Raw genomic sequence first — 111,294 nt, 5'->3', positions numbered from 1 at the left:
GAAGTTTACCTCCTATGCCCGGAGCAGCTTCGGCGACGACGACCAGATCCGGCTGGCAGCGTTCTGCAGGAGGCTCGACGGCATCGGCGCATACTTTATGCTCAGCAACTCCGATCCTCGGAATGCCGACCCGGATGACGGGTTCTTCGACGACCTGTACGACGGGTTCTCCATCGAGCGGGTTCCCGCCCGCCGTGCCATTAACCGGGACGGAAACGGGCGTGGCTGCCTCGCCGAGATCCTTGTCATGAACTATTGACGAACGGTACATGAACGTGCCGCGGAGACCGGCGGCGTGAAGGAGACGGTGCGCGGTCTTGCATCCCTGTCTCATTGGTGCAAGAAAGGAGTATGGGGGGGGACCGACACCCGGGAGGTACCTGTTTCCCGGTTCTGAACCGAGGATCTCTGTTCTCTGAAAGATGTGTGTATGGTGTTGAATTGCTGAATTGCTGAACACTGGCGAATTGCTGTACGGAATTGCTGGCTTGCTGTAGTATTGAATTCTGGCTGCCGATTTGCATCACTGATAGGTGTTGTGACCTGAAACATACGGGTGTGGTCGTACCCCGGAATATTATCTATACGGAGGGTTATATAATAGTGACTTATTATTATATCTCGATATAAATCGCCCTTAATAGAAAATGCGCCTGTGAAAGATGCCGCCCATGCAAACAAAACCGTTTCAATGAAATCCTGTTTTGCCGCCAGGTATTTATACCCGGACGTACGTCTCAGGGCGCGCAGGGGACGGTGTTTTCGGGAAACCTCGAAGAATCTGCTGATACTTCTCGTCCAGGTAATTGGTACGGTATGTGTGTCTGCGGCCCGCCACGTCTGGGGGTTGCACGGGTACTCGCATGCGGGGAGGGGTGACGGGGGGCATCATTCCCTGAGCAGCGCGATCTTGGATCCGACCGGAATGCCGACGTGGCGTGCGATCGGTTCGCACTTCACCGACATCAGATACGCGACTGGAGGAAGATCCGTGTAATCGGAGAGCGACTCGTAGTTGGCCATGCCTTTCCCGATGATGAGCGTGCACCGGTCGAGCGCGTCCGCAAGGTCGGGAGGCATCGTCTCCAGGTTGAGGCCGAGCTCGGCGACACCCCGCGAGGTCGTCGTCAGAAGATCGACCTTCCGGTCGAGGCCGAGGGCTTTTGCGTCTTCCAGTGTGGCATCGTTGAGAATAGGGGCGCCCCGGACGGCCAGGGTGACGTGCGATCCGTGTCTCTTGAGGTACTCGACAAGGAGCGCATCGAAGACGATCTCCCCGCAGTTGTCGGCGAGGTAGACCACGCGGCTCGTGAGCGCCTCGATAGCCTCGGTGTCGTCCACGGTCAGGCCTGCGGAAAACTCCCGGTGAAAGAACTCTACGAAGTTGTCGGTGACCTTATGCGCCATCGATCCGTAGTCCAGGGTATTGCCGATGACGGCGGCAAGCGCGCGGTCGCGGAAGGTCGCAAGATCGCCGCGGACTGCCCTGCAGACAGCCCTGGCGTCTGCATTGTTCGCCGCTTTCAGTTCCCGGTAGGGATCCCGTGCGCCGACCATCCGGTATGCAAGTCGATGGATCTCGCTTGCAATCACCGGCGAGGGGGCCGGCAGTGTGCGGCGTTCTGCGAGCAGATCGCTGCAGGCCGCTACGATCTCCCTGACCCGCTCATCGTCGTCCGTCACCAGACGGGACTCGTACTCGACGCGGGAAAGCAGACATTCAGCGCATCCGGGGTTCAGTCTCATGGATGTACTGATCGCATCTGCAGAACAAAAAAGATCACAATGGGGCCACTGCGATTTGAACGCAGGTCAGAAGACCCCCAGTCTCCTAGGATGGCCAGGCTACCCTATGGCCCCTCCCTATTCTATGGGTTAGATTTGCTTATGTACTTTCCCTTACGCATTGTGAAAGAGGTTGTTAGATCTTCATCATTTTGTACTCTTCCATGCTCCGGGTCAGCTGCTCAACTTCGCTTCCGGTCACCTCCATCCTGCTGGTGAGGCCCTCGACCTCTGCAAGGAGCTGCTTGATTCGCACGTACATGACGTACATGATGAACAGCAGGCTGATGATGATAAGGGAGAGAATAATGATCATTACACTGTCGATCGTCATGATGGTCTCCTGAAGAGGGTCCGAGCAAGTTTCTCGATGAACCCCTCATCTTTTTCTTCGATGGCTTCTGTATACTCGATTCCGGCCAGAGTGGCTGCAATGCGTCGAAATGCCGCTGACGACGGAGAATCTGGGTGCCGGGATACGACCGGCACTTTACATGCCGACGACCGGCGGACATTCGGATCTTCGGGGATCACGTCGATGATCGGAACTCCCAGAACCTGCTGGATCTTCTGCCGGGAGAGCTCGGAGTCCTGCAGGGTTGCCCGGTTGAGGATGGCGCCTTTGACCGCCCCCCCGACCATCTCCGTCAGTATCTTTACCTTCAGGGCATCGACAAGAGAAGAGATCTCGGGATTGACGACCAGAATGACCTCATCGGCAATGGCAAGCGGGATCACCGCATCGCTGCCGAGGCCGGCGGGGGCATCGAAGAGCAGAAAATCACAGCGGCTGACGAGTTCGCCCATGACGTCCTTCAGCCGTTTTGGATCTGCATCCTGGAATCCCTTGAGCGAGATCCCGCTCGGCACCACCTTCAGTCCTTGAGGTCCGTCGTAGATTGCATCGCCGATCTTTGCCTTCCCGGCCAGCACTTCGTGCAGGGTGATCGAAGCATTCTCAAGGCCGAGAACAAGTCCAAGATTTGCCATGCCTACGTCGGCATCGATGATGTACGTCTCTTTTCCGTATTGGGCGAGCGCGGTACCGAGGTTTGCGGTAACCGTGGTCTTTCCCGTCCCGCCTTTCCCGGAAGCGATAGTGTATGCGCGTATCATCTCATTCCGTCTCATGGATAAATTGAACTTATGTTATAAAGAGATTTCTCTTATTGAAATGCCTTTAAATTTTCCACCTGGTTTTATTACCTGTGTGTAAGGCCTATTTACTAGAATGGGAGATTTTTTGAATAATATTTCTCTCGCAAGAACGTTCAGTTTTCGTCCGATCAGATCGTCCCCGGCCTGCTCCGATAGCCCGGCGGATTGCAGCTCGTGCTTGACTGAGCCATTCGGTGATTCTGCTTACGAGAGAGGTGCTGTATTGAAAAGGAGAGATAACCGGGGGTCTTGGATATACGCGATTCGATATTGATATATGGTGCGAGGTGTATATGTCCTTGTATACATGCTGGGGGTAAATACAAATGGGTGACCATCCATCCGTGGGAGAAAAGGCTCAATCGTACATCGATGAGGTTAAATCCATCGATGGCATCATTGCCTGTGCTCTTGTGTCGCAGGATGGCTTTGTTATGGGCAAGTACTTCCGGGATGACGGGCATGCTCCTTCACTCTTCGCGGCGATGAGCGCTACGATTCTCGCATCCGCCGAAGCCGCTGCAAGTGCCATCCACATCAGCTCCCCCTCATCAGTTATTGTAACCACTGCGGAAGCGGCAATTCTGGTTGTCTATGCAGGAAGTGAACAACTCATCACGGCGGTCGTTGAGAAATCCGCAGATATTTCGGCGATATGTGAGCAGATTGCGGCGATTGCAGCAAGATTCGGGGAGGATATGTGATGTATACGATACTGGTCGTCGATGACAGTCCTATGATCGTTGACGTGTTTGTTACGATGCTGGAACGTGGGGGGTATCGACCGATAACCGCGTACAGTGGTGAAGAAGCGCTTACGGTTCTGAAAGATTCTGTGCCCGACCTGATCCTGCTGGACATTATGATGGAGCCGATGGACGGTTGGGAGACACTGGAGAATGTGAAGGGCAACCCTGCAACGAAGAACATCCCCGTTCTGATGCTGACCGCAAAACCGCTGACTCCCGAAGAGGCGCGGGAGTATGGTGTCTATATCGAAGACTATATCCTCAAACCGACGACCCATCACCAGCTCTACGATGCCATCGAGCGTGTCCTCCAGCGCCGCCACTCCATCTCGGCGGATATCGAACGCGCGAAAGAGGCCGGTATCGACCAGCGAATCATCGATGAATACGAACGGCTCAGCAAAAGCGTCGATATCAATAAGCGTCTTTTGAAGATCCTCGAGACGACCTACAGCATCAAGGATGCAAAGGTAGGGATGGGCGAGAATATCACCCGCGCCATCAAGAGCATGGCGACCAGCATCAAACTGCAGGAAGAGCGCTTAAATCAGATCCGCGACGAGTTCGCCGTCTTTACGGAAGCATAATCTTTTTTATTCGGATGCCGTCTTCGGGCTTCCCCAGCCCCGCTCCTGTTTTCCGATGTAGACGATGGCCACCGTCAGGATCAGGATCGCAACGATGGTGAGCGCAACATCGACGGCCTCAACAGGTTCGACGCCGAAGGTCAGGATGCGCCGCACCATGGCGGTCAGTCCGGCGATCAGAATGGGGGTGACCTGCAGACGGTTCGTCTTGAAGTACAGGGTTACCGTATCCAGCAGTTCGATGATGATGATCGTCAGCAGGAGGGCGTGCAGTACCGCAAGCACGCCGAGAGTCATGTCATCTGCGGTGAAGATGTCCAGAATGAGCAGCGCAACGTCGTAAATAGAGAGTATGGCCAGGATTGAGAGTCCAATGGCGATTGCAAGGTAAATCGCCAGCGTCACGTTCGTCAGAACGTTGATGATCGTCGTCACATGCCGGTTCTGCATCGTCACGCTGCATACCTCTGTAGGGAACTTCTCACTCAATTAGGGCGTCTTAAAGCGCATTAAATATTCCGATAGGTCGGGAAAAGGGATTCAGACATAAAAGTTTATATCGGAATACGTATCATAATATGATGCGCACTGTGGTAAAGTTTTTATACTTTTCTTGCGTTGTAATAATGCTGTGTGGCATGACGCGCGGGGCCTATAGCTCAGTTAGGTAGAGCGCTTGGCTTTTAACCAGGTGGTCGGGGGTTCAAATCCCCTTGGGCCCGTTGCCATGGGCGTTGATCTATGGTTTTTGTAAAGGTGATGCATCTGATATGTGACTCTTTCGTCAGCGGGGTATAAAAAGATGAGCACCTCATTTGACGTACTCAAACACACGATGGTTCCGGACCATCAGATTATGAGCGAAGAAGAGGTACGGGAGCTACTCGCTCTGTACGACATCTCTTTGGAGCAACTGCCAAAAATCTATCATGACGATCCAGCAGTCAGGGCTATCGGCGGCAATCTCGGGGAAGTTGTCAGGATAGTCCGCGAAAGCCGAACTGCAGGCAGAGCCGAATCGTACCGTCTCGTTATCAAGAGACCGAAGAAATAAATCCTGGCCGGGAGCTGATACATCTGATAGACAGAAGTGTATTGTCTAGAGCTTATTTTTCGCGGGAACACGTAGCACGACATCAATTGGACTCCTTTAATAATTTTCTCCTGCACAACCTTCAGAAAGTCGTAAACGAACAGCGTATTATCGAAACAGACATCGAAACGCGTGGAAAGGGAAGAGAAGCTGTCTGGGTTGAGCTCGGGACGATCGAGGTGAAAAAGCCACTCGTCCGCGAGGCGGACGGTTCGCAGTCTGAGCTCTTCCCGAGCGAAGCACGCCTCAGAAATCTCACGTATGCCGCACCGATCCAGCTCAGCATGACGCTCGTCCAGGGCGACGAGCGGCAGGAGCCCGTCATCACCACCATCGGGCAGCTGCCGGTGATGGTTGGTTCGGCTGCCTGCAACCTCTACGGCATGAGCGATGCCGAGCGGGTTGAGCACGGCGAGGACCCGCTCGACCCGGGCGGCTACTTCATCGTCAACGGGACCGAGCGCGTCCTGATGACGCTCGAGGATCTGGCATCCAACAAGATCATGACCGAGTTCACCGAGCGCTACAACGAACGTATCTACGTTGCCAAGGTCTTCTCGCAGTTCCGGGGCTACCGTGCGCTCGTCATCGTCGAGCGGAACCGCAAGAACCTGCTTGAGGTCTCGTTCCCCTCGGTCGCCGGGCACCTCAGGTTCGTCGACCTGATGCGGGCGCTGGGCCTCCCCGGCGACCACGACATCGTCGAAGCCGTCTCCACGGACGAGGACGTGCTCACCTTCATGATGCAGAACCTCGAGGAGAGCGAGTGCGATACCGTTGAGGAGGGCGTCATGTACGTGGGCAAGAAACTCGCCCCGAACCAGACGCGCGACTACCAGCGCAAGCGCGCAGAGTTCGTCCTCGACAACTACCTGCTGCCGCACCTCAACTACCTGATGCCGGTCGGCCTCAAAGAGGAGGATCACGGCTACCTGCAGACGGTTGAGGAGGTCCGGCTTGCAAAGGCGCACTTCCTCGGCCGTATGGCAGAGGCCTGCTTCGATCTCGTCCTCGACCGCCGGCGCATCGACGACAAGGATCACTACTCGAACAAGCGCCTGAAACTCGCCGGCGACCTCATGGAGGACCTCTTCCGGATCTCCTTAAACCGTCTCACACGGGACGTCAAGTACCAGCTCGAGCGCGCCAGCATGCGGCACCGCGATCTCTCCATCGGCACCGCCGTCCGTGCGGACGTTCTTACCGAGCGTCTGCTTCACCCGCTCGCCACCGGAAACTGGGTCGGCGGCAGGACGGGTGTCTCCCAGCTGCTCGACCGCGTCGACCACATGGCCGTGCTCTCCCACCTGCGGCGTGTGATCTCGCCGCTCTCCCGCTCGCAGCCGCACTTCGAGGCGCGTGACCTGCACCCCACACAGTGGGGGCGGATCTGCCCGAGCGAGACACCGGAAGGTCCGAACTGTGGTCTTGTGAAGAACTTCGCCCAGATGGTCGAGATCAGCAAGGGCGTCATCGACGAAGAGGAAGTGAAGAACATCCTGTTTGATTCGGGTGTCATCGCCCTGCGGAGGGAAACCGTATGAAGATGTCACGTGTCTTCGTCGACGGGGCGCTGATCGGGCTCACCGAAGACCCGGTCGCCCTCGCCGCGAACCTCCGGCGCATGCGCCGGCGGGGTGAACTCCCGACCGAGATCAATGTCTCGTACAAGGCATTCAATAACGACGTCATCATCCATACCGACCGCGGCAGGGCACGCCGCCCGCTGATCGTCGTCGAGGACGGCAGGCCGCGGATAATGCCCGAAGACATCGAGCGGCTCCGGGCAGGCGAGATCGGCTTCGACGATTTCGTGAAACGGGGCACCATCGAGTTCATCGACGCGGAGGAGGAGGAAGACCTCTACATCGCCATCAGCGAAGAGGATATCACCCCCGACCACACGCACCTTGAGATCGACCCTGCGCTCATCCTCGGGATCGGCGCGGCCCACGTGCCGTTCCCGGAGCATAACGCCAGTCCGCGTGTCACCATGGGTGCGGGAATGGTCAAGCAGGCGCTCGGGTTTGCCGCGGCGAACATGAAACTGCGGCCTGACACCCGCGGCCACATGCTCCACTACGTCCAAAAACCCCTCACCTACACCCAGACCTCCGACGTCATCGGGTCGGACGACCGTCCCGCGGGTCAGAACTTCGTCGTGGCCATCATCAGCTACGAGGGGTTCAATATTGAGGATGCGCTCATCATCAACAAGGCATCCATCGACCGCGGACTCGGCCGCTCTCACTTCTTCCGTACCTACGACGGGGAAGAACGGCGGTACCCGGGCGGTCAGGTCGACCGGATCGAGATCCCGGACGAAGAGGTTTCGGGTGCGCACGGCGTCGAGTACTATGCGAACCTCGACGAGGACGGCGTCATCAGCCCCGAGACGATCGTCCGGGAAAAAGACGTCATCATCGGGAAGACCTCGCCGCCCCGGTTCCTGGAGGAGCCGACGAGCGAACTGATCGCCGTCGAAAAAAGGCGCGACACCTCGGTGACGATGCGGAGCAACGAGCACGGTATCGTGGACACCGTCATCATCACCGAGGGCGAGAACAGCTCTCGGTTGGTGAAGGTCAGGACGCGAGACCTTCGTATCCCCGAGGTCGGCGACAAGTTCGCGTCCCGTCACGGTCAGAAGGGTGTCATCGGGCTCATCCAGCCCCAGGAGGATATGCCCTTCACCGAGTCCGGGATGACCCCCGACCTCGTCATCAACCCCCATGCCGTCCCGAGCCGTATGACCATCGGCCACATGCTGGAGATGCTCGGCGGCAAGGTCGGCAGCCTCGAGGGGCACCGGATCAACGCCACCGCCTTCCGCGGTGAGCGCGAGGCGGCCATGCGCAAATCGCTCCGGGAGCTCGGGTTCTCCCATACCGGCCGTGAAGTCATGTACGATGGAATCACGGGCCGGCGGTTCGCCGCCGACATCTACGTCGGCGTTATCTACTACCAGAAGCTCTACCACATGGTCTCGAGCAAGATGCATGCCCGGTCGCGCGGCCCGGTGCAGGTGCTGACCCGGCAGCCGACCGAAGGTCGTGCCCGTGAGGGAGGTCTCCGGTTCGGTGAGATGGAGCGCGACGTGATGATCGGTCACGGCGCTGCGATGGCGCTCAAAGAGCGTCTCCTCGACGAGTCTGACAAGGTCTCCGAGTGGGTCTGCGCCAAGTGCGGCATGGTGGCGATGCTTGACCGGAAACGCAAGATCACCCGCTGCCTCGCCTGCGGCGGCGAGACTGACATATATCCGGTCGAGATGAGCTATGCGTTCAAGCTGCTGCTGGATGAGATGAAGAGTATGGGTATTGCTCCCCGCCTGCGGCTCGAAGATATGGTGTAACGGGGGCGAAATACAGATATGACCAGTCCTAAACGCGTTGGAAAAATTGAATTCGGGCTTCTCTCCCCGAAAGAGATCCGCAAGATGAGCGTCCGGAAGATCATCTGGGCTGATACCTACGATGATGACGGGTTCCCCTATCCGCAGGGGCTGATGGACCTGAACCTCGGGGTCATCGATCCGGGCCTCCGGTGCAAGACCTGCGACCAGAAGGCGGCCGAGTGTCCGGGGCACTTCGGGCATATTGAGCTCGCCAAGCCGGTCATCCACGTCGGCTATACCCGCCTGATCAGAAAGCTGCTCCGTGTCAGCTGTCGGAGCTGCTCGCGCCTGCTGCTCACCCCCGAAGAGGTCGAGAAGGTCACCGGCTCTGAGGAGGGCGAGATCGGTTCGGAGTTTGTCTCCGAGAAGGACATCAAGAAGGAGCGCGTCTGCCCCCACTGCGGCGAGCAGCAGCTGAAGATCAACTTCGAGAAGCCCACGACCTTCTCTGAGGCGTGGGTGGAGGATGGGAAGAAGCTCGAGCACAAACTGACGCCCGCCGATATCCGGGCGCGGCTCGAGCGGATCCCGGACGACGACCTCCGGGCGCTCGGCGTCAACCCGACCGTAGCCCGGCCGGAGTGGACGATCCTGACCGTCCTCCCGGTTCCGCCGGTGACGATGCGGCCGTCGATCATCCTCGAGAACGGTCAGCGTTCCGAGGACGACCTGACCCACAAGCTCGTGGATATCATCCGCATCAACCAGCGGTTCAAGGAGAATCAGGACGCGGGCGCTCCCCAGCTGATCATCGAGGATCTCTGGGAACTTCTGCAGTACCACGTCACCACCTACCTCGACAACGAGGTGGCAGGCTGTCCGCCTGCCCGGCACCGGAGTGGGAGACCCTTAAAGACGCTCTCACAGCGTCTCAAAGGTAAGGAAGGACGTTTCAGGGGCTCGCTCTCCGGAAAGCGTGTGAACTTCTCGGCTCGTACCGTCATCTCCCCGGATCCGAATCTCTCGATCGGCGAGGTGGGCATCCCGCTCGCTATCGCTGATGAGATGACCGTTCCGGTGCGGGTGACCGCCTATAACCTGGAGGAGGCCCGGCAGTACGTCCTGAACAGCGAGGAGCGCAAGACGATAAAGGATCCGTGCAGCGCGAACTACGTGATCCGGCCGGATAACCGCAGAATGCGGCTCTCCGAGTCGAACCGGGAGACGGTGACCGAGATGATCGAGCCCGGGTGGACGGTGGAGCGGCAGCTGCGGAACGGTGATATTGTTCTCTTTAACCGGCAACCGTCGCTGCACCGGATGAGTATCATGGCTCACCGGATCGTTGTGATGGACGGCAAGACGTTCCGGCTGAACCCGGCTGTATGTCCCCCCTACAACGCCGACTTCGACGGCGATGAGATGAATCTGCACATTCCGCAGACCGAAGAGGCACGTGCGGAGGCGGAGATTCTGGTCTCGGTGCAGTCGAATATTCTCTCTCCGCGAACCGGCGGGCCGATCATCGGCGGTATCCACGATCACATCTCCGGTATCTTCCTGCTGACGCACGGGACGCGCCACTTTGCAAAGGAGGAGATGCTCTATCTCCTCAAGCATGTCCCGATCGAGCACCTCCCTCCCTCGGACAGGGAAGAGGACGGAAAGCCCTACTGGACGAACAAGCAGGTCTTCTCCGCCATCCTTCCGGACGGCCTGAATATGGTCTTCAAGGCAACGAGCTGCCAGCATTGTGAGACCTGCCTGCGTGAGGTCTGCGAACGTGACGCCTACGTGCGGATCACCGACGGCCAGCTCGTCTCCGGGACCATCGACAAGAAAGCGATCGGTGCGTTCGACGGCCAGATCCTGCACCGGATCATCCGCCAGTACGGCCTCGGGCGGGCAGCGCAGTTCATTGACGACGTAACGAAACTCTCGATCCGCGGGATCATGATCGAAGGGTTCAGTTTCGGCATCGACGATGAGGACCTGACCAAGACCGAGTACGGCCAGATCGACGAAGTGCTGAAGAACGCGCTCCAGGATGTGGAGCGGCGGATCCGGATCTACAACGAGGGCCAGCTCGAACCGATGCCGGGCCGGACGCTCGACGAGACGCTGGAGATGCAGATCATGCAGGTGCTTGGCAAGGCTCGTGACCGCACCGGTGAGATCGCGGGCCGGCACCTGGGTCTCGGGAACAGCGCCGTCGTGATGGCGGTCTCCGGTGCCCGTGGTTCCATGCTGAACCTGACGCAGATGGCCGGCTGTCTCGGACAGCAGTCGGTGCGTGGAGAGCGGATCGTCCGTGGATACGAGGAGCGGACACTGCCGCACTTCAAGCGGGGCGACCGCGGCGCAGATGCGCACGGGTTCATCACCAACAGTTACAAGAGCGGCCTGTCGCCGACCGAGTTCTTCTTCCACGCTATTGGTGGCCGTGAAGGTCTCGTGGACACGGCCGTCCGTACGTCGCAGAGCGGGTACCTGCAGCGGCGTATGGTCAACGCCCTGCAGGACCTGAAAGTGGCCTACGACGGCACGGTCAGGACGACGGGCGGGAGAATCATCCAGTTCAAGTACGGCGAAGACGGTACCGACCCGTCGAAGAGCAGCGCCGGCGACCCGGTTGACGTGAAGGGTATTGTTGAGAGCGTCTTAAAGGAGGAAGTCTGATGAACGGCGAGATGGAGAGACGGATCGACGAGGCCGATCTTCCGGTCAAGACGAAAGAAGATCTGAAGACCTCCCTCCGTGACCGGGAGATCTCCGAGGAGCAGTTCGACTGGATCCTCGAGATGATCTTCGCCGAGTACCAGAAGACCCGGATCGAGCCCTGTGAGGCCGTCGGGGTCATTGCAGCCCAGTCGATAGGCGAGCCCGGTACGCAGATGACAATGCGTACGTTCCACTACGCGGGTGTGGCCGAGATCAACGTCACGCTGGGTCTTCCGCGGCTCATCGAGATCATGGATGCGCGGCGCGAGCCGAGCACACCGACGATGGCGGTCTTCCTCCAGAACGACTGGGCGGGCAACCGTGACCGCGCCCGGGAGGTCAGCTGGCAGATCGAGGCCGCTCCGCTCCATGAGTTCGGTGATATCACCATCGACATGGAGAACATGCAGGTGCTCGTGCAGCTGAATAAGCAGGTCTGCGACCGGCGGAAGATCAGCGTGGAGGATATCATGGAGATAGCTCCGCGCAAGATCCGGGAGCGCCGGCACTTCCGTGACTTCGAGAGTGAAGGTGACGCGAAGAAAGCGATGATCACCTTCCTCCCGAAGAACCGCGAGAGCTACCAGAACCTCTTCCAGCTGGCGGAGCATGTTCGTGTGGTCATCGTTCAGGGTATCGATGACATCGAGCGTGTGGTCGTCAGAAAAGAGGACGGAGAGTATATCCTTTATACTGAAGGCTCCAATCTTAAGGATGTCTTCCAGGTTGAGGGGGTCGACACCGCCAGGACGCGGAGCAACAACATCAGCGAGATCGCGGATGTGCTCGGCATCGAGGCCGGCAGGAACGCCATTATCCAGGAAGCCCTGAGCACGCTGAACGAGCAGGGTATCTCGGTCGACGTGCGGCATATCATGCTCGTCGCCGACATGATGTGCATGGAGGGGGAGGTGAAGCAGATCGGTCGCCACGGTATTGCCGGTGAGAAGGAGAGTGTTCTTTCGCGCGCGGCGTTCGAGGTGACGGTCAACCATCTCCTGGATGCGGCCATCGCAAACGAGGTGGACGAGCTGAATGGCGTGACGGAGAACGTCATCGTCGGTCAACCCATCCAACTTGGAACCGGAGACGTAAAACTCATTGCAAGATCTGTAAATCTGTAAAACGAGGAGAATCGTAAATGGATTTTAACACTTCATTAAGGAAAGCCGTAAAAACGGGCACTGTATTCCTCGGTCAGAACAAGACCCGGGAATGCGTTCAGGAAGGCAAGGCCAAGCTCGTTGTCGTGGCCGAGAACTGTCCTGAAGCCTTTAAAAAATTTATCAACGAACACGAAGAGACTTCCGTCTATGTCTACAGCGGATCGAGCGTTCAGCTCGGAAAAGCGTGTGGTATGCCCTTTGTTGTCAGCGCTCTCACGGTCATCGAGCCGGGTGAGTCCGACATCCTGAATGTCAAGAGAGTGTAACATGGCCCAGGTTGTACTGACGGAAGAGTGTATGCGTCTCATCTCGCAGTTCGAGAGCCTCACCGGAGCCGGGAGCCGCGACTGTGTTGTGGACGGGCGCAACGAACGCATCATCTTTGTGATCAATCCCGGAGATATGGGTCTTGCAATCGGTAAAAGCGGTTCAAGCATCAAGAAAGCCTCCGATGCGCTTGGAAAGCGGATTGAAGTCGTCGAGTACGCGAACGACCCGACCCAGTTCCTGAAGAACTGTTTCCTGCCCGCTCAGGTGACTGATATCGAATTTGAAGAAGGTGAGGAGGATGACCAGTCCATCGCCCACGTCAGTGTTCGCGACGAGGATCGGGGGCTCGCAATCGGGAAGGCCGGGAAGAACATCTTCAAGGCGAAGGTTCTCGCCCAGCGGCAGCACAATATTGCAGACGTCCAGCTGGTGCAGGACGAAGATTCCTGATCGCATCTTCTTTTTTCTTTGATCGTTCCTGCATGATCGGCGTCCTGCATTCGTTGGTGCTTCCGATGCACCTCATGCAGATAAATATTCAACGAATTTTATATTAATTTGCTTATACTTAGAAAGGTATTTATATCCGTGTATGTATTATCCCTTCCCGTGAAGGCGGGCTTTGCTTCTGTTCCAGTCTCGATTTTCTGAGAGCAATCCTCACGTTCTACTGTCTGAGCCCGCTTTTAGGAGGTGTGGGTGCACCATGATGCGGGTATTGGCAATGGTATTGGTACTGGTCGTGATCTCCGGCGTTGGGGTGCTCCCCTGGTCTTCTCTCCCTGATCGTGGGTCTGGCTGCCCGGATGCTCCGGGTCTGCTCTCGTCCCTGCCCGCAGCGGCTGACAAGATCCGCCCTCTGCTCCCCTCCTGTATGGTCATCCGGGCAACCTACTGGGCAAGTGAGGATACTGCGGAGGGCGATGACAGGGATGATGAGCGGAGACAACGCGTGCCGGGTGGTGACGCCCCTCCTTCCCAGAAGGTGCCGGAAACTCCGGCAACGCCGACCGCAACACCAACTCCTTCTCCGGCGCCGACCACAACGGTTCCGACCACCTCCCCGACTACGACGGTTCCGACCACCTCCCCGACCACAACGGTTCCGACCACCTCCCCGACCACGACGGTTCCGACCACCTCCCCGACCACGACGGTTCCGACCACCTCCCCGACCACAACGGTTCCGACCACCTCCCCGACTACGACGGTTCCGACCACCTCCCCGACTACAACGGTTCCGACCACCTCCCCGACGACAAACCCGACGACAACAGCACCGACCACAAAGCCGGTGACCACGGCGCCGGCCGGGACAGAAACACCGGCCGTGACCGCAACGACCACCGCACCGACGCAGGTGCCTACAGAGAATGACGATACCGGAGCATCTCCGGTGATAACACCCGATCCGGCGAATGAGATCGATCGCCCGCTGACGACCCGTGCCACCCCGGTTGCATCTTCGTCCGGGGCCTCCCGCTTCGTTGCGGCCGTTCCCACAACGCCTGCCGTGCTGGTATGGGGAGGGGAAAGTTCGCATACCCCGGTTCCCGGCGCTACGGCCCCTGCAGCAACGCTCCTGCCGATGGAGGAATCCGCCGCCCCGCCCGATGAAGATCTCCGCATCCGCGGCATGGGCGTCTACGTGACCCATACGCCCGCTTCGATCGGGATCATGGAGAACGGCACCAAGGTTGCCTATCTCTCCTGGCTGTTGAACGAGAGTATGCTGTCATCGGGCGAACCCCGGGTAGCGCTTGAAGAAGAGACATTCAGGGTTTTGGTGACCCTGGAAGCCTATAACCGATCGTTCGCAGGGGATGACCCCATCTTTGTCGTCCTCGCGCCTCCTCCGGGTGAGACGGGGGTCTACCGGATCACGCGGGCTGCGGCCCCGGCGACTTTGATGGCCGGTGAGAGGAGTGCCTGGAGTTTCGATGTCACCACGCTCGTAGGGAGAATCGCCCTGGAAAATCTGACTGCCACGGAAAAGGGGAAGATAACCAATATGACCGCGTATCCCGGGATGTTTTCGTTCCGCGCCTACGTCTTCACCGATGGCCGGGACGAGGCGTTCGCATCGGTCGTCTCCGACCCGGTCATCACCGTCCGCCCCGCGATGGCGCGTGACGGGCCGTATCCCGACCTTCCCGACTGCTACACCCTGGTGGGGATGAGCTCTTCGGCCATGCAGGCGTCGGAGACGCTGAATGATGCATGGCAGCGCGGTGTGAGCGAGGACGAGATACTCGCTGCGTCCGCCTCGAACCTTCTCCAACTCCAGAGCCTGTCAAAAGAGGATCTGCAGCGTCTGTATGCATTGCAGTCGCCTGCACAACCACTGCAGGCGACCGGCGCATCGCCTCTCGACGGTATTATCGCTGCGTTTGTAAACATGGTGGGATGGCTCCAGGGAACGGTTCACGCGGTGCTCGGGTGAACCTGCCGGTTCATCCCTGCCGGATCCGTTCCCACGCCTTCAGGAGCCCGAAGCTCCCGGTCAGCATCATGTCGCCGAAGGGCGCTGCCTGGTAAGCATCCGGAAGGAAGCGTTGCCGGTTCGGGCCGGTGGCGGCGATGATCTCGGTGAAGAGCGGCTTTCTCACCGCTGCGCCGTGTCCACCGTCATCGAATATCTCCTCGCTTGTCAGGAGTCCGTCTGCAAGCCGCCAGATATAGTGCTGGAGTTTGTGCGGGTCGAGCGACGCGGTGTGGTGCTCGAAGAACCCGTAGATCTCCTCGCCTTTCAGGGTGCAGCAGAGGGTATGGCCGTTGCCGACGTTGACCAGGATGATCCCGTCGTCCGCCCGGGAGCGCACCCACGGGTCGCAGAGTGCTCCGATGAGAGCGACCGGGCCGGTGTCGGTCACGAGCGCGCCGGGCGCCTGTTTCAGGATTGCCCGCATCCGGGTCATATCGGGCAGCGGTGGTTCAGTGATGAGGGAGTCGAGGTGCCAGTCGCCTGCATCGAGCCGCTCGCGCAGGAGTTCGAACCGCCGGATCCGGTTGCTGCGGTGCGGTGAATACCCGTGATCCTGCACCGCCACCGCGACCTTCGCCGGGTACTCGACCGCAAACATCTCAAGCGTCGCCCGCAGTTCCCGCTCCATGTAATCGGTCGTGTGAATTGGAACCGCATCGGTGGGTGCATTGTCGGCGATCCGGATGCCGAGGGCGCGGACACGATCGAGATCGTCGTGAATGGTCGCTGCGGCTTCTCTGGTCGCAGAGACCGCAAGCCCGGCGGCCAGATGCTGCCGCACCGCCTTCACGTTCGCCCCGCCGCCCATCAGGTGGCCTTCCAGAAACACCGGCTGCTCGCGGAGCGTTGCCTGCCTGATTGCCGCCGCCACAACCTCGGTCGGGGACGGCAGCACGAGCTTGATGCTGTTCTCAAGCGGCCGGTCAGGATCGTACACCAGAATGTCCTGCGTTCCCCTGCCGATATCGATGGCGAGAAGGGGCGCATCTATGCCGATCATACGTATATCTCTTCTCTTCCCGCCCATCAGAAGAACCTATCGGAAAAGAGGGTTTGGCCGGATTTACGCACTCGACCGGTAGTCGGGGGATGCGATTTCGATGCCGGTCTCCGCCCCTGCAGCCTCGCGCCGGTATTCCTGGAACTCCTTTAAGGAGACGGTCAGGTCGCGGGTGAAGGCGAAGTAGCCGATCTGCGTCCTGCGGCAGAGGTTCATCGCCATCTCCATCAGACCTCGCGGATCGGGGCGTGCTTCACCGAGCCAGACATGGAAGATATTTCCGCCGTCGACGATCGGGAAGAAGACGTGCTCGATCTCCATCCGTTTGGTGAGCGGGACCGGGGCTGCGGGGGTGACGTGCGTCCCGTTCGTGTAATAGATCGGCAGGTCGAGCGTCGTGCCGAGCATCGTGAGCGCCTGCTCTGCGTCGCCCTTGACGACCTTGATGGCGTGGTCACGGAACCGTTCGTCGAGCAGATCCGCGACGGCGAACCGCTGGCCGGTCGTCTCGGCGGGTGTCCGCGCGAGGGCGATCGTCATGCCGTGGCGCTCCGAGAGTTCGCGTGCGTACATCTCGAGTTCGGTCATCGTCCGCACGGCAAGCCGGAAGGCGTCTTTTGACTCGTGGAGCTGGGAGCCGGTGAAATGCTGCACCATCTCGTTGACGCCGACGACGCCGATGGTGTAGACGAGCCCCTCGAGGTCGACGGCGATCGCGCCGCGCTCCCCGGTGTTCGGGTCCTTCGGGCGCTGCATGGCAAAGGGCATCCGGCCGTTGGTTCGGATCAGCGACATCCAGCGCCGTTTGATCCGGAAGAGCTCGACGGCGATGTCCATGAGCGTTTTGAGTTCGGCAAAGAGCTGCTCCTGATCGCCTTCCGCCAGATATGCCGCCCGCGGGCAGTTGATCGACATCACCTGCCAGGAGCCCATGGAGAAGTGCTTCCCGTCCCGGAAGTAGAGTTTGTCCTCGAACTGGTCGTCTTTCTCGGCAACGGAGGAGAACTGGTATGCGCAGCAGTTGCCGGTCAGGACTCCGAGGGCGTTGCAGAAGGTGTGCGTTCCCGCAACATCGACGAGGTCGTAGACGTATCCTTCACAAGGTACTGCCTCGATCGACCGGACGCGAACCGGGTGGAGGTCGCCGTCGATGAGCCGCTGTACCTGTCCTGTCTGCGCCTCGGGGCGGATGAGCGATACCTGCACCTGCCCGAATCCCGATGCCGCGTATTGGCTTGCGTAGGTGAGATCGGTATAGGCAAGGCCGCTTGCTTCGATCGGCATGCGGGTGAAGATCCCTCCTGTCCGCCTTCCCGTACCCGTGACCGCCGCCCCGCCGTATCCGGTCTTCTCCGCAAACTGCCGGATCTGATCCTGGGCGGTCAGTCTGCAGGTGTAGGCCGTGAGGGGATACGGCCTGCCCGTCTGCGGGTGCGTGACAGGCCGTGTCTCCTCGACGTAGTTCATCCGGACGCCGATACGCTGGGCGAGCCAGACCAGCGTCTGGACGGCCTCACGCGAGACAACCTTCATCCGGATGCCGCGGGCGCGGTGGATGGAGGAGCCCTGCTCCGTCGTCTGAATATCGATGTTCCCGTCGCCGCGGAACGCGGCATCGAGGTACGCGCCCACGAGGTTGCGGTCGACATTGAAGAGCAGGTGCGGCACACGCTTCCCGGCGGCGAACCTGCCACACCCGAGGGCGTCGAGCAGAAGATAGAGGAGTTTGCTGTTGATGGTGACGTTGACGGCGGTCTTCTCTTCCTGGACGAGCGCATCGTATCCGAACGCCGTCCTGATACATGCCGCCGCATCCCGGATAAGGTCTGTCTCGTCTTTCCCGAACGAGAGCCTGATCGTATACCGCCGCCCGCTCGCGTCGCTACACCCCTCGGCGAGGTAGTAGCCGAGGAACCTGACGAGCTCCCGGGTTACTGGGAGGCTTTCCGGCAGGCCGCGGCGTTTTGCGTTCCGGATGTTCACATCGCCGTCCCGGACGACGATCTCGTCCGCATGCCCGGCATCGCGGAGAAGCACGGCGACGTCGATCTCCCGCAGGGGTTCGTCGCAGAAGTCGGTGTTCCTGAGCACCGGCAGGTAGTCGCCGGTGCGGAGTTCGCGCGCCGTCCGTTTTGTGAACGTCCCCTTCTCCAGGGCGAAGACCGGGTGATCCGGGGTGACGGTGATCCGTCGCCCCGAGTCGAGAGTGATCCGGAGCATCTCCCCTGCATATTTTCGCCGCATCACCCCGCGGAATGGGCGAAGAGAAGCTTTCATGCCGACCGGGTCGGCACTCGGGGTCTGTGCATCGTAGTAGGCGAACTCCGTCCCGAGAGGATCGATCCGCCTGCCGTTTCGGGCCGCCTCGGCAAAGAGGTCTTCGATCCGGGTGATGCGCATCCTCCCGTCCGGCCCTGTGACCGGGACGAGCTCGTCGCCGGCAAGGCACTGGTAGCACGAGATCCCCTCCCCTGCACCGCGGTAGGGGGGGATCTGGTTGTCGTAGTAGGGGGTGCCGAACTTGGAGGCGAGCTCGAAGGTCATCAGGTAGAGATCCTGGTAGGTGGGGATGTCGGGGTTGTCGCGGTTGAACTCCTCGTCCTCGGTCATGAAGTCGGGCTCGATGCTGATCTCGGGCTTCGGGAAACTGAAGGGTTTGCCCCAGTAGTCGCCCTCCAGCATCACCTCCATCAGCGCCTTGAAGAGGAGCCGCACCTCCCGCTCGAGCTCCCCGTAGGTCCGCAAGGGTGCGCCCTCTGTGCCGTCCCAGACAAGGCCGCGAGAGACACAGGGCTTGTCCTTCCAGAGGGTAGGCACGCCGGGTGAGAGCTGCACCGACGAGAAGACGACCTGGCCGCCCCGGGCGACCATCATCTGCGTCATCTCGTAGACGAACATCTGCATGAGCTGCTTGATCTCCTCGTAGGCCATTCCCTCGAAGTAGGGCGCCATGAAGGTGAGGAAGTTGTAGTAGCCCTGCCCGCCGGCGAAGTTCGTCTGCGCCGACCCGAGCGCCTTGACCGCGTGCAGGACCGCCACCTCTGCGCGCTTTGCAGGCCCGGCGACCGATGCCTTCGTCCCGTTGCCGTCGGGCATCAGGCCGTAGTAGAAGAAGTAGCGGAGATCCCAGTCCTGGCAGTTGTGGAGAAGGAGGCCGTCCGAGGCGAAGAAGGTGTGGCTCTCCTCGCTCCCGTCCCCCTCGATGAAGAGGTCGTAGACGTATGCTCCTGACGGTTCCGCGGGCTCGATCGCGGTAACCCGCTCGTCTCTCCCGATGCGGCGTATTCCCCGAACCTGCGAGAGGAATGTGTCGATATGGTCCTGGCGGCCGTCGAGGAACGAGGCGTAGCGTGCGAAGGTCTCGATGTTCTTCCGGTCATAGAGCTGGATGCGGTAGAGCGTCCGCCGACTGGAGTCGCCCCGGTAGAGCTCGACGATCTGCGGCTGCATGCCGAGGGCCGTCAGGAGGAGCGCGAGCTCCTGGCGGAGCGTCTCCGATGCCGTCGTGTAGTTCACGATGCAGTCGGACTTCTCCGGGCGGTAGTACGCGGAACCGTCGCCGGTAAAGAGGCCGGAGAGGAACTCGTGCAGCAGGACATCGTCGAGGTGGTAGACGATCCAGGGAAGGCGTTTTCCTGCGCTCCCTTCGGGTATCCCGAAGACGTAGTGGAAGAGGAGGTAGGGTGTCTTTCCGCCGAAGTAGACCTGCATCGCGCGGCTCCGCTCGACCGGGACGCCGTAGATGGTTGTCGTGTCCGGGTTGCCGCCGGTAAGCGTCGCGTAGGTCGCAAGGGTATTTTGTGCCGCGACCTGGACGGCCGCCGCCTGCCGGTTCTCGGTGATCGCGAGGTTGTACTGCCCCGCGGCATGGGATACGTTGTAGTTCCCTTCGGCCACGAAGAGGCCGAGAAGGCGGGCGAACTCGGGGGTGAGCGGGAAGATTGCAGGGAGCTCGTGCCCGCTTCCTGCCGTGACGATGGTGAGATCGGAGTACCCGGTGATGCCGTACTCCTCGCAGAATGCCCTGAAGACCGCGACCGGCATGATGCCGCGGGTGTACCACTGTTTCCGATGTTCGATCCCGAGAGTGCGCGAGATCGCGGTGAACGAGTCAGCCCGCCCGCTCTCCACCACCGCAGCAAAGTATGCGGCGGCGCCGTGGACGTAGGTATTCTCGAGGAGGTCCGCCGGCACCGATGCGGGGAGCTCCCTGACGAGATCGAGTTCGCGGACCGGCTCGCCGCGGACCGGATCCGCTGCGGTGATCGGATAGAGCGCATCACCGCTCCGGACCTCGTCCGCCCGCTTGATCGCCATTCCGCTCTCCAACCGGACAGGGATCCGGTGTTCGCCGGTGACGAGGAGCGATCGACCCCGCGATGTCCTGATACGGAGCATTTCCCCGTCGTCCACCCGGCGCCGGGTTACCTTGACGACGCGCCGCCAGCCCTGCGGCGTGAGAGCGGCGAGGTCGTCCGGACGCAGCACGTCGTCTTCTGCAAACGGCAGTTCGTCAGGCCTGACGCTCCGGATACGGCCGTCCGACCGCACTGGTATGGCCGTGCTCCCGTCGATGCAGAACGGCCTCGTCCCGAAGTATTCCAGGTCGTGGATGTGGAGGTTGCCGCAGAGGTGGTGGTCTGCGAGGTGCGGCGGCAGCTGCAGGAGGTACTGCTCCTTGCTGATCTTGTCCGCCTTTTTTTTGTGCGAAGTCTCCGCGTTCTCCTGGAGGTTGGCGTTGTCCTTCGCCTCAAATCCCCTGCCGACGTCGATGAGGTGCGCGTCGAAGACCGGTGTTCCGACGCGCGTGCAGACGTTGCGGTACTGGGTCATTCCCCGCTCGAGCAGGGTCATATTGACAATCTCGCGGATAAGGGGGCCCGAGAGGGACTGCAGCCCCAGCATCTGGATCTTCTTCTCGACCCGCCGCGCCACCTCCTCGGCGATATCGTCCGTGGCGCCCTCGTCGTCATAGAAGACCTCGACGAGTTTCGTCTCCTCGATGACCTGCTGGATGATCCTTTTGCGGTTCCAGTCGAGGAGATATCCCCGGGAGGTCCGAACCTTCGGGAAGACGGGGATAAAGTCTCCGGCAAGCGTCGTCTGCTTCGATTTGCGCGGCACGATCTTTACGCCTCCGCGATCAGGTCGGCAACCAACTTCTCCTGAAAAACGCCTCCCGGAAAGAGATCCTGCGATGTGTAAAACGAGGTGTCCTTCTGTAGCACCGGGGCTTCCTGAGCGAATACGCCATTGATCCGAAGCTCGGTCAGTGCTTCGGCGGACATCATATCCTGTTCGGTGTAGCCGGCACCCTTTGTGGTGAGAAATTCCTTTAAAATTTCGCAATTTGGACAAAATTCAAGCGTATAGACAATAAACTGCGATGTATCTGGTATAATGACACCCCCGAATCGATCGATGATCATTCGTCGCTTGCCGTAAAAATGGTTCCCATTTTTGAATGAAATGGCATGTGGCAGTGGCGCTCGCCTGCATTCTTCTTGCGGAATATCCTGCTGTGGCTGTCGGTACTGAGCAGGTATGATCACGAGCGATCACCATTTGTAGGTGGATGCAGAGATAGTACGCGTACTATGGTCAGGACATTCGTCGCGGTCGATCTGCCCGCCGGGATGCAGGATCGCCTCCGTGAATCGCAGGAGATCCTCGCGCGCTCGAAGGGGCGGCTCGCCATCGTCGCGCCGACCAACCTCCACATCACCCTGAAGTTTCTGGGCGAGGTCGATCCGGCCCAGATCGAGCCGATCGTACAGGCGCTCCGGACGATCGCCGCCGATCCTTTCGAGGTGACACTCGGCTGCGCTGTCTGCAACCCGCCGAAACGGCCCCGGGTGGTCTGGTGCGATATCATGGATGCCGGGAAGTCTGCCGAGCTCGCCGCCCGGGTGGACGCGGCGCTGGAGCCGCTTGGCTTTCCGCGCGAGAAACGTCCGTTCCGCCCGCACGTGACCCTGACCCGGGTGAAAGAGTTCGATTCGTCGCTCCTCCGGCAGGTGGAATGTACGCCCCGCGACCCGGTCGGCACGTTCACCGTCGAGAAGATCACCCTCAAAAAGAGCAGCCTCACTCCCCGTGGTTCAATCTACGAGGATCTGGCGGAGGTCGCGCTGTGACCGGCCGGTGCTCCTGTGAAGAGGGGGTGCTCGAGCGGATCCGGCCGAAGCCGGAGGAACGGGCGTATCTCCACAGGATCGGGGCGGGACTGATCGCAGCGGTCGAGCAAAGCGGCCTCGCCCGGGCGATGATGGTGGGGTCGGTCGCCCGCGACACGTTCATCCGCGGCGACCGCGACCTGGATATCTTCATGCTCTTTGATCCCGCGCTGCCGCGCCAGGACCTGGAGGAGCGGGGTCTCGCCCTTGCGCGGAGCGTGGCGGCACAGTTCGGAGGCTCGTGCCGGGAGAAGTACGCGGAGCACCCCTACATCAACGCGACGATCGACGGGCTGGACGTCGATCTGGTCCCCTGCTATGCCGTCGAGCGTGCCACGGAGATCCAGAGCGCCGTCGACCGGACGCCGTTCCACACCCGGTATATCCAGCAGCATATCGGCAGCCTCGGCGACGAGGTACTCCTCCTCAAGCAGTTTGCCAAGGCGGGCGGGGTCTACGGCTCCGACCATATGACCGAAGGCTTCTCCGGGTATCTCTGCGAACTTCTGGTGATCCGCTATGGCGGATTTCTTCCGCTCCTCGAGGCCGCTGCGGACTGGAAGCCCGGCACCGTTATCGATATCGAGGGGCACGGCACCCGGACGTTCGACGAACCCCTCGTGGTCGTCGATCCCGTCGACCCGGAGCGGAACGTCGCTGCCGCCCTCTCGCTCACCCGGATGAGCGAGTTCGTGGAGCTGGCACGGGGGTACCTGGACGATCCCGTTGAGGTGTTTTTTATCCCGCCGCCCGATCCCCTGGTGACCCGTGAGGATTTCGTCCGGGTTCTCGGTCAGCGGAACACGAAACTGATCAGCATTACGTTTCCGACGCCCCCGTATACCGCCGACACCGTCGTTCCGCAGCTCCGCAAGTCCGCCGAGTCGGTCCGTGAGCTCCTCGAACGGAGTGACTTCGTGATCAACCGGATTGACGTCTGCATGCGTGATGAACGGTGCATGCTGCTCTTCGAACTGCTGGCGGACACGCTCCCCGCGGTACGGCGCCATCTCGGTCCTCCGGTCTGGTCGGCGGGGAACGCCCGGAAGTTCGCCGCGAAGTACGCCGATGCCGCCGACACCCTCTCGGGCCCCTTCATCGAAGACGGGCGCTACTACGTCGAGATTACCCGGCGGTTCACCCGGGCTGTCGAGATGCTCCGCTCCCGCCTCCTCCTCGACGTGGCGCTCGGCAGGCATGTCCGCAAGTCCATGAAGGCGGGCTGGGAGGTTCGGGAGGGCCGGGAGTGCTGGGAAGAGGAGTTTTCCCTCTTCTTCGGTGAGTTCTTCCTGAATGCCTCACCGCTCGTCCGAATCCGGCGATATCAGATGGAATGCCGGGAAGATCAGTAAGAAAGAGAGGGAATGCCTGCCGGCATCCCCCTATCCTGGGGAGGAAGGAGGGAGAGAGGGTTTGGTGCCGTTCCGGCACCCAAAGGTTTGCAATGTCGGTGCGACGCTGTTTTGACCGAACCCTAGATCGCCGTATCACCCCGCTCTTTCGTCCGTACCCGGACGACATCGTCGATGGTGGAGACGAAGATCTTGCCGTCGCCGATCTGGCCGGTTGTCGCGGTGGTTGTTACGATGTCGATGACCTTCTCCGCGTCGCCGTCCGCCACGACGATCTCGATCTTTGTCTTCGGGATCATATCGACGACGTACTCGGCGCCCCGCCACTGCTGGACGATGCCTTTCTGCCGCCCGCGACCCTTCACCTCGGTGACGGTCATGGAGTCGAATCCCGCGCTCTCGAGGGCATGCTTGACGTCCTCGAACTTCATTGTCCTGATGATCGCTTCTATCTTTTTCATGCTTTTTCACCGTCCACAGCAGGTTCGGTTGCTATGAAGTTTGGATAGGCGCTGACGCCGTGTTCGCCGATGTCCAGGCCCTGGATCTCCTCGGAGGCCGATACCCTGATGCCGACCGTGTACTTGAGCACGGCGAACACGATCAGGCCGAGGCCGAACGCCCAGGCGAAGTTCACGACCATGCTGATGGCCTGCGCGGCGAAGAACCCGGCATTGCCGTAGAGCAGCCCGGTCACGAGCGGCCCGTCGGTCACGTAGACGCCGTAGGTCCCGTCCGCGAAGAGCCCGAGCGCCAGGAGGCCCCAGGCACCGTTGAGCCCGTGGACCGAGACCGCGCCCACCGGGTCGTCGATGTGGAGCACCCAGTCGAGGAGCCAGACGCCAAGGTAGATGACGACGCCGGCAACGATGCCGATGACGACGGCAGCGGTCGGGTTCACCCAGGCGCACGGCGCCGTGATGGCCACGAGGCCGCCGAGCACGCCGTTGCCGGTCATACTTACATCAGGTTTGCCATATCTCCACCAGGTAATGAGCATTGCGGTAATTCCACCCGCGGCAGAGGCGAGGACGGTATTCGCGGCGATGATGGAGATGCGAAGCTCCGTTGCGGCGAGGGTGCTCCCCGGGTTGAAGCCGAACCAGCCGAACCAGAGGATGAAGACACCGAGGATTGCAAGGGTCAGGGCGTGTCCGGGGATAGCTATGGGCGTCCCGTCTTTCCGGTACTTCCCGATCCGGGGGCCGAGCATCAGGGCGCCCGCGAGGCCGACGAAGCCGCCGATGGCGTGGACGACGCCGGAACCGGCGAAGTCGAGCGCGCCGTAGCCGCCGCCGAGGCCGACCATGAAGTCACTGGCGTTCAGCCATCCGCCGCCCCAGAGCCAGTGCCCGTAGATCGGGTAGATGAGGGCGGTGATGGCCACGCTGGCGATCAGGTAGGTGGAGAACTTCGTCCGCTCCGCCATGGCTCCCGAGACGATGGTCGCTGCCGTCGCCGCGAAGACCATCTGGAAGAACCAGAGTTCTATCGTCGAGACGTCGTAACAGTCACCGAGCAGGAAGAACCCGTCGAGACCGACGATCATTCCCGTGATCCCGGATGCAGTGCCGAACATCAGGGCGAACCCGACGGCCCAGTAGCTGAGCGCACCGAGCGAGAAGTCGGCCAGGTTTTTCATCATGATGTTGACCGCATTCTTTGCCCGCGTCAGGCCGCTCTCGACCATGGCAAAGCCGGCCTGCATGAACATCACGAGGAACCCGCAGATCAGTGTCCACGTAAAGTTGACCGGTGCGGAGGTGTCCTCTGCGAGGGTTGCCGCACCGGAAGGGTCTGCCGCGACTGCCGGAACAGCCAGCAGTGCGAGCAGACAGACGATGAGTGTCAGCTGTAATTTTGATACACGGTTCATGGTAATCACCTGGTCTACAGGTAGAAGTACGTTTCCTTCCACTTTTTAAAAAGGTTGTTATTTTCGTACGGACGGCGCCGACCGGGTGTCTGGAGTGGCAAAAAGGATATGGAGAATGATTACGGAGTTCGAGCCGCTTTCTGCCCGGCGAGCCGCTCGATGAGCTGCGTGTTGATCTCGTCTTTTGTCGCCAGCCGTCCCCGCCGGACCGCGTGATCGACGAACCCGCGGCCGGTCTCGTTTCTGATGATCAGGGTCGTGTAGCCGTCGGGCGAACCGATTGCTCCGGCCGAGATGTCGGCGTCGGCGGCGATGAGATCGGTGCAGACCCGGCAGCCCGGCCGGACGCACTCCTCGAGCTCTGCCAGGGGGATCGAGACGACGGTGTCGTCCTGCAGGTGAACGTCGAGTTTTCCTTTGACGTCGAGGCGGCGGACCTGCCAGGGCTCGATCCGGTGCTCCTGCTGAAGCTTCCCCTCCATCAGCCGCGCGTAATCGAAGGTCTCGGTGCAGAAGAGGCCGACGACGAGGCGTATGGCCTTCCCGAACGGGCGCAGGAGATCGTTGTCGCTCTCGCGCAGCGCCTTCGCCGCCTGCACGGCGCAGGGGACGCCGACAACGGCGATCCTTCGGCACTTCCGGGTGACGACCGCCTCTTTCAGCGATGCGAGGAGCGGTACCCACCAGGCGTAGCGGCTGCCGGCATGGTGGACGAGCGCCTCGGACGACGTGATGATGGCCGATGAGGGTTTGAGCGTCCAGCGGTCTTCCGTCACCGTGACCACCGCGTCGATCAGCCCCTCCTCGAGAGCGCTCATCAGGATGGCGGTCACCGCGCCGCCGCTCTGCTTCCGCTCCACGGCAAAGGTTGATTGTGCTGCAGTAATCTCTTCGAACTCCCCAAGGAGCGTCTCCGGGCGGGCGAGGGCGGTGCGGGGGCAGACGGCGTAGCAGGCGCCGCAGAGAATGCCGTCGGTACCCGCCTTGCAGTACCCGGTGTTTCTCGGGGTGAGGGTGTCGCCCGGTGCAAAATAGAGTGCGTCCGCCGGGCAGACCGCGACGCAGGCCCCGCACCCGGCGCAGGTACCCTCAAGCCAGACCTCTCTCTCGAGGTCTTTGAATGTCTTCTTCTCCATCTGATCTACTCCCACGTGTATTTGCCTGCAAACGGCCTGGAGCTCGCCGGTATGATCCTGGTATACTCCGCATTGATCAGCGGCTCCGGATCGAGGCCGAACGCCTCCGCAAACTCGCGGATCACCGGGGCAATCCTCATGCGGTCGTCGTCCGTCAGGGGCAGTTTCGTCGCCCCGACGCCGAGGAGGCTTTCATCGACATCGCCGCGGATGATGATCTCGCCGCCGTGAATCCCGCTCCCGACGCCACGGCCGGTGTAGGTGCTGCCGTCCATTCCGAGCACGATGAGGAGGCCGCCCGCCATGTACTCGCCGAGGAACGACTGTGCGTTCTTCCCGACGACAAGGATCGGCCGCTTTTCATCGTACTGCTTCATGTGGATGCCGCCCCGGTAGCCGATATTATCCCTGACGAAGACCGTGCCGCCGCGCATGCTGTGCGCCACCGCGTCTCCGGCGCTGCCGTGAATGACGACTTTGCCGTCGTTCATCGTGTTGCCGGGTGCATGGTCCGCGTTCCCGTGGACGACGCAGGTCGGCCCGCTCATGAACATGCAGAGGTCGCCGCCCGGAACACCGTGAACGGTGATCGTCGCCTCGCCCCGCAGGCCGTTCGCGATGAACCGCTGCCCGAGGACGTTCTCGAGGACGATCTCCTCAGAGCCCTCGGCGACCGCCTGCCGTATCATCCGGTTCAGGGGCGTGTAGTGCATCCCCTTCGCATCGATCGTGACATTCTTTCCCATGCTCACGCCCCCACCTGTTTGACGTCGAGCACGCTCATCAGGCTCTCGTCGAGCATGTAGCCGCGGAGACGGTCGCGGTTGCCCCGGAGGCTCTCGATGCTGTTGATACCCGCCGCTCCCATCAGCTCGGCGAGTTCGAGCGTCCATGCCTTGATGAGGTTCGCCACCTGGTGCGACGCGACCTCCGGGTCGAGTCTCTGGACGAGCCTTTCTTCCTGGGTTGCGATGCCCCAGGGGCAGAGGTTGCGGTAGCAACTGCCGCAGACCCGGCACCCCATCGCCACCAGCGCGGCGGTGCCGATGTAGACGGCGTCGGCGCCGAGCGCGATCGCCTTCGCCACATCCGCGCTCTCCCGGATACCGCCGCTGGCGATGAGGGAGACTTCGTTTCTGATTCCCTGGCTCCGCAGTTTTGCGTCCACGCTCGCGACGGCCGCCTCGATGGGGATGCCGACGTGGTCGCGGAAGACCCGCGGCGCCGCCCCGGTCCCTCCCCGGAACCCGTCGATGACGATGGCATCGGCGCTCGACCGGGCGATACCCGCAGCGATCGCGGCCGCGTTGTGGACGGCTGCGATCTTGACGAAGACCGGTTTCTTCCACTCGGTCGCCTCTTTCAGGCTCCGGACGAGCTGGGCGAGGTCTTCGATGCTGTAGATGTCGTGGTGGGGGGCGGGGCTGATGGCGTCGCTCCCGAGGGGGATCATCCGGGTGCAGGAGACGTCCATGCAGACCTTCTCCCCCGGCAGGTGGCCGCCGATCCCGGGCTTGGCACCCTGTCCGATCTTTATCTCGATGGCCGACCCGCGTTCGAGGTAGTCGATGTCGACGCCGAACCTGCCGGACGCGACCTGGACGATCATGTGCTCCTGGTAGGGGTAGAGTCTGCTGTGCAGCCCGCCTTCCCCCGTGCCCATGAAGGTGCCGGTCTCGGCGACCGCCCGCGCCATGGAGAGCTGGGCGTTGAGGCTGATCGCGCCGTAGCTCATGTGGCCGATCATGATCGGGGTCTCCGCCTGGAGGTTCGGGGCTACGGTCGTAGCGAGTTCGACGTCGCCGTTCTCCTTCCGCATAACCTCGATGCGGGACGGCTTTTTGCCGATGTAGGTCCGCACCTCCATCGGTTCGCGGAGCGGGTCGATGCTCGGGTTCGTCACCTGGCAGGCGTCCAGCACCAGGCGGTCGAAGATGACCGGGTAGTCCTGTGCGTTGCCCATCCCGGAGAGGATGATCTTGCCCGAATTCGCCTGGTTGTAGATCGCTTCCCGGGCCTGGCGCGTCCAGAGCGGGTGGCTGCGGTAGTCGCAGGGACACTCCTCCAGCGTGATCGCGTCGCGGGGGCACATGGCGATACACCGGTGGCACGCGGTGCACTTCCGCGAGTCGACCAGGATCCGATCTCCTTCCCGTCGGAAGACACCGTACGAACAGTTGTCGATGCAGCGCTCGCACTCCATGCAGCGCTCGCGATCGATGCTGATCTTATACCGGAGAGGGAGGCTTCCGATGGTCATCGGGCGACCCTCCCGATGATCGGCTTGCCCGCCGGAGGCATGCTGATCCGCTCGACGTTCGGGTCCATGGCGCGGATGGCCGCTTCTTCGCTGGAGATGTAGAGGCGGTCGCCATGCTCCCCGACGACCAGGGGGCGCAGCTTGATGCGGTCGGTGAACCCGACCATCATCTCGTGGTTGGCGACGACGATCGCAAAGGGGCCGTTCATCATCGCCGGGCCGTACGCGAGTCTGAGAGCGCGGTTCAGGTCCTGCTCTTTTTCGGGCATCCGGTCGATGTCGTCCCAGAAGGGGGGTGCGAGGGCACGGACGGCGAGATCGGCGTCCAGGTTCTGTTTGCGCACCAGGTGGTCCATGAGGTAGGCGACCACCTCGGTGTCGGTGAACATCGTGCAGATATATCCGTAACTCTCGATGTACCGCCGGTTCGTCCCGTACGAGGTGATCTCACCGTTGTGCACGACGCTCCAGTCGAGCAGGTTGAACGGGTGCGCTCCTCCCCACCACCCGGGGGTGTTGGTCGGATACCGGTTGTGCGCCAGCCAGATGTAGCCCTCGTAGTCCTCGATCCGGTAGAAGTCGGCCACCTCTTCCGGCCAGCCCGCCGCCTTGAAGACGCCGACGTTCTTGCCCGACGAGTAGATGAGGGCGCCGGTGTGAGCGGTGTTGATCTTCATCACAATCTGCGAGACGATGTCGTCTTCGGGTGAGGTGCTGTGAGCCATCAGCCCGGCGTAGGGCTTGAAGAAGTACCGCCAGGGGATGTGGACCGTCCGCAGGTTCGGCTGATCGTAGGTGCGGATCCGCTCGTCGTGCACGATATGACCCCACTGCTCGAGCATCGCTTCGAGTGTGCGCTTTGTCTCGTGAATATTGTCAAAGAACACGTGTAACGCGTAGCAGTCTTCGTACTCGGGGTAGGCTCCGTAGGCGACGTAGCCAGCCCCCTCCCCGCTGCCACGCTCGTTCATCATGGAAAGAGCACGTTTGATGGCTGAACCGTCCATTTTCCGGCGCTGCCTGTCGATAACTCCAATTATGCCACACATTACAATCACTAGTGATAAAGCTCGGTATGGTTTCCAGTACGCTGCTGGCTACAGAACTTCTGTACCTTTGGTATTTGTATCAATAGGTATTTATGTGATTGGATAGAAGTTTTCTTCCATATGGCCAAAGATGCGACAGCGGAAATGCTCGCAAGAATCGAGCAAGACAACGTTAAATTCCTGCGACTGCAGTTTTCCGACATTTTCGGGATGCCCAAGAACGTGGCCATCCCGGTGAGCCAGGCGGAGAAGGCGCTGACCGACGGCATCGGATTTGACGGATCATCCATCGAGGGTTTTGTGCGCATCGAGGAGTCCGATATGCTGCTCAAGCCGGACTTCGACACCTACACGCTTCTCCCCTGGAGATCGCACGAGACCGCCGTCGCCCGGTTCATCTGCGACGTACACAAGGCAAACACCCAGCCTTTCGAGGGCGACCCGCGCTACGTGCTGCGGCGGGCGCTGGATGACGCGGCAAAGGACGGTTTCGTCTTCAATACCGGGCCGGAGCTTGAGTTTTTCCTCTTCAAGATGGTGGACGGCAAGCCGACAACGCTCTTCCAGGACGTCGGCGGATACTTCGACCTCGCACCCTCCGACCTCGCCGAGAACGTCCGCAGGGACATCATCCTCGCGCTCGAAGCGATGGACTTTGAGATCGAAGCTTCTCACCATGAGGTTGCCGAGAGCCAGCACGAGATCGACTTCAAGTACAGCGACGCGCTCAAGACAGCCGACAACGTCATCACCTTTAAGTTCGCCGTCAAGAGCCTGGCGCTGATGGCGGGCCTGCACGCAACCTTCATGCCCAAGCCCATCTACGGTATCAACGGAAGCGGTATGCACGTGAACTGTTCGCTCTCCAAAGACGGGAAGAACGCCTTCTTCGACCCGAACGGCAAACTGCAGCTCTCCGAGACCGCATACTACTTCATCGGCGGTCTCGTGAAGCACGCCCGGGCTATCACCCGTGTTGCGAACCCGACGATCAACTCCTACAAACGGCTCGTCCCCGGTTATGAGGCGCCCTGCTACATCAGCTGGAGCGCGAGCAACCGCTCTGCGCAGATCCGCGTCCCGGCCCCGCGTGGCAACAGCACCCGTGTCGAGTTCCGGAGCCCCGACCCGAGCTGCAACCCCTACCTTGCATTCGCAGCAATGCTCGCCGCCGGTATGGACGGGGTGCGCAACAAGATCGAGCCCCCGGCGAGCACGGACAAGAATATCTTCCACATGACCGCCGCCGAGCGGCAGGAAGCGGGCATCGAGACGCTGCCGGGGAACCTCTACGAGGCAAACGAGGCCATGCTCGCGGACGATGTCGTCTGCAACGCGCTCGGCAAGCACGTCGTGGATGCGCTCACCTGCAGTGCTGAGATCGAGTGGGACTCCTTCCGGACGGCAGTCCACCCATGGGAACTCGAGCGCTACCTCGCGACGTACTGATCCCCGCCACTCCCTTCCCTCGCTTCTTTTTCCCGGATCTAAAATGCCCCTCTTTTGAAGAGAAACCGGATAGCAGCTGCTCTCCCGTCTGCCCCGCAGGCATTCGATCATTATTTTGCAGAATTCTCGCCAAAATCGCTGGGAAAACAAGAATATCGATACTTTTTTGGTTTTCGCTCCGGTGCGGAAAACAAACATATAACTACCTGTGGATGGAACTTTCTTGTTACCGCTATCGTGAGGTATAGCGATGAATCTTAGACAACCGAATGCTAACGAAGCTATTGGAACCACCAACCGGTCGCGGAACGTCGTTCCGATGTCCGGTCTGTGCACCCGTTGTGTCGACGGATGCAAGGGGAGCTGCGAAGTCTGGCTCTCCTCGTTCCGGGGCAGGGAAGTCCTCTACCCGGGGCCGTTTGGTGAAATGACTGCAGGCGCAGACAAAGACTATCCTATTGACTTTTCCCACCTGAATATCCAGGGCTATGCCGTGGGCGCCAAGGGTCTCCCCGAGGGCGTCGAGGCAAACTCCGACAGTGCCGTCTTCTCGGCCGTTGACACGGAGACCGAGTACGGCTGGGATATCAAGGTCCCGATGCGTGTCCCGATCTTCACCGGTGCACTCGGCTCGACCGAGATCGCCCGTGCGAACTGGGAGCACTTTGCCATCGGTGCAGCAATCGCCGGTATTACACTGGTCTGCGGTGAGAACGTCTGTGGCGTTGACCCCGAACTTGTATTGGACAACAAGGGTAAGGTCAAGGAATCGCCCGAGATGGACCGCCGTATCAACACCTACAAGAAGTTCCACGACGGCTATGGTGAGATCCTGGTGCAGCTGAATGTGGAGGACACGCGGCTTGGAACCGCGGAGTATGTCTCCTCGAAGCACAACCTGGAGACGATCGAGCTCAAGTGGGGCCAGGGTGCCAAGTGCATCGGCGGCGAGATCAAGGTCAAGACCCTCTCCCGTGCAACCGAACTGAAGAACCGCGGCTACGTCGTTCTCCCCGACCCGACTCTCCCCGAGGTTCAGAAGGCCTTTGAGGACGGTGCACTCAAGGAGTTCGAGCGCCACTCGCGTCTCGGCTTCGTGACCCGGGAAGGCTTCCTCGAAGAGGTCGACCGGCTCCGCGACATCGGTTTCAAGCGGATCACCCTCAAGACCGGCGCCTACTCGGCGGTCGAGCTTGCAATGGCGCTCCGCTACAGTGCCGAAGCGAAGATCGACCTGCTCACCATCGACGGTGCGCCGGGTGGCACGGGCATGAGCCCCTGGCCGATGATGAACGAGTGGGGTATCCCGACCTTCTACATCGAGGCGCTCACCTACCAGTTCGCAGAGAGGCTCCGCGAGCGCGGTATCCGTGTCCCCGACCTCGCCATCGCAGGTGGATTCGCCGACGAGGCAAACGCCTTCAAGGCGCTCGCCATGGGCAGCCCCTACGTCAAGGCGATCTGCATGGGCCGTGCCCTCATGATCCCGGGCATGACCGGCAAGAATATCGCCAAGTGGCTTGAGAGCGGCGACATCCCGAAGACCGTCGCCAAGTACGGCAGTTCGGTCCCCGAGATCTTCGTCTACTACGAGGACCTCAAGGAGAAGTACCACGACCGGATCGACGAGATCCCGCTCGGCGCCATTGGTATCTACTCGTATGCCCAGAAGTTCAGAACCGGGATGCAGCAGATCATGGCCGGCAGCCGGAACTTCAACTTAAAGACCGTCTCCCGGAGCGACCTGATGGCGCTGACGGAAGAGGCCGAGAAGGTCTCCGGTATCCCGTACGTCATGGAAGCATACCGGGACGCTGCGGAAGCGATCCTGGACTCCTGATAGGATATCCAGGGTTTTCTGCGTTCTTTGGCCCGGGTTTTCCACGCGAAAACCCTTCTTTTTTTGATCGGTGGAAATTTTCGCACCCACGTATCCTGCCTGATTCGCGCAGTCAGCAGTTCGTTGTCCGGCAAGAGCGGGTGGCGGCGGTGGTCGCGGGCAGATACGGCTGCGACTGCCGGCTTGCCGCAGCCATCGTGATTGCGACCTATCTGATCAGCCTCCTGACCTTCCCGCCGGTTGTCTACTTTGTCCTGTGGAAAGGGAGCGCCGGGATGAATAACGAGAGTCCCCTAACCTGGATGTTCGACAGGATACGTACCGGTCACCCTCTGCAGTAAATCCCTGCTGATTGCCGGCGCGGTAAAAAAAAGGGTATAGTTTCATCGTCTCCGTCCCGCAAGCAGCACCAGCGCTACCATGAGGGCAACGATACCGATGCCTGCGGTGAACCCGGGCGCGGACGCAGGCGCCGTCTCCGCGGTGCCGGCATGCTCCTCGGCATAGATGAGCTCTCCGTGGAACGACGGGAAGTGCGTTTCGACCCAGACCATCCGGTTACCATCCAGGGCTATGCGGTCAGCCAGGCCGTCCAACGGAATCGTTTCAACCGTTCTGGTCTGCGGGTCGCAGAGAACGATCGTCGACCCCGGTGAATTCTCGGAATACACCCATCCGATCCGTTCTCCGTCGGTGAACGGTGAAGAGATCTGGAGGTTCTTCTCCTCTGCGCTCGAGATGTTCGAAGACTCTGCAAAATCCCCCGTTCTCGGGTCGAGGCGTTTCGCCTCTCCCGTCGAGATGCGATAGAGATACGGTTCGTCGGAGATGCCTTTTTCGGGACCTGCATAGTTGACGCTATGCCTGAGGTAGATCAGGTAATCGCCGCCCATCGCATAGTCTCCGACGTCGGCGCCGGATTCGTTCCCGAAGACATTGCGAAATACCGTCGTGTTCGCTCCGGTGTCGAGAGAATACAGGTACAGGCCGTCGTACCTCAGGTATGCGATCCGGCCGCCGGCGAAGCAGACGCCCGCGGGATCGATGATCGGCAGCTCGCAGACCGCTTCGCTCGTCCCGGTGGCGATGTCGTGGAGGGAGACGGTGACGTTGCACGAGTCGCCGGAGTCATCCGTCAAGAGAATTCGGTCGCCGTCGATCTTCGGCCACTCCGCGGTGTCCGGCGTATCGAGGACGTTCGTCGAACCGCTCCGGAGCGAGTAGAGGCAAACCCGGTTCGGTGCAGCGCTGGTTTCGTTCAGCGTGAAGTCCACGACGGGGGTTTCGAACCATACTGCGTACTCGCCTGAAATATCCTCTCCCGTCACGGTCATATTCACGGACGGGCTGCCGATGATCTTTTGATCGCCGGTCAGGATGCTGTAGAGGTAGATCCTGTTCTGCGACTGGTCGATCCCTTCCGCCCCGCCGAGGTAGAGGATGGAATCTCCGGAGATCTTCCCGCCCAGTGCACTGGTTGTATTTTCGGATACTCCTTCTGTCACCCAGCCGGTCTCTGCCGCGGCGGGGGCCGCACAGAGGAACAGCGCGATGCATATCGCCGGGATGCAGACGGCCGTGAGGAATCTTTCACGCATGGTGGAGTGTACCATTTCGCTCGTATAAAACTCCCTTTATTTAGGAAATCTCGAATCCTGGTGGGAAAAGGGAATCCGGAAATTACCCGCAGATCTCTCGGGTGAGCGGCCTGCCGGCGTTCCGCCCCTATCCACGTATTCCCATCGTATCGTCGAGCCAGTCGAACTTGGCGGCAAACGACTGCGCGAACGCCCCGATCTGGCAGTGCGATCCGGCACCGTACTCGTCGGAGAAGACCATCAGTTCCCGCTCGCAGGTGAGGTGGGCGTAGAGTGCCTGTGCCTGAACCCAGTCCGGGTCGAAGTGATCGATCGCGCCGGCGCTGACCAGCGTGGGGCACCGTATCTCTTCGGCAATACCGGCCAGGGAAAAATCCATCCATTTCGCCCAGAACTGCGCCGGCGAGCCGGCATTGAAGACGAACATCCCGTTCTCGTTCAGCCAGCGGGTGCCGGTATCGTGCGCCATGGCCTCGCGGATGGCGTCGTTGAACTCAGCCGGATCGGTCTGCAGCCATTCCTGCAGGTCTTCCCTCGTCAGGTTCGCGGCCGCTCCCCCTTCTTTCTGCAGGTTCCGCAGGAGCGTCAGTCCGACGTCGTAGGTGCCTCCGTCCGCGACCAACGCCGCGATCCGGTGCTCGTATGCAGCACCGCGGGGGGCGAGATAACCGCCGAGTGAAATTCCCCAGAGTGCAATCCGGTCTTCGTCGACGTCGGGCCGGCTCACCGCATAGGCCACGACAGGGCCGATCACGTTCTCCCAGTCCGGGCGGAACGGGATATGCTGGATCCGTATCACTTCGCCCTGGCCCGGCCCCTCGAACGTCAGGACGTTATAGCCGCGTTTGATCCCTTCCATCGCATACGGGTGGAGTTCTTCCTGGCAGCCGTCAAAGCCGGTCTGGACGATGAGCAGCGGCCGGGGTGTGCCGGAGCCGTCGGCCGCATAGAAATACCCCGGCAGCGTCGTATGCTCGTACGGGATGGCGACGATCTCGCATGGGACGGCATCGAGCGCGAGTGCGTCGCGGAAGGAATCACGGCTCTTCCCCCACGTCTCCACGATGCGGGGATCGGCGGGATCGCCGTGCAGGAAGAACTCGGCTGTACGATAATAGGTTGCGGCCCGATAGTATGCTTCCCGTGCGCTGACCCTGTGTCCGGCCGCGAGGCTCTCGTCACCTGCTGTCCTGATGGCGTCCGCGGTCCTGTTCCACTCTCTGTACCAGCTCTCAACGTCTCCTTCCTCGATCCGGGACGCAGTGGCAAGGCACTCGCCGATATCGGCTTCTCCCGAATACGCGGCGCTGAGCGTCCGCCGGAGCTCGAAAGCAAACTCTTGATCCGTAAACACGAGCGGCGGGCAGTCAGCGGCAGGTGCGGCGACCGCAGTGACGACGGGTGATGCCGGCGGTTGCTGGCCGGTTCCAATGCAGCCTGCAGAAACGGCAAACAAAAGTGTAATGAGAAGCGTGATCGTGAGTGTTGCGGCTTTCCCGGGTTTCATGGCGGATCATGGAAAGATACCATACCGGGACGGATAACGGTTGCGAAAAATTCCGGAATATGCAAAAGGAATGCCTGTATCATGCTCAACCAGTCCTGATGCCCGGCAGCGGGAGCTGCTGCAGTCGGACGTGCGGCTCCTCCACGGCGAGCACCCGGTCGATCGCCAGTTTCCGGAGCATATCGTCCATGCCCGCGGCGAGGAGCAGCACCGCGGCATTGCCCCGGCACGCCCGGTCGCGGCAGGTGTCGGCGACGGTCCGCACCGCCCGGTCGTTCACGAGGTACCCGGGATCGCACTCGATGACGACGAGGCTCTGCCGCGACCGCCGGACGGTGTAGGCCAGCGCCCCGGCATCGCCCGCCCGCACTACCCGGACCCGCTCGCTCAGCTCCGGCTCACGCGCCGGCAGCAGGTGCGGGACACGCCGGCAGATATAGTGGATATCGCCGCTCTGCTCCCGCAGCGCTCCCGCGAGTGCTGCCTGCAGGGCATTCTCGGTGCCGACGAGGAGCGTGACGGTCTTTGGCCGGAGAAGGCGAGAGGGCAGAATGGGCATCACTGAGTATAGCGGCTTGCAGCGTATGAATGCTGCGGCATGTGCGGTGCGAAAGTAACCGGTCTGCGCACTTTGCTGGGAAAACAAGGCTTTTTGAAGTCTCTCAAAGAGATTTTCGCAGGCGTGCCGAATGGAAACGGCATCCGTGCGTATCGTCCCGGTGGGCGACGATCGGATGGTGCTGGCGAAAGACTGCCCGGGATGGGACCGGCCGCTCTTTCGCGACCCTGACATTTCCGAGATCGATTTCGTCCAGGACCAGCTCCACCGCGACCGGCAGCTACGAGAGTTCGCCTTCCATGTTCGCCCTGCTCGTCCTCGAGCCGGACCGCTGCCCCATCTGCCCAGGTTCTGTACCCCTTGGGGCCAACCCTTGAGGCCAACCATATGGTGGTGCTCCCGCCGCCGGGTGGTGCATCCACACCTGTCCTCGGTCACCGTCGTGTCGGCGCAGATGATCGCCAGGCACTCTTTGAGCAGCCCCGCATAGGCCCATGTCCCCTGCAGGTTCGTCCCGTTCCCGGGAAGGGGGATGAGGAGGGGTTCCTCCGTCCGCGCCGTCTTCGTGCACCGCTTGATTCCGCGTGGGAAATCCGGGTAAAAAAATTTGTTGACGGCGCCGGAAGGGAAAACGCCGTTCGTCGGGGAGTGATCCCGGGGCCATGCAGCTGCGGCGCCATCCCCGTCCACAAGCACGATCGTCCGGCGATCCCGGCGCACCTCGGAAATTTTCGGGTTCCGCAGAAAGAGTGGGTGTCTCCATCACCGGGCCGGACAGACCAGTTCGCAGATCCGGCAGTGGTCGGCCGGCGACGCCTGCCCGGCGGCTCTTGCTTTGTCCGCGTCCGTCCGGGCAAGGCACGCGGCCCGGTCATACCGCCCGTTTGGGAAGGCGTGCTGGGGGCATGACAACTGGCAGTAGCCCGGGCACCGGTTGCAGGGCGACTCCGGGTGCGGCAGGTCCTGCTCACCCGGTTCGAGATCGGTCCATACCGCCCGGAACCGGATCCGGGGGCCGTAGCCGGGGACGATGACGAGGTTGTTCCTCCCGATCGTCCCAAGATCGGCGAGCACCGCCGCGTCCTTCAGGTAGATCCCGCCGTCAGTGATCTGGTAGGGGACGGTCTCTGCCGCTCTCCCGTGCTCGTCTGCGAGCCAGCGGGAGAGGGCGCCGCCTATCCGGGCGAGCATCCGGTCGCCGGGCGTCCCCCGGTCTTTCTCCCAGAGATCTATCTCGGGCCGCTCCGGGTCGTGGTAGAGCCCGAGCACGATGAACGAGCCCCGGGCGGTGTGAAACCCCGCCCGTCCCTCCGCCACGGCAGACGGGCAGGCGACGAGCCGTGCGGCCGGGACGAATCCTGCCACGGTGGCGCCGAGGTCCCGGGCTTTCGCGAGGGCTGCGTCCATGATCTGCCGGTCGGTCGTCATCGCTCCTCCGGACGTAGCGTGGGGGTGGCAGCGTGAAAAATGTGCGGTGTGGGACGTATCATCCCATACGGCACGTATCGCCGGACTCCTTCCCTTCGAGGAGAAGCCCGCCGAAGAGCACCCGCTCGAGCACCTGTGCGACGTACTGCATCTTGTGGGTCTCTTCGGTATTCTCGTAGCGGTGGATGTCGGCGTAGACCTGGAGGCGGACGAGGGCGAAGCGGATGCGGTCGAGGTCTTCGTCCCCAAGCTCCATTGCCTCGCGGTAGATCGCTTCGATCAAAAAGGGGAACTCCTCCAGGTTCTCAAGCGCCCGGGCGATGGTGGCATATATGGCGAGTTCGTCCCCCTCGCCTCGGAGAACCTTCCGGTGATCCATGGATTAGCCCTCGATCTCGTTGATGAGGGCTTCCATAACGGTATTGATGCTCTTCCAGGTTGGGTTGTCTTCGGCGGTCCTGATGATGAAGGGACGCCCCTCATCGGCAGCTCTGCGCATCTCCGGATCGAGCGGGATCGCCCCAAGGAAGGGCACGTCGAGCTCTTTCGCCTCCTTCTCGCCGCCGCCTTTGCCGAAGACGTCGATCTCCTCCTTGCAGTGGGGGCAGACAAAACCGCTCATGTTCTCCACGACACCGAGCACCGGCAGTTCGAGTTTCTTAATGAATTCTACCGCCCTGCTCGAATCCATCACGGCGACCTCCTGCGGGGTGGTGACGATGACGGCGCCGGCGATGTTCGGGGCAAGCTGGGCGATGGAGAGGGCTTCGTCGCCGGTGCCCGGCGGCAGGTCGACGACCAGGTAGTCCAGGTCTCCCCAGTTGACGTCTTCGAGGAACTGCCGGATCACCGCCATCTTCATCGGGCCGCGCCAGATGACCGGGGTGCTCCGTGCGGGGAGCAGGAACGCCATGGAGACGACACCGAGGGTGCCGGTCACCCGGACGGGTTCGATGATCTTCCCGTCGTAGGACTGCAGTTTTGCTTCGTCGATGCCGAGCATCTTCGGGATATTCGGGCCGTGAATATCGAGGTCGATGAGACCGGTTTTGAGTCCGTGATTGGAGAGGGCGAATGCGAGGTTCGCCGCGACCGTACTCTTGCCGACGCCGCCTTTGCCGCTGAGCACGAGAACGACGTGCTTGACATTGACGTTTGCCTTCGGTGGAAGGCCAGCCTCAGGCGTATTGCGCGGGTCGTCGCACTTTGTTGCCGACGGGCAGCTGGCGCAGTTGCCGCTACACGTCTCGCTGGTGGGTTGATTCGTATCTGCCATAGTAATGTATCCTCCACGGGGGTGTTGGTACTATTAAAGTTACTATATATTAACTGTAATCGGCACAAAAACATATAGGTGAGGGCAAGCCGTCTGTTTTGTCAACGGCGTGCAATCCGCGCTGTTTAGCATCCTGCCGGAGGGCGGGGGAGTGGAGTGAAGTTGTTTACCCTCGCCGCGGAGCAGGGGCGATGCCGCGGGAGAACACCAGCATTCTAATACGTTGCACCCTCGAGTATATGGCGGGAATGTACCTATGACGACTGGAGCGTCTCTCTCTATCTACACCGACGGGGCTTCGCGGGGAAACCCCGGTGCCGCAGCATGGGCATTCGTCTTCGTGCGGGACGATACCGTCGTCCAGACGCGATCGGAATACCTCGGCATCGCCACGAACAACGTCGCCGAGTACCATGCGGTCATCAACGCCCTGGCCGAGGCACGGACGTATACCGGCGGAGCGGTCACGGTGTACTCGGACAGCGAACTCGTCGTCCGGCAGCTCACCGGTCGCTACCGCATCAGAAAGGAGCACCTTGCCGCCCTGCACCGGGAGGTGATACGGCACGCCGGAGCCTTTGCAGAGGTTTCCTTTATCAGCGTTCCGCGGGATCATCCTTACATCAGGGTCGCCGACAGGCTCTGCAACGAGACGCTCGATCGCTGCGCCGGAGGCAGCAGGAGGAGATAGCATGGAAGAATCAGACAGAATGGAATGCATTCCGATCGGCGTCGTCCGTTCGCCCTACCGGGTGCGGGGGGATGCTCCCCGCCAGGGCCGGCTTGCCGGGACGGAGGCCGAGATCCGGATCTTTGACGACTACGCACCCGGACTGCAGGACGTGGAGTATGCGTCGCACCTGATCGTCCTGTACTGGCTCGACCGCGCCGACCGGGGCCTGCTCTTTGCAACGCCGCCGGGAGAGACCCGGGAACGCGGCGTCTTCTCCACCCGTTCTCCGGCCAGGCCGAATCCGATCGGTTTCGGCGTCGTCGACCTCGTCCGCCGGGACGGAAATGTCCTGACGGTCAGGGGTCTTGACGCCCTGGACGGAACGCCGGTTCTGGATATCAAACCCTACTCGCCCGAGATCGACTCCATCCCCTCTGCGACGGGCGGGTGGCGGATCAAGCCGGAGAAGGGATGAGCGGCGCGGCGCTGGAATGCCGCCCGGGAATACTCCACAATCCAATCGTGCTTCCTGCAGGGACGACCGAAATGCGTTAATACTCAGGCCCGATAGATACCCGCCGTATGCTGGACATGGGGCGAGTGATCGAGGATAAGACACTGCGGAACCGCGAGTATGTCTTTACTGACCGCACCGATGCGGGCAGGCAGCTCGCAGCGACGCTCTCCGGGCTCGAGCGAATGGAAAAACCGGTTGTCTGTCCCATCCCTGCGGGGGGCGTTCCTCTTGGCATCGAGGTGGCACGCGCTCTCCAGGCGCCGATGCGGATGGCCGTCGTCAGAAAAGTGCAGATCCCCTGGAACCCCGAGGCGGGGTTCGGCGCTGTCACCTGGGACGGCCAGGTCTTCCTGAACCGCACGCTTCTTGCCGGACTCGATATGACCGACCGGGAGGTCGACACCGCCGTCGAGAAGGCGCGGGCAAACGTCCGGGAGCGGCTGGAAATATTCTCGGCCGGCCGGGAGGCACCGTTTCTTGAGGATACGACGGTCATCCTGATAGATGACGGGCTTGCCACCGGCTACACCATGCTGGCCGCGGTCGAAGCCGCAGCGGCGGAGTCGCCCCGGCGGGTGGTCGTGGCGGTTCCGACGGGTTCGATCCGTGCGGTGGAGTTCATGGCAGAGAAAGCGGATCTGGTCGTCTGCCTCAACATCAGGACCGGCTACTCGTTTGCCGTCGCGCAGGCGTATACGCAGTGGCACGATCTCACCGACCGCGAGGTGCAGGAACTGCTGACACAGGCGCGTGATATGGGGCTCTTCTGAGCCCGGCACAACCTCTTTATACTTCCCGATCCATGCAGGCGCGGAGGACTTCTCTATGGATGGGCTGGACGTCGATCCGGGATTTAGCGTGTTTCCGCAGAAGCACACCTGCAACGGGGAGAACATCTCACCGAAGATCGGGATACGGGGACTTCAGACGCCGTATCTGGCGATTATACTGGAGGATCCGGATGCGCCCGGGGGCACGTATACGCACTGGCTCATCTGGAATGTCGATGCCACGGGCACCCTGCCTGAAGGGCTGCCCGCCGAGCGGGAGATGACCGATCCCATCGCGGCTGTCCAGGGCACAAACGATCACGGGAGCATCGGCTACTTTGGCCCGTGTCCGCCCCGGGAAACGACGCACCGCTTCTTCTTCCGTGTCTACGGCATGCGCGAGGCGATCGATCTCGAACCTGGTGCGGGGAGGGTCGCGTTCGAAGATGCACTCAAGGATGTCATCGAGCAGTACGGGGAAGCGATGGCGGCCTACGGGAGAAAGGTTGCTGCCTGGGCCGGGGCGTGAGGGAGAGGGCGGGAGAAGAGGGCCTGCGTTCCGAAGACCGTAATACTTATCAATCCCCCGCCCCTGTCGGGTGCGGCAGAGAGGTGCTGGTATGCAGGAATTGCAGGTGCAGATTGACTTCGATCGGTTCCCTGAGCGGTATACGTGCGATGGGGAGGATATCTCCCCGGGAATTACGATTCAGGGCCTGAACGAGCCGTACATTGCGGTCATCATGGACGACCCCGACAACCCCGGCGGCCGGTTCACCCACTGGCTCATCTGGAATGTCAAGGCGACCGACAGGATCCCGGAGGGCATCCCGCCGCAGAACCGGATAGAGCATCCGATCGCTGCGGTGCAGGGGATGAACGACTTCCGGCGGGTCGGGTACGGCGGCCCGTGCCCGTCGCGGGGTGAACTGCATCGTTATGTTATCAGGGTGTACGGCGTCAAGACGGAGCTCGAGCTCCCTCCCGGGGCTGCGAGGATCGATCTCGAGGACGTACTGAAGGCGACCGCCACGCAGTACGGCGAGACGGCGGCGGTCTGTGAGCGCAAAGAGGTGCTGGCGACTCCCGGGTCTCTGTAGTGTGGCTGTTGCGAGCCCTTCTCCGGGAGGGCACATCTCTTTTATCTCCTGCGGTGTATTCCCTGTATGGCTGACACCGTCGGAAAATTGGTTGTCAAACTCCGTGCTGCGGAGTTTTCCATCTGGAACACCTGTGACGGCGATAATCTCTCACCCGAGGTGCGGATAGAGCGCCTGACACCGGGCGTGGCATCGCTTGCCGTCTTCGTTCTAAGCCCGAACGAACCGGGCTGCTCCTTTACCTCCTGGATCGCCTGGAACATCGAGCCGGCGGCATCCATCCCCGAGGGCATCCCGCCGCAGGGTGTCGTGACGGCGCCGGTGAACGCGGTGCAGGGGACGAACGACTACGGCACGCTGGGGTACCGGGGCCCCTGCCCACCGCCGGGAGAGACCCACCGCTACCATATCAAAGTCTACGGGCTCGACAGTATGCTCGATCTTGCTGCCGGCGCGACCAAACACGACCTGATCGAGGCGATGAAGGGGCATGTCCTGCAGTTCGGCGATACCGTGGCGATCTACAGTCGGTGATGCCGGCCGGCGAATACTTTTTAATATCCTCCTCCGTAGTGCAGAGCGGAGCGTGAAGCGATGCAACCGCTGGAGGTAACCCTGAATTTTGCAGAATTTCCCCCGGAACACACCTGCCGCGGCGGCGACGCCTCGCCCCGGGTCCGGGTGGCGGGCGTGCTGCCGAATATCAAGTCGCTTGCGATCGTGGCGACGAGCAGCCCGGAAGAGGGCGAATCGAAGGCTGCGTGGGTGATCTGGAATGTCGAACCGGCGGAGACGGTGCCGGCGGGCATCCCGAAGACCGCCGAGGTGACGGCTCCCGTCCGGGCGGTGCAGGGCAGGAATGATTTCGGCACCGTCGGCTACCGGGGGCCGTGCCCGAAGAGCGGGGAGACCGAAGCGTATCTCTTCCGGGTCTATGCGCTGGACATCGACCTGCACCTCCTGCCGGGTGCGGGGTGGGAGGACCTCGTCAGAGCGCTGGAAGGATCGGTGAACCAGACCGGCGAGGTGGTCGCGCTCAGCACCGGATAAAAAGAGGTGTGCCGGGTGGGTGGCCGGCGGTGCCCTCCGCCCTCACCTCGGAATTGGTGGGCTCTGTTTCTCGATGTTGCCGGCGATCTTGCTCATCTCCTCGCCGATCAGCCTGATGATGTCGTCAAGGGTGATGATGCCGACCAGTCTGCCGTCCCGGCCAGTGATCGGCATTCTCCGGATGCCCCGCCGCGTCATCTGCTCGATCGCCTGGTAGATCCCGGTACCTTCACTGAACGTGACGAGATCGCCGCTCATAATATCCCGCGCTCTCACCGTGCCCGGATCCTCGCCCCGTGCGACGATCCTGACGGCAAGGTCGCGATCGGTGACGATGCCGAGGGGTTTGTTCTCGCCGCTGACGATGATGACGCTGTCGACGTTTCTGCTCTCCATGACCCGTGCCATATCCGTGGCCGTTGTTTCCGAAGAGACCACCACGACTTCCTCTCTGCAACATTCTTCGAGTGTCATGAGACAACCTCCATACACCCGCACGGTGATCACAGAATGCTATTATGAAGGTGCCGGGTCAGGCGGGATCTGCCGGAAAAAGAGGGCGGATCTGAATCCGGATCCGTCCGATGCGTCTTCCTTATAGAGCGTGGTTCTCACATTCTTCTTCAACCGCTCCGGCTCGATCGCCGGAGACGAGACAGCGAAGGCTGCGGCGGCAGAGTCCCGTGGTAGCGTTCGGATCTGTGGTGACTGTGAACCCGTTCGATGGTGGGGTGGCGGTATGCACACCGGGAGCATCGATGGTCGGGTCGGGCAGGATCGGCGCAAGGTGCGTCTGCCGCGTGCGAGCATGACGGCCCGTCACCCCCTGTCGGGCCGCCTGCGCACCGGCGGCAGCGCAGGTCTTCACCGGCACCGTCTGACCCGGGCGGTACGGGGATGGCCTGAAGGCTTCCCCGCGTCCACTTCATAGTATCACCACTGGTAAATTATAATATTAATATAAAAATATATCCTATGCCCGGATCGTACGGACAGACTGCAACGTATACTATCGGTACACCACGACATCCTACATATCTGTCCGGACATCGTCATCCGCTGACCGGATAGGTGTACCGCGCGGGCTCTGTCCCCGCCCCCTAAAGGTTCTTCTCCCGCATCTATGGCTCTCTTCTCCCTCATCCTGATCGTGGCGGGGCTCAACCTCTTCGAGATCAGCTTGAGCCCCGCCAACGCCACCTTCAACGCCGAGGTGCTCCCGATGATGCAGAAGAAAGCCCGCAGTGGTTTCTGGTGTGGAATCTGCTCGTTGCGGTCTTCGTCGACGCAGGCTCCTTCCCTGGCCGGTTGTCTGGGCGACCACGCCGTCGTTCTGACCGGTCGGAGCGCTTTTTTTTGCGACGTTTTCGAGCGACCCGGCCGTGGTCGAGGCTATCGAGGCCTCCTCCCCGTTCCTCCTGATCGGCGGCGATCGTATCCCCTTCTTCCAGGACCAGGATGTCCCCCGGGACGACTGTCCCTGCCTCGACTTTTGTGACCGCCCCGTCCCGGCGGACGCCGACCAGCGGGGGGATGAGCTTTAAGAGCGCCTCGACCGTCCTGTCGGCCTGGTACTCCTGCCAGAAGGTGAACGTGGCGTTGACGATCACGGCGCCCAGCACGGCAAAGCCGAGGATGTTGTAGCCTTCGCCGGGTGAATAGGCGTCGGCGAGGAACGAGAGCGCTGCAGCGACCTCGAGAAGAACGGCGAAGAAGTTGGTGTACTGCTTTGCGTATTCCAGTGCGTAGTTCTTCCGCTTCTTCTTCTCGATCTCGTTGTACCCGAAGGTCGTCAGCCGTGTCGTGACTTCATTCTCGTGGAGCCCCTTTTCCCGGGTGGCGAGGTGGGAGAGCACCTCATTGTGTGGCAGGGTGAAGACCTGCATACGGCATCCGCTGCCGGCTCTCGGCAGCACCTTCCGGCACCTGATCGTATAAGAGCATCACCCGGTTCCGGGGCTGCGGGTCTGCCACCGGCACGATGGGTGTCGCTTCCCGTCGACGGCAGACCCGCTTCACGCCAAAAAACATTTTAACGTTCGAGAGCCCACACGATCCCCCTATGAAGAAGTCGTTTGGGCCGCGGACCCTTCTCTATCCGCATCCCGACCTGATCGTCGGCACCTACGACCGCGACGGACGGCCGAACGCCATGGCGGCTGCATGGGGCGGCATCTGTTCGTCAAATCCCCCCTCCGTTGCTGTCTCCCTGCAGAAGTCGCGGCATTCATACGCCGCGATCATGGAGCGGCAGGCGTTTACCATCAGCATCCCCTCTGAGCGATACGTGCGCGAGGCCGACTACTTCGGGATCGTCTCCGGCAGGGACGTCGACAAGTTCGAGGCGACGGGACTGACGCCCGTGCGAAGCGAGCTCGTGGACGCACCCTACATCGAGGAGTTCCCGGTCGTGCTCGAATGCCGGCTCCTCCAGACCGTGGAGATCGGTGTCCACACGCAGTTCATCGGGGAGATCCTGGACGTGAAGATCGACGAGTCCGTCCTCGACGAGGACGGCGTGCCGGACGTCGCAAAGATCGGCCCCATCGCCTACGACGCGATGCGGAAGGAGTATTACGGATTCGGCAAGGTGCTGGAAAAAGCGTTCTCTGCCGGCAGAGCGTTCAGAAAATAACCGGCCAGGAGACATCTCGCCGGGATACCCGCGAGAAGTTCGGGGAATCAGACCGAATGTGTGCTGACTGACAGTGCATCCGTGAGGGATGTCTTCATGGGAGTGGGGCCGGGGGAGGGGGCGTGCCTTCTCCCCTCAAACCCCTCCCCCAACGCGATTGCCCTATGGTTTCCCGGATCGGGCAGGCGCATCAGTCACCCGTCCAGGATCCCGTCGAGCTGCAGATCCAGGTCGCCGAACCGCTCTTCGGAGCGTGCGAACTGCTCGATGATATCGGGCGGTAGGACGCCCGGGGAAAACCGGACGACGGTGTCGTGCACGGCGTCGAAGATTTGGTAGATGCTCCGGATCGATCCCCCCATCTCCCGGTACTCCTCCATGGCGGCGTCCATGTCCCCCGGGTTCTCCGCGATGGCCGCGGTGCGATCGATGAAGTCGGGGAGATCGTCGGTGAAGGCCGGGAGCAGATCGGCAAATGCGTCCAGAAGGATATCGGCGGTCCCGGTCACGTTCTCCGCCGGCGGGGCGGCGGGATCGAGCGCCGATGCCGGCGCCCACCCTGCGGTAAGCATCACGAGGATGCAGGCGAAGCAGGAGAGGGATCGAAGCGCGCCCATTGTTCAGTTCCTTGTCTCCCGGATATCTAAAGGTTGCGCCCGCTCGAGCGCCGTCCCTTCTTGGTCTCGATCCAGTGCTTCCTTTTGCCGCAGCGTTCGCACCGCTGCTCCCACTCGACGACGTTCGAGGCGTACTCGTTGTACCCGCGTTTTCTGCCCCATTTGTGCAGGCCGAGCCTGCAGAGGAGCGGCGTTCCCGGAGCCATACTCTGTCCTCAGGTAGGGCCGCCCGGATGATAAGCGTTCCCGGAAGGTATATCTTTGAGGATAGGCGATTATCCTCTGTAAAACCGGATCGGTGTTTGCGTTGGCGTTTGTCTACTATGGTCAGGGAGTCTCCTCGCTGTACGGAGATTTTGTCGAGCGGTTGGTGTCGCATCTGGCGCTGGAAGGAACCGAGATCACACACCAGTCGATCGCCGAAGCGGCGGCACGGATGGATGTCCGGCATACCGGTGAGACGGGGCAGCTCGCAATAGAGCCGGACGGCAAGAACGTCCGGGTGACCTATACCGTCGATCGCGAGAAGAAAGAGATCGGGCGCGGACTGATGGGCGCCATCGCCGGCGGTGGTATTGGCAGCATCCTCGGGGGCGTCCTTCGGGGTGAGCGGGACGGCGGCGAGATGGTCGGCGACATCGCCGGCGGTGCGGCGGCCGGCGGGGCGTATGAGGCCTACCGGGGCTATGAAGAGTCGCGGGAAAACCGGACGGCGTTTGCAGAACTCCTCGCAGCCTGCGTGCGGGAGGTCGAGGACGAGCTGCAGGCGATCCTTGCGGGGCAGGAGGAAGCCCGGGAGGCGCTCCGCGAGCGCGGCCGCCAGAAACGCGAAGAGGAAGAGGCGAAGGAAGAGGAGATGCGCGAACTTCTCGACGATCTCTACGGCGACCTGCTTGCCGTCCAGGAGGAGATCGATCTTCTTGCATCGGAGGGTCTCAAGATCACAAAACCGAAATCGCGTGCGGACAGGGCTGAAAAACTCTACCTCGAAGCGGAAGAAGCGCTTGACGGGCGGAAGTACGCTATCGTGGCCGCGAAGGCGAAGGCCGCCCGGTCGATGGTGGAGAGCGCCCAGGAGAGTCTAGACGCCCTTGAGAATGAATAATCCTCTTTTTTGCGCTATGGAATAATCTCGCAGCTGTTGAACTTCGGGTGGTCGAAGTCGGCGAGGGCGATCCTTCCTGCACGGATCAGCTGCCGCACCTCCGGGAGGGCTTTTGTGAGGGCGGCGTGCAGGTTCCGCACAGTGGCGCAGACTGCCTCTCTCCCCTCGTCCGGCCACGGTTTAGTGATGTTTGCGTAGAGGCAGCGGCCGCCGCAGAAGTCCCTGATCGAACATTCCATGCAGGGGTTCCCGACCGAAACCTTCCGAAGGTCACCGGGGCTGGTGGTCGTGATATGGCCGAGGTAATATTCCCGCATCCCGACCATGATCGGGCAGGGGGCGATGCTGCCGTCGGTCATGATGCTGTAGTTCCCGTGGCCGCAGCCGCACCGCAGCAGGCTCGGCCGGTCGAGGAGGAGGTCCTGCATGGTGTCGAGGAAGGGATACCACCGGAGCACCCTTCCTTCGTCCCGCATGGCCGCCACCCATCTTCGGATGAGCGAGCGGATGCCGGGGTTGTAGCTCGTCTCCGCCCAGGCGGCGAAGCGGCGCTGGTGGTAGTCGTCCCAGAAATCCGCGTCCATCTGCCAGTGGATGGAGGAGAAGGAGAAGTGCTCGTTATCGGAGAGATACCGGACGGCAGCATCGATATCGGTCTCTTCCGTCACCGTCATCCGGGCGATCACTTCCCCGGGATAGCCGCCCCGGACGAGGTTTTGGAGGTTTTCAGTGACCCGTGCAAAGACACCCTCGCCCCGGTTCGCATCGGTGATCGCGGGCGGCCCGTCGACGGAGACGAGGATCGTCTCGAAGCGGGCGGCCAGCGCCGGCTCCACCCGGTCGAGAAGCATGCCGTTCGTGTGGAGCAGGAACGCTCCTACGGGTGCGTCCGCTGCGATCTTCCGGATGAGATCGAGCCGGAGCAGGGGCTCTCCGCCGTAGAAGGTCACTGCTGCCTCAGGATCCTTCCGGAGGAAGGCATACAGGTCGTCGAGATCGACGGCGAGGTCGATCGGGAGGTCGTTGTCTATCACGACCCTGGGTGGTTCGGTGGGCTCGGTGGTAAATAACTTCCCTCTGCAGTAGGTGCAGCAGAGATTGCACTCGTCGGTGAGAATGAGATGGTAGTACATCTGCAGATCGTGCGTACAATATCGTGAACCAGGGAAAAAAAGATAGAGTTTGGGGAAAATCGGGTGGTCTGCGGAACCTGTCGGGATGCGTATTCCGACAGGATTATTGCCCCGGGCGCGGGACTATTCCGAGGCAGATCCATGGAGCGTCGGGCAGAGACAACCATCGCAGTGCTGGCGGCACTCTTCGTACTCTTCTCGGCGATGATCGATCCTCTGGTTTCGGTCATCGCGGCTGTAGCGGGAGTCGTGGTGCTGGCACTCGTGATGGCGGGGAGCAAAAACAAAGTACCCGGAGAGACGAGGAGATAGTATGGCAGATCCACAGAAGGAGAACCTCACCGGCAAAGTCGTCGTCCCCGCTGACCTCGTCGCGTACCAACCGGGCTCGATCGTGAGCAGGATGCTCGCCTACAAAAAATCGGGAACGATCACCCTCTTTGCGTTCGACGAAGGCGAGGGGCTCAGCGAGCATACCGCACCCTACGATGCGATCCTCACCGTCCTCGACGGCGAGGCGGCCGTCACGATCGCCGGCGCCGAACACCAGGTGAAGGCGGGCGAGCTGATCATCATGCCCGCGAACGTCCCGCACGCCGTCCACGCGGCGACCCGGTTCAAGATGATGCTGACGATGATCCACGAGTAGCGGACTTCAGTTATTTTTTATAGTATGGGTGCCCGTCCTCCCCGGCATGGACGGGTACCTCCCCATCTCCGACTACGCCGCCATCGGCAACCTCCGTACGGTTGCCCTGGTCGGGCGCAGCGGGTCGATCGACTGGTGCTGCCTCCCCTCCCTCGGCCGCCCGAGCGTCTTTGCAGCACTGCTCGATGCCCGCCGGGGAGGCCGTTTCCGGGTAAGGGCTCTGGGCGTCCGCGAAGGAGCGCAGCACTACCTCGAGGACACCAACGTCCTGGCGACTGAGTTTCGGGACGGGGCCGCCCGGCTTACCGTGACCGACCTGATGCCGCTCCGGGGCGAGATCGAGGGGCGGGGCGGGTCGGAGGCGCCGCCGGAGATCCTGCGCATCCTCGACTGCTCCGGCAGCGATATCGACGTCGCGGTCGAGTGGTCGCCCCGGTTCGATTACAGCCGTGCCGTGACCGTGATCGAGGAGGCACCGGGAGGGTGGCGTGCCACCGGGGGGAAAGAGACGCTCTGCCTCTCCGGGGTGGCGGGTGCCGCGGTCCGGGACGAGGGATCCGGGCCGGGGCTCCACGCCCGGTTTACGATGCGGGACGGGGAACGGCGGGTGCTCGTCTGCCGCTGGGGGACCGGAGGTGCGGCGCACGGCCGGGGAGATGTGGAGGCGCTGCTCGAACGGACGGTGCATATCTGGCGGGAGTGGGCGCGCCGCGAGGAGGCGGTGCAGACGCCCCGCTGGGCCGGGGAGCACCTCCCGCTCGTCACCCGCTCGGAGCTCGCGCTCAAGCTCCTGACCAGTGCGGATACCGGCGCCATCGCGGCCGCGCCGACGACTTCGGTCCCCGAAGAGATCGGCGGGGTGCGGAACTGGGACTACCGCTACGCCTGGATCCGCGATGCCTCGATGACCGCACAGGCGCTGATATCGCTCGGGCACGAGCGGGAGGCACTGGACTTTCTCCTCTGGATGGAGCAGACGAGCGAGGAGCATTTCCAGGAGATGCGGCCGCAGATCCTGTACGGCCTCCATGGTGAGGAGGATCTGGCCGAACAGGAGTTCTCCCACCTCGAGGGCTACCGCGGTTCACGCCCCGTCCGGATCGGAAATGCGGCGGCGAAGCAGCTCCAGCTCGAGGTCTTCGGGGAACTGATCAGCACGGCATACGAGCTTGCACGGCGGGGCGTGGGCCTCGGCGAGGGGACACTCGACTTCATCGCCGGTGTGGCCGACTACGCCTGTAGCATCTGGAAGGAGCCCGACCACGGGATCTGGGAGGTCCGCACCAGGCCGCAGCAGTTCGTCTACTCGAAGGTGATGATCTGGGTCGCGCTCGACCGGGCGCTCTATCTCGCAAAGCACCACGATCTAGCGGGCGACACCGCCCGGTGGCGGGCGACCTGCAGGGCGGTCCGTGACGCGGTGCTCGAGCAGGGCTACGACGGCGAGATCGGGGCATTCGTCCAGGCGTTCGGCTCGAAGGCCCTCGATGCGGCGAATCTCCGGCTGCCGCTTGTGGAGTTCCTCCCCTGCGAGGACGACCGGGTGCAGGGGACGATCGACCGGACGCTCGATCGGCTCTGCGAGAACGGGCTCGTCTACCGCTACCGCACCGCCGACGGCCTTCCCGGGGGCGAAGGTGCTTTCGGGATCTGCACTTTCTGGCTGATCGACGCGCTCTGCATCTCCGGAAGAGTCGGGGAGGCACGCAGGATCTTCGACGGGATCGCCGGCAGGGCGAACCACGTCGGTCTCCTGCCGGAGCAGTTCGACCCTGTGGACGGTGCGTTTCTCGGCAACTTCCCGCAGGCGTTCTCGCACATCGGCCTCGTGAACAGCGCCCTCTACCTTGCGTACGCCGAAGGACGCTGGGTCCCGGAGCACGCGCCGATCGGGTTTCCGGGCGAGGGGATCCGGTAGGGGGTCCGGCGATGACGCAGACGGCTGCCCGTATCCCGCCCGCCCCCCGGGGCCGCGACCTCCTCGCCTGGATCGGCCCCGGGATCATCTGGATGGTCTCGGCCATCGCGACGGGCGAGCTCCTCTTCACCCCGCGGGTCGCGTCGCTCTACGGCTACGCCCTGCTCTGGGCGATGATCGCCGCGATCGTGCTCAAGACCCTGCTCTCGATCGAGATCGGGCGCTATGCCGTCACCACCGGCGGGTCGATCCTGCACGGGATGCGGCAGATCCCGGGGCCCGCCAACTGGGGTGTCTGGCTCCTGGTGCTCCCGCAGTTCTTCGTCGCGGTCACGACGATGGTCGGGATGGCGGGCGCGACGAGCTCGGCGTTCATCCTCTTCTTCCCCGGCGACTTCCGGCTCTGGGGGATCGTCTTTCTCGCACTCTCGACCGTTCTCGTCTACGCCGGCCGCTACCGGGCGGTGGAGCTCGCCTCGATCATCATGGCCCTCACCATCACGGCTGCGCTCGTCGTCGCGGCCTCGATCGAGTTTCCGGGGGTGGCGCCGCTCCTCGCCGGAATCGTCCCGGCGCTGCCGCAGGAGATCGACTACACCGAGATCCTGCCCTGGCTCGGGTTCCTGATGTCGGGCGCCGCCGGGCTCATCTGGTACTCCTACTGGCTCCCGGCCCGGGGCTACGGCGCCGCCCATTCCCTCGGTGCGGGGGATGGGTCCATCGAGGAGTTTGAGCCGGTCGATCCTGCAGTCTTCGACGCAGGCGAACAAGAGCGGCTCCGGAAGTGGATACGGGTCATGGCGATCACCACGGGCATCGCGGCCTCGATCGTCCTCGTCCAGCTCTTCGCCCTGCTCATCCTGGGTGCGGAGCTCCTGCGGCCCGAAGGCCTTCTCCCGGAAGGCCCTGCCGTGACGGCGGTCCTCTCCCGCCTCCTCGGGGAGGTATGGGGGCCTGCCGGGGCATGGATGCTGATCGTCGCCGCCCTCTTTGCCTTCTGGAGCACGATGATCGCGAACCTCGACGGCTGGGTGCGGATGCTCGGGCAGGGGTCGATCTTCATCGCCCGCCGGTTTGTCTCCTCGGGCCGCCTCGTCTCGATGGGATTCTACCGCCCTGTCTACCTCTTCGGGCTGATGGGCGTCCTGCCTGCGGTCTTCCTCATCGTCAGGCCCGAACCGGTGACGTTCCTGATCGTCGCCGGATCATCGAGGCGGTCCAGATCCCGGTCGTGGCGTTTGCAGCCCTGTACCTGAACCGGCGGATGCTCCCTGCCGCCCTTGCCCCTTCAACCGTCACCGCGATTCTCACGCTCGGCACCGGGCTCTTCTTCGCCTTCTTCGCCGGATACTACATCTACGCGGAGCTGCTGACATGATCTGCCGCTCCGGCGGACTAAAGTACTTGGAGGATCATACCGGGAATCTGGACGCCGCAGCGCTTCGCACGCACGCGGCAGGTACACGCCAATGACCGAAGAACCCATGCCCCCGTCCGTCCGGAAGGCAGGCGCCTGGCATGCGATGCCGCCGGAAGAAGCCCTGCGGAATCTCGACTCGTCGCTCGACGGGCTCTCCGAGGGTGAGATCTCCCGGCGGCGCACGACCTACGGGAAGAACATTCTTCCCGCACGCAGACCGCCGGGGCTGCTCCGGATCTTCGCACGCCAGTTCATGAACCCGCTCATCTACATCCTGCTGGTCGCAGGGATCATCTCGATCTTCTTTCAGGAATTTGCGGACGCCTCTTTCATCCTCATTGTCATCCTGGTCAACGCCGCCATCGGTACGTTCCAGGAGGTGAAGGCGGAGCAGAGCGCAGCGGCGCTCCAGGAGATGCTGATGGTCTATGCACGGGTCCGGAGGGCGGGGAGAGAGGTGACGGTGCCGTCCGACGACCTCGTGCCGGGTGATATCGTCCTGCTCGAGTCCGGCAACCGGATTCCCGCCGACATCAGGGTTCTGCGAGCACAGAACCTGGCGGTGGACGAGTCTCTCCTGACCGGGGAGTCGCGTGCGGTCGAGAAATCTGCAGATCCCATGCCGCCCGATGTCCCGGTTGCCGACCGGGTGAGCATGCTCTACGCCGGCAGCACCGTGATGAGCGGCCGCAGCACGGGCGTCGTCGTCGCGATCGGGATCGCTACGGAGATCGGGCATATCGCGGAGACGGCCTCCTCCTCGGAGATGGGCAAACCGCCCCTGGTCATCCGGATGGAGGAGTTTTCGCGGAAGATCAGCATCGCCGTCCTTGCCGCCGCGGGCCTGCTCGCCGCCGTCGTCCTCGCCCAGGGCATGCCGCCGGTCGAGGTCTTCTTCCTCGCGGTGGCACTTGCGGTCGCGGCGATCCCGGAGGGCCTCCCGGTCGCGATGACGGTTGCCCTCTCGATCGCCACGGCACGCATGGCCGGCCGGAATGTCATCGTCCGGTTCCTGGCTGCCGTCGAGAGCCTCGGTAGCTGCACCATGATCGCGAGTGACAAGACGGGGACGCTCACGGTGAACCAGCAGACCGCCCGGGTCGTGATCCTGCCGACCGGGGAGCGGTTTGCGGTCTCCGGCGCCGGCTACGCCGGGGAGGGCGGCATAACCCGGGAGGGCGACGGTGATGGCGATGAGCGGCTGGACCGGCTCGTCCGTGCCTCCGTCATCTGCAACGAGGCCACGCTGCAGCGCGAGGACGGCGGGTGGACCTATCAGGGCGATGCCATCGACGTCGCCTTCCTCGCGCTCGGGTACAAGGCGGGAGTCGATCCCGCGGAGACGCGGCAGAGCGTGGAGAAGGTCGCAGAGATCCCGTTCGAGTCGGAACGGCGGTATGCTGCGGTCTGGTACCGCGAGAACGGGGGCGTCCGGGTCGCGGTCAAGGGTGCGCTGGAGGCGGTCCTCCCCCGCTGTGAGACGATGGCCGACCTCGGCGGGGAGGCCGTTCCGCTCGATCGGGCGCAGGTCGAGGCACAGCTCGAGGTGCTGACCGGCCAGGGGTACCGGGTCATCGCCGTCGCGACGGGTCGGAGCAGGGAGTTTGCGGGAGAGGCGGAGTTGCCGCCCCTGCAGCTCCTCGGGCTCGCCGGGTTCATCGACCCGATCCGCCCCGACGTGCCGGACGCGGTCCGGCACTGCCGCGAGGCCGGCGTGGATGTCGTGATGGTCACCGGCGACCACCCGGCGACCGCCCTTGCGATCGCCCGTGAGCTCGATATCGCGACGAGCGAGGACGAGGTGACGACCGGCGCGGACCTCGACGCGATCAGCCCGCCGACCTACCCCGAGTACGTTGGCCGGGTGGGAAAGACCCGGGTCTTCGCTCGTGTGAGCCCGTTGCAGAAGCTGCATATCGTCGAGGCACTCCGGACGTCCGGCGCCTTCGTCGCCGTGACCGGCGACGGAGTGAACGACGCCCCGGCGCTGCGGAGCGCGAACATCGGGGTCGCGATGGGGTCCGGGACGGACGTGGCGAAGGATACGGCGTCCCTGATCGTCACCGACAACGACTTCTCGTCGATTGTCGCCGGGATCGAGGAGGGGCGTTACGCCTACGACAACGTCCGGAAGGTGACATATCTCCTCGTCTCGGCGGGTTTTGCGGAGGTGCTGCTCTTTCTGCTGGCGCTCCTCGTCGGCCTGCCGCTGCCGCTCCTTGCCGTGCAGCTCCTCTGGCTGAACCTGGTGACGAACGGCATCCAGGGAGCGGCGCTTGCGTTCGAGAAGGGGGAGCCGGGAGCGATGTCCCGCCCGCCGCGCCGCCCCGGTGAGGGGATCTTCGACGAACTGATGGTGAAGGAGACGATCCTCTCGGGGACGGTCATCGGCGTCGTCGCCCTCGGCACCTGGGCATGGCTGCTCGCGAACGGCTGGGAGGAGGGTGCGGCCAGGAACCTCGTCGTCCTCCTCATGGTGCTGCTCGAGAACTTCCACGTCTTCAACTGCCGCTCCGAGACCCGGTCGGTCTTCCGCGTCCCGTTCAGCAACAACTACTTCCTGATCGCCGGGGTCATCGCAGCCCAGGGAGTGCATATCATCGCCCTCTACATCCCCTTCCTCCAGGACGTGCTCGGGTTCGCGCCGGTCAGCCCGGTGGAGTGGGCAACGCTTCTGCTCCTCGCGTCGATCGTGGTCGTCGTGATGGAGATCTACAAGCTCGTCCGGCGACACAGCGGCACGGAGCGGCGGACCGCTCCGGCATGAAAAAAGGTTAGATGTACCAGTACCGCGGGTCCTGCCCGCCGGGGAGCAGGACCTCGCCGATCCGGTCTTTCGGATTATCAAGGCTGCTTGCCACGATCCGCCGCTCCGAGACGGTGTAGACGACGTCGTCCATGTAGAGCGAGCGCCGCACGGCGTCGGGCGCGTTCCAGGAGTAGGGGGCATCTCCCAAGGCATGGGTGACCGTGCCCCGGAGGTCAAAGCCGCGAGCCGGGTCGACGTCGTAGACGTAGGCGCCCTGCCAGGTGTCGAGGGTGTAGGACTGGTATTTGCCTGGGGGATTTTCGGTGCGGCGTATCTCGCTGATGGGAATGACCAGGAGATTTTTGGATTTTGCGAAGAGGAACGCCCGGTGGTCGTTGAGCGCCGCCGAGTCGGTGCCCGCTTCGCCGATCTCGACCGAGTCGATCTGTTTCGGGCTGCTGACGTTGGAGACGTCGAAAAGGGCGATTTTCACGCCGCCGACCGATGCGCCGCCCCACTCGTTCGCCTCCGTTTCCTTCCCGACGCCGATGAGATGGGTATCGTCGTAGGGGTGGAGGTAGTCGGAGTAACCCGGGATCTTCAGCTTGCCGAGGATGCCGGGGTGCTCGGGGTCGGAAAGGTCGATGACGAAGAGCGGGTCGATCTGCTTGAAGGTCACCATGTAGAGGCGGTCGCCGATGAACCGGGTCGCGTAGATCCGCTCGCCGGGAGCGATGTTTGCGATCGTCCCGACCGTCTCCATGTCCCCGTCCAGGACCGAGACGGTGCTGTACTGGTAGGAGCCCTGCGCTGTCCATCCCTGCACGGTCGTCGCCACCCGGAGATAGCCGTCGTACTCGTCGAGGGAGAACTGGTTTAAGAGGATTCCGGGCACCGATCCCATCGCCGCATAGTCAATGGCGCCGTCCTGTATGGCGAACCGGTAGACGGCTGTCTCCTCATGGTGTTCGCCGGCGTCCCGTTCCGCATAGACCGGCGGCGTCGACTTCCGGTAGCCGAGGTAGATGTTCTCCTGCGACGCGTAGAGGGTGCTGCCGTAGCCGAGCAGGAAGGTCTCGGCCGCCGGCGTATCGCCGCTGCGGATATCGAGGGAACTGATGGTGTGGTAGCGGTACTGCTGCTGTGGGATGTCCGGGTAGTAGACGTCCGGGTAGATCGGCGTGGCGTTCCCGGTCCGGACCTCCGGCAGCAGGGGTGTGCCGCCATACCACGGCACGTACTCGCCTGTGATCAGGTAGATCATCCCTCCAATCATCCGGGCATTCTCGTACGATCCGGTGAAGGCGGCGTCCGAGAGCACCTCCGGCTGCGATCGGTCTCTGACCGAGTAGACGGTGACGTGCGTCATCCGGCGGCTGATCGGCACCGGTGCGGCGCTTCCGTCTGGGGTGATCAGCACCTCTTCCTGCCCGGACGTGATGACCGCCAGGCGGTCGCCGGCAAGGAAGAGCTCTTCGGGCTGCCCCTCAATATCGGTCTCGGAGACGATGGTCGCTTTCTCTGCCGGATAGGCATCCACGATCACCAGCGTGTCGCCGGAGATGACGTAGATGTACCTGCCGTCGTTCTTGATGAAGTCCGGCTCGTCAACGCCCGCCACCTGGATGTTGGTGGTGGAGTAGTCGTCCGCGCTCCCGCCCCCGGGTGCCGCCGTCGGCGCCATCGTCGGCATCGGCGCGTCTGTGCTCTCAGCCATCTCCTGCGGGACGGCGCCCGTGGCCACGTCGCTGCCGGTCATATCCCGGTAGCCGGTCGTATTGCCCGTGATCGTCTGTGCATTCTCTTCCAGGTAGATGCGCAGCTCCTCGGCCGAGGAGAACCTCTTCATCTCCCCTACCGTCTCCTGGCCGGATGCCTCCTGCACCATCGCACTTCCGATGATCGCTGCGATCACCAGAATGCCGACGGCGACGACGACACCCTGCATATGTCCCGACATGATCCTCTCACCTCTCCTCTATGAGAGGGGATGGATGTGCAGGAATATCTCTTTTGCGTAAGGTGCGAGTTTTTTCGGAGTAATCGCCGCCCGGCTCAGGCGCTGAAGAGCCAGGCAATGTAGGTGACGTATCCGATCAGCAGCAACAGCGACCAGGGGCGGATGAAACGCCTTGGGGCGAGGATCAGCGGGAGGACGGCCGCCGAGAAGAGGACGACGACGATGACGTCGGTGAATGATCCTACGATGATGGGGCTTGCGATGGCGCTTGCACCGAGGACGAGGAGGAGATTGAAGATATTGCTCCCGAGGATATTGCCGGTCGAGATCGCCCCTTCGTTCCGGACGGCGGCGATCAGCGAAGTGGCGAGTTCGGGGAGCGATGTCCCGAACGCGACCATGCTCATGCCGATGACGAACGCCGGGATGCCGAACGCCTCGGCGATATCGGTCGCCGCCGTGATCACCAGCTGGGAGCCGATGACGACCGCGGCAAGCCCGAGGACGATGAGCAGGGCGTCTTTGCGCCCATGCGTCTCGATCGCTTCGGCGCTCTCCTGCCTCTGCTCCCGCCAGAGGACGATCAGAACGGCCGCGAAGGTCGCGAGCAGGATCGCTCCTGCGACTGCGTCGAAGACGCCGCGTGCGGCGAGGAGCGCGAAGATGGCGGTGGCGACGAGCATCAGCCCGGTGTGCCGGAGGAGGCCGGCGCGTCCCTCCGCTGTCACGGCTATCATATCGGGTTTGATGGCCGTGCAGAGCGCGAGCACCAGCGCGATGTTGGCGATGTTGCTGCCGAGGACGTTGCCGAGGGCGATGGCGCCGTTCCCGCTCGCCGCGGCGTTGACGCTCACCACGAACTCCGGCAGCGATGTTCCGAAGGCGATGATGGTAAACCCGATCACCGCCGGTGAGATGCTGTGGCGGATGGCAAGCCCGCTCCCGCCGGCAACGAAGGCGTCCGCACCTTTGACCAGCAGTGCGAGGCCGATACCGAAGATAATAACTGTGACTATCATGAAAGAATCAGAAAATACGGATGAGTGTGAGTGGGGGTGCATCAAATAGGTTGTGGAATTATCCACTCCCGCAGCGGAGGCGGTGGGAGTGAGCGATTCCGCCCCTGAACGCCCGGGGGGCGCCGCTGTCCCTCACCGAAAGATTTTTCCCGGTGCTCCCTGCTTCTTCCTGTTCAACCATGGCAGACCGCAGGAGTATCGAGGCCGCCCGGGGAGCGGGGCGTGCGTTCATGGAGCAGACGAGGTACGAGCATCTCTCTCCCTCCGATCAGATGCGGGGCCTTCCACCGCCGCCGCTGGAAAAGCCATACACAAAGGGAAGACGGGTCGTCACTCTTCCGTCGTCGTTTCCGTCCGCCGGTGCGGTTGATCTCCGTACGGCCATCGATCGGCGTGAGAGCGTCAGGTCGTACGCCCCCGAGCCGCTGGCGCTCGATGAGGCCGCGTTTCTGCTCTGGTCGACGCAGGGGGTGAAGAAGGCCGTCCGGGACTTCTATACCCTCAGAACCGTCCCCTCTGCAGGTGCCCGGCACGCCCTGGAGACCTACCTGCTGGCGAACCGGGTCGAGGGGCTGGCGCCCGGGCTGTACCGTTATCTGGCGCTCGAGCACCAACTCGTGGAAGAGACGACGGAGATTGGTATCGCTGGCCGGATTGCCGAGGCCTGCGGGAGCCAGCCGCAGATTACGGCGAGCGCCGTATCTTTCATCTGGACGGCCGTCGCTTATCGGATGACCTGGCGCTACGGGGAGCGGGGATACCGCTACCTGCACCTTGACGCCGGCCACGCCTGCCAGAACCTCTACCTCGCCGCCGGGGCAATCGGGTGCGGCACTTGCGCCATCGCGGCGTTCCACGACGGCATGCTCAACGAACTGCTCGGCGTCGACGGGGAGGAGGAGTTCGCACTCTACGTCGCCACAGTGGGAAAGGTGCCGTGACGCCGGCGACCGAAGGAGATAAGTGCCCTCCCCGGCGATCTGTACGAGACTATTCCGCCGTGTATATGGGCGGATCGTCAGGTGATCGGTATCGCAGTCTCCAGAGAAACCAGGGTCGAAGAATTACAGGAAGCCCTCCGGGGCGTCGCCGACTTCCCGGACGAGGAGTTCTCCGCCATCGTCCGGGACCTCGGGTTTGCCTGCGACTGCTGCGGCAGATGCTGCACGAGCGAGTATAACGGCCATGTATTTCTCCTCGACGCCGATGCGGTGCAGATCCGCATGCTCGACCCCGCGGCGCTCGTCCCGGCGCCTGACTTCGACTTCTGCGACCAGAACGGCCGGTTCTACGTCGCCGGGTTCGCTCTCCGCACGAACCCGGACGGCTCCTGCATCTTCCTTACAGGCGGCCGCTGCCGGATATACCCGGGCCGCCCCGCGATCTGCCGGGTCTACCCGTATATGCTCCACCGCGAGCCGGACGAGCGGGGCAGCGTCGATTGGCGGCAGATAAGCGGGCTGAACGAGCACGGCTGCTACCACACCGAGATCGACGATGCGGAATGCCGCCGGATCGTCCGCGAGACGAAGGAGTACGAGACCGCGTTCATCCGGCAGGAGATCGCGTTTCTGGAGCTGGTCGGGACGCATTTTGCCGGGCACGGCCTCCGGCATGTCCGGAGGACTTACGATCTGCAGATGCAGCGGCTCCGACGGGGCGGGGAGGTGGAGGTCTGCGTCTTCTCTGCCGGTTCCTTCGAACCCGTCCGGGTGACGGCTGCCGACTATCCCTTCCTCCGCTCCGCGCCCGGCAAGCCCCCGGGGCATCGTGAGAGGTCTGATCGCGATATGCTTTAATATCCGGCAGCAAAAATCAGAGTATGTCTCAGAATGAAACGGATTCTTCCGCACCTGCCGGCACGTGGTGGCTTGCGGTGCTCAGGGGCGTCATCGCCGTTCTCTTCGGTGTCGCAGCCCTTGCCTGGCCTTTCTCGGTTCTTGAGATTCTGGTCTACTTCTTCGGTTTCCTCATCATCATCGAGTCGGCCGTCTCCCTTGCCATGGGAGCGTCGGGCGAGGCGCTGCCGACGCCGCGCTGGGCCGCCGTTCTCGTCGGCGTTCTCGGGATCATCCTCGGCCTTCTCGCCCTCTTCTCGCCGTTCATCATGGCAGAGGCGTTCGTCTTCCTGATCGCGGCCTGGGCGCTGGTGACGGGTGCAGGCGAGTTCGCCGCGGCGTTCACCGGGGCCGGTGACTGGACGATCCGGGTACTGCTGGTGATCTCCGGGATCCTGGGGGTTATCTTTGCCCTGTTCGTCATCTTCTGGCCACTGCTCGCGGAACTCGTGCTCGTGCAGGTGCTCGGCATCTACGCGGTCGCCATCGGGATCATCGGCGTCTTCCACGGCATCTCGCTGCGGGGGCGCACCGGTGCCGCCGCAGAGCAGCCCGCAGCGTAAGACCCGCCCGTTCTTCCTTTTTCTTCGGCGCGGTACACCGCACCTTTTTTCCGTCCGCCGATCCTATTGCCGGCTGCCACGGTGAACGGAATGGAACTCGAGATCCTCCTTGTCCTGCTGGTGCTCGGTGCGGTGGTCGTTCTCTTTGTCACCGAGGTCTTTCGGGTCGACGTCATCGCCGTCCTGGTTGCGCTTACCCTCGCGTGGCTCGGTCTCATCACGCCGCTCGAGGCGCTCGCCGGGTTTGCCAGCACCGCCGTGATTGCGATGCTCTCGGTGATGGTGCTCGGCCACGGGCTCGACCGGACCGGGGTGACCACCCGGATCAGCCGGTGGATCCTCCGGTTCGGGGGGCGGGGGGAGCGGCGGCTGATCGGTGTGGTTTCGCTGGTTGCAGGTGGCCTTTCCGCCTTCATGCAGAACGTCGGCGCCACGGCGCTTTTCCTCCCGTCGATGATGCGGATCGCACACCTGACGAACGTCCCGCCGTCCCGGCTGCTCATGCCCGTCGGGTTCGCCGCGATCCTCGGTGGGACGATCACGATGGTCGGGGCGAGCACCCTGATCATCCTAAACGATCTCCTCACCCAGGCAGACCTCGCCCCGTTCGACCTCTTTGCCGTCGCCCCGATCGGGGTTTTGCTCCTCCTCTCCGGCATCGCCTACTTCTGGCTCTTCGGTGATCGGGTGCTCCCGGAGAGCCGCGGGCAGGCGGTCACGACCCCACAGGAGGAACTGATCGGCACCTGGAACCCGCCCTGCTGCATCTCGTACGTCCGGGTTCCGGTGTCGAGCCCGCTCGTCGGGAGGACACGCGAAGAGGTGCACCTGATCTCGGCCTATAACCTGCACCTCGTATCCCTGGCGGAAGGGGGCGACATCCTCTATACCCCGTGGCGTTACACGCGGTTCGTTGCCGGGCAGGAGCTCGGCCTCCTCGGCAGTGCCGACGACGTCGAACGGTTCGTCAATGATTACGGCCTGCGGTGGGTTCGCGCAGGGCAGAGCACCGCGAACGTCATGAGCGACCCGAACGTCGGGTTTGCCGAGGTGATCGTCCGCCCGTATTCGTCCCTGGTCGGCAAGACGCTCCGGGACCTGGAGTTCCGGGTGAAGTACGGCGTCGAGGTGCTCATTCTCCTCTCCGGTGCAGAGGAGCAGCGGCAGGACCTCGCCGACCGGCCCCTGCAGGCGGGCGATACCCTGGTGGTGCTGGGGCGGTGGGAGCGGATCCGCTCGCTCGGCACGAACAAGAATTTCGTCCTGGTCACGCCGCCCGAAGGAGTACCCCTCCGCGAATCGAAGGGGGTCCTGGCGGTCGCCTGTTTTGCCGGGGCAATCGCGCTGACATTTGTCGGCATGCCGATTGCGGTGAGCCTGCTTTCGGGCGCCCTTGCGATGGTGCTGCTCCGGGTGATCTCCATCGACGAGGCGTACCGGGCGATCGACTGGCGGACGCTCGTCCTGATCGCCGGCCTGATCCCGCTCGGGATCGCGATGGACGAGACCGGTGCGGCGGCGTACATCGCCGACCTGCTCGTCGCGGCCACGGCAGGGCAGCACCCGCTGGTCGTCCTCACCGCGGTGGCGGTGCTTGCGACGTTCTTCTCCCTCTTTATGTCGAACATCGCCGCCACGGTCGTCCTCGTCCCGCTGGCACTGGCGATGGGCGCAGTCGTGAACCTCGATCCCCGGGGGCTTGCCCTCCTGGTCGGCCTCTGCACCTCGAACTCCTTCCTCCTCCCGACCCACCAGGTCAACGCCCTCCTGATGGGGCCGGGCGGCTACCGGAACCGGGATTACCTCCGGGCCGGCGGGGCGATGACGCTGCTCTTCATTGTCATCGCCGTCGGCCTCGTCTACCTGCTCTATTTCTAAGCGGTCGCAACGCTTCCGAACCGGATCCAGGGGTCTTCGACCCAGAAGCTGATCAGCGTATAGGTGTCGTCGCTGTTCGGGGAGTTCAGCGCCTCGATCAGCGCAGCTGCAGCCTCCGGCGCCTGCAGGCGGGCGAGATCGACCGGGGTGCCGCCGGGAACGCTGATGGTGGTGCCGGAGACGACCGAGACGTCCTGTTCGCCGTCGGTCATCGGGTGCTGGACAACGGCGAAGTAGCGGCCGGGAGCAAACTCCCGCGTCTCCGCTCGTCCGATGACGTAGCGGTACGTGCCGTCCGGCTCCACACCGACGCGGTTTGAGAGCAACCGGTAGTTGGTGCCGAATATCCAGATGTAGACGGCGTCGGGCTGCCCGGCGGCGATGCCCGATATCGTCATCTCGTCGCCGCGTGCGAGGATGGGGGCATTCTCGATAACCGTCCGTTCGGCCCCGGCGGCCGGGTCCTGGAGTGCGCCGGCGCCGGTGATGAGGAGCAGCCCGAGGCACCCGAGGAGGCCTGCAAAAAGGATTACTTTTCGGAGAAGCATGGCGGTTCACCGGGGGTGATGATACCGTCCTGCTTATAGAGGTGGTGCCGCCGGCGATCCGGCCGGAGGTCTTCCCACAGCCAGAACGCTGTCCGTGACCGACCTGTTCAGCACGGTGACCTGCACCGTCGCCCGGTCGATCGCCGCCGGGTCTTTCATCGAATGCATGAAGAACCGGTAGGTGTACGTCGTGGTGCCCGTCCCCGGGGTCCGCTCAACCCAGAGGAGTGCCAGGTCCTCCCCGCCGTAGTCGCGGTACTCGGTGAGGTTCGTGACGTACGACTCCGCCGCCGCCCGGCTTTCGGGGTCGGATGATTGGTTGATCCCGGCCGTGCCGGCAAGCGTGCCCGTCCAGGAAGCGTTCGCTCGCCAGCAGGCGTATTCCGGACTGCCGTGGCTCCGGGTGAGAATCGTGCCGGAGAGGTCGCCGCCGACCGGTTCGTGGAGCACGAAGAGCGCGGCGGTCATGTTCGGTATCGCCGCCGGCGGGGCGGTGCGGCTCAGGGGAACCGTCCGCGGTTTTGCCGTCTGCAGCTCGACGACCGTTCCGCCGTTCCTGAGGTTCTCGATCCGCTCTTCCCCGACCGTGCAGTCGACCTCTGTCGTGATCTCCTGCAGCGTCTCGGAGAGGGCGGCGGTGTCGTAGCCATCAAGGTACGTCCTGACGCCGCTGTGCCAGAGATAGACGGCGTCGTTCGTTCCGACCAGAGCCTCGATCGCCGTGATCTGCAGCGGCGTCCCCCACTGCTGGATGGTCACGATATCGGTTTCTATCGTTCCTGCGAATCGGACGCGGAGTCCGTCGGCCGCGAGGTGGTCGGGAAGATTGAGCGGCAGGTACCGGTCGCCCCCGTCGGTGACGATGCCGTAGAACCCGCCTTCGAGGTCGACGTAGGTGACGGTCCCGTTCGCAGAGACCGGATCGGCATCACCGCTCGAGGCGATGCATCCGGCGGCGATGGCGGCGACGAGCAGGGCAAGCGTTACGGTGAGGATGTGGGGTGTCCGGGTCATGGTATCCGAATGTATCAGGCTGCCTCCATTAAACGCTTCCGCGCGCCGGCGCGGTGCCGGGCAGAACCGCCCGCTCCCGTCTGCCGCCCGCCCCTCTCCGGATCCCGGTGCGGCTGTCGGCCGCTTGTGGTTTTATTCTCCGTCGGATTCTCCTAACCCTGTCTCATCTTCACTTTTTTTCGGGGCAAGGTTTCATGATGATGGCCAGGTTTTTTGTGCAGGAGCTCGAACGGATATATGAACAGCACCGATCGCGGGGCACCACGGTGGGGAATATTCAATGGCAAACGGAGTGACTGCATGCATCGATATGGAGTTCGGGCACGTCTACGGCGCCTGCCGCACGCTGCTCATGCCGGTTGAAGTCGGGGTTGTGCTCTACGATCCCGATTCCGACACCCCCCGCTTCTCCGGCAGAAAATTTGCATACGACATCGATCTCGAACTCTGGCAGAACGTCATCGATGAGTGGGGTGTGACCCGCGGCGTGACTGCTACGGTGGCGAACCTCGGGCGCAGCGAGTATCAGAAACCGTATCTCCGGAAGCACCGGCTCTCCGCCCACCGCCGGCGTGACGCCGAAGCGGTCTGCCGGAGTGCGTTTTCCGATCTCCGCGGCTTTATGGAGGATCTCTTCGACCAGAACCGGGTCGAGACGCTGACGTTCTTTGCCGAGAACATGGAGATGAAAGCCTTCGACCGGGCCGGCGTCCCCGTCGACGCTTTCGGCCGCCTCGACCTGCAGAAGGAGATCCGGCTGGAACTCGGGATGAAAGATCATCTTTCGCTCGACAAGGTGGCGCGTATCATCGGTTTCTCCGCCGAAGGTTCCGGCATCGCCTCGCAGCACTTCCGGTACCGGGTGCCGGGGAGGCTGCGTCACTTCATCAAACCCCACCGCGCTCTCGGCGATGCGGCGCGGATATTCCTCCTCTCCCGTGAACTTGCCGAAGAGGGCCGGATCTTTGCATCGCAGGCGCAGGCGTATCTTGCACAGTACGACCTTCTCCGGGCCGGCCGCCCCGCCGCCCCGCCGGTCGGGCCTGCGGTCACCTGACTGCCCGGAAAGGTATTCGCTCACCCGTCTCCCGCCCGCCTGCCCTCTCCTGCTGCCGGGTCAGTCGGTCTCCGGGTATGACTGCTGTATCTTCAGGAGAATGCCTGCCAGCGCGAAGAGGAGGAGTCCGTTGACCACGACAACACCCGCGATCACCATGCCTGAGACGAGGCCGGGCACGAGCATGGTGATGCCGAAAGCGATCGCCACGACGTTCAGCACCGTCTGGGTGACCAGGAGTCTCTTCAGAACCGGAGGAACCGGTCCGGCAGTGAGGCCTCCGCCGCCCGGCAGCACCGGGAGAAACCGCCCTGCCAGGAGGACGCCACCCCCCACGATGTTCAGGAGGCCGAGGAGTATCCTGAGCAGATCGGTCAGAATGCCCGGCACGATGCAGGAGACGACGCCCAGGGCGGCAAAGACCGTTCCGACCAGGATCAGGAGCCATGAGCGGGTGTACGTGCCCACCGGCGTCTCCCCAAGTGCCATCATCTGGATGGCCATGATGACCATCAGCAGGCCGAGCTGCCCGTCCGGGGAGAAGGGGATCGACCCCATGTTGACCGGGAAGAGGAGTAGTCCGAGGAGCACCAGGAGCGTGGCGACGATGAGGACGATGGCGACCGGGAGGGAGACGGAGGCATCCCTGAAAAATCCCGGACCGCCCTGTGCATGCGTATTCTCCGGCGTCATTCCGGTCCCCCCGCCGGTGGATACATCCTGGTCACGTTCTGGAGGCTCCACGCAAGATAGAAGAAACCGATGCCGTAGAGGATGAGGAGCACCGCTGTCTGCGGGTCGGTCGTGATGCCGGGGAGGAGGGTGACGAGGCCGAGGACGACAGACAGCAGGTACACACCGGCACAGGCGGCCGTCAGGTGCCGCAGGAGCCCCGGCACCTTCAGCCACACCCTCGCCTTTCCCCCGGAGAGGAACAGCTGGAGGAGAAGAGCGGCCCCGCCGCCGGCGAGGAGTACGCCGACAAGGATGCGGACGGGTGCGGTCAGGGACCCGGGAATGAAACAGGCGACCATGCCGACGATCGCCGTGCATATGCCGAGCGCGATGACCGCCCATGAACGGCGGAGGTCGCCGAAGGGCGTCCTGCCCATCGTGACGACCTGGAAGGAGATGATGATGAGGAAGAGCCCGTATGTGCTGTCCGGGGTATAGGGGAGGTCTCCTGTGTGGATCCAGAAGAGAAGGAGGCCGAAGAGGAGCATGAAGACGCCGAAGATGAGGATGATGACGACCTCAAAGGAGAGGTCGGACTCCTTTCGCAGCGTCGGGGAGACGTTTTCTTTCTGCTGAACCTCAACCACCAGGTCCGACCCCGCCATACGATCTCTCCGGAAACAGGCGCATGAATGCTCTCTGTTGACTGAATTGTCTGTTTAGACCTCGACGTATATTTATCTGTTGTGTTTCTGGTCATATCCTGCCAGCAGCGGCACGGGACTCTTTCTTCGCTCCCCGGCCAGAGGTCAGCCGGTTGCATCACTACGGATCTCATAGCGGAAATTTTTGCAATCCGGGGGATAAAACAGGACTGATTCAAAAACTATATCTAAGGCCACAATAATGTTTCGAGAAGGGATAAGCATGTTCAGACCCCAAGACGACTTCACGTACCTGATGCCGGTTCACTTCGGCGGCGGCAGATTCGATCCCGGGACAATCGTCACACAGCGATCGACGGCCCTGACTGTCAGCTACGAAACCGAAAGGGACCTTCTTGAAAATTACATCCCTGAAGGTTTTGAACTCCTGGCTCCTGAGGTGCAGGTGAGTTTCAACAGATTCACCGAGATTGACTGGATGCAGGGCGGGCAGTACAACCTGATCAACGTCTCGGCGCCGGTCAGGTTCCACGGGAAGAAGGACCACCTGGACGGTGCGTACACGCTGGTCGTCTGGGAGAACAAGACCGCCCCCATACTCGGCGGGCGGGAGCAGACAGGCATCCCGAAGATTTATGCGGATATCGAAGACCTGCACATCGTCCGGCCGCACTATGCGACGACGGTCAGCTACGAGGGGAACACCTTCCTCACCCTGGACTTCGAGGCGGCCGGCGAGGTGACCGGGCAGGACCTGGATGCCCTGAAGTCCGGGTTTGCGTCTGTGAATACCATCGGGTGGCGGTATATCCCGAAGGTGGGAGCGCCGGGAGCGGACTTAAGCCAGTTCGTCCTCTACCCGCAGGGTATGGAAGTGGAATCGGCTCAGGCAGGAACAGGCAGCCTCCGGTGGACCGAGCTGACCCCGATGCAGAACCCGGTTCAGTACTACATCATCAACAGCCTCGCCTCCCTCCCGGTGAAGAGTGTGGCGCAGGCGGTGCTGACGGAGGGGCGGGCCGTCCTTCATGCGATGGGCGCGCGGGTTATCGAGTAGGGAGGAACGTATGGTTGATTCAGCGTATTATACAGGCAGGACCGGTATCGTCACCGGAGCGAACTCCGGGATCGGGTATGCGGTGAGCGAGGAACTCCTGAAGAGGGGGGCGGTCGTCTACATGGCAGGACGGAGTCCGGAGAAGATCGCAAAGGCCGCTGCCCGGCTCTCCGCGTACGGCGACCGCGTCCGCACGCTCATTATGGACGTGACGAAACAGGAGCAGGTGCAGAAGGGGATCGAAGGAACGGCGGCGGAAGCGGGCAGGCTGGACTTCTTGTTCAACAACGCCGGGGTGGGCGGCACCATGCCGTTTGAGCAGGCGACCCTTGAGGACTGGAAGACGATCATCGACGCCAATCTCTGGAGCGTCATATACGGCGTCCATGCCGCGGTGCCGATCATGCTCAGGCAGGGCTCGGGCCATATCGTGAACACCAGTTCGATTGCAGGCATTATCCCGCCGCCGTTCCAGGCGCTCTACTCGCTCACGAAATACGGGGTGACCGGCATGACCGAGTGTCTGCGATACGAGTTTGCAGAGAAGGGGCTCCACTTCTCGACCATCTGTCCTGCCAATATCGCGACCCCGATCTTCAACAAGGGGATCGACGGCAGAACCTACGGCGAACTGAAGATCCCGGACGACGCCTATCCTGTCGAGAAAGCGGCGTCGCTGATCCTGGACCGGGTCTCCGAGTGGAAGGGGATCATCATCGTGCCCGAGGACCCGAACACCGATGCCTGGAAGGGGTATGTCCTCGGTGACCGGGCGGTGGAAGAGCGGCTGTACCGGATGGCGCACGACCGCAGGGAGGCGTTCGAGAAGAGCGGGACGTATTTCTGAGATAGGACGTGCCGCTGTTTCGCGCCGGCGTGGATCCGGGGAAGGCGGGACCGCCCGGCATCATCCCGGCGGTCCACAGTGAGCGGTTCCGCTGATACCGTCGGGTCTGTGACGTGCGGCGGGTGCCCCGGCAGGGGGCGGAAGCGATCGTAGTCGCATCATGCATCACCCGGGGTAGCCCGGTCGGGTATCCATGCCCGCACTATGCCGATATGCGGGACGGTATCGCCAGGGCCGTCGGGCCGGATAGCAGAATCATCGAGTACACTCACTAACCCGGAGCCGCGTTTTCCGACCGTACCCTCCTCGCTCGAAAGCACTGCTGCCCATCTCTTTCTCTGCTTCACCGTCCCCGGCGTCCCCGGGGTAACATTTATACGAACACTGACCGATGGGGCGGTCATTATGGAGTGGGAGTACGACGTGGTCGTGATCGGGACGGGCACGGCCGGAACGGATATCGCCGCGCACTGCCGGAAGGCCGGCAAAAGCGTTGCCATCGCCGATTATCGGAGATTCGGGGGGACATGCGCTCTCTGGGGGTGCATCCCGAAGAAAGTCCTCGGTGCCGCGGCAGAGGTGGTGGCGCGGGCGGGTGATCTCCACGGGAAGGGGATTGTCGGGAAGGCCGCGATAGACTGGCCCGCCCTCATGGCGTTCGAGCACACCTTCACCGACCCGGTCCCGGGGAGCAAAGAGGAATACTTCCGGAAGACGGGGATCGACGCATACCACGGCCGCGCCCGGTTCACCGGCGAGCAGACCGTCGAGGTCGGCGGCGAGACGCTCCGGGGAATGCATATCGTCGTCGCCACCGGAGCAAAGCCCCGGCCGGTGCATGTCCCGGGCGCCGACCTCATGACCACCAGCAGCGAGTTTCTGTACCTCCAGAACCTCCCGAAGCGTATCGTCTTCATCGGGGGCGGGTATATCTCGTTTGAGTTCGCCCACGTCGCCGCCCGGGCGGGTGCGGAGGCCACCATCCTCCAGCGGAGCGGGAGGGTGCTGAAGCAGTTCGACCCCGATCTCGTCGATCGGCTGATCACGGCATCGGATGAGGCCGGGATCGCCGTCCGGCTGAACATGCCGCTCAAATCGATAGAACAGACGGACGGCGGCCTTCTCGTCCGGGCGGGAGATGCGGGAGAGCATACGTTCGAGGCCGATATGGTCGTCCACGGCGTCGGCAGGGTGCCGGAGACCGAGGGTCTCGACCTTGCGAAGGGCGGCATCGAGACCGACCGGAAGGGTATCGTCGTCAACGAGTACCTCCAGAGCGTCTCGAACAGCGCCGTCTACGTCGCGGGAGACGCGAACCCGACGGGCATCCAGCTGACCCCCGTCGCCACGATCGACGCCCACACCGTCGTCGACAACATTCTGAACGGGAACACCCGGAAAGCCGATTATTCACTCGTCCCGAGCGCTGTCTTCACCGTCCCGGCGCTCGCAGCGGTCGGCCTCTCCGAAGAGGCGGCGAAGAAGAAAGGAGTAGAGTACGACCTCCACTCCGGGGATATGTCGTCGTGGTACGCGTCCCGCAGGATCGGCCTTGCGCACGCCGTCTACAAACTCCTGCTCGAGAAAGAGACCGGGCGGATACTCGGCGCGCATGTCCTCGGAGACAATGCCGGGGAGATCATCAACCTCTTCTCCCTTGCGATACGGCAGAACCTGACGGCGGACGACCTGACCTACGATACGATGCTCTACGCATATCCGACGAGCACCTACGAGATAACCTACATGGTTAAGGGAAAGGGGAGCTGAGCCGCCCCTCTAGCCCTCCGCCTGCCCGGTCTCGGGCTTCTTCTTTTTCTCCGGCTTGACGTAGGTGATTGCGTGGCGCTCGACCGTCTGCTCCGTCACCGGGGCGATATACGTCGTCTCCATCGTGAGGCACTTTACCGGGCAGGCCTCGACGCAGGCGTCGCAGGCGATGCAGCGGAAGCGGTCGATCTCCCAGACCTTCTCGGCCTTGTCCACCTGTATCGCCTGCGCCGGGCATCGGCGCATGCAGAGCCCGCAGGAGATGCATTGTGCGGGATCGAGCGTCACGTGCCCCCGGGTTATCGGGCAGGCGCGCTGCGGAACCGCAGGGTACCGCCGGGTGGCCGGGCCGTGGACGAGGTTTCTGATGACGATCTTTGCCATCGTACAAAATCCCATTCCACATCACCTCTCCGTGCAGCTGATGCAGGGATCGATCGAGAGGACGATCACCGGGACGTCGGCGAGCTGGCAGCCGGGTAGCATCTTCACGAGCGGCGGGATGTTCGCGAGGGTCGGTGTCCGGACGCGGGCGCGGGTCAGGTGTTTCGTCCCGTCGCCCTTGAGATAGTGCACCACCTCGCCGCGCGGCTGCTCGACCCGGCAGAAGTACTCGCCGTCGGGCGCGCCGGTCACTTTCACATCGATCGGTCCTTCCGGCATCTTCTCCACAGCCTGATTGATCAGGTCGATGGAGGTGAAGAGTTCGCCGAGCCGGACCGCGCACCGGGCGTAACAGTCGCCCGCCGGGTGGCTGACCGGCTTAAAGTCGAGATCGGCGTAGGCGGCATAGCCGAGGCACCGGGCGTCCCAGTCGACACCGCTCCCCCGGAGGGTCGGGCCAGCCGCGCCGAGGTCGTAGGCCTCGCTTTTGCCGATGACCCCGAGCCCCCCGAGCCGGTACTTCACCGATTCGTCGTTGAGGAAGACATCGGTGAGGTCGCGGCACTGCTGCTCGAACTCGGGGAGCGTCTTCTGGATGTCGCTGAGCTTCTCGCCCTTGATATCCCGGCGGACGCCGCCGACCTTACAGGTCCCCTGGATAACCCGGCCGCCGGTTGTGTCCTCGAGGACGTCGAGGACGCTCTCCCGGAGCTGCCAGGACCGCATGAAGAGGTTCTCAAAGCCCATCGCGTCCGCAAAAAGCCCGAGCCAGAGGAGGTGGGAGTGGAGCCGCGAGCACTCCGCCCAGATCGTCCGCAGGTAGCGCGCCCGGTCCGGCACCTCGACGTCCATGATCGCCTCGATCCCCTGGACGTAGGCCATGCCGTGCATGAAACTGCAGATGCCGCAGATCCGTTCCGCGACGTGGACAAACTCGGGGTACTCCCGTTTCGTCACGAGCTTCTCAAGGCCCCGGTGGATATACCCGATCGAGGGGACGACGTCCACGACCGTCTCGTCCTCGAGGACGAGGTCGAGGTGGATGGGTTCCGGGAGGACCGGGTGTTGCGGGCCGAACGGCACCACTATGCGTTCCGGCATGGGCCCTCCCCCTTGCGGGTGACGCTGAACGGATGCTTCTCTCCTGTCCGGATCATCGCGCCCTGGAAGTCGATGTTCATGCCGGTCACCGGGATGCCGAAGAGGTCGTGCATCTCGTTCTCGTACACGAACGCTCCCCAGTAGATCCCGGAGATGCTCGGAACCTCCTCTCCCGGTGCGACGGTGATACGGAGGTTCTGGAACCGGTACTCCTTGTCGAACGAGTAGTTGATTTCGTACGACTCCGCGAGACCGGTGCACCCGATCTGGACGAGCCGGTAGCCGTCGCCGTGCAGCTTCCGGGTCCGCTCCAGAAGGTCGGTGACCGGTATCTCTATAATCGTCTGCTCTTTTGCTGTCATGTCTTTAGCTCCCTGCCTCCGCTTCTCTCCGTGCAACTTCCTTCTCCGCCGTCAGGTTCGCCATCCGGCTTCGCTTCTCCTCGAGGATACCGAGCGCGGTGACGATCCCGTCGATGATCGACTCAGGGCGCGCGGCACACCCCGGGACATAGACATCCACCGGTATAACCTTATCGACCCCGCCGACGATGTTGTAGCACTCCCGGAAGACCCCGCCGGAGGCTGCGCAGACCCCGACGGCCACCACCACCTTCGGTTCGGGCATCTGCTCGTAGATGTTTTCGACGACGTCCCGGTTCAGCTCGTTGATCCCGCCGGTGATCACGAGGATGTCGGCGTGTTTCGGGTTTCCGGTGTTGATGATGCCGAACCGCTCCACGTCGTAGAGCGGCGTTAAGCAGGCCAGCACTTCGATGTCGCACCCGTTGCAGCTCGATGCGTCGTAGTGCAGCAGCCAGGGTGATCGCTTCAGAAATGCCATCGCCGTCACACTCCTCCTATGATATAAACTACGACCGCCAGGTTGAAAAGTCCGAGGATCGCTGCGACTCCCCACCCGCTCTGAAGCGCTGCCTGCCATCGGAGCCGTGCGGTCGTGTTGTCGATGAATATCTCCGCGACGTAGGTGACGATGACCGCGACCACCCCGAGGATCGGGTTGAAGGCGAAGAAGAGATAGACGAACCCGAGAAGGAAGACGTTCTCGTACCAGTGGGCGATCTCGACCTGGCCGAGGGTGGCGCCGGAGAACTCGGTGGTGATCCCCTTGACGATCTCCTGGTGGGCGTGGTGCGACGTCGAGATGTCGAAGGGCGACTTGCGGAGTTTGATCGTCAGGATGGTCAGGAACCCGAGGAAGACGCCCGGGAGGTAGAGGATGGCCGGAACCGTCGAGGCGATGATATCGCCGACGTAGAAACTCCCGGAGACCAGGTAGAGCCCGACTGCGGAGAGGATGATCATCGGTTCGTAGGCCATGATCTGGATCAGCTCGCGCTCCGCCCCGATATGGCTGTAGGGCGAGTGCACCGCGTAAGCGCCGAGCACCAGGAAGACGTGGGCGAGCGTGAAGGCAAAGATGATCAGCAGCAGGTCGCCTCCCGCGAAGAAGAGCGCTCCCGATACGATGATGAAGGCGAGGTACGCCAGGATATAGAAGTTCTGCGCCGTGGTGACCACGACGTTCTCCTTCTCGAAGAGCTTGCCGACATCGTAGAAGGGCTGCAGCAGCGGCGGCCCGACCCGGCCCTGCATCCGGGCGGTGAGGATGCGGTCGGCTCCGGCGATGAGGCCGCCGAGGAAGGGCGCGAGGATGATGAAGAGCAGCGCACCGAGAATTCCGTTCATGCCGCCACCCCCGCGAGCAGCCAGGATACCAGGATCAGGCCGGCACAGATCACCGAGCCCGGCAGCAGGAGCCGCTTTTCACCGAAGTACTCGGTCAGGTAGTAGTTCCGCGTCGTCATCTCTTTGGCTATGCCCATCGAACCCACGAACTGCATATCCGCCGTCGTCGTCCTCCCGCTCATATAGGGCGGGAGACGTTTGGCGCTCCGCCGGAAGAGCAGGAACGAGACCGGCAGGATCAGGAGGAGGGCGAGCATCAGCATCATGATGGCGATGTTTGCCTGCGAGAGGCGTGCCGTTGTCCCGTAGATGGCGGTGACGTAGGGTTCAATCAGGTACGACGAGATGACCGGGAAGAGGAGCACGGTCGCGACGACGAGCCCGGTGAGCGTATAGAGGGGAGCCCACCGCTCTTTCCGGAAACTGTCCTCGACCCGTGTGCGGTAGCGGGTGACCGCGACGAGTTTGCCCATCCACTTCGCCCAGAAGAAGACTGTGACCGCACCGCCGTAGGCGAGGATGGCGACGAAGACGAGGCCGTAGGGCGCCTGCACGAATCCCTCGATCGCCGCCCACTTGGAGATCAGCATCCCGAAGGGGGCGAGGAACATCCCGGCGATCCCGATGAACATCATCACCGCGACTTTGGGCATCCTGACGATCAGCCCCTCCATATCCTCGATATCCCTGCTGTGGATCCGGTGCTCGACGGTGCCGACTGAGAGGAAGAGCAGGGACTTGGAGATGGCATGGAAGATGATCAGCAGGATCGCCGCCCATTCGAGCATGGGTGTTCCGACGCCGGCGCAGGCGGCGATGAGCCCGAGGTTTGCGACGGTCGAGTAGGCGAGAACCGACTTGGCGTTGCTCTGCGAGACCGCGATCGCAGAGGCGACGAGGAAGGTGACCGCGCCGACGAGGCCGATCGACATCCCGGCGAGCGTGCCCGCGTAGACCGGGGCGAATCGCACCAGGATGTAGACCCCTGCCTTGACCATCGTGCTCGAATGGAGCAGGGCGGAGACCGGTGTCGGCGCCACCATCGCCCCGAGCAGCCAGGTGGAGAAGGGCATCAGCGCCGCCTTGGTGATCCCGGCAAACCCTATCAGGACGGCCGGCAGGAGGGCGATCGCCTCTCCCGACGCGAGGAGCTGGTCGAGCTCGAGGATGCGGCCGGCCGGGTCGGTCGCGGCCAGGTAGATCAGGGCTGCCGCGAACGCGATCCCGCCGAGCAGGTTCATGACGAGTGCCAGAAAGGCGTTCCGCGTCGCTTCGTCCGTCTCCGCGTACCCGATCAGCAGGAAGGAACTGATGGTGGTGATCTCCCAGAAAAAGAAGATCCACTGGAGGTTATTGGAAAAGACCAGGCCGAACATGGCGGCGAGGAAGACGAAGATGATGAAGAAGAACGTCCGCTGCCGGTTCCGCACCTCCGGGTGGGCGGTGTGGTACTCCTCCATGTAGCGGAGGGCGTAAACAGCGATGAGGCTGCCGATGATCCCGATGATCAGCGCCATGATGATCGAGAACTGGTCGATAAAGAAATTATTGGCCGTGTGGACGTTTTCTGCGTACAGGAGCTCGAAGGCGGCTATCAGGACGGTCTGCACCGCGATCAGGGTGATAGCAAGATAGTTCCGGAACCGAAAGCCTAAGTACGCGATATAGGCTGCAAGACCGATCTCGATGGCCACCATGATCTGGCTCGTCGGCTCGGACGGGAAGGGGAAGTATACCGTCCCCGCCAGCCCGTAGGAGGCGAGCAGCCAGACCGACGCCGCGCCGATGATGATGGCCGCGACGGTGACCAGTGCGAAGCGGAGTTGTTTCTGTTTTGCAACCAGTATGGCACCCGCAACAAGAGCGGGAAAGAGTATCAGGAATAGCAGCGTCTCCACGAAAGTCCCTCAAACGAGTAACTTTGCCGAACCTACATAATTAATCATTCTAAACTGACATATGCCTGCGGCGCTACCCCTCCCCGCCCCGGCCGGCTGCCTTCACGTGCGTGACGCCGCCGGGATGCGGGGCATCGCCCCGGTAGCGCGGAATGAAGTGGACGTGGGCGTGCATGATCGCCTGACCGGCGGCCTCGCCGATGTTGACGCCGATGTTGTAACCGTCCGGGTGGTGGTCGTGGTCGACGATCGCCCGGGCGTCCCCGGCGAGCCGCGCGAGCGCCAGCCGTTCCGCATCGGTCAGATCAAAGGCGCTGGCCACGTGCCGGAAGGGAATGAGGAGCAGGTGTCCGGGACTGACCGGCTGGATGTCGTAGCGGGCATAGGCGAGATCGCTCTTCACCACGATCACGTCGGGGTCGGGGTTGCAGAAAGGGCATGCCATGTTCCTCCCTCCCATGCCGACCCGATAAGTCTTTTCGTCAGCCGAGCAGTCCGGCGAGGAGTCGCCCGAGCCTGCTCCGCTCGAGCCGGATCGCACCCTCGGTGCACATCTCGTGGCAGCAGTAGCAGCGGATGCAGTCCGCACGATTAATGACCGCTCTGCCGTTCTGCATACGCACAGCATGCACGGGACAGATCCGTTCGCATTTCCCGCAGCCGATGCACGACTCCGGGACGACCCGGGGCGAGAGGGCGTATGCCCTGCCGAACCGCCGGACGACGGCCTGGCGTGCCCGCCGCCAGATCCCCTCCCCACCCCGGATGTAGGTGGAGGGCTTTTTGAAGTCCGGCACCGCGATCTCCTCCGGCGATATGCCCACCGTCGCGACTGCGGCCGGGTCAACGAGCCCGCGTTCCGCGGCGGCCCGGATCGTTCCTATCTCCATCGGTTCGTAGCCGATGAGGCGGGCGAGCACCACGTCGACCGCAGTCGCGCTGCCGCCTGCAAGGATGGCGCCGATCTGTCGGGGCGCTCCCGACTGCGGGCCGTCGCCCTCCATGCCGATGACGGCGTCCATGACCTGGAGTCGCGGCCGGATCAGTTCGTTGAGGTCGACGAGCATCCGCCCGAAATCCGCCTCGTCCTGGAACCGGAAGTGGAACGCAGGTTTCTCAAATCCCGGGATCAGGCCGAAGAGGTTCTTTGCCGCCCCGCTCATCCGCGTCCACGTGTGCGTCTTTGCCTTGGAGACGACGACAACGGCGTCGGCCTCGAGTGCCGGCGCGATGATCGAGAAGCGCTTCATCACCTCTCCCTCCGGGAACGGGACGTCCCGCGCATCGGTATCGAGGTTCAGGTCGACGCCGAGCTCGTCCGCCACCGCGGCATACCCGCATGCCGCGTACGCCCGGCGGAGATTGCCCTCGGAGTAGACGATGCCGGCGCCCGGGCTGTCGGCGATCACCACCCGGCAGCCGTGGGCGGCAAGGAGCTTCGCCACCGCGAAGACGACCTCGGGGTGGGTGGCGACGCACCGCCCCGGTGCCGCCCCCTGCAGCATATTCGGCTTGACGAGGACGGTCTCGCCGGGAGAGACGAAGGCGCCGATGCCTCCGATGAGGTCGACCGCCTGGCGCACTGCGGCGTCTACACTCTCGCGGCGGTAGTCGCCGCACCGGACGACCGAGACGGAGCGTCTGTCAGCCGGCATGCTCCTTCCCCCCCAGCAGTCTGAGCGTCTCCTCTGCTGCCAGCATTGCCGCACCCTGTTTGGTGCTGTCGGTTCCGGAGCCCCGCGGCTGCCCGGCGATCAGGACGCGGGCCTCCCAGGTCGGTGCGTTGTCCGGGCCGTCCTGCCGGTACTCGTACTCGACCTTCCCGAGCCCCCGTTCTGCCGCCGCCTCCTGGAGCCTGCCTTTGAAGTTCTGGGTCGTGTCGAACCGCTCGATCTCCTCCGCAAAGATCGCGAGAATGATTCTTTGCACCGTCTCCATCCCGCGGTCGAGGTAGATCGCCCCGAAGAGCGCCTCGAAGGCGTCGGCGATGATTGCGTCCGTCAGCGTCTGCCGCCGCCGGATCGCTTCGTCGATCCCGAGATTCCGGCGCAGGACGATATCGGCAAGGTTGTCGTTCCGGGTCACCTGGAGCCGTTTATTCATCTCGCCGGGAGGGAGGTGATACTGCGTGTAGAGGTATTCGGCGACGACGAAGTCGAGGACGTAGTTGCCGAGAAACTCCAGCCGTTCGTTATCCCGTGCGACCGTGGCCGGGTACCGGGTGCTGCTTGTGCAGGACGCATGCGTCAGTGCCTGATCGTAGCGGGCGAGCGCTGCATCGTCGATATCGGTGACCAGAAATGGCAGTGCCGCGAGGAGACGGCGAAGCCGGTCCGCCCGCTCCGCTCCCGTCGGTGCGGGTGCCGGCGGCCGCCGCCGCATCCCGGGAAGCCTGAATCGTGGGCAGATGGGAGGAAGCTTCATGGATGGAGAACCCGGAGTATACTGACAGGTATCTCCTGCAGTCAGATAAAAGTCGTCTCCATTCGTCTGTCGCATCCTCCGGTGCCGGGAATGCGCTCCCGTCGGTGCCTTCCTCTCGCCGTGCCCCTGCGATCGGGGGTGGGGCGCCTTCCTGCCGTGAACACAATCGGGCGCGCTCAGGGGGGTTAGGGGTTATCAGGCCCCTTTTCGGGCTAATTTTCGGCAACGTTTAAATATCCTTGGTTCTAATGTTGTAGAGCACATCGGAGATCAAACCTTCTCCCCGTTTCTGTAGCACTTCTTGACACCATATATCGCTTGGATATTACTTTTTACTATTGTACTGGGTGTGACTTTCTGCAGAAAACGATGCGATGTAATAATCTTTATATCTAATTAATTCAAGAAAGGAAGGGAATAGTTGGATATAATTATTATTCTGAGTATAATATATTTAGTAATTTTATTATTTTATGCTACTTTTATGTCTCTTTCTGGCTACAATTTAGTAACCTTTATTAATTCGGCTTTTGTTACAGTTATAGTCCCTTTTGGGGCTTGCAGTAGCGGCTTTCAGAGATTACCGGCATAAACATGCCTGGAACTCTCTAGTGAACGGAATGCATTGAACAAAGGGAAATAGGATGAGCTAATATGGCGAAATATTCAGAAACAATCGATCTCTATTCTGATGATGGGAAACTGCTGAAGAGCGGTGTTTCCCTCGACAGGATTAGCCCGCTGGTCAACCCGGCTACCAGCAAAATCATCGACCTGACCAAGAGGACGATCAACGTCAATCTTGGTGGTATCGAGCAGGCCCTCAAGGCAGGCAAGCTCGGAAAAGGAAAGATCAAGGGCAGGGAGCTTGACCTTGCGATCATGGAGAACAAGGACGCAATCGTTGCCAAGATCAAGGAGATGGTCCAGGTCGAAGAGGGCGACGACACCGAGATTCTCGAGTTCAACGGCGGCAAGCTGCTCCTCGTCTCGGTTCCGACCAAGCGTCTGGTGAACGCGGCAACCTACGATGCAGCGATCACCGCAGTCGCATCCGCGACCACCTACGCCCTCGTCGACCAGTTCGACATCGACATGTTCAACGCGTCGACGGTCAAGGCGGCCTGCTGGGGCGGCTACCCGCACACGCAGGACATGAACGGTGCACTCGTCACCTCGGTTCTGACCATCCCCCAGAACAACGAGGGTATCGGATACGCACTCCGCAACGTCCCGGTCAACCACTACGTCATGATGACCGGCAGGAACGCCCTGCAGGGTGCGGCACTCGCATCCACCCTGGAGATGGCCGGTGAGTTCGAGATGGGTATGGGCATCGGTCCGTTCGAGCGCAACCTCCTCTTAAGCTACGCCTACCAGGGTCTGAACGCCAATAACATGGTCTACGACCTCGTCAAGGAGAACGGCCAGACCGGAACCATCGGTACCGTCGTCCAGAGCGTTGTCGAGCGCGCCATCGAGGACAAGGTCATCGCCCCCGGCAAGAAGGGCGGCTACTTCCAGTTCTACGACACCAAGGACCCCATGCTCTGGAACGCCTACGCTGCAGCCGGAACCATGGCGGCAACGGTCGTCAACTGCGGTGCCGGACGGTTCGCCCAGGCGGTCTCCGCGACGCTGCTGTACTTCAACGACCTGCTCGAGCACGAGACCGGCCTCCCCAGCTGCGACTTCGGTCGCGTGATGGGTACGGCTGTCGGATTCTCGTTCTTCAGCCACTCGATCTACGGTGGCGGCGGTCCCGGTGTCTTCAATGGAAACCACGTCGTAACCCGGCACGCCAACGGCGTCGCTATCCCGTGTGTGGTTGCGGCTGCATCCCTCGACGCAGGAACCCAGATGTTCTCGCCCGAGAGCACATCCAAGATCATGGGAGAGACCTACGGTCAGATCGATGTGTTCAACAAGCCGATCCACCAGATCGCCAACGGAGCCTGAACGAATACACAGATTCGGATGACAGACGCCACATTTCCCCAGTGCAGAATAGTTCCGCTCAGGATGCTCAAACCGGAGACCTCGGAGCGCCTGCTGACCGCTATCGCCGCGATTCCCGGAATCCGGCGGATCATGGTCAACGGGCCCGGGCTGCCCGCGACCGTCCCGTACGGTCCGGCACGGGGTTCTCCGAACCCCAATACCAACCGGCAAAGCATCCGCATCGGAGATACCGATCTCGCCCTTCGGGTGCAGGTAGCAAACGTCGTCATAGAGATGGAGAATGCATCCGTCGTTGATGCGCTTCGCGAGCTCTGCGACGGATTCTTCACGGCGTTCCCGTACCAGCTCCAGACCGGCAGGTTCATGAAGAACGCCCCGAGCCTCGTCGACTATACAAAATACGGCCCCGGGGTGAATCCGGATCTCATCGGCCTCGCTGACCCGAGAAGCCGGGACGGGCCCGTTCTCCTCAGGGAGCGGGACTGCTGATGCCGGCTCTTCCGGAAAATATCAGGAAATATGGCGGGAATCATTCAACGCAGGAAACAGTTTAGCTAATACGTCAATTGAGGTGAATCAAACATGGCATATACACCCCAGTATGGACCCGGGACATCCGTTGTTGCCGCGAACCGGCGCAAACAGATGAACCCCGGTCAGGAACTTGAGCGGATGCGCTCCATTACCGAAGAGGACGTCGTGCTGGTGCTCGGTCACCGTGCACCCGGATCCGCCTACCCGAGCGCCCACCCGCCGCTCGCCGAGCAGCAGGAACCCGAATGCCCCATGCGCAAACTCGTCGCCCCGACCGAGGGTGCCAAGGCCGGCGACCGCGTCCGCTACATCCAGTTCGCGGACTCGATGTTCAACGCCCCGTCCCAGCCCTACCAGCGGACCTACACCGAATGCTACCGGTTCCGCGGTATCGACCCCGGTACGCTCTCCGGCCGTCAGATCGTCGAGTGCCGTGAGCGTGACCTTGAGAAATACTCCAAGGAGCTCATCGAGACCGAGATGTTCGAGCCCGCCCGTGTCAGCCTCCGTGGTGCGACCGTGCACGGCCACTCGCTCCGTCTCGCAGAAGACGGCATGATGTTCGATATGCTCCAGCGCTGTGTCCTCGGCGAAGACGGCGTCGTCCGCTACGTCAAAGACCAGATCGGCGTCCCGCTCGACCGCCCCGTCGAAGTCGGCAAGCCCCTCGACGAGGAATGGCTCAAGGCGCACAGCACCATCTTCCACTCGCTCGTCGGCACCGCATACCGCGACGACGAGGAGTACGTCGAGTACGTCAAGCGGATCCACTCGCTGCGTACGAAATACGGCTTCATCCCCAAGGAGGAGTGATTACACATGGCAAAGATTGAGAGATCCCAGAAACTGTTCCTGAAAGCCCTCAAGGAGAAGTTCCAGGGACAGGACGTCGAGTCCGAGACGACCAAGTTCTACTGCTTCGACGGCGTTCGCCAGTCCCCGAGAAAGCGCGAGTTCATGAAGGCCACCGAGGCCATCGAGAAAGAGCGCGGCATCTCGATGTACGACCCCGAGCGCTGCCACCTCGGTGGTATCCCCATGGGTCAGCGCCAGCTGATGACCTACGAGGTCTCCGGCACCGGCACGCTCGTCGAGGGTGACGACCTGCACTTCGTCAACAACGCTGCCATGCAGCAGTTCTGGGACGACATCCGCAGGACGGTCATCGTCGGCATGGACCTTGCCCACCAGACCCTGCAGAAGCGGCTCGGCAAGGAAGTTACCCCCGAAACCATCAACGAGTACCTCCACATCCTGAACCACGCAATGCCCGGCGCGGCAGTCGTTCAGGAGCACATGGTCGAGACGCACCCCGGCCTCGTCGACGACTGTTACGTCAAGGTCTTCACCGGCGACGACGAGGTGGCCGACGACATCGAGCCCCAGTTCCTGCTCAACATCGAGAAGCTCTTCCCCGCCGCCCAGGCAGAGGAGCTCAAGGCGGAAGTCGGCAAGTCGATGTACCAGGCAATCCACATCCCGAGCATCGTCTCCCGCACCTGCGACGGTGGAACGACCTCCCGGTGGTCCGCCATGCAGATCGGTATGTCCTTCATCGCCGCGTACCGCATGTGCGCCGGTGAGGCAGCCGTCGCCGACCTCTCCTTCGCCGCAAAGCACGCAGGCGTCATCCAGATGGGATCCCACCTGCCCGCCCGCCGTGCCCGTGGCCCGAACGAGCCCGGTGGTATCGCCTTCGGTCTCTTCTCCGACATCATCCAGGCCAACCGGAAGTACCCCGATGATCCCGCCAGGGCGTCCCTCGAGGTCGTCGGTGCCGGATGTATGCTCTTTGACCAGATCTGGCTCGGCTCTTACATGTCCGGCGGTGTCGGGTTCACCCAGTACGCGACCGCGGCATACACCGACAACATCCTGGACGAGTTCACCTACTACGGTATGGACTACCTGAAGGACAAGTACGGCTACGACTACACCAGCCCCGCAGGCGACGCAACCGTCAAGCCCACCCAGGAGATCGTCAACGATCTCGCAGGCGAGGTCACGCTCAACGCCATGGAGCAGTACGAGCAGTTCCCGACCATGATGGAGGATCACTTCGGCGGTTCCCAGCGTGCCGGTGTCATCGCCGCCGCATCCGGTCTGACCTGTTCCATCGGTACCGGCAACTCCAACGCCGGTCTGAACGGATGGTACCTCTCCATGCTCATGCACAAGGACGGCTGGTCGCGTCTCGGCTTCTTCGGCTACGACCTGCAGGACCAGTGCGGATCCGCAAACTCGCTCTCCATGGAGCCCGACCGCGGTCTGATCGGCGAGCTGCGCGGACCGAACTACCCGAACTACGCAATGAACGTCGGACACCAGGGCGAGTACGCCGCTATCGTCGGCGGTGCCCACTACGGCCGCGGCGACGCGTTCTGTCTCAACCCGCTCGTGAAGATCACCTTCGCGGACCCATCCCTGAAGTTCGACTTCGCAGAGCCCCGCCGCGAGTTCGCCAGGGGAGCCATCCGCGAGTTCGTGCCCGCTGCAGAGCGTTCGCTCATCATTCCGGCACGGTAAGACCCCAAATCCCCCTTTTATTTATGCACGTCCTTACGCCTTTCACCCGGAGAAGATGAAGAGCCCTCATCGATTGTGCAAGGCGTTCCTCCATTTCCCCTCGGGCTTCATACTTTTTTAAGTGTTTATAATATAGAGTGCTACATTTATCCTGGATTTGCAGCAGAATTGCATCGTCCTGCATATGATTCGCCTGAATAATCCTTCGTTCGCCGCGCGGCGGGCTATTCAGGGTGCATTCTCAGCCGATCCCCGGAAGCGGCTCGCGCGTCACCGGCCGGTAGGTTCAATACATGCCTGCCCCTCACAGGCACCGTGGGAGTGCGGGCTCACATGGTCGATCTCTGGGTAGTTCTGGTTGTTCTCGTCATTCTTGTCCTGTTGCTGCCGCTGATCGGGCAGACCATCCGGCGTTCCCGGCGCATCAGAGCGATCCGGAAGATCGAGAGGAAACGCCAAACCCGCGTGGTCACCCTCATCCACCGGCAGGAGCGGATGACCTTTCTCGGCATCCCGCTCTTCCGCTACATCGATATCACCGATTCGGAGGAGATCCTGCGGGCGATCCGGCTCACGCCACCGGCGATGCCGATCGATCTCATCGTCCACACCCCGGGCGGCCTCGTCCTCTCGGCGGAGCAGATCGCAATGGCGCTCAAACGCCACCCGGGACACGTCACGGTTTTCGTGCCCCACTACGCGATGTCCGGGGGAACGCTCCTCTGCCTCGCAGCGCCTGCGGTGGTCATGGACGAGAACGCCGTTTTAGGGCCGGTCGACCCCATCGTCGGCAGGTATCCTGCTGCGTCCATCCTGCAGGCGGTCGGTGCGAAGGCGGTGAATGACGTCGACGACGAAACCCTCATCATGGCGGATATCGCCCGGAAAGCGCAGGACCAGATCCGGGATTTTGTCAGGGCGATGCTCGCCGATACAATGAATGCGGAGATGGTGGAGCGGATAGCCGCGACGCTGACGGAGGGGCGGTGGACGCACGACTACCCGATCACCTACCGCGAAGCGAAGGAGCTCGGGCTCCCGGTCTCGAGCGGCATTCCGGACGAGGTGTACCGTCTGATGGACCTCTTCCCGCAGGCGATGCCGCGGCGCCCGTCGGTCGAGTACATCCCGGTGCCTTACAAGGAGGGCCGGAAGAAGTGATGCGCAAAGGTCCCGGGCGGAATATTTTATCCGTTTTGTGACAGAGGTACCGGGTGAGACGAATGGCACCCGCGGAGACTGCATACCTGGATCTCGAGTTCGGCTACGTCTACGGGACGGCCCGGGCGGTGATCATGCCGATCGAGATCGGCGTGGTCGTCCACCGGCAGGAGGACGATACTGTCCGGTACCGCGGCGAGGTCTTTCGCTATGATATCGACGTCGAGATCTGGAAGAAGGTCGCCGATGACTGCGGGCGGACCGTCGGCGTCTCGACGTCGGTGGCCAACACCGGCGCAGGTGACTACGGCAGACCCTACGATCACTTCTACCGGGTCTCAGAAGAGGCGGTGGAGGGCGCCCGCACGACCGCCCGGGCTGCATTCAGGGATCTTGGCACCTTTATGGAGACGCTTCTCTCCGGGGGCGACGTCCCGGCGTTGGTGGTCTTTGCAGCCGATATGGAGAAGATGGCCTTTCGTCAGGCGGATGTCCCGCTCGACGGCTGCAGCATCGTCGACCTCCAGAAGGAGATACGGCGGCGGATGCACCTGCAGCATGTTCTGTCGCTCGATAGGGCTGCACGGCTCGTCGACTTCCGAGCGGACGGGGGAGCGATCGCGTCGACCCATTTCCACTACCCGGTCCCGGCACCCTACCGGGACTGTCTGCAGCCCCACCGGGGCATGGGCGACGCCGCAAGGATATTTCTTCTCTCTCGGGAGTTCTCCGAGCGGCGGGAGGCTTTTTCTGAACGTGTTCGCCATCTCGTTGCTGCCTGCGAGACGCTGCGCGACCCGGAGCCGGGCGAGTAATCCCGGCGGGACGGTCGGCCGGGTATCACTCCGTCTGGCCGCCTGCTTCGGTGAGGGTGCTTCCGAACGCGGGCGGCGCTACTGCGCGGGCAGACAGGGAACGCTGGATATCCTCTTCGGGTTTCGTCAGGCGGACGTCGACCTCGTCTCCCGAGCTGAGCTCCTCAACGGCGGCCGGGATGTGGAGATAGCCGTTTGCCCGGACGGCAGCCATCTGCATTCCGGCCCCCCTGCGCTCGGGGTGCGCAACGTAGTGATCACCGGAACGGGTGACCGTCACAAGAACAAATTCGTCGCAGTCGGGTTCGGATGCGAGGGGGCGGGTGAGCCGGGCGCGGACGATTCTCACGGCGGGGCCCCGAAACCCCCAGGAGGCCAGGAGCGGCAGGACAAGCTCCCGCAGAACCGCGAGCGCCGCCGCCGGATTTCCCGGAAGTCCGATCACGGGTTTTTCCGAGACTTTTCCGACGAGTGCCGTTCTCCCCGGTTTTATGGCAATTCCGTGTACCAGCACCTCGCCGAGGTCGGTAAGCGCGCTCGCCGTGTAGTCCCGCGTCCCTGCCGACGACCCCGCCGAGATCAGGACGAGATCGTTTTCCCTGACACCGGTTTCAATTGCTCGTTTGATCCGATCGGGATCGTCGGGGACGATGGGGTAGCGGACGGGAGTTGCCCCGGCTTCGGTGAGCCAGACAGATGCGACGGCGACGTTGCTCTCGATCACCTGCCCCGGCCCCGGGAGCGTGCCCAGGGGGACGACCTCGCTGCCGGTGGGAATGAGGCCGATTCTTGCCGCGTCCACGGTGATCTCGGCGATGCCGTAGGTCGTGAGGGCACCGATGTCGTAGCGCCCGACCCGGTGCCCTGCAGGGAGGATCAGATCCCCCTTGCGGATCTCCTCTCCGCACCGTCTGACGTACTGCCACGGCGCGGCCGGCTGGTCGGCGATCCATGCTCCTGATGTCGTGTCTTGCCGGACGTCCTCGATCATGACGACCGCATCGTAGCCGGCGGGCACGTCGTTGCCGGTGTTGACCCGGACGGCACCCGGAACCGCTACCGGGTGGCGGGCGCTCGCGCCTGATGTATCGCCGCTCCGTACGGCAATGCCGTCCCTCGTCGCGATGTTCGTGCCGGGCAGGGTGAGAAGAGAGAAGACCGGTCGGCATGCCACTCGTCCTACCGATCCGGTGACCGGAACGCATTCTGTCCGGCCGGGCTTCGGAAATGACCGGGTGATCAGGGAGACTGTTTCTTTGAGAGGGAGAAGGGAGCGGCTCCCCCTCACCATAGAAGGACCTCGACCTCGTCGCAGGTCTCGAGCCCTTCGCAGACCGGGCCGATCCTGACGATGCCGTCGCTCTGGACAAGCGTATTGAGGAGACCCGACTTCCCGAAGAGCGGGACGGCCTCTTCCCCGAGGATTTTGACGCGGATGTACTCCTCCCTGCCCCGTTCGGACGGGACGTTCTGGGACAGCCTGACCGTTTTGACCGGATCTTTCCCGGTCAGGCAGCGGGTCAGTGCATGCATCAGGTGGCCGCCGAGCAGCGTGAGCACGATGAAGGCGGCTGCCGGATGGCCGGGGACGCCGATGACGGGAACTCTGCCGATGCGGCCGATGATCGTTGGTTTGCCGGGTGCGAGTGCAATCCCGTGTGCCAGAACCTCACCGAGCTCGGCGATGACCCTGGCGGTGATATCCCGGTCGTCCTTCGAGCTGCCGCCGGAGATCAGGATCGAATCGCATTCGGAGGCTGCCCGCTCCAGTGCTGCACGGAGGTCCTCGGCGTCGTCTTTCACGATGCCGTAGTACTTCGGAATGCCGCCCCGCTCCTCGACAAAGGCGCCGCAGAGATAGGTGTTGACGTCCCGGACCTCCCCGAAGGCGGGTGTCCTGTCGGGCGTGACCAGTTCGACGCCGGTCGAGATGATCCCGATCGTCGGCCGGAGCCTGACCGGCACGAGAAGCGCTCCGACCGCGGCAAGCACCCCGATGTCCTGCACCTTCAGGAGCTTTCCAGCGGTGAGAACTCCTTCACCTTTCCTGAAGTCCTCGTCCTGGAAGAGGATATTCTCACCCGATGCGACGGGCCGGGTTACCAGGACTTTATCGCCGAGGTTCTGGCAGTATTCGCTCATCACGACCGCGTCGGCACCGCGGGGCAGCATCCCGCCCGTCGGGACGTAGGCGCACTCCCCCCGCCGGATAGCTCCGCGTCCCTGCTGCCCCATGGACACCCGCTGGACGGCCGTGAAGACGACGGGAGCGGATTCGGTTGCCTGGCTGGTCTCCTGTGCGACCACCGCAAACCCGTCTTTGATCGAACGGTCGAAGCCCGGGATGTTGATGTCTGCCTGAATGTCCTCCGAGAGTACCCTGCCGCGAGCCTCCGTGAGCAGAACATATTCGGTATCCATCTCAGGAGCAATGCGGGAGAGCAGGTTCAGCGCATCCAGGACAGAAATTAAACGGAAAAACTGGCTCATGATTGGTGACTCCGGTAGGACATTTTTTTGGGTTGGCAAAGTACTCTCGTTTACAAAAATATAATGTTTATGATCTAAACTATACTTGCCCGGTGTACTGTCTGCGATAGCAGGACATCCTGGGAGGGGGAAAAGGAAAGGGGTGGCTCACGCCTTGACATAGAGGTGAGCGTAGACGGGCTGCCCCTTCGACTTCGGGTGGCGTTCGCCGAGGTCGCCGATGAAGTGGTCGAACTGCGCCTGCACGCCCTCGACGTCACGCTCGACGGTCTCGATCTTCTTGAATCCCGGCAGGGGATTTTCGATCGTGCCGAAGACATAGATCTCGCCCTTTACCATCTGGCCGCCGACACGCCCCTTGGCGTTCCCCTTGACGATGACGGTGCCGCCTTCGCCGTGGGTCGAGATGTGGATGTCGGCGTCGCCGCCGATGACGATCGTTCCGCCGTTGATGAAGGTGGCGGTGTCGTTGCCGACGTTTCCGCCGATGCGGATGACGCCGCCCTTCATGCCGCGCCACTCGCCGCGGGGTGCCGCGCCGACGTGGTGTCCTGCATCGCCGTCGATGATGAGTTCGCCGCCTTCCATGCCGATGCCGCAGAAGGAGTCGGCATTTCCTTTCACGTGGATCGTGCCGCCCTTCATCCAGCCGCCGATATACATATCGACGTCGCTCTCGATGACGATCTCACCGTCGGTCATCTGCTGGCCGATCCTCTTGACGCGGGTGCAGTCGCCCGCAACAACGATCTTGGTCTCGGCGGGGGTCGCTCCTGCGGATCCTTCCACCGTGAAGAAGTCCCCGAGCGGGATCTTCTGCTTTCCTTCCCAGATCTCGATGGCTGCAATCTCTGCAGGCGTCTTTCCGGCGAAGGCGTCGGGGGTGATATCGTTGCACTCGAGATACAGTTCCGGCTGTTTGTTCAGTGTCAGAGTTACTGTCTTCATGTCATCCACCTCATTCTGCCGCGTTTACCTCAATGACCCTGGGGTTGTGCAGGTGCTCTTCAAACAGCGAATAGTTCTCCAGTTTGAGACTGTAGTGCTTGAGGAAGTGCTCGTAGATGTCGCGGTTGACCTGTGCGTTCTCCGGAACCTTCACGTCGACCCAGATCGTCCGCTTTGCGGGTTCTGCGACGATCTCGCCGTCTTTGACCGCAACAATGCCGTCCTTGAGCATGTATGCGCACCGCGAGAACGCCTTCTCGATCTCCTCGGCGTCCGAGGGCATGCTCTCTGCGTTCAGGTTATAGATGGCCACGTCGGCATCCATGCCTGGCGCAAGACCGCCGTACATGTCGGCGATACCGAGCGCCTTTGCGGTGCCTGCACGGGTCATCTGGGCGATCTCGTAGAGCGTGAGTTCGCGGTCGATGCCGGCGATGTTGGTGACGTCGATGACCTTGTCGCGGTGCTTGAAGGCGTCCATCTGCGCTTCACGCGCTGCCTGGCTCATCAGCCACTTGATGACCCGCGGGTAGCGGGTGAACGGACCGGCGTTCGGGTGGTCGGTGGTGATGTACGTCCGCATCGGGTCCTTTGCAAGGAGACCGATCTCAAGGCCGATCGCCCACTGTACGGCGTTTGCCTTGTTGTTCGCGCTGTAGACGAACGGCACGACACCGGCGGCGGTTTCGAGTTCGACGTCGACGTTCGCCCACTTGAGATTGTTCACGGCCCGCAGGTGGTGCTCGAAGGGACCGTCCGCGGTCATCGTCGTGGTCTCGTCGAGGGTGACCTGACCGATGTCGACGGTGATGTTGTCGTGGCTGTTCACGTAGTCCATGATCTCCGGGACCTTGGACTCGAAGTTGAACCCTTCGCCGCCGTAGGCGTGGAACTGCAGGTGCGTGAGGTGCATGACCTGCGTCCTGCCGAAGGCGTTCTTCGCGGTGTAGCCCTCGGCGAGTTTGAGGGTCTCGAGCGTGTCGACGTAGTTGCCGGGGTTGCCGAGGTTGTTCGGGTGGATGTGGATTGAGTGCGGCAGGCCGAGATACTCGTTCGTCTCGATTGAGCCTGTGATGATCTGCGCCGGGGTGACGTCGAAGTAGGGCACCGGTTCGTGGATGTTCGCACAGTTCAGACCCCATCCCCATGCTTCGGAACCGCCGGGGTTGACGATCTTGATGCCGAACCCGCGGGTGGCGCGGAGGAGCCATGCGGTGTAGGCTGCGTTGTTCTCGATCTCGTTGTTCTTCAGGTACTCGAGCGAGAACCAGTTGTTGCCGAAGACGGGCATCGCGGAGATGTCGATGATCGGCGTGTCGCGGATCTCCTCGTGGACGTGGGGCGAGTGGAGCGGGGGCATCGCCGCCTCGTTGACGTAGGAATATCCCATCCGGGCGTAGTCGTATCCGGTCTTGTAGACGGACGGGATCGAGGTGCCCATCTCCATCCTGCTGCCGGTCTTCTTGATATTCTGGAAGAGTTTCTCCTCCGGGCGGAAGAGACGGCCGGTGTTGACCTTCGGCCCCACGACGTGGGAGTGGATGTCCACACCGCCGGCCATGACCGTCATGCCGGCAGCGTCGATCGTCTTCGGGTTCGTAAGAGCCGTCGTCTCGACGATCTTGCCGTCTTTGATGGCAATGTCCACCTTGTCGCCCCGGATCCCCTGGAGGGGGTCGAAGACGAAACCGTTCTTGATGATAATCTCACTCATTCTTTACTCCCCCACGAAGGACGTCTGCGTGCCTGCTGCTGCGGCGCTCGTCTGGGTGATCCCTTCTTCTGCCTCGATCTCAGAGATCCGCTGGTGGATCCGCTCGAAGAGCTCCTCGTCGCTGATGACGCCATCCGGCGGGTTCAAGACCTGGCGGTACTGGATCGGGACGTTGTCCATACGATAGACGATGCCCGGCACTTCGACGCCGACGATGCCGACCGGGATGTGGAGGTCGGAGATCTCGCTGGCCATGCAGATGTTCGGGTCGATGGTGATCCAGGGGTGCTTCTTTAAGTGCTTGACGGCCTCGATCGGGAAGTGTGCCCCTGCATCGGTTCCGACGTTGAAGAAGGCGTCCACCTCGTCCCGCATGGCAAGGTCGACCGAGCTCGTCTCGCCGGGGTTCATATAGGCGCGGTCTTTCTTGCTCATGTCGATACAGTAGGGGTATCCGGTCGTCCACGCCCAGACCACACCCGGGCCTGCGATGTTGTAGTGACCCCGCATCGCCATGATCGTCCACTTGGTGAAGTCGTTCAGGTCACGGGTCATGCTGATGGCGATGTCCACGTTGTGGTTGCGCCCGTCGGAGTGGCAGAGACCCATGCCGTAGAAGATGGTGCCGAAGCGGGCTTTCTTTAAGATCTCGGCGACCTGCAGGATCTGTTCCTTCTTCACGCCGGCGACCTCGTCCGGGATATCCTCGCCGCGGATGACCGTCCTGAAGGCGTTGAAGAGATCGTAGTCCTGCCCCTGCTTTACCTGGACGTAGATGTCGGCGACGCGGGCGGTGTCGGTGTAGCGCGGGTCGATGACGATGATCTTCCTGCCCTTGTGACCCTTCCCGGTGAAGAATCCGCGGGGGAAGATCGAGTAGCGGGACATGTGCCGGGGGTGAGCGTGTGCCGGGTTTGAGCCCCAGTAGACGATGACGTCCGCCCGGTTCTTGGTCTCTCCGAGGGTGCAGCTCGGGTAGCCGTTGTCGAAGATGGCCAGGAAGGAGCTGCCGTGGCAGATCGATGCACAGTTGTCGAGCACCGCTCCGGCCTTCTCGGCGACCTTCGCGGCTGCGGCCATTCCCTCGCAGTTCGTCGAGCCGAAACCGAAGATGAGGGGCTTTTTGGCTTTGATCAGAACGCGTGCGGCGTAGTCGACCGCTTCGTCGTAGCTGATGTCTTTATAGGTGCCGTCCGGCTGGCGGAGGCGGGGGAGGCTGATCCGGCCTTCGCTCGAGGCGTGCTGGAAGATCTCGTTCCCGATCGCACAGGCGTTCTCGACCTCGAGGACTTTCCTTCCGTCGTCGGAGACGGTCACAACGAGGTCGTCGCAGCAGACGCCGCAGTACGGGCATCCGACGTTCTCAATTTTCTTTGGCATGCTTACTCACCATTCCACAGCCCGACGGCTCCCTGAACACATTCGAGCGCACTCTTTCTTTTCTCCCCGCGTGCGGACTCGACCGTCACCGGAAATCCGCTGTACTGGGGTTCGCCGGTTGCCTGGGTCCGCGGCGGGACGATCTGGTTCGACCAGACGCCCTGGGGGATGTGGGCGAGCCCGGGGTAGACCGTCTGGCGGCCCTTGATAGCCTTTACGATGACACTCCCGCATTCACTCGTTACTCTCACGAGCTGGTTCGGCAGCAGGCCGAGCGTTCTGATATCCTCTTCATTCATCTCGATGATCGAGCAGGCTTCGAAGTACTCCTGCGTCGTCTTCCCTTTCTCCATCGCGATACCTTCTTCGATGGAGCGCTGGGTGATCATGTTCAGCGTCAGTTTGTCTACCATATCTCTACCTCTTCGTGCATCATGGGCTCGATTGAAGGGCTTTCCCTCAGGCGAGGCCGTGCTGATGGCAAACGGAATCTCCTAAAACCCCGGTGTCCGGTATGGGCGCCGGGATTGTGAAGGACAGCGTCGCGGTTCTGCTTTGTGGCTGCAACGCAGGGCCGCCCCGATCTTCAGGTGAGGCGGCCGGGCCCGATCGGCTCTGATGCCGCCCGTTCGCACCGGCGGTGCGGGGCATCGGGGGAGTGCATTCGCCGGCCGGGAACGTGTTCCGACAAAGCGTTGTAATGTGTTGTATTTAACCGTTCCGGCGCATTTTGCAGCGTAAAAACGGAAAAAACGGCCAAATTTTGTAAATTTAATCGGGTTAACCCGGATCGCCATGTCACAAGATCTCATTGTCTATCGTGCCCGAATTTCGCACGGGTTTCCCAGATCCTCGGGTGTCCTACAGATTTAACATGTACTTAACTCTCCTCCTGCCGGGCACGACCCCTCCCACGCGGATCGCAGGGTAAACCCCTTTGAAAATCGGCGTAATTATTCAGATCCGGAGAAAAGCGCGGAAACGCATGCGCTTTCCTGTGCTGGATCAGGCACGTTCGGGAGTCTCGCAAGACGGGCAGAGCCATGACAAGCGTCGGATCCGCCCCGATGTATTCTCTTCATTTTCGGGGGGGGCGGCATGCATTTATCGCCGAGACCGCTCAGATACGTACCGGTGTATGGCTGCCGACGACCGGATCATCCTCCATGTGGATATGGACAGTTTTTATGCCTCGGTCGAAGTCCGGGAGCGCCCCGTTCTTCGGGGCGCTCCGGTCGTGGTCGGGGCGGACCCGCGGGGCGGGGCAGGGAGAGGCGTTGTCAGCACCTGTTCGTATGAGGCACGGCGCTACGGCATCCACTCAGGCCAGCCCATCTCCCGGGCCTACGATCTCTGTCCGCATGCCGTCTTTCTGCCGGTGAACCGCAGCCTCTACGTCCGGGTGTCGGAGAGCGTCATGCAGATCCTCGGGGAGTACGCCGACAGGATGGAGCAGGTGAGCATCGACGAGGCCTACCTCGACGTCACCGGCGCCGGGAGCTACGCCGGTGCCGAGCAGCTCGCCCGGTGCATGAAGGATGCGATCCTGGAGGCGGAAGACCTCACCTGCTCGGTCGGGATCGCCCCGAGCAAGGTCGTCGCCAAGATCGCCTCGGACTGGCGGAAACCTGACGGGCTGACGGTCGTCCCGCCCGACCGGGTGACAGAATTCCTTGCTCCCCTGCCGGTCGGAAAGATTCCCGGTGTCGGGAAGAAGACCGGGGCGGAGCTCGCCGGCATAGGTGTCGGAACGGTCGGCGACCTTGCCGCGTGCGACGTCCAGGAACTGATAGCCCGCTTCGGCAGGTGGGGGGTGCACCTGCACGACCTCGCCTGCGGCAGGGACGAGCGGGTTGTGCAAGAACGGGACGGGGCGAAGTCGATCAGCAGGGAGACGACCTTCGATGCGGATACGGATGATCCCGGCCGCATATGCGGTGCGATGGATCGTCTCGCCGCTGACCTCGCTCGGACGCTCGCCGCCGACGATCTCCGGTTCCGCACCCTGACAGTGAAGGTGCGGTATCGTGGTTTCATCACCCATACCCGATCGCGGACGCTGAACCGCTACACCAATGATGCTGCACAGATCGGAGCGGGTGCGCAGGAGCTGCTGGCGGGGTTCCTCGACGGCCGGTACGTCCGACTGATCGGCCTTCGCCTCTCGATGCTGGAGCATGACCGGACGAGGCAGACGTCGCTCTGCGAGTTCTCCCGGTAAACCCGCCGGAAAAAAAGGTTTACGCCGTGTCCACGCCGGTGCGGATGCGGGAGACCCGCTCGTCGATGGGGGGGAAGTAGCCGGAGAACTGTCTGCCGCACGGCGGGGAGATGCTGCCGCCGGTATCGGCGATGCCGGTGAGGATGCTCTGGAGGAGCCGGGACGGGTGCCCGATATTGTAGTGCTGCTGCAGCGTCTCCGCCGCGTACCGGTCGGCGACGAACTCCTCCTCGTACATCCGGCGGTAGAAGATGCGGTAACAGAGGAGTGCGGCACCGGAGACCAGCAGGACGGTGAGTGCGGAGAGTGCGGCGTCGGGGACGGCGGTGAGCGGGGATCCGGCCAGTCCGATGAGGAGGAGGAGAGGAAGTGCGGCGATCCCGTACGTCGCGAGCGATCCTTCTTTGATATGCCCCTCTTCGTGCAGGAGAACGAACCGGAGGGCATCGTCGCTGAGATGGGCGAGTTTCTGCTCGTAAAAAGCCTTCCGGTACCGGATGCTCCGGGCCATGCCCTGCACGTTCGGGGTAACCGGGCACTCCAGCAGCCGGCGCTTTTTGTCGATCAGCCCGCGTGCCTGGAGTTCCCGGAAAATTGTGAAGAGTCGGTCGTTGCTCACTGTGCTCATTTTCGCACTCAGGGGTTTTATTTCAACCATAAATATAATTTACCTCGGAATAAATCCCGCAGGCAGCCGCCTTTCGCAAAAATATGGCTATCACACGGCATCGCTCTCGGGATCACACCTGCCGTGCGGCGTTTCAGTCCCGGGCGGGTTCTCCGGGATCCGCCGGCCTTGCCTGCGCCGCGATATCGGCATCCCTCGCTGCTCCGGGACCGCCGTCGAATCTCCGGGATATCGCGACGGCGGCGATCGGGGCGCCGGCGACGAGCGCCCACCCCGCTGCCTGTGCGAGGGGTGGATAGCCCCCGTACGGCGCGGCGATCCTGTCGACCAGGTTTGCGGCGACCGCGACGATCAGGACGGCAGGAACGAGATACCCGATACTGACGTCCCACCACCTGCCGACCGGGCGGGACGCCGATGCGTTCATGAACCGCCGAAGCCGCCCGGCACCGTAGAGGTGACCGATCACGACCGCCTCCAGGATGCCGACGATGAGGACGGCAAAGGAGTTATAGTAGGAGTCGACGAGATCGAGCCAGTACAGCCCTCCCTCCGTCATGAAGAGCAGGGCAGCGAGGAAGATTCCGACGCAGACCATTGCAGAGAGCCGGACGGGCGGCGCAGCAATATAGTCCTGGAGCGATATGCTGATCCCCTCGACCGCGGCGAAGATGGAGTCGACGGCAAGGGTGACGAACATCACGAAGAAGAGGATGCCGAAGATCTCGGGAGCCAGTGGGAGGAGGCTGATCGCCGCCGGGTAGACCACGAACGCGAGTTCGATGCCCCCTTCCACGACCTCGGAGACCGGCATGCCGGTGGTGTGGGCGAGATAGCCCAGGGTCGAGAAGACGGCTATCCCGGCGACGAACGAGGTGATGCCGTTCGCGATGCAGATCAGAAGCCCGCTCCTGACGAGGTCGTGCCGGTCAGGGAGGAATTTCGCGTAGGCGATCATGATTCCCATGCCGATCGAGAGTGAGTAGAAGATCTGCCCGAAGGCAGCCACCCAGACGCCGGGCCGCATGAGCGCTGCAAAATCCGGTGTCAGGTAATAGGAAAGCCCGTCGAACGCCCCCGGCAGCGTCACGCCGCGGACGACCATGACGATCAGGAAGGCCCAGGGAAGGAGCACCGTCAGCCAGACGACCTTCTCGACGCTCCGGATCCCGCGGAAGATCGAGACGTACACCGCTGTCCAGGAGATGAGCGCACCGAGAACGACCAGCCAGTTCATGCCGCCGAGCGTAAAGATGTCGGGTGAGAGGCGGAGGAAGGTGTTGTAGAAGAATCCTGCCGGATCCGATCCCCAGGCAAGGGTCGCGGCGAACCCGATGTAGTTCACGCCCCAGGCCATGATCACCGAGTAATACGCCATCAGGATGATCGTCAGGATGACGACCAGCCAGCCGATCCAGGCGGTCTTCCGGCCGATGAGCATCCGAAACGATCCGGGCACGCCGGCCCGTGCCCGGTAGCCGAAGGCGCTCTCCATCAGCCAGAGCGGAATGCCTGCGACGAGCAGGGCTATGATGTAGGGGATCAGGAACGCCCCGCCGCCGTTGTCGTAACAGACGTAGGGAAACCTCCAGAGGTTCCCTAGGCCAATCGCCGCCCCGATCCCGGCGAGGATGAAGGTGAGGCGTGAACTCCACTGAACGTCCGTGCTCATTGTCGGGAAATTTTGCGCCCGGAGCCGGAAAGGTGTTATGGTTTCTCTCCCGGCACCGGATCGTTCTTCACCCCTGCGGCAGACATAGATCCGGCGTGAGTGAGATACAGCTGGATCTCGGTGCGTTCGACCCTGGCACCGGGCCTCTCTGCGGGGGCAATCCCGACAGGAACGGCTTTCGGCAGCTCTGCTACCGGTGCGCCTTCGCCGACCGGACGGAGAGCCAGCTCCTCTGCCGGCTCTACGGCGTACGGATTACGGCGCGGGACAAATACGGCCTGAAGGGGTGGAAAAACGCCAGAAAGTCCGCGCTTGAGCGTGATGGGCACTGCTGCGCCATCTGCGGAAGAGCGGAGGAACTGCACGTACACCACATCGACGGCGACAACACCCACGATTGGCTCGAGAACCTGGTTACCCTCTGCGAACACTGCCATGCCCGGGTACATACCGAGCTCCGGCGGGAAGGGGGCGATGAGCGGGTTGCCCGGGTGCTCGAGGTAGTGCGGACGCAGGATGCGGCAGAGTGACGGATCCCTGGTTACTCCGGTTTCGGTGACGTCCCCTCCCAGAGCCGGTCAAACAGCAGCATGTACGTCTCGACGATCTGCCGGTTAGAAACGGCGACGACGAACGGTCGTTCTTTGAGCACCATGATGGCAAGCATCGTGTCGGTGATGATGGTCGTCGCTGCGGCGTCGCGGTCCGGCGGGGTGAACCGCAGCGTCACGGCATCGGAATATGACCGTGCAATCTCCGACGCTCCGGCCGAGGCGTTGTAGATCATCCGGATATCCACCCGGTGGTGAAGCCGCTCGTCGCGGCCACGCTGCAGCAGTTTCGGGAAGAAGTACTCGATATGCCGCGTCGCCTCGCCGGTGCCCCCGATGACGTAGAGGCGGCGCGTGCGGTCTTCACGGATTGCAGCGTACACCTCTTCGTAGAAGGCCTTGAGGGCCTCGCTCCCTTCAAATATCCTGACGGACTCGTCTGCATCCGTCTCGCGGTAGGCGTCCCGCAGGCGGTCGACCGCCTCCAGTACTCTGGCACGCCGCTCGTCGATGATGGCGGCGATGCGGCCCGGGTGGACGGCCCGGTAGAGGTGCGCCTTCGGTCCTCTGACGCGTGTCACCAGGCCTTTCTCCAGCAGTTTTGTCAGCGTATCGTAGACGTAGGGGCGGTAGAGTCCCGAGATCTCTGCAATCTCTCTGGCGCTCAACGGCCGGTGCGCTATGAGGGTTGCATAGACGCTGATCTCCGCCTCGTTCATCCCGATATCCCTGAGCGCCCTGAGATCCATTACTGATCGCGGGTCACCCGGCCGGTTAAGCGTTGCGATTGTGTCGTAACTCTGACGACACACGTTTTTGTAGTTTTCTGCCGAGTACTCTCTGCAAAGGCCGTTTCACGGCCTTGTATCCGTGAGGGTCGTAGATGACACTTATCCCACTCCGGCTGTTCCCGGTTCTGCTCGTCCTGCCTCTCGTCATAGCCGCAGGGTGTACCGGTTCAAAGACCGATACGGATGCATTCAGTCCGGTCTCGGTCTCCCCGCCGGCGACGACCCTCCGCATGTACCAGGGCTTTTTCAACGACGGCGACGCCGCCGGGATTGCATCGCTGCTCTCCGAAGAAATCCGGCTCCGGTGCGGTGCCGCTGCCGTCGAGGAGCGTATCCGGCCCTTCGTCACGAATAATGTAACGATGGATGAGATCCGGGTCGCCACCGCGCTCATCTATCCCGACGGAACGGCGGATCTGACGTTCTCCGTCCGGTGGCGGCTGCACGACGGTACGGTGCAGTGGGATGAGTATGTGCTGAAGGTGGTGGCCGAGGACGGGCTCTGGCGCCTCCCCTGCCTGATAGAGCCCTGAAAAATGAAGCGTGTGGGATCCTGCCCGCACAAAGAATCCGGAGAATTTGCAGATGATACAGAAACGTGTTGCTACTCTTGCAGTTGTGTGCATGGTGGCGGCGATCGCCGCCGCGTGCAGCGCCGGCTGTCTCGTCCGGGATGGCGGGCCGGCCAAACAGTCCGTCGAGGGCCCCGAGTTCCACCAGATGACGGAGGGCTACGACGACCGGGTTGTTTTTAAGGTCATTCCCCGGAGCGATACGCCCGGGACATACGTCGTGAACTACTCAATCCTGCAAAACGGCACAACGGTCGAGACCCGGTCCAAAGCGGTGTACGAAAACATCTCCGACGCAGCTCCGATCGTCTTCGTCGCTGACCGGTCGGCGGACGATGCCGTTGCCCTTGTGATTGAGGTCATGAGCACAGACGGAACCGTCCTGCACACCAGCACGACAAGCGTCGGCCCTGTCCGTTCGGATCTGCCGACGACACCCCTCAGACCCGTTCCGCAGTGAATGGGGGGATCTGTGGAGCCCTCTTCGCCTTTTTATCTGGCCGTGATCGGCACCGCAAAACCCGCCGGTGTAACCGAAATAGTGAATCTCCTGCCGTTCCGCAGGACGGTGACGGTCAACGTCTCGTCGATCGATCGGGCGGCAAGGTTGCGGTGCAGGTCGTCGACGTTCCCGACGGGGGTCTCGTTGACGGCAATGATCAGGTCGCCTCGCCGGATACCTGCCCGGGCTGCAGGGCCGTGCGGGTCGAGTGTGACGACCTCAATCGCCTGTCCGGCGTCAAGGCCGAGCCGTGCGGCCGTCGTCCGATCAAGCGGCCGGACCTGGCAGCCGATGCCGAGATGCGCACGCCGGACCCTGCCGTGCGCGAGCAGCTCCGGGACCACCGTCTTTGCCGTATCTACGGGGATGGAGAACCCGATGCCCTGGGCAAGGGCGATGATGGCGGTGTTGATGCCGATGACCCTGCCGCGCGAGTCCACCAGCGGCCCTCCCGAGTTTCCCGGATTTAAGGGCGCCGTGTGCTGGATGACGTTCTCGATGAGCCGGCCGTCACGGCTCCGGAGGGCTCGCCCGAGTGCGCTGAGCACACCGGTGGAGACGGTCGACTGGAACCCGAGAGGGTTTCCGATGGCGATCGCGAGCTGGCCGACGGCGAGCGAGCCGGATTCCCCGAGCGGTGCGGAAACAAGCCCTTCTCCGTCTGCCCGGATGAGGGCGAGATCGGTGGCCGGATCGGTGCCGATGACCCGTGCCGGAAGGGGCGTCCCGTCTGCAAGCCGGGCCTCTATCTTCCCGGCGCCGTGAACGACGTGGTCGTTGGTCAGGATCGTGCCGTCGGGATGGATGATCACGCCCGAACCGGCCCCCGCCTGCTCCCCCTGCGACCCAGGCATCCGTTTCCCGACAGCCACACTGACGACGGCCGGGCCGACCGACTCGACGACCCGGATCACCGCACGGGAGTATGCATCAAGCAGGTCGGCATCGGATTCTGCGGTGCCGGCGGCAGGTCGTGCGTCGCCGGCAGACGGAGTGGGGGGTGCGGAGCCGTCCGCCGGTCGCAACATATTGAGGATATTTTTATACATTGCATTTTTATATTTATTTGTGAGTGACAATTTACTTTTGGTTAGTGCCGGTTCCGGGTGCACCAGCACCGTACCGGGATCCGCCCTGGGCTTTAGGGGCCCTGAATCTCTTTCCTGGATAGTATATCACTCACTCCGGAATCTCCGCCGCGCCTCCGGGGACGGCCGGGGCTTAGAAACAATTATATGTAAGATGTGCAAGTGTAAGCATCAATTACGAGGGATGCACAGCGGATGGAGATATTCAGAGACCTCTTCGGAAGAAAGAGACGAGAACCTGAGGTGAAACGGCACGATCGTGACCATGAACGGGCATGGAACAGCACCGCGATCGACTTCGCACGCCAGGGCAGGTTCGACGATGCCGTCGGGTGCTTCGACCGGGCACTCACGACTGATCCGCGGAATCCGAAGATGTGGAATAATAAGGGTGTATTCCTTGAGCTGCAGAACCGGGATCAGGAGGCGCTTGCCTGTTTTTCCCGGGCGCTGGAGATCGACCCGGATTTCGTCCCGGCATGGATCTCCCGCGGCATGATGCACCGGCGGCGCGGCCGGCTGCAGGAGGCACAGGACTGCTACGATCAGGCGCTCGCGATCGATCCCTCCTCGGTCATTGCCTGGTATAACCGGAGCGGTGTTTTTGTAGCGCTCGGCCGGGTGCCGGAGGCGATCGCCTGTTATGGAAAGGCGCTGGAGCTCGATCCGCAGTTCGTCCCGGGATGGATCGATCTCGGCTATGCTCACTTCACCCGGCAGAACCATACGCAGGCGATCTCCTGCTATGATCGCGCAATTTCGGTCGATCCGGAGAATACCCGGGCGTGGAGCCTGAAAGGCGGCGCATTCCACAGTATCGGCGCCTACGAACGGGCGCTCTCGTGTTTTGAGCGGGTACTGAAACTCGATCCGGATTCTGCCTCCGGCTGGAGTATGAAGTGCAGCGTGCTCTTCCAGATCGGGCGCTACCCGGAAGCCCTTGCCTGTGCCGACCGGGCGCTTGCGATCGATCCGGACTGCCGGCTGACGGCACAGGTCCGCGACCGGCTGAGAGAACTGGTCGATCAGTGAGCGGTTCTCTCCGTGACCTGTGCAGCGGCGGCGGCGGAATACTTATATATCACTTTCCCGAGTGTTAGCCTGCGGGGGGACAGTTCGACGGTTCACGTATCGACGATCGGTATCGATGCCGGATTGCCGGAACGGGGCGGATCGGGGAGATCCGATCCGGCATCTCCGACCGAGCGGCATAGAGTTGCGGTGCTGTACCGTGACGGCGTCTACCGGGATCTGCAGGGCATGGACCGGGAAGCCCTGGCCTGTTTTACCCGGACGCTCTCCATTGATCCGCGGTTTGTCCCTGCATGGCTTGCACAGGGGATGCTGCATCGGCGGCGCGGGCGGTTGCCGGAGGCTGCCGCCTGTTATCGCCGGGCACTTTCCATCGACCCGCGCCGGATTTCTGCACGCTACCGTCTGGCCGAAACACTCGTGGTTCTCGGCAGAACCGAGGAAGCAATCGCCCGCTACCGGGAGGTGCTCGATGAGGATCCCCGGTTTGTCGGTGCCTGGATCGGTCTTGGCTACGCGCACTTCACGCAGCACCGGTACGAAGAGGCGATCGACTGTTATGACCGGGCGATCGCGCTCGTCCCGGACAACCCCAGGGTCTGGACGCTGAAAGGCGGCGCGCTCTATGCGCTCGGGGAGTACCGCAATGCCTTTGCCTGCTTCGACCGGGCGCTCGCGGTCGACCCGCGCCACGCGGCCGCCTGGAGCATGACCTGCAGCGTCCTCTATCACCTTGGGATGTACCGGGCTGCGCTGCTCTGCGCCGAGAAAGCCCTGGCACTCGATCCATCCTGCAGGCTGACCCGCCAGGCGCGGGGCATGCTCGAAGAGATCGTGCGGCAGTGGTGAGCGTTTCGGATCGGCAGGGTTACCTGCCGCGGGCGCCGAGTATCGCCATACATGTACGTCCGGGTTTTCGCATCAAACTCTCCCCCGGGGGAGACTCCGACCGTTGATGACCGCAGAGCGCCAACGGAGTGATCGTATCACATGGCACCTGATCGGATCTCTATCGGAATGTTCTCGCTGGTCACGCACCTCTCGCCCAAAGCTCTCCGGCTCTATGATGAGAAGGGGCTCCTCGTCCCTGCCGAGCGCGATATCTGCACCGGCTACCGCTACTATACCTACGCCCAGATCGAGCGGGCCGTCCGGATCAAAAACCTCCTCTGGCTCGGTTTTTCTCTGGATGACGCCGCGACTCTCCTCTGCGCGAGGGACCAGGGCGATGCCGGGCGGGTGCGCTCTCTCTTTGCGGTGCGGCTCGTTGCGACGGAGCGGGAGATCCGCAGGCTGCATGCGGTGCAGGAGGTCCTGCAGCAGCAGGATCCACTCTCTGGAGGATTCCGTATGTCGGTCACCGAACCTGAAATCAAGGAAATACCCGCCCTCCGGGTGATCAGCAGGAGGGAGCGGGGCGTCTACCAGGAGACGATCCCGAGACTGATCGGCGAACTCTGCACGTTCCTCGAGGCCGGGGGCGGGCAGCAACCTGCGGTGAAGATGGCAGGTCCCGTGATGTTCATCTGCCATGACGAGGAGTATCGCGAGACCGATGCCGATATCGAGATCGCCATCCCGGTCAGCGGGCGGGTCAGCGTGGATACCGCCGCAATCGAGGTTAGGAGCCTTCCTGCGGCACGGGTTGTCTCCGTGCTCTACACCGGGCCGTATCCCGGTGTCGCGACAGCGTATGAAAAGGCATTTGCATATCTCGGAAGTCACGGCCTCGTTCCCGCAGGCCCGACCCGCGAGCTCTACTTTAACGACCCCACCGAGGTCCCCGAAACCGAGCTCCTGACCGAGGTGCATGTCCCGGTGCGGGAAGAATAACCCATTTTTCCCGGAAACAGGCATTTATAATCCTGCTCACCCGGGGCACCCAAACGACGGTACTCTTACCCCGGCGATCACCTCACCGCCTACACGGAGGTCCGGGGTGAGTAGTTGGACGAACTGCTAGAGGTAGAACTCGGGAGGGTCACCGTGACCGACGGTGCCCGTCTCTCCTACGGCCTGCTGCCTGCCGGCACCTATGCGTATGCCCTCACTGCCGAAGACTTCAACGGTAACGTAGCGTGGTCGGGCACGGTCGCCGTTGAGATGACGTAGGGGCGACCGGAAAGCATACAGGCGGTGAGGAGCAATACTCTCTGATCTGCATGCCGGTTCCGGACACCCTCATCACCGACCGCCTCTGTATCCGCCCCTACCTCCAGGGCGATCTCGCCTCCCTCGTTCGTTTCTTCAACAACCCCCGCGTCACCCGGTATACGGATCTCCCCGACGGGCAGACCCATGAGGAGACCGCGGCCTTTCTCGGTATGATCCTTGCTTCATATGCCACGCAAGAGCCGATATTCGCCTTTGCCGTTACCCTGCGAGACGGCGGCGAGGTCGTCGGATCGTGCGGGTTCGCGCCGATGGACGACGAAAGCACCGTCCAGATCTACTACGCGTTCTTCCCCGAGTACTGGGGGAAGGGCTACGCGACTGAAGCGGCCGGGAGGATGATCGAGTACATCTTCTCCCTCGGGCGCTTCGGGACTATCGTCGTCGATTCGGCTCTCGGGAACCCCGCATCGGGACGGGTTGCCGAACGCCTCGGCATGCAGCCGCTCGGCATCGTGGAGCAGAAAGGCAGGCACTCCCGGCGATACGTGCTGAACCGGGTGTGACGCCGCCCGTCCGGGCATGCGAAAAAAAGGATCTGGTTTTTCAGGTCAGCTACGTCGGAGCGCGAGGAGCATGCCCGCACCGAGGAGGCCGATCAGCACGGTGATCGGGCTGATGGGCGACTGCTGCGTCGGGACCGGGGTTGCCGGGTTCAAGGTTGCGTAGAGGTCGACGGTCTCGCCCTTCCCCGGGAACTGGTCGACCTGGGCGGTGTAGGTCGTGTATCCGGCCTTCGAGACGGTGAAGGTCTGGTAAGGCGTTCCGGTGGTGTAGACCGGCACGCTCAGCGTCCCGTCGCTGATGGTGCCCTTGAGCTCGTTGTCGAAGTAGACCTGGGCGCCGTCAACATTGGCGTGGACGACGTACCATCCCTGGTCACCGCCGATCTGCCCGGGCGTGGGCTCTGCCGGGTTCAGGGTCGCGTAGAGGTCGACGGTCTCGCCTTTTGCCGGGTACTGGCTGATCTCGGCGGTGTAGGTCGTGTATCCGGCCTTCGAGACGGAGTAGGACTGATAAGGCGTTCCGGTGGTGTAGACCGGCACGTTCAGTTCACCGTTCGCGATCTGTCCTTTATAGTCACCGTCGAAGTAGACGTCGGCGCCGTCGACGTTGGCGTGGACGACGTACCATCCCTGGTCGCCGCCGACGGTCTCTGCTGCAGCCGTTCCCGTGATGCCGACGAGGAGCAGGAGGGCGATCGCCGCAGAGACGGTCTTTGCGAGGGTTTTCATATTCATTCTCTTCACATCCGAATGGATCACGAAATCCGCATCACGGCCGCCCGGCGGGCACCTCCGCTCACCTGCAGACTTCTTAGTTGTGATTGCTTCTCGCCTGTTTTTCAGGGTTCCGGTTTGGTTCGACGGGCAATGCTGCTTCCATGGGTTTTTTGTCTGCTTTTTCAGTTTCCGACCTCTTCCACGCGGGCGGATGGTCTTTCTCTTCGAAAAAAGGAGGGAGGACGTGGTCTCACCCTACTCTGCCCGCAGCGCTTCGATCGGGTCGAGGTTCGACGCCCGCCATGCCGGGTAGACGCCGGAGACGACGCAGATGCCGGCGCCGACGAGCATGGCCACGGGGACGTAGACAACGCTGCCGGGTGCAAAGAAGTACTCCGCGGTCCCGACCATTCCGAGCACCAAGACATAGCCGATGGTAAGGCTCAGCACCGCACCGATGGCCGCGCCGACGACCCCGAGGATTGACGCCTCGTAGACGAACATCTTCAGGATCTCGTCCCGCTGCGTACCGATGCTCCGCAGGATGCCGATCTCGCGTGTCCGCTCCGAGACCGACATCATCATAACGTTGAAGATCGAGACTGCGGCGACGAGGAGGGATATTCCGGCAATCGCCATCACGAAGGTCGTCATCGTCGAGAGCGTCGAGGTGATGCTCTCGAGCATCCGGCTGCTGTCCTGGACGGTGACCTCATCCTCTTTCCTGTTCAGCTGGTCATCGATCGCCGTCTTGACGGTATCGACGTCGTTTAAATCGTTCACGACGATGTTGACCTGGTTATACTCACCCTCCCCGCCGTAGATGCCGGTAAAGAGTTTCTCGCTGCCGACGATCGCAGAGTCGGTGTTCAGGTCCATCGACATCCCGCGCTCTTCGAGGAGGCCGACGACGCGGACGGTCGTGACGTCGCCCTCGTCGGCGTCACCGATATCGATCTTGCTCCCGATCGTGAGTTCAAGCCGCCCGGCAAGGGTGGATCCGACCACGACCAAAGTCGTGCTCTTCGGGTACGCCCCCTTCTCGAGGTTGAGAATCACCGGGATCACGTCGGGATCGAGCCCGTAGACGGTTGCTCTCCCGCCGTTCGACCCGGCTTCGATGGAGTCGGATTCCTGGTGTATGGCGTATATCGTGCCGTATTTTGCAGCGATCTGCACCGCTGCATCGTCTCTCCACATCCTCTCTGAAACGAAACGGCAGGAATTTAACCCTGCTCCGGCAAACTACCCCTCATATGAGCGAGAAAGCAGGTCACTTTGATAACGGGCGGTGGGTCGAGGAGCCGGAGACCGAGACCGAGACCGAAGAGATTCCGATCGAGTCCGGACCGGCGCCCGAAAGCGGGGCCAGCACCGAAGACCTCCTTGCCGATGCTTCCCAATCGGTCAGGAAAGCCGTCGACGACGTCGTCAGAGCCGGCCGTCACCTCTTTGGGACGCCGGCGGGAAGGGAGCAGATCGAACGCTCGGCGCGAAAAGCAGGTTCCGATCTCGAGAAAGCGATCAACGAGATGGCGGAGAGCGCCCGGAAGGCACTGGAACGCCGGTGACGGTTCGCCTCACTCTCTCCTCCGGGCGATGAGGCGGTGCTTCATCGCCGCAAGCACGGCGGCGAGTTCGTCGTCACCGACGGCCGGGTCACGGTAGCGGGTGAACCGCTCGCAGATTAGGTTGGGGCACTGCCCGCAGTGCTCGAATCCATGTTCCCCGACGCAGCATTCGTAGACCGGGCAGGTCTCTGCATCGACGAACTCCGTCCAGAACGGACTCCCCGAGACTTTCTTACAGCCGCCGCATTCCGCGAGATGCTCGCAGTCGGAACAGATGATGCCGCAGACGGCAATCTCTCCCTCCGTTTTCATATTCTCGTATCGTCTCTTCGGGCTGAGAGCACTTCGCCCTGCGGCGCGAAAATGATGGTCTGGTCAGAAGGCCAGGCTGACGATGCCGAGCGCCATCGCCATGACCACCGCGGATGCGATCAGCCACCCGATCAGCATGCAGAGCACCGAGAGTGTGCGGGGATACTGGAAGAGCCGTGCGACGATGGGCGTGCCGTAGAGGGCGATCCCCGGGATCCAGATGATCGGTATCAGGATCAGGACGCCGTATTTCCTGAAATAGTCGACGTTCTTTGTCTTTTCATCGATCTTCTGCAGCAGGCTGTTGAACCGTGCCGATCGGGAGGCCAAGAGATCGCTCAGTTCGAAGATCACAAGCATGATTCCGGCCGCCACCGACGTAACCAGCGCGAGGGTGACGAGGGGGTGGAGGCCGAACCCGAGCCCGACCACTGCCGCTCCCGCCTGCAGGAGGAGCGTGGATACGATCAGCGTGATCACGGCAGGGGACCCGATGCTGGATGCAATTCCGAGAATGAGCGGGACGGCAAAGATAAGGAGGAGAATCGCCGCCGCGGCTCTGACGACCCGGGTGAGGGACGTCCCGTCCGAAGACGCCTGCGTGCCGCCGGTGGATGATCGAAGTGCCATCTCGTGCCAAATCCCTCATTCACTTCCGACGTCTTGAAAGTATGCCCGCTTTCGTCACGCCCCGCCGTACCGCCTGACATGGTTCCACGCCTGCCGGTATCGCCGCATCTCCGCTCCCGGTTCGTACAGCGATGGTTCCTCTCTTCTATAGTGGCGCCGGTCTTCACCGACCGGGCAGACCTTGATGCAGATGCCGCAGGGCGAGATGTGTCGCTTGTTCAGGGCGGCGCTGTTTGCGGAGCAGGCATTTTTGTCGGTCAGCCCTTGCGGGTAGTCCTCGCGGTCGAGCGCACCGGCCGGGCACATCCTGACGCAGCGCATGCACCGGATGCAGAGGTCGCGGTCGATCATCGGATCGGGCGGGAGCGGAGCGGCGGTGAGGACGGAGCCGAAGCGGACCCGGGGGCCGTATTCCGGTGTGAGGATGGTGTTGTTCACGCCGAAGGTCCCGAGGCCTGCGAGGAGTGCGGCGTGCCGGTGTGAAAAGAAGGCGATTGGGTTCTTCTGGAGCACCTCGATGCTCCCGTAGCCGTCCCGTGGCACGAAGACCGAGGGATATCCTATCTCGTTCAGAAACGAGGCCAGGCGGTAGGTGTACTGGTCGAGGAGCGTGTTGACCGTTTTGTAGAGCTCGTGGTAGTAGATGGAGGGCGCCGTCTCGAGCACCGGGAGGTGGACGGGCAGGCCGATGACGATGACCGATCGCGCCTCCGGGAATATCGACTGCGGAAAGAATTCTTCGGGCATCCAGGGCAGGAACGGCGGCTTTTTCCAGCGCTCGACGTCCGCGACGCCGACCAGCGGTATCTCCATCTGCCTGCACCGTTCTCTGACGGCCGCTTTCAGCTCTTCGGTCATACCTGATCAGCCGGAGATCTTCGCCGCCCACCTACAAAAGGGTTCACGCTCCAACCGCTCTCCACCCCGTATGCACGTCCCGGACCGGAGCGCCCCAGAAATATTTATCCTGCAGCGGCGCCTCTCCCTTTTAATGAGCGGAACGAAAGGTCATTTTGAGAGGGGCCGGTGGATCGAAGGCCGCGACCCTGAGCCGGAGCCCGCGCTCGGCACGGCGGGCAACGCAGCTCCTCCTCTCCCCGGGAAGCCGGAAGAGCATGAGCAGATCGAGCGGGCAGCACATGAGGCGGCCGAAAATCTGGAGCGGGCGATAAACGGGTGGGCGACCTCTGCCCGGCTCGGCCTGAAAAAGCTTTAGATCGAATGCCCCTTCCGGAGGAGCGAACGCTCTGCAACCCCTCGTCTGCACTGCGTTATGCTGCTGCCGGATCCTCCTCCCAGATGCCGAACCGGTTGCCCTCGGTATCCTCGCAGACAGCGAGGTATCCCAGATGAGGCACGGCCGTCTTCGGTAGTATCACCTTCCCGCCAGGGGTATCGATCTTTCCGAGACACTCCTCGAGTGAGGAGACGCCGAAGTAATTCACGATCTGCTGGCCCGGCTCCCCCCGCTCTCCCATCCCTCCGCCGACGCCTCCGGTGCCGTCAAGCGCCGCGGTCTCGATAAGGTAATACTCCATCGGGCCCGGACACTTCTCAAACTTCCAGTCGAAGAGTTCTCCGTAAAACGTTCTCGCACGCTCCACGTCATCGGCAGGCAGGTCAAAATGGACGATCGTCGGCATTTCATTCCCGCATGGTTGGATGCGTGGGTTGTTTTAATACCCTTTCCCCACGACACATGAATTGTCATACCGCTGCGCCTTCTCTGTGGTGCGGCGCAACCGTTCCGGGCAGGGAGTCGATCGCTTCCCGGGCACGCGGGTCACCGTGAGCACCCGGCGTGCCTCGCCTGCGTTCGATCGAGAGAGGATGTTTGCGGATGCTGCTCGTCGCCGCCGTTGCAATCGTGATAGCCTTCTTCTTCACCTTTACCAACGGTTTTCAGGACGCGAGCGCGATAGCCGCCACCTTCATCGCGTCCCGTTCGGCGACGCCGCGGCAGGGGATCATCATGGTGGCGGCAATGGCGCTTCTCGGTGCGATCTTCGGCGGGAGCGCGGTGGCGTTCACGCTGATAGGGCTGATCTCGATCGAATCCGACGTTGAAACCCTTTTTGTGCTGGTGACCGCTCTCGTGGCGGCGACCGCCTGGAACCTCGTGGCCTGGCGCTACAGGCTGCCTTCGTCGTCGACACACGCGCTCATCGGAGGCCTGGTGGGAGCGGGCATCGCGGCGGCGGGGCCGGGCAGCGTGAACTGGGGCGTCGGGGACCTGCTGGCCCCTCCCCACGAACTGAACGGCCTTGCACTGATCCTGGTCTTCCTCGTCGTATCGGTGCTCGCCGGTTTCTTCGGCAGTTTCGTCCTCCAGAAAGCGTCCGCCCTCCTGCTCCGCAACGCCAGACGAGGGATTAACCGGAGCATCATCCGCTTCAACTGGGTTGCTGCCGCGATGATGTCGTTCTTCAACGGTGCGAACGATACCCAGAAACAGCTGGGCGTGATCGCGCTCGTGCTGGTCGCTGCAGGAGAGTCCGCAACCATCGAGACACCCTTCTGGGCGCGGGCGGTGCTTGCTCTGCTGATCGCGGCCGGAACGCTCTCGGGAGGCTGGCGCATCATGACGACTCTCGGGCGGAGGATCTTCGAAGTCGAGCCCATCCATTCGTTCGATTCCCAGGTCTCCTCCGGGGCTGCCATTGCGCTCTCCACCGTTGCAGGCGCTCCGATTTCATCGACCCATATCATCTCCACGTCGGTCATCGGTGTGGGGGCGGCGGAGAATCCGCGCAAGGTGCGATGGTCGGTCGGCCGGGAGATTGTGATCGCGATGGTGATGACCATTCCGGTAACAATGGTGATCGCAGGAGCTCTTTATTTCATCATCTCTCCATTTACAGGGGTGTAGCCATGGGTGAACGATCCAGACAGAAGAACAGGAAGAACGATCGGGGCATCATCGATTCGATCTTACCACGTGAATACGATTTTGAGGGAATGCTGGCAGACCAGGCGGCCGAGACACTGGCAGGGGTGCGGACGCTGGTGCACTGGCTGGACACCGAACCGCTCGAGAAACCGGCAGCGCTGCTTCGCATCGAAGAGGACGTGGATGAGATGCGGTATGACATGGAGGCAAAACTGATCGATGCCTTCTCCACGCCCTTCGACCGGCAGGATATCTACACAATCTCACGCCGGATGGACTATATCCTCAACTTCTCGAAAGAGACCGCCCAGGAGATGCATGCCTTCGGGGTCCGGCCCGACGTGCCCATCCGCGCCATGGCGGCCGCTCTGCTCCGGGGCACGGAGCACGTGGCCGATGCGGTGAATGTCATGAGCTCGGACCGGGTGCGGGTCGAGGAGATGATCCAGGAAACCCGGGAGGCCATCAACGAGATCGAGGCCGTCTACATCACGAGCATGGCGGAGCTGCTGCACACCGACGATGCCATGAATGCGCTCCGAAAACGGGAGATATACCATCACCTCCGCGATGCGGGCAGAGCCCTGCGGGATACCGTCGATATTCTGCACACGGCGGTTGTGGGGCTGACGTGAGGAGAGACGAGTCCATAGCGGGTTTGCCCGACGCCTTCAGCCCCTCACCATGCGGACTGATCCGCTGGAGTCGCTCATTCTCTCCGTCTCGTGGAGGACGTGCCCCCGAAAGGAACCCGGATGTATTCCTCCGTTCGCCGTAGCCCGGTTTCCGCTTCGTTCCTGTGCACGAGCGCCGGGTACGAAGGGAGCGCCGTAGCGTACCAGGAAGGGTTCGGCCGCCGTCACGGTCCCGGTAGAGCGTGTAATTCGCTAAATCCGCGTCTCTTTCCTACTAAAGGCTCTTAAAATTCCGGTATCCTTTATTAGATGGTGAACTATCTTTACGTATGCGAGTCCATGCAACCTTTGCCCTCCTCCTCGTCATCGCGGTGCTTGGAGCGGGCTGTACGGGAGATGAACGGCCGTCCCCGCAGACATCTCAGGAGTCGGTCATCCGTGATGCCGTCTCCGGGATAAACGATGAACTTGAATCGGTCGAGGCCGCGGTCGGAGAGAATGCCCGGGTGCTCGGGGAGAGCGGGCTTACCGGTGCTGCGGGGAGGGAGGCACTGAAGCAGACGCTGCTGGAGTACCCCTGGGCAGAGTCGTCCCTCGTGATAGCAAAAGATGGTGTCGTGGTTATGGCCGTGCCCGAGAATTACGGGGAGATCGTGGGCAGGGATCTCTCGTAC

General features: G+C 62.3%; 115 protein-coding genes and 2 tRNA genes (2 of these 117 only partly in view). 60 read left to right on the top strand and 57 right to left on the bottom strand.

Features of this window, described 5'->3' with window-relative positions:
• Window positions 1-259, top strand: partial view of a DNA adenine methylase gene (locus FGU65_RS07370; protein WP_301663793.1) — the 3' portion only. The gene continues 329 nt to the left of window position 1, outside the view; 259 of the gene's 588 nt are visible here — the last part of the coding sequence; its start codon lies off the left edge, out of view; it ends in the stop codon at window positions 257-259.
• Window positions 260-888: 629 nt separating this feature from the next.
• Here FGU65_RS07370 and FGU65_RS07365 read toward each other — a convergent pair.
• The 4 genes from FGU65_RS07365 to minD form a co-directional block, all read right to left on the bottom strand.
• Entirely contained in the window at window positions 889-1,746 is an 858-nt protein-coding gene (locus tag FGU65_RS07365; RefSeq protein WP_301663792.1) for a damage-control phosphatase ARMT1 family protein, read from the bottom strand.
• A gap of 40 nt (window positions 1,747-1,786) precedes the next feature.
• Window positions 1,787-1,860, bottom strand: a tRNA-Pro gene (locus FGU65_RS07360).
• Between the two features lie 61 nt (window positions 1,861-1,921).
• Window positions 1,922-2,119, bottom strand: coding sequence for a hypothetical protein (locus tag FGU65_RS07355; protein WP_301663791.1), 198 nt, complete (start codon window positions 2,117-2,119; stop codon window positions 1,922-1,924).
• Window positions 2,116-2,901, bottom strand: a complete 786-nt coding sequence (minD, locus tag FGU65_RS07350; protein ID WP_301663974.1) for a cell division ATPase MinD — start codon at window positions 2,899-2,901, stop codon at window positions 2,116-2,118. Before minD ends, FGU65_RS07355 begins: the two co-directional genes overlap by 4 nt.
• A gap of 368 nt (window positions 2,902-3,269) precedes the next feature.
• On the opposite strand from minD, the gene FGU65_RS07345 reads away from it, so the two are divergent.
• Together FGU65_RS07345 and FGU65_RS07340 are read left to right on the top strand one after the other, a co-directional pair.
• Window positions 3,270-3,647, top strand: coding sequence for a roadblock/LC7 domain-containing protein (locus FGU65_RS07345; protein ID WP_301663790.1), 378 nt, complete (start codon window positions 3,270-3,272; stop codon window positions 3,645-3,647).
• The gene (locus FGU65_RS07340; protein ID WP_301663789.1) at window positions 3,647-4,279 is read left to right on the top strand and encodes a response regulator; all 633 of its coding nucleotides are present in this window, start codon (window positions 3,647-3,649) and stop codon (window positions 4,277-4,279) included. Before FGU65_RS07345 ends, FGU65_RS07340 begins: the two co-directional genes overlap by 1 nt.
• 6 nt (window positions 4,280-4,285) lie before the next feature.
• Here the strand turns inward: FGU65_RS07340 and FGU65_RS07335 are convergent, their stop codons facing one another.
• Window positions 4,286-4,729 carry a phosphate-starvation-inducible PsiE family protein gene (locus FGU65_RS07335; RefSeq protein ID WP_301663973.1) on the bottom strand — a complete coding sequence of 148 codons (444 nt, stop codon included), beginning with the start codon at window positions 4,727-4,729 and terminating at the stop codon, window positions 4,286-4,288.
• Between the two features lie 198 nt (window positions 4,730-4,927).
• On the opposite strand from FGU65_RS07335, the gene FGU65_RS07330 reads away from it, so the two are divergent.
• The 8 genes from FGU65_RS07330 (at window position 4,928) to FGU65_RS07295 (ending at window position 13,316) form a co-directional block, all read left to right on the top strand.
• Window positions 4,928-5,001 (top strand) — tRNA-Lys (locus FGU65_RS07330).
• Between the two features lie 80 nt (window positions 5,002-5,081).
• Complete coding sequence (locus FGU65_RS07325; RefSeq protein WP_301663788.1) at window positions 5,082-5,333, top strand: DNA-directed RNA polymerase subunit H; 252 nt, start codon at window positions 5,082-5,084, stop codon at window positions 5,331-5,333.
• 41 nt (window positions 5,334-5,374) lie between these two features.
• Window positions 5,375-6,916: a DNA-directed RNA polymerase subunit B'' gene (locus FGU65_RS07320; protein WP_301663787.1), complete on the top strand. Its 1,542-nt coding sequence runs from the start codon at window positions 5,375-5,377 to the stop codon at window positions 6,914-6,916.
• The gene (gene rpoB / locus FGU65_RS07315; protein ID WP_301663786.1) at window positions 6,913-8,727 is read left to right on the top strand and encodes a DNA-directed RNA polymerase subunit B; all 1,815 of its coding nucleotides are present in this window, start codon (window positions 6,913-6,915) and stop codon (window positions 8,725-8,727) included. Before FGU65_RS07320 ends, rpoB begins: the two co-directional genes overlap by 4 nt.
• Before the next feature lie 18 nt (window positions 8,728-8,745).
• The gene (locus FGU65_RS07310) at window positions 8,746-11,388 is read left to right on the top strand and encodes a DNA-directed RNA polymerase subunit A' (RefSeq protein ID WP_301663785.1); all 2,643 of its coding nucleotides are present in this window, start codon (window positions 8,746-8,748) and stop codon (window positions 11,386-11,388) included.
• Window positions 11,388-12,554 (top strand): DNA-directed RNA polymerase subunit A'', encoded by a 1,167-nt coding sequence (gene rpoA2, locus FGU65_RS07305; RefSeq protein WP_301663784.1) that lies wholly within the window; start codon window positions 11,388-11,390, stop codon window positions 12,552-12,554. The genes FGU65_RS07310 and rpoA2 overlap by 1 nt, the downstream gene beginning before the upstream one ends.
• A 17-nt stretch (window positions 12,555-12,571) precedes the next feature.
• The gene (locus FGU65_RS07300; RefSeq protein ID WP_301663783.1) at window positions 12,572-12,862 is read left to right on the top strand and encodes a 50S ribosomal protein L30e; all 291 of its coding nucleotides are present in this window, start codon (window positions 12,572-12,574) and stop codon (window positions 12,860-12,862) included.
• Between the two features lies 1 nt (window position 12,863).
• Window positions 12,864-13,316: a NusA-like transcription termination signal-binding factor gene (locus FGU65_RS07295; protein WP_301663782.1), complete on the top strand. Its 453-nt coding sequence runs from the start codon at window positions 12,864-12,866 to the stop codon at window positions 13,314-13,316.
• A 441-nt stretch (window positions 13,317-13,757) separates the two neighbouring features.
• On the opposite strand, the gene FGU65_RS07290 is transcribed toward FGU65_RS07295, so the two are convergent.
• On the bottom strand, window positions 13,758-14,369 hold the full coding sequence (locus FGU65_RS07290; protein ID WP_301663781.1) for a hypothetical protein: 612 nt from the start codon (window positions 14,367-14,369) through the stop codon (window positions 13,758-13,760).
• Window positions 14,370-14,454: 85 nt separating this feature from the next.
• Between FGU65_RS07290 and FGU65_RS07285 the strand changes: the two genes are divergently transcribed.
• On the top strand, window positions 14,455-15,309 hold the full coding sequence (locus FGU65_RS07285; RefSeq protein ID WP_301663780.1) for a hypothetical protein: 855 nt from the start codon (window positions 14,455-14,457) through the stop codon (window positions 15,307-15,309).
• A gap of 10 nt (window positions 15,310-15,319) precedes the next feature.
• Here FGU65_RS07285 and FGU65_RS07280 read toward each other — a convergent pair whose 3' ends face one another.
• The 3 genes from FGU65_RS07280 to FGU65_RS07270 form a co-directional block, all read right to left on the bottom strand.
• The gene (locus tag FGU65_RS07280; RefSeq protein ID WP_301663779.1) at window positions 15,320-16,351 is read right to left on the bottom strand and encodes a DUF1786 domain-containing protein; all 1,032 of its coding nucleotides are present in this window, start codon (window positions 16,349-16,351) and stop codon (window positions 15,320-15,322) included.
• 63 nt (window positions 16,352-16,414) lie between these two features.
• Window positions 16,415-21,475 carry an anaerobic ribonucleoside-triphosphate reductase gene (gene nrdD / locus FGU65_RS07275; RefSeq protein ID WP_301663778.1) on the bottom strand — a complete coding sequence of 1,687 codons (5,061 nt, stop codon included), beginning with the start codon at window positions 21,473-21,475 and terminating at the stop codon, window positions 16,415-16,417.
• Window positions 21,476-21,480: 5 nt separating this feature from the next.
• Window positions 21,481-21,903 (bottom strand): glutaredoxin family protein, encoded by a 423-nt coding sequence (locus FGU65_RS07270; RefSeq protein ID WP_367652362.1) that lies wholly within the window; start codon window positions 21,901-21,903, stop codon window positions 21,481-21,483.
• Window positions 21,904-21,948: 45 nt separating this feature from the next.
• Here FGU65_RS07270 and thpR point away from each other — a divergent pair, with 45 nt between their 5' ends.
• Together thpR and cca are read left to right on the top strand one after the other, a co-directional pair.
• Complete coding sequence (gene thpR, locus FGU65_RS07265) at window positions 21,949-22,488, top strand: RNA 2',3'-cyclic phosphodiesterase (protein WP_301663777.1); 540 nt, start codon at window positions 21,949-21,951, stop codon at window positions 22,486-22,488.
• Window positions 22,485-23,879 (top strand): CCA tRNA nucleotidyltransferase, encoded by a 1,395-nt coding sequence (gene cca, locus FGU65_RS07260; RefSeq protein WP_301663776.1) that lies wholly within the window; start codon window positions 22,485-22,487, stop codon window positions 23,877-23,879. The genes thpR and cca overlap by 4 nt, the downstream gene beginning before the upstream one ends.
• A 122-nt stretch (window positions 23,880-24,001) precedes the next feature.
• Here cca and FGU65_RS07255 read toward each other — a convergent pair whose 3' ends face one another.
• From FGU65_RS07255 to FGU65_RS07230, 6 genes are all read right to left on the bottom strand, one after another.
• Entirely contained in the window at window positions 24,002-24,340 is a 339-nt protein-coding gene (locus tag FGU65_RS07255; protein ID WP_301663775.1) for a P-II family nitrogen regulator, read from the bottom strand.
• Window positions 24,337-25,755 (bottom strand): ammonium transporter, encoded by a 1,419-nt coding sequence (locus FGU65_RS07250; protein ID WP_301663774.1) that lies wholly within the window; start codon window positions 25,753-25,755, stop codon window positions 24,337-24,339. The genes FGU65_RS07255 and FGU65_RS07250 overlap by 4 nt, the downstream gene beginning before the upstream one ends.
• A 119-nt stretch (window positions 25,756-25,874) precedes the next feature.
• Window positions 25,875-26,891: a Coenzyme F420 hydrogenase/dehydrogenase, beta subunit C-terminal domain gene (locus tag FGU65_RS07245; RefSeq protein ID WP_301663773.1), complete on the bottom strand. Its 1,017-nt coding sequence runs from the start codon at window positions 26,889-26,891 to the stop codon at window positions 25,875-25,877.
• 5 nt (window positions 26,892-26,896) lie between these two features.
• Window positions 26,897-27,637: a GltB/FmdC/FwdC-like GXGXG domain-containing protein gene (locus FGU65_RS07240; RefSeq protein ID WP_301663772.1), complete on the bottom strand. Its 741-nt coding sequence runs from the start codon at window positions 27,635-27,637 to the stop codon at window positions 26,897-26,899.
• A gap of 2 nt (window positions 27,638-27,639) precedes the next feature.
• Window positions 27,640-29,151, bottom strand: coding sequence for a glutamate synthase-related protein (locus FGU65_RS07235; protein ID WP_301663771.1), 1,512 nt, complete (start codon window positions 29,149-29,151; stop codon window positions 27,640-27,642).
• The gene (locus tag FGU65_RS07230; protein WP_301663770.1) at window positions 29,148-30,200 is read right to left on the bottom strand and encodes a class II glutamine amidotransferase; all 1,053 of its coding nucleotides are present in this window, start codon (window positions 30,198-30,200) and stop codon (window positions 29,148-29,150) included. The genes FGU65_RS07235 and FGU65_RS07230 overlap by 4 nt, the downstream gene beginning before the upstream one ends.
• 120 nt (window positions 30,201-30,320) lie before the next feature.
• On the opposite strand from FGU65_RS07230, the gene glnA reads away from it, so the two are divergent.
• From glnA to FGU65_RS07215, 3 genes are all read left to right on the top strand, one after another.
• On the top strand, window positions 30,321-31,649 hold the full coding sequence (gene glnA, locus FGU65_RS07225; RefSeq protein WP_301663769.1) for a type I glutamate--ammonia ligase: 1,329 nt from the start codon (window positions 30,321-30,323) through the stop codon (window positions 31,647-31,649).
• A gap of 250 nt (window positions 31,650-31,899) precedes the next feature.
• Window positions 31,900-33,489 carry an FMN-binding glutamate synthase family protein gene (locus tag FGU65_RS07220; protein WP_301663768.1) on the top strand — a complete coding sequence of 530 codons (1,590 nt, stop codon included), beginning with the start codon at window positions 31,900-31,902 and terminating at the stop codon, window positions 33,487-33,489.
• Between the two features lie 149 nt (window positions 33,490-33,638).
• A complete protein-coding gene (locus FGU65_RS07215) occupies window positions 33,639-33,830 on the top strand; it encodes a hypothetical protein (RefSeq protein WP_301663767.1) in 192 nt (63 codons plus the stop codon).
• Between the two features lie 42 nt (window positions 33,831-33,872).
• On the opposite strand, the gene FGU65_RS07210 is transcribed toward FGU65_RS07215, so the two are convergent.
• The 6 genes from FGU65_RS07210 to FGU65_RS07185 all read right to left on the bottom strand — a co-directional run bounded on the left by FGU65_RS07210 (window position 33,873) and on the right by FGU65_RS07185 (window position 39,857).
• Window positions 33,873-35,087 carry a hypothetical protein gene (locus FGU65_RS07210; protein WP_301663766.1) on the bottom strand — a complete coding sequence of 405 codons (1,215 nt, stop codon included), beginning with the start codon at window positions 35,085-35,087 and terminating at the stop codon, window positions 33,873-33,875.
• Window positions 35,088-35,214: 127 nt separating this feature from the next.
• On the bottom strand, window positions 35,215-36,594 hold the full coding sequence (locus tag FGU65_RS07205; RefSeq protein ID WP_301663765.1) for an alpha/beta hydrolase family protein: 1,380 nt from the start codon (window positions 36,592-36,594) through the stop codon (window positions 35,215-35,217).
• Window positions 36,595-36,679: 85 nt separating this feature from the next.
• Window positions 36,680-37,153 carry a hypothetical protein gene (locus FGU65_RS07200; RefSeq protein ID WP_301663764.1) on the bottom strand — a complete coding sequence of 158 codons (474 nt, stop codon included), beginning with the start codon at window positions 37,151-37,153 and terminating at the stop codon, window positions 36,680-36,682.
• Between the two features lie 762 nt (window positions 37,154-37,915).
• Window positions 37,916-38,581 carry a hypothetical protein gene (locus tag FGU65_RS07195; protein WP_301663763.1) on the bottom strand — a complete coding sequence of 222 codons (666 nt, stop codon included), beginning with the start codon at window positions 38,579-38,581 and terminating at the stop codon, window positions 37,916-37,918.
• A 58-nt stretch (window positions 38,582-38,639) separates the two neighbouring features.
• Window positions 38,640-38,960, bottom strand: coding sequence for a hypothetical protein (locus tag FGU65_RS07190; protein ID WP_301663762.1), 321 nt, complete (start codon window positions 38,958-38,960; stop codon window positions 38,640-38,642).
• A gap of 3 nt (window positions 38,961-38,963) precedes the next feature.
• A complete protein-coding gene (locus FGU65_RS07185; RefSeq protein WP_301663761.1) occupies window positions 38,964-39,857 on the bottom strand; it encodes an Mrp/NBP35 family ATP-binding protein in 894 nt (297 codons plus the stop codon).
• Window positions 39,858-40,113: 256 nt separating this feature from the next.
• Between FGU65_RS07185 and FGU65_RS07180 the strand changes: the two genes are divergently transcribed.
• The 7 genes from FGU65_RS07180 to FGU65_RS07150 all read left to right on the top strand — a co-directional run bounded on the left by FGU65_RS07180 (window position 40,114) and on the right by FGU65_RS07150 (window position 43,967).
• The gene (locus FGU65_RS07180; RefSeq protein WP_301663760.1) at window positions 40,114-40,548 is read left to right on the top strand and encodes a ribonuclease HI family protein; all 435 of its coding nucleotides are present in this window, start codon (window positions 40,114-40,116) and stop codon (window positions 40,546-40,548) included.
• Window position 40,549: 1 nt separating this feature from the next.
• Window positions 40,550-41,005 carry a tRNA (N6-threonylcarbamoyladenosine(37)-N6)-methyltransferase TrmO gene (gene tsaA / locus FGU65_RS07175; RefSeq protein WP_301663759.1) on the top strand — a complete coding sequence of 152 codons (456 nt, stop codon included), beginning with the start codon at window positions 40,550-40,552 and terminating at the stop codon, window positions 41,003-41,005.
• Between the two features lie 107 nt (window positions 41,006-41,112).
• On the top strand, window positions 41,113-41,817 hold the full coding sequence (locus tag FGU65_RS07170; protein ID WP_301663758.1) for a phosphoribosyltransferase: 705 nt from the start codon (window positions 41,113-41,115) through the stop codon (window positions 41,815-41,817).
• Window positions 41,818-41,872: 55 nt separating this feature from the next.
• Window positions 41,873-42,346, top strand: a complete 474-nt coding sequence (locus tag FGU65_RS07165; RefSeq protein ID WP_301663757.1) for a YbhB/YbcL family Raf kinase inhibitor-like protein — start codon at window positions 41,873-41,875, stop codon at window positions 42,344-42,346.
• 91 nt (window positions 42,347-42,437) lie between these two features.
• Window positions 42,438-42,917 (top strand): YbhB/YbcL family Raf kinase inhibitor-like protein, encoded by a 480-nt coding sequence (locus tag FGU65_RS07160; protein ID WP_301663756.1) that lies wholly within the window; start codon window positions 42,438-42,440, stop codon window positions 42,915-42,917.
• A gap of 66 nt (window positions 42,918-42,983) precedes the next feature.
• Complete coding sequence (locus tag FGU65_RS07155; RefSeq protein WP_301663755.1) at window positions 42,984-43,451, top strand: YbhB/YbcL family Raf kinase inhibitor-like protein; 468 nt, start codon at window positions 42,984-42,986, stop codon at window positions 43,449-43,451.
• Between the two features lie 60 nt (window positions 43,452-43,511).
• Window positions 43,512-43,967 (top strand): YbhB/YbcL family Raf kinase inhibitor-like protein, encoded by a 456-nt coding sequence (locus FGU65_RS07150; protein WP_301663754.1) that lies wholly within the window; start codon window positions 43,512-43,514, stop codon window positions 43,965-43,967.
• A 42-nt stretch (window positions 43,968-44,009) separates the two neighbouring features.
• On the opposite strand, the gene FGU65_RS07145 is transcribed toward FGU65_RS07150, so the two are convergent.
• Both FGU65_RS07145 and FGU65_RS07140 read right to left on the bottom strand, forming a co-directional pair.
• Window positions 44,010-44,441 (bottom strand): CBS domain-containing protein, encoded by a 432-nt coding sequence (locus tag FGU65_RS07145; protein ID WP_301663753.1) that lies wholly within the window; start codon window positions 44,439-44,441, stop codon window positions 44,010-44,012.
• Between the two features lie 728 nt (window positions 44,442-45,169).
• On the bottom strand, window positions 45,170-45,853 hold the full coding sequence (locus FGU65_RS07140) for a cation-transporting P-type ATPase (protein ID WP_301663752.1): 684 nt from the start codon (window positions 45,851-45,853) through the stop codon (window positions 45,170-45,172).
• A 176-nt stretch (window positions 45,854-46,029) separates the two neighbouring features.
• On the opposite strand from FGU65_RS07140, the gene FGU65_RS07135 reads away from it, so the two are divergent.
• Window positions 46,030-46,602: a flavin reductase family protein gene (locus tag FGU65_RS07135; RefSeq protein ID WP_301663751.1), complete on the top strand. Its 573-nt coding sequence runs from the start codon at window positions 46,030-46,032 to the stop codon at window positions 46,600-46,602.
• A gap of 194 nt (window positions 46,603-46,796) precedes the next feature.
• Here FGU65_RS07135 and FGU65_RS07130 read toward each other — a convergent pair whose 3' ends face one another.
• The gene (locus FGU65_RS07130; protein ID WP_301663750.1) at window positions 46,797-47,219 is read right to left on the bottom strand and encodes a hypothetical protein; all 423 of its coding nucleotides are present in this window, start codon (window positions 47,217-47,219) and stop codon (window positions 46,797-46,799) included.
• Between the two features lie 26 nt (window positions 47,220-47,245).
• Window positions 47,246-47,425, bottom strand: coding sequence for a hypothetical protein (locus tag FGU65_RS07125; RefSeq protein WP_301663749.1), 180 nt, complete (start codon window positions 47,423-47,425; stop codon window positions 47,246-47,248).
• A 101-nt stretch (window positions 47,426-47,526) separates the two neighbouring features.
• On the opposite strand from FGU65_RS07125, the gene FGU65_RS07120 reads away from it, so the two are divergent.
• The gene (locus tag FGU65_RS07120; RefSeq protein ID WP_301663748.1) at window positions 47,527-48,324 is read left to right on the top strand and encodes a hypothetical protein; all 798 of its coding nucleotides are present in this window, start codon (window positions 47,527-47,529) and stop codon (window positions 48,322-48,324) included.
• A gap of 14 nt (window positions 48,325-48,338) precedes the next feature.
• Here the strand turns inward: FGU65_RS07120 and FGU65_RS07115 are convergent, their stop codons facing one another.
• Window positions 48,339-49,457: a TIGR04084 family radical SAM/SPASM domain-containing protein gene (locus FGU65_RS07115; RefSeq protein WP_301663747.1), complete on the bottom strand. Its 1,119-nt coding sequence runs from the start codon at window positions 49,455-49,457 to the stop codon at window positions 48,339-48,341.
• 141 nt (window positions 49,458-49,598) lie between these two features.
• Between FGU65_RS07115 and FGU65_RS07110 the strand changes: the two genes are divergently transcribed.
• The 6 genes from FGU65_RS07110 to FGU65_RS07085 all read left to right on the top strand — a co-directional run bounded on the left by FGU65_RS07110 (window position 49,599) and on the right by FGU65_RS07085 (window position 56,211).
• Entirely contained in the window at window positions 49,599-49,769 is a 171-nt protein-coding gene (locus FGU65_RS07110) for a hypothetical protein (RefSeq protein WP_301663746.1), read from the top strand.
• 1 nt (window position 49,770) lies between these two features.
• Window positions 49,771-50,106: a cupin domain-containing protein gene (locus FGU65_RS07105; RefSeq protein WP_301663745.1), complete on the top strand. Its 336-nt coding sequence runs from the start codon at window positions 49,771-49,773 to the stop codon at window positions 50,104-50,106.
• Window positions 50,107-50,152: 46 nt separating this feature from the next.
• The gene (locus FGU65_RS07100; protein ID WP_301663744.1) at window positions 50,153-52,024 is read left to right on the top strand and encodes a glycoside hydrolase family 15 protein; all 1,872 of its coding nucleotides are present in this window, start codon (window positions 50,153-50,155) and stop codon (window positions 52,022-52,024) included.
• 11 nt (window positions 52,025-52,035) lie between these two features.
• Window positions 52,036-53,280 (top strand): Nramp family divalent metal transporter, encoded by a 1,245-nt coding sequence (locus FGU65_RS07095; RefSeq protein WP_301663743.1) that lies wholly within the window; start codon window positions 52,036-52,038, stop codon window positions 53,278-53,280.
• A complete protein-coding gene (locus tag FGU65_RS07090; protein ID WP_301663742.1) occupies window positions 53,256-53,402 on the top strand; it encodes a hypothetical protein in 147 nt (48 codons plus the stop codon). The genes FGU65_RS07095 and FGU65_RS07090 overlap by 25 nt, the downstream gene beginning before the upstream one ends.
• A gap of 91 nt (window positions 53,403-53,493) precedes the next feature.
• Window positions 53,494-56,211 carry a cation-translocating P-type ATPase gene (locus FGU65_RS07085; RefSeq protein WP_301663741.1) on the top strand — a complete coding sequence of 906 codons (2,718 nt, stop codon included), beginning with the start codon at window positions 53,494-53,496 and terminating at the stop codon, window positions 56,209-56,211.
• A 7-nt stretch (window positions 56,212-56,218) separates the two neighbouring features.
• Here FGU65_RS07085 and FGU65_RS07080 read toward each other — a convergent pair whose 3' ends face one another.
• Together FGU65_RS07080 and FGU65_RS07075 are read right to left on the bottom strand one after the other, a co-directional pair.
• Window positions 56,219-58,153: a beta-propeller domain-containing protein gene (locus tag FGU65_RS07080; protein ID WP_301663740.1), complete on the bottom strand. Its 1,935-nt coding sequence runs from the start codon at window positions 58,151-58,153 to the stop codon at window positions 56,219-56,221.
• Between the two features lie 95 nt (window positions 58,154-58,248).
• Complete coding sequence (locus FGU65_RS07075) at window positions 58,249-59,172, bottom strand: calcium/sodium antiporter (RefSeq protein WP_301663739.1); 924 nt, start codon at window positions 59,170-59,172, stop codon at window positions 58,249-58,251.
• 179 nt (window positions 59,173-59,351) lie between these two features.
• On the opposite strand from FGU65_RS07075, the gene FGU65_RS07070 reads away from it, so the two are divergent.
• The 4 genes from FGU65_RS07070 to FGU65_RS07055 all read left to right on the top strand — a co-directional run bounded on the left by FGU65_RS07070 (window position 59,352) and on the right by FGU65_RS07055 (window position 63,451).
• Window positions 59,352-60,113, top strand: a complete 762-nt coding sequence (locus tag FGU65_RS07070) for a SagB/ThcOx family dehydrogenase (RefSeq protein ID WP_301663738.1) — start codon at window positions 59,352-59,354, stop codon at window positions 60,111-60,113.
• Window positions 60,114-60,194: 81 nt separating this feature from the next.
• Window positions 60,195-60,971 carry a YkgJ family cysteine cluster protein gene (locus tag FGU65_RS07065; RefSeq protein ID WP_301663737.1) on the top strand — a complete coding sequence of 259 codons (777 nt, stop codon included), beginning with the start codon at window positions 60,195-60,197 and terminating at the stop codon, window positions 60,969-60,971.
• Window positions 60,972-60,994: 23 nt separating this feature from the next.
• Window positions 60,995-61,573, top strand: a complete 579-nt coding sequence (locus FGU65_RS07060; protein ID WP_301663736.1) for an HdeD family acid-resistance protein — start codon at window positions 60,995-60,997, stop codon at window positions 61,571-61,573.
• Window positions 61,574-61,663: 90 nt separating this feature from the next.
• Complete coding sequence (locus tag FGU65_RS07055; RefSeq protein WP_301663735.1) at window positions 61,664-63,451, top strand: SLC13 family permease; 1,788 nt, start codon at window positions 61,664-61,666, stop codon at window positions 63,449-63,451.
• Here the strand turns inward: FGU65_RS07055 and FGU65_RS07050 are convergent.
• Together FGU65_RS07050 and FGU65_RS07045 are read right to left on the bottom strand one after the other, a co-directional pair.
• Window positions 63,448-63,999, bottom strand: coding sequence for a hypothetical protein (locus tag FGU65_RS07050; RefSeq protein WP_301663734.1), 552 nt, complete (start codon window positions 63,997-63,999; stop codon window positions 63,448-63,450). The two genes, FGU65_RS07055 and FGU65_RS07050, sit on opposite strands and share 4 nt — an antisense overlap.
• Before the next feature lie 33 nt (window positions 64,000-64,032).
• Window positions 64,033-65,013: a hypothetical protein gene (locus FGU65_RS07045; protein WP_301663733.1), complete on the bottom strand. Its 981-nt coding sequence runs from the start codon at window positions 65,011-65,013 to the stop codon at window positions 64,033-64,035.
• Window positions 65,014-65,293: 280 nt separating this feature from the next.
• On the opposite strand from FGU65_RS07045, the gene FGU65_RS07040 reads away from it, so the two are divergent.
• Entirely contained in the window at window positions 65,294-66,070 is a 777-nt protein-coding gene (locus FGU65_RS07040) for a hypothetical protein (protein ID WP_301663732.1), read from the top strand.
• 60 nt (window positions 66,071-66,130) lie between these two features.
• Here the strand turns inward: FGU65_RS07040 and FGU65_RS07035 are convergent, their stop codons facing one another.
• Both FGU65_RS07035 and FGU65_RS07030 read right to left on the bottom strand, forming a co-directional pair.
• Entirely contained in the window at window positions 66,131-66,763 is a 633-nt protein-coding gene (locus FGU65_RS07035) for a hypothetical protein (RefSeq protein WP_301663731.1), read from the bottom strand.
• On the bottom strand, window positions 66,760-67,410 hold the full coding sequence (locus tag FGU65_RS07030) for a hypothetical protein (RefSeq protein ID WP_301663730.1): 651 nt from the start codon (window positions 67,408-67,410) through the stop codon (window positions 66,760-66,762). Before FGU65_RS07030 ends, FGU65_RS07035 begins: the two co-directional genes overlap by 4 nt.
• 262 nt (window positions 67,411-67,672) lie before the next feature.
• Here FGU65_RS07030 and FGU65_RS07025 point away from each other — a divergent pair, with 262 nt between their 5' ends.
• The 3 genes from FGU65_RS07025 (at window position 67,673) to FGU65_RS07015 (ending at window position 71,084) form a co-directional block, all read left to right on the top strand.
• Complete coding sequence (locus tag FGU65_RS07025; RefSeq protein WP_301663729.1) at window positions 67,673-68,467, top strand: acetoacetate decarboxylase family protein; 795 nt, start codon at window positions 67,673-67,675, stop codon at window positions 68,465-68,467.
• Window positions 68,468-68,477: 10 nt separating this feature from the next.
• Window positions 68,478-69,314, top strand: coding sequence for an SDR family NAD(P)-dependent oxidoreductase (locus tag FGU65_RS07020; RefSeq protein WP_301663728.1), 837 nt, complete (start codon window positions 68,478-68,480; stop codon window positions 69,312-69,314).
• Window positions 69,315-69,719: 405 nt separating this feature from the next.
• Entirely contained in the window at window positions 69,720-71,084 is a 1,365-nt protein-coding gene (locus tag FGU65_RS07015) for a dihydrolipoyl dehydrogenase family protein (RefSeq protein WP_301663727.1), read from the top strand.
• A 9-nt stretch (window positions 71,085-71,093) separates the two neighbouring features.
• On the opposite strand, the gene FGU65_RS07010 is transcribed toward FGU65_RS07015, so the two are convergent.
• The 9 genes from FGU65_RS07010 to FGU65_RS06970 all read right to left on the bottom strand — a co-directional run bounded on the left by FGU65_RS07010 (window position 71,094) and on the right by FGU65_RS06970 (window position 78,600).
• The gene (locus tag FGU65_RS07010; RefSeq protein WP_301663726.1) at window positions 71,094-71,483 is read right to left on the bottom strand and encodes a 4Fe-4S dicluster domain-containing protein; all 390 of its coding nucleotides are present in this window, start codon (window positions 71,481-71,483) and stop codon (window positions 71,094-71,096) included.
• Between the two features lie 6 nt (window positions 71,484-71,489).
• The gene (locus FGU65_RS07005; protein ID WP_301663725.1) at window positions 71,490-72,569 is read right to left on the bottom strand and encodes a hydrogenase large subunit; all 1,080 of its coding nucleotides are present in this window, start codon (window positions 72,567-72,569) and stop codon (window positions 71,490-71,492) included.
• The gene (locus FGU65_RS07000) at window positions 72,554-72,931 is read right to left on the bottom strand and encodes an NADH-quinone oxidoreductase subunit C (protein WP_301663724.1); all 378 of its coding nucleotides are present in this window, start codon (window positions 72,929-72,931) and stop codon (window positions 72,554-72,556) included. Before FGU65_RS07000 ends, FGU65_RS07005 begins: the two co-directional genes overlap by 16 nt.
• A gap of 4 nt (window positions 72,932-72,935) precedes the next feature.
• Window positions 72,936-73,412, bottom strand: a complete 477-nt coding sequence (locus FGU65_RS06995; protein ID WP_301663971.1) for an NADH-quinone oxidoreductase subunit B family protein — start codon at window positions 73,410-73,412, stop codon at window positions 72,936-72,938.
• A gap of 5 nt (window positions 73,413-73,417) precedes the next feature.
• Window positions 73,418-74,278: a respiratory chain complex I subunit 1 family protein gene (locus tag FGU65_RS06990; protein WP_301663723.1), complete on the bottom strand. Its 861-nt coding sequence runs from the start codon at window positions 74,276-74,278 to the stop codon at window positions 73,418-73,420.
• On the bottom strand, window positions 74,275-76,176 hold the full coding sequence (locus FGU65_RS06985; protein WP_301663722.1) for an NADH-quinone oxidoreductase subunit 5 family protein: 1,902 nt from the start codon (window positions 76,174-76,176) through the stop codon (window positions 74,275-74,277). The genes FGU65_RS06990 and FGU65_RS06985 overlap by 4 nt, the downstream gene beginning before the upstream one ends.
• A 73-nt stretch (window positions 76,177-76,249) precedes the next feature.
• Complete coding sequence (locus FGU65_RS06980; RefSeq protein WP_301663721.1) at window positions 76,250-76,621, bottom strand: HIT family protein; 372 nt, start codon at window positions 76,619-76,621, stop codon at window positions 76,250-76,252.
• A gap of 37 nt (window positions 76,622-76,658) precedes the next feature.
• Entirely contained in the window at window positions 76,659-77,831 is a 1,173-nt protein-coding gene (locus FGU65_RS06975; RefSeq protein ID WP_301663720.1) for a DUF362 domain-containing protein, read from the bottom strand.
• Window positions 77,821-78,600, bottom strand: a complete 780-nt coding sequence (locus FGU65_RS06970; protein WP_301663719.1) for a ribonuclease III family protein — start codon at window positions 78,598-78,600, stop codon at window positions 77,821-77,823. Before FGU65_RS06970 ends, FGU65_RS06975 begins: the two co-directional genes overlap by 11 nt.
• Before the next feature lie 654 nt (window positions 78,601-79,254).
• Here FGU65_RS06970 and mcrB point away from each other — a divergent pair.
• The 6 genes from mcrB (at window position 79,255) to FGU65_RS06940 (ending at window position 85,598) form a co-directional block, all read left to right on the top strand.
• Complete coding sequence (gene mcrB / locus FGU65_RS06965; RefSeq protein WP_301663718.1) at window positions 79,255-80,559, top strand: coenzyme-B sulfoethylthiotransferase subunit beta; 1,305 nt, start codon at window positions 79,255-79,257, stop codon at window positions 80,557-80,559.
• Window positions 80,560-80,577: 18 nt separating this feature from the next.
• On the top strand, window positions 80,578-81,051 hold the full coding sequence (gene mcrD / locus FGU65_RS06960) for a methyl-coenzyme M reductase operon protein D (protein ID WP_301663717.1): 474 nt from the start codon (window positions 80,578-80,580) through the stop codon (window positions 81,049-81,051).
• 93 nt (window positions 81,052-81,144) lie between these two features.
• Window positions 81,145-81,909, top strand: coding sequence for a coenzyme-B sulfoethylthiotransferase subunit gamma (gene mcrG, locus FGU65_RS06955; protein ID WP_301663716.1), 765 nt, complete (start codon window positions 81,145-81,147; stop codon window positions 81,907-81,909).
• A gap of 6 nt (window positions 81,910-81,915) precedes the next feature.
• Window positions 81,916-83,622 (top strand): coenzyme-B sulfoethylthiotransferase subunit alpha, encoded by a 1,707-nt coding sequence (gene mcrA, locus FGU65_RS06950; RefSeq protein WP_301663715.1) that lies wholly within the window; start codon window positions 81,916-81,918, stop codon window positions 83,620-83,622.
• 333 nt (window positions 83,623-83,955) lie between these two features.
• On the top strand, window positions 83,956-84,783 hold the full coding sequence (locus FGU65_RS06945; protein WP_301663714.1) for an SDH family Clp fold serine proteinase: 828 nt from the start codon (window positions 83,956-83,958) through the stop codon (window positions 84,781-84,783).
• 62 nt (window positions 84,784-84,845) lie between these two features.
• Window positions 84,846-85,598, top strand: coding sequence for a hypothetical protein (locus FGU65_RS06940; RefSeq protein WP_301663713.1), 753 nt, complete (start codon window positions 84,846-84,848; stop codon window positions 85,596-85,598).
• Window positions 85,599-85,623: 25 nt separating this feature from the next.
• Here the strand turns inward: FGU65_RS06940 and FGU65_RS06935 are convergent, their stop codons facing one another.
• The 6 genes from FGU65_RS06935 to FGU65_RS06910 form a co-directional block, all read right to left on the bottom strand.
• The gene (locus tag FGU65_RS06935) at window positions 85,624-86,889 is read right to left on the bottom strand and encodes a molybdenum cofactor synthesis domain-containing protein (protein ID WP_301663712.1); all 1,266 of its coding nucleotides are present in this window, start codon (window positions 86,887-86,889) and stop codon (window positions 85,624-85,626) included.
• The gene (locus FGU65_RS06930) at window positions 86,883-88,088 is read right to left on the bottom strand and encodes a molybdopterin molybdotransferase MoeA (protein WP_301663711.1); all 1,206 of its coding nucleotides are present in this window, start codon (window positions 88,086-88,088) and stop codon (window positions 86,883-86,885) included. The genes FGU65_RS06935 and FGU65_RS06930 overlap by 7 nt, the downstream gene beginning before the upstream one ends.
• 147 nt (window positions 88,089-88,235) lie before the next feature.
• A complete protein-coding gene (locus FGU65_RS06925) occupies window positions 88,236-89,036 on the bottom strand; it encodes a formylmethanofuran dehydrogenase subunit C (protein WP_301663710.1) in 801 nt (266 codons plus the stop codon).
• 10 nt (window positions 89,037-89,046) lie between these two features.
• A complete protein-coding gene (locus FGU65_RS06920; protein ID WP_301663709.1) occupies window positions 89,047-90,750 on the bottom strand; it encodes a formylmethanofuran dehydrogenase subunit A in 1,704 nt (567 codons plus the stop codon).
• 3 nt (window positions 90,751-90,753) lie between these two features.
• The gene (locus FGU65_RS06915) at window positions 90,754-92,130 is read right to left on the bottom strand and encodes a formylmethanofuran dehydrogenase subunit B (RefSeq protein ID WP_301663708.1); all 1,377 of its coding nucleotides are present in this window, start codon (window positions 92,128-92,130) and stop codon (window positions 90,754-90,756) included.
• A 2-nt stretch (window positions 92,131-92,132) separates the two neighbouring features.
• Window positions 92,133-92,543: a molybdopterin dinucleotide binding domain-containing protein gene (locus tag FGU65_RS06910; RefSeq protein ID WP_301663707.1), complete on the bottom strand. Its 411-nt coding sequence runs from the start codon at window positions 92,541-92,543 to the stop codon at window positions 92,133-92,135.
• Between the two features lie 725 nt (window positions 92,544-93,268).
• Between FGU65_RS06910 and dinB the strand changes: the two genes are divergently transcribed.
• Window positions 93,269-94,351: a DNA polymerase IV gene (dinB, locus tag FGU65_RS06905; protein WP_301663706.1), complete on the top strand. Its 1,083-nt coding sequence runs from the start codon at window positions 93,269-93,271 to the stop codon at window positions 94,349-94,351.
• A 19-nt stretch (window positions 94,352-94,370) separates the two neighbouring features.
• Here the strand turns inward: dinB and FGU65_RS06900 are convergent, their stop codons facing one another.
• Both FGU65_RS06900 and FGU65_RS06895 read right to left on the bottom strand, forming a co-directional pair.
• Window positions 94,371-94,979, bottom strand: coding sequence for a M48 family metalloprotease (locus tag FGU65_RS06900; protein WP_301663705.1), 609 nt, complete (start codon window positions 94,977-94,979; stop codon window positions 94,371-94,373).
• A gap of 133 nt (window positions 94,980-95,112) precedes the next feature.
• Window positions 95,113-96,651, bottom strand: a complete 1,539-nt coding sequence (locus FGU65_RS06895) for a sodium-dependent transporter (RefSeq protein WP_301663704.1) — start codon at window positions 96,649-96,651, stop codon at window positions 95,113-95,115.
• Between the two features lie 95 nt (window positions 96,652-96,746).
• On the opposite strand from FGU65_RS06895, the gene FGU65_RS06890 reads away from it, so the two are divergent.
• Window positions 96,747-97,181, top strand: a complete 435-nt coding sequence (locus FGU65_RS06890; RefSeq protein ID WP_301663703.1) for an HNH endonuclease — start codon at window positions 96,747-96,749, stop codon at window positions 97,179-97,181.
• Window positions 97,182-97,192: 11 nt separating this feature from the next.
• On the opposite strand, the gene FGU65_RS06885 is transcribed toward FGU65_RS06890, so the two are convergent.
• Window positions 97,193-97,951 carry a TrmB family transcriptional regulator gene (locus FGU65_RS06885; RefSeq protein ID WP_301663702.1) on the bottom strand — a complete coding sequence of 253 codons (759 nt, stop codon included), beginning with the start codon at window positions 97,949-97,951 and terminating at the stop codon, window positions 97,193-97,195.
• Between the two features lie 134 nt (window positions 97,952-98,085).
• Between FGU65_RS06885 and FGU65_RS06880 the strand changes: the two genes are divergently transcribed.
• Window positions 98,086-98,526 carry an NTF2-like N-terminal transpeptidase domain-containing protein gene (locus FGU65_RS06880; RefSeq protein ID WP_301663701.1) on the top strand — a complete coding sequence of 147 codons (441 nt, stop codon included), beginning with the start codon at window positions 98,086-98,088 and terminating at the stop codon, window positions 98,524-98,526.
• 52 nt (window positions 98,527-98,578) lie between these two features.
• On the top strand, window positions 98,579-99,025 hold the full coding sequence (locus tag FGU65_RS06875) for a hypothetical protein (RefSeq protein WP_301663700.1): 447 nt from the start codon (window positions 98,579-98,581) through the stop codon (window positions 99,023-99,025).
• Between the two features lie 32 nt (window positions 99,026-99,057).
• On the opposite strand, the gene FGU65_RS06870 is transcribed toward FGU65_RS06875, so the two are convergent.
• Entirely contained in the window at window positions 99,058-100,095 is a 1,038-nt protein-coding gene (locus tag FGU65_RS06870; RefSeq protein WP_301663699.1) for a S1C family serine protease, read from the bottom strand.
• Window positions 100,096-100,398: 303 nt separating this feature from the next.
• Here FGU65_RS06870 and FGU65_RS06865 point away from each other — a divergent pair, with 303 nt between their 5' ends.
• From FGU65_RS06865 to FGU65_RS06845, 5 genes are all read left to right on the top strand, one after another.
• Window positions 100,399-101,187 (top strand): tetratricopeptide repeat protein, encoded by a 789-nt coding sequence (locus FGU65_RS06865; protein ID WP_301663698.1) that lies wholly within the window; start codon window positions 100,399-100,401, stop codon window positions 101,185-101,187.
• Between the two features lie 189 nt (window positions 101,188-101,376).
• Window positions 101,377-102,036 (top strand): tetratricopeptide repeat protein, encoded by a 660-nt coding sequence (locus tag FGU65_RS06860; RefSeq protein ID WP_301663697.1) that lies wholly within the window; start codon window positions 101,377-101,379, stop codon window positions 102,034-102,036.
• A gap of 141 nt (window positions 102,037-102,177) precedes the next feature.
• The gene (locus FGU65_RS06855; RefSeq protein WP_301663696.1) at window positions 102,178-103,020 is read left to right on the top strand and encodes a MerR family transcriptional regulator; all 843 of its coding nucleotides are present in this window, start codon (window positions 102,178-102,180) and stop codon (window positions 103,018-103,020) included.
• A gap of 114 nt (window positions 103,021-103,134) precedes the next feature.
• On the top strand, window positions 103,135-103,299 hold the full coding sequence (locus FGU65_RS06850) for a hypothetical protein (protein ID WP_301663695.1): 165 nt from the start codon (window positions 103,135-103,137) through the stop codon (window positions 103,297-103,299).
• A 50-nt stretch (window positions 103,300-103,349) separates the two neighbouring features.
• Complete coding sequence (locus FGU65_RS06845; RefSeq protein ID WP_301663694.1) at window positions 103,350-103,865, top strand: GNAT family N-acetyltransferase; 516 nt, start codon at window positions 103,350-103,352, stop codon at window positions 103,863-103,865.
• A gap of 45 nt (window positions 103,866-103,910) precedes the next feature.
• Here the strand turns inward: FGU65_RS06845 and FGU65_RS06840 are convergent, their stop codons facing one another.
• Window positions 103,911-104,594: a PEGA domain-containing protein gene (locus FGU65_RS06840; protein ID WP_301663693.1), complete on the bottom strand. Its 684-nt coding sequence runs from the start codon at window positions 104,592-104,594 to the stop codon at window positions 103,911-103,913.
• Between the two features lie 243 nt (window positions 104,595-104,837).
• On the bottom strand, window positions 104,838-105,782 hold the full coding sequence (locus tag FGU65_RS06835; RefSeq protein WP_301663692.1) for an ABC transporter permease: 945 nt from the start codon (window positions 105,780-105,782) through the stop codon (window positions 104,838-104,840).
• Between the two features lie 56 nt (window positions 105,783-105,838).
• Here FGU65_RS06835 and FGU65_RS06830 point away from each other — a divergent pair, with 56 nt between their 5' ends.
• A complete protein-coding gene (locus tag FGU65_RS06830) occupies window positions 105,839-106,153 on the top strand; it encodes a hypothetical protein (RefSeq protein WP_301663691.1) in 315 nt (104 codons plus the stop codon).
• Between the two features lie 9 nt (window positions 106,154-106,162).
• Here the strand turns inward: FGU65_RS06830 and FGU65_RS06825 are convergent, their stop codons facing one another.
• From FGU65_RS06825 to FGU65_RS06815, 3 genes are all read right to left on the bottom strand, one after another.
• Window positions 106,163-106,465: a DUF3795 domain-containing protein gene (locus FGU65_RS06825; protein ID WP_301663690.1), complete on the bottom strand. Its 303-nt coding sequence runs from the start codon at window positions 106,463-106,465 to the stop codon at window positions 106,163-106,165.
• A gap of 63 nt (window positions 106,466-106,528) precedes the next feature.
• On the bottom strand, window positions 106,529-107,095 hold the full coding sequence (locus FGU65_RS06820; RefSeq protein ID WP_301663689.1) for a small multi-drug export protein: 567 nt from the start codon (window positions 107,093-107,095) through the stop codon (window positions 106,529-106,531).
• Between the two features lie 54 nt (window positions 107,096-107,149).
• Window positions 107,150-107,953 carry a 4Fe-4S binding protein gene (locus tag FGU65_RS06815; protein ID WP_301663688.1) on the bottom strand — a complete coding sequence of 268 codons (804 nt, stop codon included), beginning with the start codon at window positions 107,951-107,953 and terminating at the stop codon, window positions 107,150-107,152.
• A 133-nt stretch (window positions 107,954-108,086) separates the two neighbouring features.
• Here FGU65_RS06815 and FGU65_RS06810 point away from each other — a divergent pair, with 133 nt between their 5' ends.
• The gene (locus FGU65_RS06810) at window positions 108,087-108,311 is read left to right on the top strand and encodes a hypothetical protein (protein WP_301663687.1); all 225 of its coding nucleotides are present in this window, start codon (window positions 108,087-108,089) and stop codon (window positions 108,309-108,311) included.
• Between the two features lie 55 nt (window positions 108,312-108,366).
• On the opposite strand, the gene FGU65_RS06805 is transcribed toward FGU65_RS06810, so the two are convergent.
• Window positions 108,367-108,738, bottom strand: coding sequence for a VOC family protein (locus tag FGU65_RS06805; protein ID WP_301663686.1), 372 nt, complete (start codon window positions 108,736-108,738; stop codon window positions 108,367-108,369).
• A 197-nt stretch (window positions 108,739-108,935) separates the two neighbouring features.
• Between FGU65_RS06805 and FGU65_RS06800 the strand changes: the two genes are divergently transcribed.
• The 3 genes from FGU65_RS06800 to FGU65_RS06790 form a co-directional block, all read left to right on the top strand.
• Window positions 108,936-109,964: an inorganic phosphate transporter gene (locus tag FGU65_RS06800; RefSeq protein WP_301663685.1), complete on the top strand. Its 1,029-nt coding sequence runs from the start codon at window positions 108,936-108,938 to the stop codon at window positions 109,962-109,964.
• Between the two features lie 2 nt (window positions 109,965-109,966).
• A complete protein-coding gene (locus FGU65_RS06795) occupies window positions 109,967-110,620 on the top strand; it encodes a DUF47 domain-containing protein (protein ID WP_301663684.1) in 654 nt (217 codons plus the stop codon).
• A 329-nt stretch (window positions 110,621-110,949) separates the two neighbouring features.
• A protein-coding gene (locus tag FGU65_RS06790; RefSeq protein WP_301663683.1) for a cache domain-containing protein crosses the window boundary here: on the top strand, window positions 110,950-111,294 show its start. It continues 1,308 nt past the right edge of the window; the window shows 345 of its 1,653 coding nt (coding positions 1-345); it begins with the start codon at window positions 110,950-110,952; its stop codon lies off the right edge, out of view.

This window comes from Methanoculleus frigidifontis, from assembly GCF_030464345.1.
In the GTDB taxonomy this organism is placed as follows: domain Archaea; phylum Halobacteriota; class Methanomicrobia; order Methanomicrobiales; family Methanoculleaceae; genus Methanoculleus_A; species Methanoculleus_A frigidifontis.
The sequence above is the reverse complement of the archived record's forward strand: the minus strand, read 5'-3'. Positions and strand labels throughout refer to the sequence as shown.

Coding starts and splice junctions, on each gene's coding strand:
- FGU65_RS07325 (WP_301663788.1), top strand. CDS start 5,082: ATGAGCACCTCATTTGACGTACTCAAACACACGATGGTTCCGGACCAT.
- mcrA (WP_301663715.1), top strand. CDS start 81,916: ATGGCAAAGATTGAGAGATCCCAGAAACTGTTCCTGAAAGCCCTCAAG.
- rpoB (WP_301663786.1), top strand. CDS start 6,913: ATGAAGATGTCACGTGTCTTCGTCGACGGGGCGCTGATCGGGCTCACC.
- FGU65_RS07000 (WP_301663724.1), bottom strand. CDS start 72,931: ATGACAGCAAAAGAGCAGACGATTATAGAGATACCGGTCACCGACCTT.
- FGU65_RS07295 (WP_301663782.1), top strand. CDS start 12,864: ATGGCCCAGGTTGTACTGACGGAAGAGTGTATGCGTCTCATCTCGCAG.
- FGU65_RS06990 (WP_301663723.1), bottom strand. CDS start 74,278: ATGAACGGAATTCTCGGTGCGCTGCTCTTCATCATCCTCGCGCCCTTC.
- FGU65_RS07165 (WP_301663757.1), top strand. CDS start 41,873: ATGGATGGGCTGGACGTCGATCCGGGATTTAGCGTGTTTCCGCAGAAG.
- FGU65_RS07180 (WP_301663760.1), top strand. CDS start 40,114: ATGACGACTGGAGCGTCTCTCTCTATCTACACCGACGGGGCTTCGCGG.
- FGU65_RS07080 (WP_301663740.1), bottom strand. CDS start 58,153: ATGTCGGGACATATGCAGGGTGTCGTCGTCGCCGTCGGCATTCTGGTG.
- FGU65_RS06825 (WP_301663690.1), bottom strand. CDS start 106,465: ATGAAAACGGAGGGAGAGATTGCCGTCTGCGGCATCATCTGTTCCGAC.
- FGU65_RS07015 (WP_301663727.1), top strand. CDS start 69,720: ATGGAGTGGGAGTACGACGTGGTCGTGATCGGGACGGGCACGGCCGGA.
- glnA (WP_301663769.1), top strand. CDS start 30,321: ATGGCCAAAGATGCGACAGCGGAAATGCTCGCAAGAATCGAGCAAGAC.
- FGU65_RS07135 (WP_301663751.1), top strand. CDS start 46,030: ATGAAGAAGTCGTTTGGGCCGCGGACCCTTCTCTATCCGCATCCCGAC.
- FGU65_RS06830 (WP_301663691.1), top strand. CDS start 105,839: ATGAGCGAGAAAGCAGGTCACTTTGATAACGGGCGGTGGGTCGAGGAG.
- FGU65_RS07210 (WP_301663766.1), bottom strand. CDS start 35,087: ATGCGTGAAAGATTCCTCACGGCCGTCTGCATCCCGGCGATATGCATC.
- FGU65_RS07035 (WP_301663731.1), bottom strand. CDS start 66,763: ATGACGCCGGAGAATACGCATGCACAGGGCGGTCCGGGATTTTTCAGG.
- FGU65_RS06945 (WP_301663714.1), top strand. CDS start 83,956: ATGGTCGATCTCTGGGTAGTTCTGGTTGTTCTCGTCATTCTTGTCCTG.
- FGU65_RS07145 (WP_301663753.1), bottom strand. CDS start 44,441: ATGACACTCGAAGAATGTTGCAGAGAGGAAGTCGTGGTGGTCTCTTCG.
- thpR (WP_301663777.1), top strand. CDS start 21,949: ATGGTCAGGACATTCGTCGCGGTCGATCTGCCCGCCGGGATGCAGGAT.
- FGU65_RS07230 (WP_301663770.1), bottom strand. CDS start 30,200: ATGTGTGGCATAATTGGAGTTATCGACAGGCAGCGCCGGAAAATGGAC.
- FGU65_RS06845 (WP_301663694.1), top strand. CDS start 103,350: ATGCCGGTTCCGGACACCCTCATCACCGACCGCCTCTGTATCCGCCCC.
- FGU65_RS06885 (WP_301663702.1), bottom strand. CDS start 97,951: ATGGATCTCAGGGCGCTCAGGGATATCGGGATGAACGAGGCGGAGATC.
- FGU65_RS07110 (WP_301663746.1), top strand. CDS start 49,599: ATGGAGCGTCGGGCAGAGACAACCATCGCAGTGCTGGCGGCACTCTTC.
- FGU65_RS07250 (WP_301663774.1), bottom strand. CDS start 25,755: ATGAACCGTGTATCAAAATTACAGCTGACACTCATCGTCTGTCTGCTC.
- FGU65_RS06940 (WP_301663713.1), top strand. CDS start 84,846: ATGGCACCCGCGGAGACTGCATACCTGGATCTCGAGTTCGGCTACGTC.
- FGU65_RS07280 (WP_301663779.1), bottom strand. CDS start 16,351: ATGATCGGCATAGATGCGCCCCTTCTCGCCATCGATATCGGCAGGGGA.
- FGU65_RS07100 (WP_301663744.1), top strand. CDS start 50,153: ATGGACGGGTACCTCCCCATCTCCGACTACGCCGCCATCGGCAACCTC.
- FGU65_RS07085 (WP_301663741.1), top strand. CDS start 53,494: ATGACCGAAGAACCCATGCCCCCGTCCGTCCGGAAGGCAGGCGCCTGG.
- minD (WP_301663974.1), bottom strand. CDS start 2,901: ATGATACGCGCATACACTATCGCTTCCGGGAAAGGCGGGACGGGAAAG.
- FGU65_RS06980 (WP_301663721.1), bottom strand. CDS start 76,621: ATGGCATGCCCTTTCTGCAACCCCGACCCCGACGTGATCGTGGTGAAG.
- mcrB (WP_301663718.1), top strand. CDS start 79,255: ATGGCGAAATATTCAGAAACAATCGATCTCTATTCTGATGATGGGAAA.
- FGU65_RS06995 (WP_301663971.1), bottom strand. CDS start 73,412: ATGGCATTTCTGAAGCGATCACCCTGGCTGCTGCACTACGACGCATCG.
- FGU65_RS07095 (WP_301663743.1), top strand. CDS start 52,036: ATGACGCAGACGGCTGCCCGTATCCCGCCCGCCCCCCGGGGCCGCGAC.
- FGU65_RS06875 (WP_301663700.1), top strand. CDS start 98,579: ATGATACAGAAACGTGTTGCTACTCTTGCAGTTGTGTGCATGGTGGCG.
- FGU65_RS07195 (WP_301663763.1), bottom strand. CDS start 38,581: ATGACGACCGACCGGCAGATCATGGACGCAGCCCTCGCGAAAGCCCGG.
- FGU65_RS07105 (WP_301663745.1), top strand. CDS start 49,771: ATGGCAGATCCACAGAAGGAGAACCTCACCGGCAAAGTCGTCGTCCCC.
- FGU65_RS06895 (WP_301663704.1), bottom strand. CDS start 96,651: ATGAGCACGGACGTTCAGTGGAGTTCACGCCTCACCTTCATCCTCGCC.
- FGU65_RS07130 (WP_301663750.1), bottom strand. CDS start 47,219: ATGGGCGCGCTTCGATCCCTCTCCTGCTTCGCCTGCATCCTCGTGATG.
- FGU65_RS07190 (WP_301663762.1), bottom strand. CDS start 38,960: ATGGATCACCGGAAGGTTCTCCGAGGCGAGGGGGACGAACTCGCCATA.
- FGU65_RS07340 (WP_301663789.1), top strand. CDS start 3,647: ATGTATACGATACTGGTCGTCGATGACAGTCCTATGATCGTTGACGTG.
- FGU65_RS07140 (WP_301663752.1), bottom strand. CDS start 45,853: ATGCAGGTCTTCACCCTGCCACACAATGAGGTGCTCTCCCACCTCGCC.
- FGU65_RS06880 (WP_301663701.1), top strand. CDS start 98,086: ATGACACTTATCCCACTCCGGCTGTTCCCGGTTCTGCTCGTCCTGCCT.
- mcrD (WP_301663717.1), top strand. CDS start 80,578: ATGACAGACGCCACATTTCCCCAGTGCAGAATAGTTCCGCTCAGGATG.
- FGU65_RS07335 (WP_301663973.1), bottom strand. CDS start 4,729: ATGCAGAACCGGCATGTGACGACGATCATCAACGTTCTGACGAACGTG.
- mcrG (WP_301663716.1), top strand. CDS start 81,145: ATGGCATATACACCCCAGTATGGACCCGGGACATCCGTTGTTGCCGCG.
- FGU65_RS07045 (WP_301663733.1), bottom strand. CDS start 65,013: ATGACCCGGACACCCCACATCCTCACCGTAACGCTTGCCCTGCTCGTC.
- rpoA2 (WP_301663784.1), top strand. CDS start 11,388: ATGAACGGCGAGATGGAGAGACGGATCGACGAGGCCGATCTTCCGGTC.
- FGU65_RS07075 (WP_301663739.1), bottom strand. CDS start 59,172: ATGATAGTCACAGTTATTATCTTCGGTATCGGCCTCGCACTGCTGGTC.
- FGU65_RS06975 (WP_301663720.1), bottom strand. CDS start 77,831: ATGCCGGCTGACAGACGCTCCGTCTCGGTCGTCCGGTGCGGCGACTAC.
- FGU65_RS06815 (WP_301663688.1), bottom strand. CDS start 107,953: ATGACCGAAGAGCTGAAAGCGGCCGTCAGAGAACGGTGCAGGCAGATG.
- FGU65_RS06805 (WP_301663686.1), bottom strand. CDS start 108,738: ATGCCGACGATCGTCCATTTTGACCTGCCTGCCGATGACGTGGAGCGT.
- FGU65_RS07020 (WP_301663728.1), top strand. CDS start 68,478: ATGGTTGATTCAGCGTATTATACAGGCAGGACCGGTATCGTCACCGGA.
- FGU65_RS06810 (WP_301663687.1), top strand. CDS start 108,087: ATGAGCGGAACGAAAGGTCATTTTGAGAGGGGCCGGTGGATCGAAGGC.
- FGU65_RS07050 (WP_301663734.1), bottom strand. CDS start 63,999: ATGCTTCTCCGAAAAGTAATCCTTTTTGCAGGCCTCCTCGGGTGCCTC.
- FGU65_RS07220 (WP_301663768.1), top strand. CDS start 31,900: ATGAATCTTAGACAACCGAATGCTAACGAAGCTATTGGAACCACCAAC.
- FGU65_RS07125 (WP_301663749.1), bottom strand. CDS start 47,425: ATGGCTCCGGGAACGCCGCTCCTCTGCAGGCTCGGCCTGCACAAATGG.
- FGU65_RS07300 (WP_301663783.1), top strand. CDS start 12,572: ATGGATTTTAACACTTCATTAAGGAAAGCCGTAAAAACGGGCACTGTA.
- FGU65_RS06820 (WP_301663689.1), bottom strand. CDS start 107,095: ATGGCACTTCGATCATCCACCGGCGGCACGCAGGCGTCTTCGGACGGG.
- FGU65_RS07285 (WP_301663780.1), top strand. CDS start 14,455: ATGGAGGAATCCGCCGCCCCGCCCGATGAAGATCTCCGCATCCGCGGC.
- FGU65_RS06970 (WP_301663719.1), bottom strand. CDS start 78,600: ATGAAGCTTCCTCCCATCTGCCCACGATTCAGGCTTCCCGGGATGCGG.
- FGU65_RS07200 (WP_301663764.1), bottom strand. CDS start 37,153: ATGCCCATTCTGCCCTCTCGCCTTCTCCGGCCAAAGACCGTCACGCTC.
- FGU65_RS06910 (WP_301663707.1), bottom strand. CDS start 92,543: ATGGTAGACAAACTGACGCTGAACATGATCACCCAGCGCTCCATCGAA.
- tsaA (WP_301663759.1), top strand. CDS start 40,550: ATGGAAGAATCAGACAGAATGGAATGCATTCCGATCGGCGTCGTCCGT.
- FGU65_RS06915 (WP_301663708.1), bottom strand. CDS start 92,130: ATGCCAAAGAAAATTGAGAACGTCGGATGCCCGTACTGCGGCGTCTGC.
- FGU65_RS07005 (WP_301663725.1), bottom strand. CDS start 72,569: ATGCCGGAACGCATAGTGGTGCCGTTCGGCCCGCAACACCCGGTCCTC.
- FGU65_RS07055 (WP_301663735.1), top strand. CDS start 61,664: ATGGAACTCGAGATCCTCCTTGTCCTGCTGGTGCTCGGTGCGGTGGTC.
- FGU65_RS07240 (WP_301663772.1), bottom strand. CDS start 27,637: ATGGGAAAGAATGTCACGATCGATGCGAAGGGGATGCACTACACGCCC.
- FGU65_RS07170 (WP_301663758.1), top strand. CDS start 41,113: ATGCTGGACATGGGGCGAGTGATCGAGGATAAGACACTGCGGAACCGC.
- FGU65_RS06835 (WP_301663692.1), bottom strand. CDS start 105,782: ATGTGGAGAGACGATGCAGCGGTGCAGATCGCTGCAAAATACGGCACG.
- FGU65_RS07150 (WP_301663754.1), top strand. CDS start 43,512: ATGCAACCGCTGGAGGTAACCCTGAATTTTGCAGAATTTCCCCCGGAA.
- FGU65_RS06855 (WP_301663696.1), top strand. CDS start 102,178: ATGGCACCTGATCGGATCTCTATCGGAATGTTCTCGCTGGTCACGCAC.
- FGU65_RS06935 (WP_301663712.1), bottom strand. CDS start 86,889: ATGGTGAGGGGGAGCCGCTCCCTTCTCCCTCTCAAAGAAACAGTCTCC.
- FGU65_RS07245 (WP_301663773.1), bottom strand. CDS start 26,891: ATGGAGAAGAAGACATTCAAAGACCTCGAGAGAGAGGTCTGGCTTGAG.
- FGU65_RS06930 (WP_301663711.1), bottom strand. CDS start 88,088: ATGAGCCAGTTTTTCCGTTTAATTTCTGTCCTGGATGCGCTGAACCTG.
- FGU65_RS06840 (WP_301663693.1), bottom strand. CDS start 104,594: ATGAAAACCCTCGCAAAGACCGTCTCTGCGGCGATCGCCCTCCTGCTC.
- FGU65_RS07235 (WP_301663771.1), bottom strand. CDS start 29,151: ATGACCATCGGAAGCCTCCCTCTCCGGTATAAGATCAGCATCGATCGC.
- FGU65_RS07185 (WP_301663761.1), bottom strand. CDS start 39,857: ATGGCAGATACGAATCAACCCACCAGCGAGACGTGTAGCGGCAACTGC.
- FGU65_RS06900 (WP_301663705.1), bottom strand. CDS start 94,979: ATGAGCACAGTGAGCAACGACCGACTCTTCACAATTTTCCGGGAACTC.
- FGU65_RS07025 (WP_301663729.1), top strand. CDS start 67,673: ATGTTCAGACCCCAAGACGACTTCACGTACCTGATGCCGGTTCACTTC.
- FGU65_RS07030 (WP_301663730.1), bottom strand. CDS start 67,410: ATGGCGGGGTCGGACCTGGTGGTTGAGGTTCAGCAGAAAGAAAACGTC.
- FGU65_RS07010 (WP_301663726.1), bottom strand. CDS start 71,483: ATGGGATTTTGTACGATGGCAAAGATCGTCATCAGAAACCTCGTCCAC.
- FGU65_RS06920 (WP_301663709.1), bottom strand. CDS start 90,750: ATGAGTGAGATTATCATCAAGAACGGTTTCGTCTTCGACCCCCTCCAG.
- FGU65_RS06795 (WP_301663684.1), top strand. CDS start 109,967: ATGGGTGAACGATCCAGACAGAAGAACAGGAAGAACGATCGGGGCATC.
- FGU65_RS07310 (WP_301663785.1), top strand. CDS start 8,746: ATGACCAGTCCTAAACGCGTTGGAAAAATTGAATTCGGGCTTCTCTCC.
- FGU65_RS06925 (WP_301663710.1), bottom strand. CDS start 89,036: ATGAAGACAGTAACTCTGACACTGAACAAACAGCCGGAACTGTATCTC.
- FGU65_RS07365 (WP_301663792.1), bottom strand. CDS start 1,746: ATGAGACTGAACCCCGGATGCGCTGAATGTCTGCTTTCCCGCGTCGAG.
- FGU65_RS07160 (WP_301663756.1), top strand. CDS start 42,438: ATGCAGGAATTGCAGGTGCAGATTGACTTCGATCGGTTCCCTGAGCGG.
- FGU65_RS07115 (WP_301663747.1), bottom strand. CDS start 49,457: ATGTACTACCATCTCATTCTCACCGACGAGTGCAATCTCTGCTGCACC.
- dinB (WP_301663706.1), top strand. CDS start 93,269: ATGGCTGCCGACGACCGGATCATCCTCCATGTGGATATGGACAGTTTT.
- FGU65_RS06870 (WP_301663699.1), bottom strand. CDS start 100,095: ATGTTGCGACCGGCGGACGGCTCCGCACCCCCCACTCCGTCTGCCGGC.
- FGU65_RS06800 (WP_301663685.1), top strand. CDS start 108,936: ATGCTGCTCGTCGCCGCCGTTGCAATCGTGATAGCCTTCTTCTTCACC.
- FGU65_RS07255 (WP_301663775.1), bottom strand. CDS start 24,340: ATGAAAAAGATAGAAGCGATCATCAGGACAATGAAGTTCGAGGACGTC.
- FGU65_RS07355 (WP_301663791.1), bottom strand. CDS start 2,119: ATGACGATCGACAGTGTAATGATCATTATTCTCTCCCTTATCATCATC.
- FGU65_RS07205 (WP_301663765.1), bottom strand. CDS start 36,594: ATGAAACCCGGGAAAGCCGCAACACTCACGATCACGCTTCTCATTACA.
- FGU65_RS07070 (WP_301663738.1), top strand. CDS start 59,352: ATGGCAGACCGCAGGAGTATCGAGGCCGCCCGGGGAGCGGGGCGTGCG.
- FGU65_RS07060 (WP_301663736.1), top strand. CDS start 60,995: ATGTCTCAGAATGAAACGGATTCTTCCGCACCTGCCGGCACGTGGTGG.
- FGU65_RS07040 (WP_301663732.1), top strand. CDS start 65,294: ATGGCAAACGGAGTGACTGCATGCATCGATATGGAGTTCGGGCACGTC.
- FGU65_RS07345 (WP_301663790.1), top strand. CDS start 3,270: ATGGGTGACCATCCATCCGTGGGAGAAAAGGCTCAATCGTACATCGAT.
- FGU65_RS07155 (WP_301663755.1), top strand. CDS start 42,984: ATGGCTGACACCGTCGGAAAATTGGTTGTCAAACTCCGTGCTGCGGAG.